The organism is Geothrix oryzisoli (genome assembly GCF_022808865.1).
Classification (GTDB): Bacteria; Acidobacteriota; Holophagae; order Holophagales; family Holophagaceae; genus Geothrix; species Geothrix oryzisoli.
The window spans coordinates 165,542-275,611 of sequence record NZ_JAKZLB010000004.1 but is presented as its reverse complement, the minus strand read 5'-3'; the positions used below and the strand labels follow the sequence as shown (position 1 = coordinate 275,611).

102 protein-coding genes, 3 tRNA genes and 1 other RNA gene (2 of these 106 only partly in view) are annotated in these 110,070 nt (G+C 68.1%); 49 read left to right on the top strand and 57 right to left on the bottom strand.

Annotated features, from left to right (window positions below; translation table 11 throughout):
* Both MLE43_RS15000 and MLE43_RS12435 read right to left on the bottom strand, forming a co-directional pair.
* Positions 1 to 263 carry the 5' end (the start) of a GGDEF domain-containing protein gene (locus MLE43_RS15000; protein ID WP_243304495.1) on the bottom strand. Its footprint begins 970 nt before the window's first position, so only the first 263 of its 1,233 coding nucleotides appear in the window; the start codon lies at positions 261 to 263; the stop codon falls past the left edge of the window.
* A 14-nt stretch (positions 264 to 277) separates the two neighbouring features.
* Positions 278 to 1,336, bottom strand: a complete 1,059-nt coding sequence (locus tag MLE43_RS12435; protein ID WP_243304493.1) for a 3-oxoacyl-ACP synthase III family protein — start codon at positions 1,334 to 1,336, stop codon at positions 278 to 280.
* A 437-nt stretch (positions 1,337 to 1,773) separates the two neighbouring features.
* On the opposite strand from MLE43_RS12435, the gene MLE43_RS12430 reads away from it, so the two are divergent.
* Positions 1,774 to 2,712, top strand: a complete 939-nt coding sequence (locus MLE43_RS12430; RefSeq protein ID WP_243304491.1) for an EXORDIUM family protein — start codon at positions 1,774 to 1,776, stop codon at positions 2,710 to 2,712.
* A gap of 92 nt (positions 2,713 to 2,804) precedes the next feature.
* On the top strand, positions 2,805 to 3,635 hold the full coding sequence (locus MLE43_RS12425; RefSeq protein ID WP_243304488.1) for a DsbA family protein: 831 nt from the start codon (positions 2,805 to 2,807) through the stop codon (positions 3,633 to 3,635).
* 10 nt (positions 3,636 to 3,645) lie between these two features.
* On the opposite strand, the gene MLE43_RS12420 is transcribed toward MLE43_RS12425, so the two are convergent.
* Complete coding sequence (locus tag MLE43_RS12420) at positions 3,646 to 4,566, bottom strand: formyltransferase family protein (protein WP_243304487.1); 921 nt, start codon at positions 4,564 to 4,566, stop codon at positions 3,646 to 3,648.
* 78 nt (positions 4,567 to 4,644) lie between these two features.
* On the opposite strand from MLE43_RS12420, the gene MLE43_RS12415 reads away from it, so the two are divergent.
* Positions 4,645 to 5,703: a tetratricopeptide repeat protein gene (locus tag MLE43_RS12415; RefSeq protein ID WP_243304486.1), complete on the top strand. Its 1,059-nt coding sequence runs from the start codon at positions 4,645 to 4,647 to the stop codon at positions 5,701 to 5,703.
* 20 nt (positions 5,704 to 5,723) lie between these two features.
* Here MLE43_RS12415 and MLE43_RS12410 read toward each other — a convergent pair whose 3' ends face one another.
* The 3 genes from MLE43_RS12410 to MLE43_RS12400 all read right to left on the bottom strand — a co-directional run bounded on the left by MLE43_RS12410 (position 5,724) and on the right by MLE43_RS12400 (position 9,079).
* The gene (locus tag MLE43_RS12410) at positions 5,724 to 7,403 is read right to left on the bottom strand and encodes a tetratricopeptide repeat protein (protein ID WP_243304484.1); all 1,680 of its coding nucleotides are present in this window, start codon (positions 7,401 to 7,403) and stop codon (positions 5,724 to 5,726) included.
* A 58-nt stretch (positions 7,404 to 7,461) separates the two neighbouring features.
* The gene (locus MLE43_RS12405) at positions 7,462 to 7,665 is read right to left on the bottom strand and encodes a cold-shock protein (protein ID WP_243304482.1); all 204 of its coding nucleotides are present in this window, start codon (positions 7,663 to 7,665) and stop codon (positions 7,462 to 7,464) included.
* 268 nt (positions 7,666 to 7,933) lie between these two features.
* Positions 7,934 to 9,079, bottom strand: a complete 1,146-nt coding sequence (locus MLE43_RS12400; RefSeq protein WP_243304480.1) for an acyl-CoA dehydrogenase family protein — start codon at positions 9,077 to 9,079, stop codon at positions 7,934 to 7,936.
* Positions 9,080 to 9,243: 164 nt separating this feature from the next.
* Between MLE43_RS12400 and MLE43_RS12395 the strand changes: the two genes are divergently transcribed.
* From MLE43_RS12395 to MLE43_RS12385, 3 genes are all read left to right on the top strand, one after another.
* Entirely contained in the window at positions 9,244 to 10,599 is a 1,356-nt protein-coding gene (locus tag MLE43_RS12395) for an aminotransferase class I/II-fold pyridoxal phosphate-dependent enzyme (RefSeq protein WP_243304478.1), read from the top strand.
* A gap of 17 nt (positions 10,600 to 10,616) precedes the next feature.
* Positions 10,617 to 11,384, top strand: coding sequence for an SDR family NAD(P)-dependent oxidoreductase (locus MLE43_RS12390; protein ID WP_243304476.1), 768 nt, complete (start codon positions 10,617 to 10,619; stop codon positions 11,382 to 11,384).
* 99 nt (positions 11,385 to 11,483) lie between these two features.
* Positions 11,484 to 11,870, top strand: coding sequence for a DUF302 domain-containing protein (locus tag MLE43_RS12385; RefSeq protein WP_420843201.1), 387 nt, complete (start codon positions 11,484 to 11,486; stop codon positions 11,868 to 11,870).
* A 21-nt stretch (positions 11,871 to 11,891) separates the two neighbouring features.
* Here the strand turns inward: MLE43_RS12385 and MLE43_RS12380 are convergent, their stop codons facing one another.
* Both MLE43_RS12380 and MLE43_RS12375 read right to left on the bottom strand, forming a co-directional pair.
* Positions 11,892 to 13,037, bottom strand: a complete 1,146-nt coding sequence (locus tag MLE43_RS12380) for an MFS transporter (RefSeq protein ID WP_243304473.1) — start codon at positions 13,035 to 13,037, stop codon at positions 11,892 to 11,894.
* Entirely contained in the window at positions 13,034 to 14,233 is a 1,200-nt protein-coding gene (locus MLE43_RS12375; protein WP_243304470.1) for an MFS transporter, read from the bottom strand. Before MLE43_RS12375 ends, MLE43_RS12380 begins: the two co-directional genes overlap by 4 nt.
* Positions 14,234 to 14,288: 55 nt before the next feature.
* Between MLE43_RS12375 and MLE43_RS12370 the strand changes: the two genes are divergently transcribed.
* The gene (locus MLE43_RS12370; protein WP_243304468.1) at positions 14,289 to 15,812 is read left to right on the top strand and encodes an acyl-CoA carboxylase subunit beta; all 1,524 of its coding nucleotides are present in this window, start codon (positions 14,289 to 14,291) and stop codon (positions 15,810 to 15,812) included.
* Positions 15,813 to 15,864: 52 nt separating this feature from the next.
* Entirely contained in the window at positions 15,865 to 16,386 is a 522-nt protein-coding gene (locus MLE43_RS12365) for a DinB family protein (RefSeq protein WP_243304466.1), read from the top strand.
* A gap of 6 nt (positions 16,387 to 16,392) precedes the next feature.
* Here the strand turns inward: MLE43_RS12365 and MLE43_RS12360 are convergent, their stop codons facing one another.
* A complete protein-coding gene (locus MLE43_RS12360) occupies positions 16,393 to 17,232 on the bottom strand; it encodes an RMD1 family protein (RefSeq protein WP_243304464.1) in 840 nt (279 codons plus the stop codon).
* Positions 17,233 to 17,412: 180 nt separating this feature from the next.
* Here MLE43_RS12360 and MLE43_RS12355 point away from each other — a divergent pair, with 180 nt between their 5' ends.
* Together MLE43_RS12355 and MLE43_RS12350 are read left to right on the top strand one after the other, a co-directional pair.
* A complete protein-coding gene (locus MLE43_RS12355) occupies positions 17,413 to 18,006 on the top strand; it encodes a YceI family protein (protein ID WP_243304461.1) in 594 nt (197 codons plus the stop codon).
* A 95-nt stretch (positions 18,007 to 18,101) separates the two neighbouring features.
* Positions 18,102 to 18,797 carry an alpha/beta hydrolase gene (locus tag MLE43_RS12350; protein ID WP_243304460.1) on the top strand — a complete coding sequence of 232 codons (696 nt, stop codon included), beginning with the start codon at positions 18,102 to 18,104 and terminating at the stop codon, positions 18,795 to 18,797.
* Between the two features lie 27 nt (positions 18,798 to 18,824).
* On the opposite strand, the gene MLE43_RS12345 is transcribed toward MLE43_RS12350, so the two are convergent.
* Positions 18,825 to 19,364, bottom strand: coding sequence for a hypothetical protein (locus MLE43_RS12345; RefSeq protein WP_243304458.1), 540 nt, complete (start codon positions 19,362 to 19,364; stop codon positions 18,825 to 18,827).
* Between the two features lie 16 nt (positions 19,365 to 19,380).
* The gene (locus MLE43_RS12340; protein WP_243304456.1) at positions 19,381 to 20,133 is read right to left on the bottom strand and encodes an outer membrane protein; all 753 of its coding nucleotides are present in this window, start codon (positions 20,131 to 20,133) and stop codon (positions 19,381 to 19,383) included.
* Between the two features lie 111 nt (positions 20,134 to 20,244).
* On the opposite strand from MLE43_RS12340, the gene MLE43_RS12335 reads away from it, so the two are divergent.
* Positions 20,245 to 21,123: a 2-oxo acid dehydrogenase subunit E2 gene (locus MLE43_RS12335; protein WP_243304455.1), complete on the top strand. Its 879-nt coding sequence runs from the start codon at positions 20,245 to 20,247 to the stop codon at positions 21,121 to 21,123.
* Positions 21,120 to 21,980, top strand: a complete 861-nt coding sequence (locus MLE43_RS12330; RefSeq protein ID WP_243304454.1) for a phosphatase PAP2 family protein — start codon at positions 21,120 to 21,122, stop codon at positions 21,978 to 21,980. Before MLE43_RS12335 ends, MLE43_RS12330 begins: the two co-directional genes overlap by 4 nt.
* Here MLE43_RS12330 and dtd read toward each other — a convergent pair.
* From dtd to MLE43_RS12315, 3 genes are all read right to left on the bottom strand, one after another.
* On the bottom strand, positions 21,964 to 22,398 hold the full coding sequence (gene dtd, locus MLE43_RS12325; RefSeq protein ID WP_243304452.1) for a D-aminoacyl-tRNA deacylase: 435 nt from the start codon (positions 22,396 to 22,398) through the stop codon (positions 21,964 to 21,966). The genes MLE43_RS12330 and dtd overlap by 17 nt on opposite strands.
* A complete protein-coding gene (gene murJ / locus MLE43_RS12320; RefSeq protein WP_243304450.1) occupies positions 22,395 to 23,999 on the bottom strand; it encodes a murein biosynthesis integral membrane protein MurJ in 1,605 nt (534 codons plus the stop codon). Before murJ ends, dtd begins: the two co-directional genes overlap by 4 nt.
* 40 nt (positions 24,000 to 24,039) lie before the next feature.
* A tRNA-Thr gene (locus MLE43_RS12315) sits at positions 24,040 to 24,115 on the bottom strand.
* Positions 24,116 to 24,215: 100 nt separating this feature from the next.
* On the opposite strand from MLE43_RS12315, the gene MLE43_RS12310 reads away from it, so the two are divergent.
* Both MLE43_RS12310 and MLE43_RS12305 read left to right on the top strand, forming a co-directional pair.
* On the top strand, positions 24,216 to 25,256 hold the full coding sequence (locus MLE43_RS12310; protein ID WP_243304448.1) for a tyrosine-type recombinase/integrase: 1,041 nt from the start codon (positions 24,216 to 24,218) through the stop codon (positions 25,254 to 25,256).
* Positions 25,257 to 25,467: 211 nt separating this feature from the next.
* Entirely contained in the window at positions 25,468 to 29,232 is a 3,765-nt protein-coding gene (locus tag MLE43_RS12305) for a hypothetical protein (protein ID WP_243304447.1), read from the top strand.
* A 625-nt stretch (positions 29,233 to 29,857) separates the two neighbouring features.
* On the opposite strand, the gene MLE43_RS12300 is transcribed toward MLE43_RS12305, so the two are convergent.
* The 8 genes from MLE43_RS12300 to MLE43_RS12265 form a co-directional block, all read right to left on the bottom strand.
* Positions 29,858 to 29,930: transfer RNA gene (locus MLE43_RS12300), tRNA-Thr, on the bottom strand.
* Between the two features lie 150 nt (positions 29,931 to 30,080).
* Positions 30,081 to 31,511, bottom strand: a complete 1,431-nt coding sequence (gene accC, locus MLE43_RS12295; protein WP_243304445.1) for an acetyl-CoA carboxylase biotin carboxylase subunit — start codon at positions 31,509 to 31,511, stop codon at positions 30,081 to 30,083.
* Between the two features lie 2 nt (positions 31,512 to 31,513).
* Positions 31,514 to 32,107 (bottom strand): acetyl-CoA carboxylase biotin carboxyl carrier protein, encoded by a 594-nt coding sequence (gene accB / locus MLE43_RS12290; RefSeq protein ID WP_243304443.1) that lies wholly within the window; start codon positions 32,105 to 32,107, stop codon positions 31,514 to 31,516.
* 69 nt (positions 32,108 to 32,176) lie between these two features.
* Complete coding sequence (nusB, locus tag MLE43_RS12285) at positions 32,177 to 32,644, bottom strand: transcription antitermination factor NusB (protein ID WP_243304441.1); 468 nt, start codon at positions 32,642 to 32,644, stop codon at positions 32,177 to 32,179.
* Positions 32,645 to 33,133, bottom strand: coding sequence for a 6,7-dimethyl-8-ribityllumazine synthase (ribH, locus tag MLE43_RS12280; RefSeq protein ID WP_243304439.1), 489 nt, complete (start codon positions 33,131 to 33,133; stop codon positions 32,645 to 32,647).
* A gap of 113 nt (positions 33,134 to 33,246) precedes the next feature.
* Entirely contained in the window at positions 33,247 to 35,823 is a 2,577-nt protein-coding gene (gene acnB, locus MLE43_RS12275) for a bifunctional aconitate hydratase 2/2-methylisocitrate dehydratase (RefSeq protein WP_243304438.1), read from the bottom strand.
* A 151-nt stretch (positions 35,824 to 35,974) separates the two neighbouring features.
* Positions 35,975 to 37,684, bottom strand: a complete 1,710-nt coding sequence (gene ggt, locus MLE43_RS12270; protein WP_243304436.1) for a gamma-glutamyltransferase — start codon at positions 37,682 to 37,684, stop codon at positions 35,975 to 35,977.
* A gap of 14 nt (positions 37,685 to 37,698) precedes the next feature.
* Positions 37,699 to 40,290, bottom strand: coding sequence for a zinc-dependent metalloprotease (locus MLE43_RS12265; protein ID WP_243304434.1), 2,592 nt, complete (start codon positions 40,288 to 40,290; stop codon positions 37,699 to 37,701).
* A gap of 120 nt (positions 40,291 to 40,410) precedes the next feature.
* Between MLE43_RS12265 and MLE43_RS12260 the strand changes: the two genes are divergently transcribed.
* Positions 40,411 to 40,905 carry a DinB family protein gene (locus MLE43_RS12260; RefSeq protein ID WP_243304430.1) on the top strand — a complete coding sequence of 165 codons (495 nt, stop codon included), beginning with the start codon at positions 40,411 to 40,413 and terminating at the stop codon, positions 40,903 to 40,905.
* On the top strand, positions 40,895 to 41,683 hold the full coding sequence (locus MLE43_RS12255) for an arylamine N-acetyltransferase family protein (protein ID WP_243304428.1): 789 nt from the start codon (positions 40,895 to 40,897) through the stop codon (positions 41,681 to 41,683). The genes MLE43_RS12260 and MLE43_RS12255 overlap by 11 nt, the downstream gene beginning before the upstream one ends.
* Here the strand turns inward: MLE43_RS12255 and MLE43_RS12250 are convergent.
* Entirely contained in the window at positions 41,680 to 42,171 is a 492-nt protein-coding gene (locus MLE43_RS12250; protein WP_243304426.1) for a hemerythrin domain-containing protein, read from the bottom strand. The genes MLE43_RS12255 and MLE43_RS12250 overlap by 4 nt on opposite strands.
* Positions 42,172 to 42,205: 34 nt before the next feature.
* On the opposite strand from MLE43_RS12250, the gene ybaK reads away from it, so the two are divergent.
* Positions 42,206 to 42,685, top strand: a complete 480-nt coding sequence (gene ybaK / locus MLE43_RS12245) for a Cys-tRNA(Pro) deacylase (protein ID WP_243304424.1) — start codon at positions 42,206 to 42,208, stop codon at positions 42,683 to 42,685.
* A 27-nt stretch (positions 42,686 to 42,712) separates the two neighbouring features.
* Positions 42,713 to 43,666, top strand: coding sequence for an aldo/keto reductase (locus MLE43_RS12240; protein WP_243304422.1), 954 nt, complete (start codon positions 42,713 to 42,715; stop codon positions 43,664 to 43,666).
* A gap of 3 nt (positions 43,667 to 43,669) precedes the next feature.
* On the opposite strand, the gene MLE43_RS12235 is transcribed toward MLE43_RS12240, so the two are convergent.
* Positions 43,670 to 44,311, bottom strand: a complete 642-nt coding sequence (locus MLE43_RS12235) for a DUF5655 domain-containing protein (RefSeq protein ID WP_243304419.1) — start codon at positions 44,309 to 44,311, stop codon at positions 43,670 to 43,672.
* Between the two features lie 125 nt (positions 44,312 to 44,436).
* On the opposite strand from MLE43_RS12235, the gene acs reads away from it, so the two are divergent.
* Positions 44,437 to 46,368 (top strand): acetate--CoA ligase, encoded by a 1,932-nt coding sequence (gene acs / locus MLE43_RS12230; RefSeq protein ID WP_243304417.1) that lies wholly within the window; start codon positions 44,437 to 44,439, stop codon positions 46,366 to 46,368.
* Positions 46,369 to 46,505: 137 nt separating this feature from the next.
* Here acs and MLE43_RS12225 read toward each other — a convergent pair whose 3' ends face one another.
* Complete coding sequence (locus MLE43_RS12225; RefSeq protein WP_243304416.1) at positions 46,506 to 47,303, bottom strand: DUF5777 family beta-barrel protein; 798 nt, start codon at positions 47,301 to 47,303, stop codon at positions 46,506 to 46,508.
* 6 nt (positions 47,304 to 47,309) lie between these two features.
* Positions 47,310 to 47,633, bottom strand: a complete 324-nt coding sequence (locus tag MLE43_RS14995; protein ID WP_243304414.1) for a QcrA and Rieske domain-containing protein — start codon at positions 47,631 to 47,633, stop codon at positions 47,310 to 47,312.
* Positions 47,634 to 48,096: 463 nt separating this feature from the next.
* On the opposite strand from MLE43_RS14995, the gene MLE43_RS12215 reads away from it, so the two are divergent.
* Both MLE43_RS12215 and MLE43_RS12210 read left to right on the top strand, forming a co-directional pair.
* The gene (locus MLE43_RS12215; protein ID WP_243304411.1) at positions 48,097 to 48,573 is read left to right on the top strand and encodes a DUF2231 domain-containing protein; all 477 of its coding nucleotides are present in this window, start codon (positions 48,097 to 48,099) and stop codon (positions 48,571 to 48,573) included.
* Positions 48,574 to 48,607: 34 nt separating this feature from the next.
* Complete coding sequence (locus MLE43_RS12210) at positions 48,608 to 49,822, top strand: AmpG family muropeptide MFS transporter (protein WP_243304409.1); 1,215 nt, start codon at positions 48,608 to 48,610, stop codon at positions 49,820 to 49,822.
* A 22-nt stretch (positions 49,823 to 49,844) separates the two neighbouring features.
* Here MLE43_RS12210 and MLE43_RS12205 read toward each other — a convergent pair whose 3' ends face one another.
* The 3 genes from MLE43_RS12205 to MLE43_RS12195 are packed head-to-tail and all read right to left on the bottom strand — an operon-like array spanning position 49,845 to position 52,133.
* Positions 49,845 to 50,309, bottom strand: coding sequence for a rhodanese-like domain-containing protein (locus MLE43_RS12205; RefSeq protein ID WP_243304407.1), 465 nt, complete (start codon positions 50,307 to 50,309; stop codon positions 49,845 to 49,847).
* Between the two features lie 34 nt (positions 50,310 to 50,343).
* Positions 50,344 to 51,321 (bottom strand): RluA family pseudouridine synthase, encoded by a 978-nt coding sequence (locus MLE43_RS12200; RefSeq protein WP_243304405.1) that lies wholly within the window; start codon positions 51,319 to 51,321, stop codon positions 50,344 to 50,346.
* Complete coding sequence (locus tag MLE43_RS12195; protein WP_243304403.1) at positions 51,321 to 52,133, bottom strand: prolipoprotein diacylglyceryl transferase; 813 nt, start codon at positions 52,131 to 52,133, stop codon at positions 51,321 to 51,323. The genes MLE43_RS12200 and MLE43_RS12195 overlap by 1 nt, the downstream gene beginning before the upstream one ends.
* Before the next feature lie 58 nt (positions 52,134 to 52,191).
* Between MLE43_RS12195 and lpxD the strand changes: the two genes are divergently transcribed.
* Entirely contained in the window at positions 52,192 to 53,181 is a 990-nt protein-coding gene (gene lpxD, locus MLE43_RS12190) for a UDP-3-O-(3-hydroxymyristoyl)glucosamine N-acyltransferase (RefSeq protein ID WP_243304401.1), read from the top strand.
* 16 nt (positions 53,182 to 53,197) lie between these two features.
* Here lpxD and MLE43_RS12185 read toward each other — a convergent pair whose 3' ends face one another.
* The 3 genes from MLE43_RS12185 to MLE43_RS12175 all read right to left on the bottom strand — a co-directional run bounded on the left by MLE43_RS12185 (position 53,198) and on the right by MLE43_RS12175 (position 55,067).
* Positions 53,198 to 54,043 carry an HDOD domain-containing protein gene (locus tag MLE43_RS12185; RefSeq protein ID WP_243304398.1) on the bottom strand — a complete coding sequence of 282 codons (846 nt, stop codon included), beginning with the start codon at positions 54,041 to 54,043 and terminating at the stop codon, positions 53,198 to 53,200.
* Between the two features lie 72 nt (positions 54,044 to 54,115).
* On the bottom strand, positions 54,116 to 54,484 hold the full coding sequence (locus MLE43_RS12180) for a holo-ACP synthase (protein ID WP_243304397.1): 369 nt from the start codon (positions 54,482 to 54,484) through the stop codon (positions 54,116 to 54,118).
* Between the two features lie 97 nt (positions 54,485 to 54,581).
* Positions 54,582 to 55,067: a GNAT family N-acetyltransferase gene (locus tag MLE43_RS12175; protein ID WP_243304395.1), complete on the bottom strand. Its 486-nt coding sequence runs from the start codon at positions 55,065 to 55,067 to the stop codon at positions 54,582 to 54,584.
* A 299-nt stretch (positions 55,068 to 55,366) separates the two neighbouring features.
* On the opposite strand from MLE43_RS12175, the gene MLE43_RS12170 reads away from it, so the two are divergent.
* Complete coding sequence (locus MLE43_RS12170; protein ID WP_243304393.1) at positions 55,367 to 56,035, top strand: HpcH/HpaI aldolase family protein; 669 nt, start codon at positions 55,367 to 55,369, stop codon at positions 56,033 to 56,035.
* Between the two features lie 105 nt (positions 56,036 to 56,140).
* Here MLE43_RS12170 and hrpB read toward each other — a convergent pair whose 3' ends face one another.
* Complete coding sequence (gene hrpB, locus MLE43_RS12165; RefSeq protein ID WP_243304391.1) at positions 56,141 to 58,609, bottom strand: ATP-dependent helicase HrpB; 2,469 nt, start codon at positions 58,607 to 58,609, stop codon at positions 56,141 to 56,143.
* A complete protein-coding gene (locus MLE43_RS12160) occupies positions 58,600 to 59,598 on the bottom strand; it encodes a hypothetical protein (RefSeq protein ID WP_243304388.1) in 999 nt (332 codons plus the stop codon). Before MLE43_RS12160 ends, hrpB begins: the two co-directional genes overlap by 10 nt.
* Positions 59,599 to 59,659: 61 nt before the next feature.
* On the opposite strand from MLE43_RS12160, the gene MLE43_RS12155 reads away from it, so the two are divergent.
* The 3 genes from MLE43_RS12155 to MLE43_RS12145 are packed head-to-tail and all read left to right on the top strand — an operon-like array spanning position 59,660 to position 63,749.
* Entirely contained in the window at positions 59,660 to 60,628 is a 969-nt protein-coding gene (locus MLE43_RS12155) for a transketolase family protein (protein WP_243304386.1), read from the top strand.
* The gene (locus MLE43_RS12150; protein WP_243304383.1) at positions 60,628 to 60,930 is read left to right on the top strand and encodes a PH domain-containing protein; all 303 of its coding nucleotides are present in this window, start codon (positions 60,628 to 60,630) and stop codon (positions 60,928 to 60,930) included. The genes MLE43_RS12155 and MLE43_RS12150 overlap by 1 nt, the downstream gene beginning before the upstream one ends.
* 11 nt (positions 60,931 to 60,941) lie before the next feature.
* Complete coding sequence (locus tag MLE43_RS12145) at positions 60,942 to 63,749, top strand: serine/threonine-protein kinase (RefSeq protein WP_243304381.1); 2,808 nt, start codon at positions 60,942 to 60,944, stop codon at positions 63,747 to 63,749.
* A 6-nt stretch (positions 63,750 to 63,755) separates the two neighbouring features.
* On the opposite strand, the gene MLE43_RS12140 is transcribed toward MLE43_RS12145, so the two are convergent.
* From MLE43_RS12140 to MLE43_RS12130, 3 genes are read right to left on the bottom strand one after another with little or no spacing between them, the layout of a single operon-like run.
* The gene (locus MLE43_RS12140; RefSeq protein WP_243304379.1) at positions 63,756 to 64,049 is read right to left on the bottom strand and encodes a hypothetical protein; all 294 of its coding nucleotides are present in this window, start codon (positions 64,047 to 64,049) and stop codon (positions 63,756 to 63,758) included.
* Between the two features lie 45 nt (positions 64,050 to 64,094).
* Positions 64,095 to 64,883: an enoyl-CoA hydratase/isomerase family protein gene (locus tag MLE43_RS12135; protein WP_243304377.1), complete on the bottom strand. Its 789-nt coding sequence runs from the start codon at positions 64,881 to 64,883 to the stop codon at positions 64,095 to 64,097.
* Between the two features lie 15 nt (positions 64,884 to 64,898).
* Positions 64,899 to 65,627, bottom strand: coding sequence for a gamma-glutamyl-gamma-aminobutyrate hydrolase family protein (locus MLE43_RS12130; protein WP_243304374.1), 729 nt, complete (start codon positions 65,625 to 65,627; stop codon positions 64,899 to 64,901).
* A gap of 98 nt (positions 65,628 to 65,725) precedes the next feature.
* Between MLE43_RS12130 and MLE43_RS12125 the strand changes: the two genes are divergently transcribed.
* From MLE43_RS12125 to MLE43_RS12115, 3 genes are all read left to right on the top strand, one after another.
* Positions 65,726 to 66,196, top strand: coding sequence for a single-stranded DNA-binding protein (locus MLE43_RS12125; protein WP_243304371.1), 471 nt, complete (start codon positions 65,726 to 65,728; stop codon positions 66,194 to 66,196).
* 146 nt (positions 66,197 to 66,342) lie between these two features.
* The gene (locus tag MLE43_RS12120; RefSeq protein WP_243304369.1) at positions 66,343 to 67,968 is read left to right on the top strand and encodes an ATP-binding cassette domain-containing protein; all 1,626 of its coding nucleotides are present in this window, start codon (positions 66,343 to 66,345) and stop codon (positions 67,966 to 67,968) included.
* A gap of 148 nt (positions 67,969 to 68,116) precedes the next feature.
* A complete protein-coding gene (locus MLE43_RS12115; RefSeq protein ID WP_243304367.1) occupies positions 68,117 to 69,727 on the top strand; it encodes a hybrid sensor histidine kinase/response regulator in 1,611 nt (536 codons plus the stop codon).
* A 16-nt stretch (positions 69,728 to 69,743) separates the two neighbouring features.
* Here MLE43_RS12115 and MLE43_RS12110 read toward each other — a convergent pair whose 3' ends face one another.
* Both MLE43_RS12110 and MLE43_RS12105 read right to left on the bottom strand, forming a co-directional pair.
* Positions 69,744 to 70,481 (bottom strand): tRNA threonylcarbamoyladenosine dehydratase, encoded by a 738-nt coding sequence (locus MLE43_RS12110; protein WP_243304365.1) that lies wholly within the window; start codon positions 70,479 to 70,481, stop codon positions 69,744 to 69,746.
* The gene (locus MLE43_RS12105) at positions 70,478 to 71,191 is read right to left on the bottom strand and encodes a TatD family hydrolase (RefSeq protein ID WP_243304363.1); all 714 of its coding nucleotides are present in this window, start codon (positions 71,189 to 71,191) and stop codon (positions 70,478 to 70,480) included. Before MLE43_RS12105 ends, MLE43_RS12110 begins: the two co-directional genes overlap by 4 nt.
* A 253-nt stretch (positions 71,192 to 71,444) precedes the next feature.
* On the opposite strand from MLE43_RS12105, the gene MLE43_RS12100 reads away from it, so the two are divergent.
* Positions 71,445 to 71,521 (top strand) — tRNA-Arg (locus tag MLE43_RS12100).
* Positions 71,522 to 71,554: 33 nt separating this feature from the next.
* Here the strand turns inward: MLE43_RS12100 and MLE43_RS12095 are convergent.
* Entirely contained in the window at positions 71,555 to 72,634 is a 1,080-nt protein-coding gene (locus tag MLE43_RS12095) for a hypothetical protein (protein WP_243304361.1), read from the bottom strand.
* Between the two features lie 167 nt (positions 72,635 to 72,801).
* On the opposite strand from MLE43_RS12095, the gene MLE43_RS12090 reads away from it, so the two are divergent.
* The 3 genes from MLE43_RS12090 to MLE43_RS12080 are packed head-to-tail and all read left to right on the top strand — an operon-like array spanning position 72,802 to position 76,639.
* On the top strand, positions 72,802 to 73,233 hold the full coding sequence (locus MLE43_RS12090; RefSeq protein WP_243304358.1) for a deoxycytidylate deaminase: 432 nt from the start codon (positions 72,802 to 72,804) through the stop codon (positions 73,231 to 73,233).
* Between the two features lie 56 nt (positions 73,234 to 73,289).
* Positions 73,290 to 75,977, top strand: a complete 2,688-nt coding sequence (gene fdhF, locus MLE43_RS12085) for a formate dehydrogenase subunit alpha (protein WP_243304357.1) — start codon at positions 73,290 to 73,292, stop codon at positions 75,975 to 75,977.
* A gap of 11 nt (positions 75,978 to 75,988) precedes the next feature.
* Complete coding sequence (locus MLE43_RS12080) at positions 75,989 to 76,639, top strand: DUF2238 domain-containing protein (RefSeq protein ID WP_243304355.1); 651 nt, start codon at positions 75,989 to 75,991, stop codon at positions 76,637 to 76,639.
* A 2-nt stretch (positions 76,640 to 76,641) separates the two neighbouring features.
* Here the strand turns inward: MLE43_RS12080 and MLE43_RS12075 are convergent, their stop codons facing one another.
* The 4 genes from MLE43_RS12075 to MLE43_RS12060 form a co-directional block, all read right to left on the bottom strand.
* Positions 76,642 to 77,595 carry a hypothetical protein gene (locus MLE43_RS12075; protein ID WP_243304353.1) on the bottom strand — a complete coding sequence of 318 codons (954 nt, stop codon included), beginning with the start codon at positions 77,593 to 77,595 and terminating at the stop codon, positions 76,642 to 76,644.
* 76 nt (positions 77,596 to 77,671) lie between these two features.
* Positions 77,672 to 79,780, bottom strand: a complete 2,109-nt coding sequence (locus MLE43_RS12070) for a SpoIID/LytB domain-containing protein (RefSeq protein ID WP_243304351.1) — start codon at positions 79,778 to 79,780, stop codon at positions 77,672 to 77,674.
* Positions 79,777 to 80,733: a serine hydrolase domain-containing protein gene (locus MLE43_RS12065; RefSeq protein WP_243304349.1), complete on the bottom strand. Its 957-nt coding sequence runs from the start codon at positions 80,731 to 80,733 to the stop codon at positions 79,777 to 79,779. Before MLE43_RS12065 ends, MLE43_RS12070 begins: the two co-directional genes overlap by 4 nt.
* Positions 80,730 to 81,695, bottom strand: coding sequence for a Gfo/Idh/MocA family oxidoreductase (locus MLE43_RS12060; protein ID WP_243304347.1), 966 nt, complete (start codon positions 81,693 to 81,695; stop codon positions 80,730 to 80,732). Before MLE43_RS12060 ends, MLE43_RS12065 begins: the two co-directional genes overlap by 4 nt.
* A 335-nt stretch (positions 81,696 to 82,030) precedes the next feature.
* On the opposite strand from MLE43_RS12060, the gene MLE43_RS12055 reads away from it, so the two are divergent.
* On the top strand, positions 82,031 to 82,501 hold the full coding sequence (locus MLE43_RS12055) for a hypothetical protein (RefSeq protein WP_243304345.1): 471 nt from the start codon (positions 82,031 to 82,033) through the stop codon (positions 82,499 to 82,501).
* Positions 82,502 to 82,504: 3 nt separating this feature from the next.
* Positions 82,505 to 84,154, top strand: coding sequence for a M14 family zinc carboxypeptidase (locus MLE43_RS12050; RefSeq protein WP_243304342.1), 1,650 nt, complete (start codon positions 82,505 to 82,507; stop codon positions 84,152 to 84,154).
* Positions 84,155 to 84,382: 228 nt separating this feature from the next.
* Here MLE43_RS12050 and MLE43_RS12045 read toward each other — a convergent pair whose 3' ends face one another.
* From MLE43_RS12045 to ybeY, 3 genes are all read right to left on the bottom strand, one after another.
* The gene (locus tag MLE43_RS12045; RefSeq protein WP_243304340.1) at positions 84,383 to 85,114 is read right to left on the bottom strand and encodes a YebC/PmpR family DNA-binding transcriptional regulator; all 732 of its coding nucleotides are present in this window, start codon (positions 85,112 to 85,114) and stop codon (positions 84,383 to 84,385) included.
* An 85-nt stretch (positions 85,115 to 85,199) separates the two neighbouring features.
* Complete coding sequence (locus tag MLE43_RS12040) at positions 85,200 to 85,919, bottom strand: tetratricopeptide repeat protein (RefSeq protein ID WP_243304338.1); 720 nt, start codon at positions 85,917 to 85,919, stop codon at positions 85,200 to 85,202.
* Between the two features lie 87 nt (positions 85,920 to 86,006).
* Entirely contained in the window at positions 86,007 to 86,681 is a 675-nt protein-coding gene (gene ybeY / locus MLE43_RS12035) for an rRNA maturation RNase YbeY (RefSeq protein WP_243304911.1), read from the bottom strand.
* A 285-nt stretch (positions 86,682 to 86,966) separates the two neighbouring features.
* Here ybeY and rsmG point away from each other — a divergent pair, with 285 nt between their 5' ends.
* Positions 86,967 to 87,551, top strand: coding sequence for a 16S rRNA (guanine(527)-N(7))-methyltransferase RsmG (rsmG, locus tag MLE43_RS12030; RefSeq protein ID WP_243304336.1), 585 nt, complete (start codon positions 86,967 to 86,969; stop codon positions 87,549 to 87,551).
* 42 nt (positions 87,552 to 87,593) lie between these two features.
* Here rsmG and MLE43_RS12025 read toward each other — a convergent pair whose 3' ends face one another.
* From MLE43_RS12025 to MLE43_RS12015, 3 genes are read right to left on the bottom strand one after another with little or no spacing between them, the layout of a single operon-like run.
* Complete coding sequence (locus tag MLE43_RS12025; protein ID WP_243304335.1) at positions 87,594 to 88,757, bottom strand: LysM peptidoglycan-binding domain-containing protein; 1,164 nt, start codon at positions 88,755 to 88,757, stop codon at positions 87,594 to 87,596.
* A 31-nt stretch (positions 88,758 to 88,788) separates the two neighbouring features.
* Positions 88,789 to 89,700 carry a PfkB family carbohydrate kinase gene (locus MLE43_RS12020; RefSeq protein ID WP_243304334.1) on the bottom strand — a complete coding sequence of 304 codons (912 nt, stop codon included), beginning with the start codon at positions 89,698 to 89,700 and terminating at the stop codon, positions 88,789 to 88,791.
* A gap of 37 nt (positions 89,701 to 89,737) precedes the next feature.
* The gene (locus MLE43_RS12015; protein ID WP_243304332.1) at positions 89,738 to 90,517 is read right to left on the bottom strand and encodes a Smr/MutS family protein; all 780 of its coding nucleotides are present in this window, start codon (positions 90,515 to 90,517) and stop codon (positions 89,738 to 89,740) included.
* A gap of 211 nt (positions 90,518 to 90,728) precedes the next feature.
* On the opposite strand from MLE43_RS12015, the gene MLE43_RS12010 reads away from it, so the two are divergent.
* Complete coding sequence (locus tag MLE43_RS12010; protein WP_243304330.1) at positions 90,729 to 91,382, top strand: hypothetical protein; 654 nt, start codon at positions 90,729 to 90,731, stop codon at positions 91,380 to 91,382.
* Positions 91,383 to 91,443: 61 nt separating this feature from the next.
* On the opposite strand, the gene MLE43_RS12005 is transcribed toward MLE43_RS12010, so the two are convergent.
* The 3 genes from MLE43_RS12005 to MLE43_RS11995 form a co-directional block, all read right to left on the bottom strand.
* Positions 91,444 to 92,298, bottom strand: a complete 855-nt coding sequence (locus MLE43_RS12005; RefSeq protein WP_243304327.1) for a hypothetical protein — start codon at positions 92,296 to 92,298, stop codon at positions 91,444 to 91,446.
* 31 nt (positions 92,299 to 92,329) lie between these two features.
* On the bottom strand, positions 92,330 to 93,334 hold the full coding sequence (locus MLE43_RS12000) for a hypothetical protein (RefSeq protein ID WP_243304325.1): 1,005 nt from the start codon (positions 93,332 to 93,334) through the stop codon (positions 92,330 to 92,332).
* Positions 93,335 to 93,414: 80 nt separating this feature from the next.
* On the bottom strand, positions 93,415 to 95,343 hold the full coding sequence (locus tag MLE43_RS11995; protein ID WP_243304322.1) for an ABC-F family ATP-binding cassette domain-containing protein: 1,929 nt from the start codon (positions 95,341 to 95,343) through the stop codon (positions 93,415 to 93,417).
* 73 nt (positions 95,344 to 95,416) lie between these two features.
* Here MLE43_RS11995 and MLE43_RS11990 point away from each other — a divergent pair, with 73 nt between their 5' ends.
* Positions 95,417 to 95,920 carry a MarR family winged helix-turn-helix transcriptional regulator gene (locus MLE43_RS11990; RefSeq protein ID WP_243304318.1) on the top strand — a complete coding sequence of 168 codons (504 nt, stop codon included), beginning with the start codon at positions 95,417 to 95,419 and terminating at the stop codon, positions 95,918 to 95,920.
* Here MLE43_RS11990 and MLE43_RS11985 read toward each other — a convergent pair.
* The gene (locus tag MLE43_RS11985; protein WP_243304316.1) at positions 95,890 to 97,674 is read right to left on the bottom strand and encodes a transglutaminase-like domain-containing protein; all 1,785 of its coding nucleotides are present in this window, start codon (positions 97,672 to 97,674) and stop codon (positions 95,890 to 95,892) included. The two genes, MLE43_RS11990 and MLE43_RS11985, sit on opposite strands and share 31 nt — an antisense overlap.
* A 31-nt stretch (positions 97,675 to 97,705) precedes the next feature.
* Complete coding sequence (locus MLE43_RS11980; RefSeq protein WP_243304313.1) at positions 97,706 to 98,152, bottom strand: Spy/CpxP family protein refolding chaperone; 447 nt, start codon at positions 98,150 to 98,152, stop codon at positions 97,706 to 97,708.
* Positions 98,153 to 98,238: 86 nt separating this feature from the next.
* Here MLE43_RS11980 and recO point away from each other — a divergent pair, with 86 nt between their 5' ends.
* The 7 genes from recO (at position 98,239) to MLE43_RS11945 (ending at position 105,531) form a co-directional block, all read left to right on the top strand.
* Positions 98,239 to 98,976, top strand: coding sequence for a DNA repair protein RecO (gene recO, locus MLE43_RS11975; RefSeq protein ID WP_243304311.1), 738 nt, complete (start codon positions 98,239 to 98,241; stop codon positions 98,974 to 98,976).
* A 109-nt stretch (positions 98,977 to 99,085) separates the two neighbouring features.
* Positions 99,086 to 101,629, top strand: coding sequence for a methyl-accepting chemotaxis protein (locus MLE43_RS11970; protein WP_243304309.1), 2,544 nt, complete (start codon positions 99,086 to 99,088; stop codon positions 101,627 to 101,629).
* A 195-nt stretch (positions 101,630 to 101,824) separates the two neighbouring features.
* Positions 101,825 to 102,577: an energy transducer TonB gene (locus MLE43_RS11965; RefSeq protein WP_243304307.1), complete on the top strand. Its 753-nt coding sequence runs from the start codon at positions 101,825 to 101,827 to the stop codon at positions 102,575 to 102,577.
* 7 nt (positions 102,578 to 102,584) lie between these two features.
* Positions 102,585 to 102,953 (top strand): ExbD/TolR family protein, encoded by a 369-nt coding sequence (locus MLE43_RS11960; protein ID WP_243304305.1) that lies wholly within the window; start codon positions 102,585 to 102,587, stop codon positions 102,951 to 102,953.
* Positions 102,954 to 102,970: 17 nt separating this feature from the next.
* Positions 102,971 to 103,334, top strand: an RNA gene (gene rnpB, locus MLE43_RS11955) — RNase P RNA component class A.
* 269 nt (positions 103,335 to 103,603) lie between these two features.
* The gene (locus MLE43_RS11950) at positions 103,604 to 104,362 is read left to right on the top strand and encodes a GNAT family N-acetyltransferase (RefSeq protein WP_243304302.1); all 759 of its coding nucleotides are present in this window, start codon (positions 103,604 to 103,606) and stop codon (positions 104,360 to 104,362) included.
* Between the two features lie 14 nt (positions 104,363 to 104,376).
* Positions 104,377 to 105,531, top strand: coding sequence for an MFS transporter (locus tag MLE43_RS11945; RefSeq protein WP_243304300.1), 1,155 nt, complete (start codon positions 104,377 to 104,379; stop codon positions 105,529 to 105,531).
* Here the strand turns inward: MLE43_RS11945 and MLE43_RS11940 are convergent.
* A complete protein-coding gene (locus tag MLE43_RS11940; protein ID WP_243304298.1) occupies positions 105,521 to 106,237 on the bottom strand; it encodes a class I SAM-dependent methyltransferase in 717 nt (238 codons plus the stop codon). The two genes, MLE43_RS11945 and MLE43_RS11940, sit on opposite strands and share 11 nt — an antisense overlap.
* Positions 106,238 to 106,273: 36 nt before the next feature.
* Positions 106,274 to 106,825: a hypothetical protein gene (locus MLE43_RS11935; RefSeq protein ID WP_243304296.1), complete on the bottom strand. Its 552-nt coding sequence runs from the start codon at positions 106,823 to 106,825 to the stop codon at positions 106,274 to 106,276.
* 104 nt (positions 106,826 to 106,929) lie between these two features.
* Between MLE43_RS11935 and MLE43_RS11930 the strand changes: the two genes are divergently transcribed.
* From MLE43_RS11930 to ribA, 4 genes are all read left to right on the top strand, one after another.
* Positions 106,930 to 107,430 carry a Fur family transcriptional regulator gene (locus tag MLE43_RS11930; protein ID WP_243304294.1) on the top strand — a complete coding sequence of 167 codons (501 nt, stop codon included), beginning with the start codon at positions 106,930 to 106,932 and terminating at the stop codon, positions 107,428 to 107,430.
* 106 nt (positions 107,431 to 107,536) lie between these two features.
* Entirely contained in the window at positions 107,537 to 108,604 is a 1,068-nt protein-coding gene (gene add, locus MLE43_RS11925; protein WP_243304292.1) for an adenosine deaminase, read from the top strand.
* A gap of 26 nt (positions 108,605 to 108,630) precedes the next feature.
* Positions 108,631 to 109,626: a DHH family phosphoesterase gene (locus MLE43_RS11920; RefSeq protein WP_243304290.1), complete on the top strand. Its 996-nt coding sequence runs from the start codon at positions 108,631 to 108,633 to the stop codon at positions 109,624 to 109,626.
* 107 nt (positions 109,627 to 109,733) lie between these two features.
* On the top strand, positions 109,734 to 110,070 hold the 5' portion of the coding sequence (gene ribA / locus MLE43_RS11915) for a GTP cyclohydrolase II (protein ID WP_243304288.1). Its footprint extends 323 nt past the window's final position; only the first 337 of its 660 coding nucleotides appear in the window; the start codon lies at positions 109,734 to 109,736; its stop codon lies off the right edge, out of view.

Below are 110,070 nucleotides of genomic sequence, written 5' to 3'. Positions count from 1 at the left end.
CCGCAGAACTCCCTCATGCCCATCCAGGTCAGGGCCGCAGCGAGGGCGAGGAAGGCATTGCCGACGAGGACCGGAACGACATCCGGGACCTTCCCCCGCAGGCCGAAGAGGACCGTGGCGGCCGCCACCAGCCAGAGTGCCTGGGTCCACCTCCGCAGTCCCGGTTGCCCCTTCAGGAAGATCCGCATGGCCGTCATGGCGAAGGTCAGGGCCAGGCTGACCACGAAGGCGGCGATGGCGAGGGTCTCGATGTGGAGGTTCACGGGGGGCCCGGGCTTCAGGCCCGGTAGAGCGCGGCGCCCCAGTGCAGTCCGGAGCCGAGGGCGGTGAAGGCTACGAGCATGCCGGGCTGGACCAGCCCATCCTGCAGGCATTCGTGGAAGAGGATGGGCAGCGTGGCGGCGGTGGTGTTGCCGTAGCGCTCGATGTTGTGGGGCACCTTCTCGGCCGGCAGGCCCAGGGCCTTCTGCACGCCTTCGATGATGCGGAGGTTGGCCTGGTGGACCAGTACCAGGTCCAGGGCCTCCACGGCCATCCCGGCGTCGGCGCAGACGCTGCGTACTGCCTGGGGCATGAGGGTCACGGCGGATTTGAAGACCTCTTTGCCGGACATGATGGGGAGCGTGTCTCCGGCCTGGATCTGCTCCGCCGTGACGAAGGGACGGCGCTTGAAGCTGGCGCCCATCATGGTCAGCACCCCCGCGCCGGTGCCGTCCGTGAAGAGCCGTGTCTTCAGCAGCCCGGCGTCACCCTCACGGCCCTCGATCACCATCGCGCCGGCGCCGTCTCCGAAGAGGACCGTCCGGTCGCGGCTGAGGGTGTTCTCGGCGCGTTCCGCGTCGGTGATCTCGCGGGTGGACTGGCCAATGAGGGTGTCCCAGCCCAGGTGCCAGGGCATGAAGGCGGTATGCACTTCGGCTCCCACGAGCAGGACGCGCCGGTAGCGCCCGCTCTGGATGAGGAGGTCGGCCAGTTCCAGGCCGTAGAGGAAGCCGCTGCATTGCTGCCGGAGGTCGAAGGTGGGGAGGTCCGTGCGCAGGCCCAGGGCCGCCTGGAGGAGCGGGCCGTTGCCCGGCAGCACGTGGTCGGGCGTCATGGTGGCGAAGATGGCCGCATCGATGTCCTCCATGCCGAGACCGGCCTTCGCGATGGCAGCCCGGGCCGCGAGGACGCCGAGATCCGCGGAGCCCTGCCCCGGTTCCGCATAGCGCCGCTCCTGGATGCCGCTGCGCACCCGGATCCATTCGTCCGAGGTGTCCATGAGCCGCGACAGCGCCTCGTTGGTCACGATATGCGGAGGCAGGCCGACGCCGGTTCCGGTGATCACACTTCGCATGGAATGCCTTTCCAGGTGACGAGAGCGGGTCAGCATACCTCCGTTCAGGAACGAGGCCAAACCGGGGCCTGACGCACCCCCGGCGGATTCCGGAGGCCTGCCTCGGGGCCGAAGCAGGAGGCTGGATTTCCGGGCGGTTGATATGCCATGGACTGGGTATCTGTTGCCATGAAAATGCATAGATTGATGAGGTATGTTCGTGTAATGACACTTGTTTTTTCGAAAATAGATAGACACTCAGTCTCAAAATCGATAGCCTCCCCCCAGTCCATTTCATCTTGATAGTTCGCAGGGCGGGTCAGGCAGTCACGGTCCGCATCACTGCAGCTGGTTGGCAGGCCGCTGCCGCCGGCTGGTTCCGGGAAGCCCTTTTCTCCCCACGGGATCGGCCTGTCTGGGCCTTTCCCCATCCCCCCACCCCACTTCAAGGAGGTTCCATGAACAGCAGTTCGCGGCTTTGGTTCGCCACAGCCCTGGTGGTTGCCTTCGGGCTGGCCCCTGCGCTCAGCGCTCAGGACCAGCGCGCCCCGGAGATCGTCCATCACCGGGTGAACCCGAACGATGGCGGCCCGAATGCCGTCTTCGGCGCAGCTCCCACCGCCGGCTCCACCAGCGCCCTGACGGCTCCCCTCAAGTACCACGGGGGTCCGGTCTTCAGCACGCCCACGGCCTACATCATCTGGTATGGCAACTGGGCCCAGGCCAACAACACCGATACCGCCTCAGGCCAGCAGATCGTCACGGACTTCTTCAACGCCATCGGCGGATCTCCCTATTTCCAGATCAACAGCACCTATGTCGGCTCGTCCAACCTGATCTCCGGGAATGTGACCTACGGCGGCGCCACCACGGTGGCCTATCCCTACGGGGCCAGCCTGACGGATGCCAACATCCAGTCCATCGTGGCCGATGCCATCAACAGCAAGGCGCTGCCCAGCGACACCAACGGCATCTACTTCGTGCTCACCTCCTCCGACGTGGCTGAGTCCTCCGGCTTCTGCAGCAAGTACTGCGGCTGGCACACCCACGGCACCATCAATGGCTCGGACATCAAGTACGCGTTCATCGGCAACGCGGCCCAGTGCCTGAGCGCCTGCGCGGCCCAGAGCATCGGCCCCAACGGCAACGCCGGCGTGGACGGCATGGTTTCCGTGCTGGCCCACGAACTGGAGGAAGCGACCACGGATGCGGATGCCAGCGCCTGGTACAACCGCCGGGGCTACGAGAATGGCGACCTGTGCGCCTGGACCTTCGGCACCTCCTACCAGGTGGCCAACGGCGCCTACGCGAACATGAAGCTGGGCACCCGGGACTTCCTCATCCAGCGCAATGTGACCATCCGGTCCACCGGGCAGTACTGCGACCTGGTGAAGTAGGCGGGTCCATCGCCGGCTGCAGCAGGACCACCGGCGGGCTTCCCGCCCGCCGGTGGTCATCCTCGACCATCCCCTTCCTTCCCGGGTTTCCCATGATTTTCCCCCGTTGCGCCGCCCGCCTCGTGTTCCTGGCCACCCTCGCCGTTCCCGTCTGCATGGCCCAGCAGGCTGCCGGTCCTTCCCTCCAGCGGCAGATCGATGACCTCAAGGATGGCCAGCGGCGGATGCTCGAGGAACTCGAAGCGATCAAGGGGCTCCTGAAGGAACGGACGGCGACCGGCGGTCCCGCCCTCCCCAAGGCCGGGAGCCCGCTCTCCGTCAACGTCTTCCGCGAGCCATTCAAGGGTGCCTCCGGGGCCCGGGTGGCGATCCTGGAATATTCGGACTTCGATTGCCCCTACTGCGCCAGGTACGCCACCCAGGTGTTCCCTCGGCTTGATGCCGACTATGTCCGCACCGGGAAGGTGAAGTATTTCTTCCGCGACCTTCCGCTGCCGGTGCATCCCGATGCCCAGTTCAAGGCCCGGATCGCCCGCTGCGCAGGGGAGCAGGGGAAATTCTGGGAAGCCCACGACCGGCTGTTCGCCGATCAGCGGCCCTTCGACCCTGCCGCGCTGGCCAAGCTGGTCCGGGACCTCGGCCTCGATGCGGCGGCCTTCAACGCCAGCCTGGAGGGGGGAAAGTACGCGGAGAACATCCGGCTGAGCGTGGCCAGTGCCGAGCGGATGCAGATCCAGGGGGCCCCGGCCTTCCTGTTCGGCACCCTGAACGCGGAAGGACAGGTGCTCAGCGTGACCAAGGTGGTTCTCGGGGCGGAGAGCTACGAATCCTTCAAGGAGACGCTGGACGCCCTGTTGGCGTCTTCCGCGTCGACCCCGGCCCCGGAGGCGATCCGGGTGGCCTCGGCTTCCGCCTGCGAGTGAAGCCGGGGGCTCAGCCCTCGGTCAAGCCCAGCTTCCGCAGGGCCATGGCCTGCTCGCTGGGGCGTTCCAGGCGGGTCCCGTCGACCTTCAGGGACTGGACCCTCAGGGCGCCATCGGCGAATCCGAGGAGTACACCTTCCCGGCCGGCCCGGAACCGGCCCTGGGGGCAGGGCAGTTCGGTGGGCAGCGCCCAGGCCACCTTGATGGTCCCGCCCGCCGTTTCCACGAAGGCGTTGGGCCAGGGGTCGGCCACGGCGCGGATCTGGTTGAACGCCTCCCCGGCGGTCATGGCGAAGTCCAGGCGCGAGTCGGCGGGCTTCCTGCCGCCGAAGTAGGTGGAGGAGCCGAGGGTCTTCTGGTCGATGCGGGGGAGGCTCCCGTCCGCCAGTCCGGGCAGGGCTTCGCGCACCAGCCCACGCCCGGCGTCCGCGGCCTTCTGCGTGAGGCTCAGGGCTGTCTCATCCCAGTCGATGGGCAGCCGCGCCTGCGCCAGGATGTGCCCATCGTCGGGCTTGGGCGTCATGGCGTGCAGGGTGATGCCGGTCTCGGTCTCACCGTTGACCAGGACCCAGTTGATGGGGGCCCGGCCCCGGTACTTCGGCAGCAGGCTCCCGTGCAGGTTGTAGGCCCCGAGCCGGGGGATCTCCAGGAACCGGGCCTGGATCATCTCCCGGAAGTAGAAGCTGAAGAGGAAGTCGGGCTGGTGGGCCCGGATGGCCTCGAAGACCTCATCCGAGTTGAAGGCGGGCGCGAACCGGACCGGGATGCCATGGGCCCCCGCCACCGCGGCAGGAGGGGTGAACCAGCGCTCGTCGGCGCCCTGGGCGTAGGTGTACAGGGCCTTCACCTCGACGCCGGCCTCCAGGAGGCCCTCCAGGGCTGCGGTCCCCACGCTGGAATAGGCACACACAACAGCGGTCGGGCTTGGCATGATTCCTCCATTGATCAGCATCTCATAATCCGTTGACCTTCCTCTCCGTAGCCCTATGTTGTGCCCGGGAGCCGTCCCATGCGTCTGCGAGTCCTGCCCCTCCTGCTTGGCGCTGCGCTGATGACGGCGGGCGAGGATCCCTTCGAGGCGCCTCCTGGGCTGCAGGCCTTCGCCCGGGAACACACCAACATGTACCAGGGCGTTCCATCCAAGGTCTCCGCCCTGCTCAAGGCCTTCTTCGCCACGCCCGAGGAGGGCGGGCTGGGGATCACCTACGACAATGCCTATACCCGTACTCCCAAGGAGGTCTGGCGGGACCGCAAGGCCAACTGCCTCAGCCTGACGGCGCTCTACGTGGGAGCCTGCAAGTCCATCGGCCTGGAGGCCCGGTACGGCGAGCCTCTGCGGATCAGCCGCTGGCGTCGGGTGGGCGCGACGGTCCGCTTCGAGCGGCATGTGGTGGCCGTGGTGCAGGGCGGAATGCCGGGCCAGGAACTGGTGGCCGATTTCCTGCCCGAGGTGCGCCGGGACAGCCTGCTCATCGCCCCACTGGACGCCAAGCGGGTGCTGGCCCTCTTCCACAGCAACCGGGCCGTTGAACTGATGGCGGAGTCCCGCAGCGCAGAGGCCCTGGCCGCGGCCCACCATTCGATCGAGGTGGATCCCAACCTGGGGGTGGGCTGGAACATCTTGGGTGTGGTCCAGCGGGCCCAGGGGCTGGAGGCCGACGCTGAAGCCTCCTTCCGCAAGGCCCTGGCCGTGGATCCCAAGGACGGCGCCCCCTGCGGGAACCTGGAGAACCTCCTGCGGGCGCAGGGGCGGCTGGAGGAGGCCCAGGCCTTCCGCGAGCGCGGGCTGGAGATCCGGAAGCGCGACCCCTTCTTCAATGCCTTCCTGGCCGAAGAGGCTCTCGGGGCCCAGCAGCTGGATGAGGCGGAGCGGCGCATCAAGCAGGCCATCAAGCTGCTCCGCCAGGAGCCCGAGTTCTACTGGATCCAGGCCCGGGTGGCCCTGGCGCAGGGGCGGACGAAGGACGCCATCAAGGCCCTGGAGAAAGCCCGGAAGTGGGCCCAGCCGGAAGCGCAGGCCCGGTACGACAGCAAGCTCTCGCTGCTCCGGAACATCCAGCCGGACTGAGCCCCGCTGGATGTTCCGGATCAGTTGGCCTCCAGCTCCGCCAGCCGGGCCTGGGCGTCCACGCTCTCGGGATGGTGGAGCAGGCATTCACGCAGGTAGCGGCGCGCCCCCTCCAGATCCTCGAGCTCCCGCCGGGCCTCCGCCAAGTGGATCAGGGCCTCCTCGGACTGGCCGTCCACCTGGAGCGCCTGCCGCCAGTGGCTCTCCGCGCGGTCCCAGTCGCCGAGTTCGGCGCAGCCGTGGCCGGCATCCAGCAGGTAGCGGAGGTCCCGGGGTTCCATGCGGACCGCCCGCTCCAGGTCCAGGCGGGCGGGAACGGGTTCGCCCAGGTTGGCCCGCGCGAGTCCGCGCAGGTGCCAGAACTCGGCCCGTTCCCGGCAGGCCTCCCCCAGGCCGTTCAGGTAGGGCAGCAGGGCCTCCCAGGCTGCCATGCCGGCCAGGCAGTCGGCCTGCAGCAGGAGGAGGTCCGTGTCGCCCGGTCGCTGCCGGAGCAGGGCGGCGATCTCCCCGTAGGCGGCTTCGAACTCCCCCAGCGCCACCTGGAGCTGCAGGAGGAGGGGCGGGTGGTGATCGCCCCGGCCTTCCGGCGGAAGGTCCAGGAGCCACGCCTTGGCGGACTCCGGGTCGTCCTCCCACCAGAAGGCGAATTCCGCGCGGCGGAGCTGCCACTCGTCGCGGAGGGAGGCGCCTTCCGCACCGGCGGGGAGGCTCTGCCGGGCCCGCTCCAGGCTGAAGCGCGCCGCCTCGTCCTCGCGCAGCTCGAGGGCGATCTGGTACCGCTCCATCCAGAGCCGGAACGAGTCCGGAAGCTGGCTGACGGCGGCCTCCACCACCTGCCAGGCGCCTTCCAGATCGCCCAGGCGGCGGCGGGCCACGCTTTCCGCAAGCCAGGGCAGGGGCTGGTCCTGGCGGTCCCGGCGGAGGCCCTGGACGAGGGCCAGGGCTTCGGCGGGCCGGCCGTTCCGCAGCAAGTACATGCTTGCGGCCCCCCGGTCCCACGGCAGGCGCAGGTCGCCGTGGCGGGAGGTCAGCACCGCCAGGGCGCGTTCCGCCAGGTCTTCCCGGCCGTGCTGGAATCCGGCCAGCATCAGGTCCTCGAGGACCAGCGGGTCGTCCCAGGCCAGGGGCAGGGCCGCCTCGAAGTGGATCCAGGCCTCGTGGAGGGCATGCTCCCGGCCGGACCGCAGCAGGAGGATGCCCTGGAGGTGGCGCAGCCGGGCCATGCGCGGGGCCAGGCGGATGAGGCGGTCGCCCCAGGCCAGGCGCCGGACCGAAGGGGTTTCGGGGATGTGGCGGAAGGCCCGGGAGACGATCAGCCGCTTCCAGAGGGGCAGGCGCGACAGGTGGGCGTCCAGGGCATCCAGCCAGGCCCGGTCCCGGTAGCCCAGGGCCTGGTCCGCCAGGCTCCGCAGGAGGCGGATGCGGTAGCCCAGCTCCCCGGTGGCGAGCGGCGCCCGGGCCAGGCACTCGGCCACGGCGGAAGCGGGTTCGCCCGCGGCCCACATGGCTTCAGCCCGGGCCAGTCGGGCGGGGTAGATCCAGACCTGGCGGAGGGCCCAGCCCAGCCAGATCCCGGCCATGACGGTGGGCGGCAGCAGCCAGCCGAAGGCCGGGTCGCGTCGGAACCCTTCCAGGGACAGGAGGACCATCAGCACGATCAGCAGAATGCCCACGGTGGGGCGCAGGGAGACCTTCTTCATGGCTCCAGGGTACGCGACGAACCCCGGCCGGAACCGGGGTCCGGGACAGAACGGGGGCTCAGACCTTGTTGACGTTCGCGGCCTGGGGGCCCTTGGGCCCCTGCACCACCTCGAAGCTGACGCGCTGCTTCTCCTCCAAGGTGCGGAAACCTTTGGTCTGCACGGCGGAGTAGTGGACGAAAACATCGGCCCCACCCTCATCGGGGGTGATGAAACCAAACCCCTTCTCGGCGTTGAACCACTTGACGGTGCCTTCGGACATGACTTTCTTCCCGGGGACCAGGCCCCTCTCACCTGGGGTTGATCGCGCGACACGCACCAGGCATGCGGGTCGCGGGGGCTTGCGCCCGAGTGAAACCGGGATCCCCGGCGGGAGTCCCTCCCCCACTTTCACGGCTCTTGGGCTGGTAAAGATGGATGGTTGACAGGGATTCTAGGGTCGGGTGTTGCGGTCTTCAAGACCCAAAAACACAGAAGGCGGCCTCTGGCCGCCTTCTGTGCAGGGGCTTCCCCCCCGTGCCCGGCTGGATTCAGTTCCCCTGCTGGATCTCCTTGGCGATGACAAGCCGCTGGATCTGGTTCGTTCCCTCGTAGATCTGGAGCAGCTTCGCGTCGCGCATGCACTTCTCGACGAGGTAGTCCCGGCTGTAGCCGTTGCCGCCGAGGATCTGCACGGCGTCGGTGGTCACTTCCATGGCGGTGTCCGTGGCGAAGGTCTTGGCAATGGCACTCTGCTTGGAGTTCTTGATGCCGTTGTCGGTCATCCAGGCGGCCTGCCAGGTGAGCAGGCGGCTGGCCTCGATCTTCTTGGCCATGTCCGCCAGCATGAAGCTGATGGCCTGGTTGGCGAAGATGGGCTGGCCGAACTGGATGCGGGTCTTGGCGTACTGCAGGGCGATCTCGTAGGCGGCGCGGGCCACGCCCACGCCCCCGGCGGCCACGGCGGCGCGGGTCTGGTCCAGGGTCTTCATGGCGATGACGAAGCCCATGCCCTCCTTGCCGAGGAGGTTCTCGGCGGGCACTTCCGCGTCATTGAAGTAGAGCTCCACCTGGTTGGAGGCGCGCTGGCCCATCTTGTCCAGGGCCTTGCCCACCACCAGGCCCGGCGTATCGCGGGGCACCACGATGCAGCTGGTGCCGCGGGCCCCCTTGCTGGGATCGGTGCTGCAGAAGAGGGAGTACCAGTCGGCGTAGCCGCCGTTGGTGCAGTAGCACTTGGTCCCGTTGATGATGTACTTGTCGCCCTTCTTCTCGGCGCGGCAGGTCATCCCGCCAGCGTCGGAGCCGGCATTGGGCTCGGACAGGGAGAAGGCCGCGAACTTGGGCTCCTCGGCGATCATGCCCAGCCACTTCTTCTTCTGCTCGGGGCTGGCGGCGATGAGGAGGGGGGTCATGGCCAGGCCGTTGGCCATGATGGAGGTGTAGAGGCCGCCGCAGCCCCAGGACAGCTCCTCGCAGACGATGGCCTCCTCCATCTGGGAGGCGCCGGGACCGCCGCAGTCCTCGGGCACCAGGGCCTGCAGGTAGCCGTAGTCGAAGGCGGCCTTGTAGACATCCACGGCCCACTCGCCGGTCTCGTCGTACTTGCGCGCCACGGGCCGCATGATCTTCTCGGCGAAGGTGTGGGCCCGTTCTTTTTCGGCCAGCTGTTCAGGGGAGAGCGAGAAACCGAGCATGAAGACCTCTATGGGAAATGGAGGGGAGGGGCCTGGCTGGAAACATCCGGAAGCCCCAGTCTATCTGGCCGCTCGCCGCTCCCCAAGGCCGGAGGCCCTGACACGAAGTAGGATGACGGCGGTCACACCATGGGCCCGGGTTAAACTCATGGGTTGGAGTACCCATGACCATCCGACTGAACGATCTGGGCAAGGCCGTCCTCGACACCGAATACGCCGTGCGGGGGCCCATTGTGGCCCGTGCGGCGGAGTTGGAAAAGCAGGGCCGCGAGATCATCTACTGCAACATCGGAAACCCCCAGTCTCTGGGCCAGAAGCCCCTCACCTGGAACCGCCAGATCCTGGCCCTTTGCGAGTACCCGGCGCTCATGGACCTGGCGCCCGGCGCCTTCCCGGCGGATGTGGTGGAGACAGCCCGGGCCATCCTGGCCGGCACGAAACACGGCCTCGGTGCCTACAGCGAGAGCCGGGGCGTGCGGTTCATCCGCGAGGCCATCGCCGAGTTCATCCTGGAACGCGACCACATCGGGGTGGATCCGGATGCCATCTTCCTCACGGACGGGGCCAGCAAGGGCGTGCAGACGGCCCTGCGTCTGCTGATCAGCGGGCCGACCGACGGCATCATGATCCCCATTCCCCAGTACCCGCTGTACTCGGCCACCATCACGCTCTATGAGGGGCGGATGGTGCCCTACTACCTGGACGAGGCCAACGGCTGGAAGCTGAGCCGCACCATGCTGGAGGCCTCCCTGGCCCAGGCGAAGGCCGAAGGCACCCATGTGAAGGCCATCTGCGTCATCAACCCGGGCAACCCCACGGGCGCGGTGCTGGACGAGGCCAACATCGAGATGGTCATCGACTTCGCGAAGGCCCATGGCCTCACGATCCTGGCCGACGAGGTCTACCAGGAGAACATCTACCTGCCCGGCGACGAATTCACCTCCTTCGCCAAGGTGCTCCACCAGATGGAGGTGAAGGAGGTCTCCCTCTTCAGCTTCCACTCCTGTTCCAAGGGCTTCCTGGGCGAGTGCGGGGTGCGGGGCGGCTACTTCGAGTACCGCAACGTGCCAGAGGAGGTGGCCGCGCAGATCCTGAAGCTGCAGAGCGTGAGCCTCTGCGCCAACCTCGCGGGTCAGGCCGCCACCTACGCCATGGTGCGCCCGCCCAAGCCCGGCATGCCCTCGTATGCCCAGTACGCGGCTGAGAAGAAGGGCATCCTGGACACGCTGAAGCAGCGTGCCCTCCTGCTGGCCGAGGGGCTGAACCGCATCGAGGGGATCACCTGCAACGAGATTGCGGGGGCCATGTACGCGTTTCCCCGCATCACGCTGCCCCCGGGCCGCACGGACTTCGACTACGCCATGGCCCTGCTGGAACAGACGGGCATCTGCGTGGTGCCGGGCTCTGGCTTCGGCCAGGCCGAGGGCACCGCCCACTTCCGCACCACCATCCTGCCGCCCACCGACAAACTCCAGAAAGTGGTGCAGGCCCTCGGCGAGTTCCACCGGAATTACCGCTGAATCCCCCAGGAGATCCCATGCGTCCCGAGCATCCCATCGTCCTCATCACCGGCGCGTCCAGCGGCTTCGGCGAAGCCATGGCGCGGCTGCTGGCCTCCCAGGGCTGCCATCTTGCCTTGGGCGCCCGCCGCGTGGAGCGTGTGCAGGCCCTGGCCGATGAGCTGACGAAGGCCCACGGCGTGAAGGTCTTCGCCGGGGCTGTGGACACGCGCCACACCGCCAGCGTCGACACCTTTGTCGCAGAAGCCGCCGCGGCCCTGGGCGGACTGCACGTCCTGGTGGCCAACGCGGGCCTGGCCAGCGGCACCTACAAGATGTGGGAGACGCCGGACGAGGACCTGGAAGCCATGATGCGCACCAACGTCGAAGGCGTGGTGAAGACCATCAGGGCCGGCCTGCCGCACCTCCGCAAGGCTGGGTGGGGCCACGTCTTCTTCATCGGCTCCACGGCCGGCCACCAGCCCTACGAAGGGGGCAGCGTGTACTGCGCGTCGAAGTTCGGCGTGAAGGCCATGGCCCACAGCCTCCGCCTGGAGCTGAACGGCGAGCAGATCCGCGTGACCTCGGTGGATCCGGGCATGGCCGAGACCGAGTTCTCCAACGTGCGCCTCAAGAATGGCGACAAGGCCAAGGCCGTCTACCAGGGCGTGAAGCCCCTCACCGCCATGGATGTGGCGGAATGTGTCCGCTGGTGCCTCATGCTCCCGGACCACGTGAACATCGACGAGATCCTCGTGAAGTGCGTGGACCAGGCTTCCGTCCACAAACTCCACCGGCGGGCCTAGGCCCCCTTTCCAACCTTGATCCGAACTTGCTTGCGGGCGGGGCAGGCAGGCGTTAGCTTGCATGCCACGGGGCTGGACCTTGGATGGGGAGGATGGGCGATGAGCTACTGCATGACGAAGGTCCTGAAGGGCGCTCCCGCAGAGGTGGATGCCAAGGTGAGGAAGGCCCTGGCGGACCAGGGCTTCGGCATCCTCACCGAGATCGACGTGGAGGGGACCCTGCGCGCCAAGCTCGGCGCGGAAGTGGGCCTCTACCGGATCCTGGGGGCCTGCAACCCCGCCTTCGCCAAGGGGGCCCTGGAGCTGGAGCCCCGCATCGGCGTCATGCTGCCCTGCAACGTGATCCTGCGCGGTGTCGAGGGTGGCACCGAGATCTCGTTCGTGGATCCCGTCGCTTCCATGGCGGCCATCGACAATCCGGATCTCAAGCATCATGCGGAAGCGGTGCGGGCGAAGCTCCAGGAGGCCTTCGAGAAGACCCTCTGAGAGCGAGGGATTCGGGGGCGCTCAGTCCCTGGCGAGCTTCGCGGCCGTGGGCAGGGAGGCCAGGATGGCCAGGGCGCCCAGGGCCCAGCCCAGGCGGTACCCGTGGCTGCCGATGACCCAGCCCAGGGCGAAGCTGCCGAGGCCGATCCCCGAGTCGAAGGCGAAGAGCAGGGCGCCGAAGGCCGCGCCGCGCCGCTTGGGATCCGCGGTCTCCAGGAGCTTCGCGTTGAGCAGCGTGTGCACCATGCTGTAGCCCGCCCCGTAGATGATGGCGGAGACCACGTGGCGCGCGGTGCCGCCGGGCAGCGCGGCCAGCAGGGCCATGCCCACCAGGGCGCCGGCGAGCATGGCGGGCAGCTTGCGGATGGGACGCTTCCCGAAGCCCCGCCGCAGCATGGCGATCCGCATGAGCACCATGCCCACGGCCATGAAGGACAGGAAGGCCGAGGGCAGCGGCATCCCCAGGGCCAGGGCTTCCTGGGCCGTGTAGCTGCCCAGGGCGCCATAGCCCAGCGCCACGGCGAACAGCACGAGGCTGGGGCCGAGCGCCGAGGGGTCGGGCCACTGGAAGCCCTCGGCCCGGCCGTGGGGGTGGTCCTTGGGCAGGGTGGTGCCCAGGGCGCCGAGGGCCAGGAACAGCAGGGCCAGGTACCAGCCGATGGGTGCGAAGCCCCAGTGCTGCTGGATCCACAGTCCCAGGAGGGGGCCCACGATGACGCCGCCCGGACTGGCCAGCCCATAGAGGCTGAGCCCGTCGGCGCGGCGGTCCTCCGGCAGCACGTGGGAGAGCGAGGCCATGGTGGCCGTCAGAAGGCCCGACCACACGATGCCGTGGGGGAAGGCCAGCAGGTAGAAACCCCAGCGCACGGGCATCAGGGCGTAGGCAGCCAGGAAGAAGGCGTAGAGCGAGGCGGAGAGGATCACCAGGCGACGGTGCCCCACGCGGTCGCCCAGAGGCCCGGTGAACAGGGCGCCCAGGGCGCTGCCGGCCGTGAAGAGGCTCATGAACCGGCCGCTCTCCGCCAGGCTCGCGCCCAGTTCCCGCAGGCGCAGCGGCACCGTGGGGAAGAGTTGGAAGGCCGCAAAGAAGGTGACGAAGGTGATGGCCCAGACCAGGGCGAACTGCCGGGTCATCAGGCGGGGCCGGGGGCTCGAAAGATCCTTCATGCCTCAAGGATGACAGAGGGCTCCGACCCGCTTGTCACGGTGGGGGGCTTGCCGACGACGCGGTAGGCCACGGGGATGCACAGGGTCATCAGGCCCGCGCCGATGGCCCAGCCCCAGCGGAAGCCGCCATGCTGCATGACCCAGCCCAGCCCCAGGGAGCCCAGGGCCGTGGTGGCATCGAAGGCGAAGAAGAAGGCCCCCGTGGCCGCGCCCCGGCGCTGGGGTGGCGTGGTCTCCATGAGGTGCGTGAGCATCAGGGTGTGCACCATGCCGTAGCCGGCGCCGTAGACGAGGCCCGAGGCCAGGTGCCGGGCCAGGCCGCCCGGCAGGAAGGCCAGCATGGCGTAGCCCACGGCGGTCAGGGCTGCCATGCCCGGCATCAGCGCCACGGGCCGCCGGCCCATGCCGGTCAGCGCCAGCACGCCGCGCATGGCCATCATGCCCAGGGCGAAGCAGGTCAGGAAGGCCGAGGGCCAAAGCATGCCCAGGGCCTTCGCCTCCTGGGCGCTGTAGGGCGGCATGGGGCCGAAGCTCAGGCCCACCAGCCCCATCACCGCCACGGCTCCCCAGACGGAGCGGTCCGGCCACTGGAACACGGGGCCCGCGATCTCGCGCGTGGCCTCCCGGGGCAGGGCGCCGATGAGGGCATGCAGGAGCACGAAGATGCCCGCGAGGAGGACCAGCATCCAGGTGAAGCCCAGGTGGGGCATGAGCCAGAGTCCCACGAGGGGGCCCACCGCCACGCCGCCGGGGCCCGTGAGGCCGAAGATCGACAGCCCCTGCGCCCGGTGTTCCAGGGGCAGGATGCCGCCCACCTTGGCCACGGAGGCAGTACGCAGGGCGGACCACAGCAGGCCGTGCAGCGGTGCCAGCAGGTAGAACACCCAGCGCACCTTCAGCAGGGCATAGACCATGAGGATGCCCACCACCGCCAGGGAGGCCACCCGCAGCACGCGACGCGGTCCGAGGCGGTCGCCCAGGGGCCCCGTGAAGAGCGCGCCGAAGCCCGAACCCAGCATGAACGCCGTCTGGAATCGCCCGCTTTCCGCAAGGTTCGCCCCCAGCTCCCGCAGGCGCAGCGGCACCACGGGGAAGAGCTGGTACCCGGCCGCGAACACCAGGAAGTAGAAAACGCAGACCACGAAGAAAGGCACCGTCAGGAACCCGGTCCGCCTCGATCCGTCTGCGTCCAGCATCCCTCCAGGATCGCATGCCGGGCCGCTATGCTGAAGGATCCATCCCGAGGTTCCCATGCAGCTGGATCAGTTCCATTCGGAAGTCGAGCGCGTCAAGAAGGGCGGTTCGCCCAAGGCCCACGAGAAGAACTCGGAGGCCGGGAAGCTCTTCGCCCGGGAGCGCATCCGCCTGCTGGTGGACGAAGGCAGCTTCGTGGAAGACGGCCTCTTCGCCAACGCGCTGCACAAGGACCTCCCGGCCGATGGCGTGATCACGGGCACGGCCACGGTGGACGGCCGCCCGGTGGCGCTGATGGCCAATGACAGCACCATCAAGGCCGGCAGCTGGGGCGCCCGCACGGTGGAGAAGATCATCCGCATCCAGGAAGTGGCGATGCGCATGAGGATCCCCATGCTCTACCTGGTGGACAGCGCCGGGGCGCGCATCACGGACCAGCTCGACATGTTCCCGGGCCGGCGCCACGCCGGCACCATCTTCCACATGGAGGTGGCGCTCTCGGGCCTGGTGCCCCAGGTCTGCCTGCTCTTCGGCCCCTCGGCCGCCGGCGGCGCCTACATCCCCGCCTTCTGCGACGTGGTGGTCATGGTGGAGGGCAACGCCAGCATGTACCTGGGCTCGCCGCGCATGGCCGAGATGGTCATCGGCGAGAAGATCAGCCTCGAGGATCTGGGCGGAGCCAAGATGCACTGCTCCGTGAGCGGCTGCGGCGACTTCCTCTGCAAGACCGAGCAGGAGGCCATCGCCCTCTGCCGCCAGTACCTGGCCTATTTCCCGCAGCACTGCGAGGATGCGGCCCCGGCGGTCACACCCAAGGCCGTGTCCCTGAAGGCCAAGGACCTGCGGACGCTGGTGCCCAAGGACATCAACTCCCCCTTCCAGATGAAGGACTTCATCGAGGGCCTGGTGGACGAGGGCAGCTTCCTGGAGGTGAAGAAGCTCTTCGCGGGCGAGATCATCACGGGCCTGGCGCGCCTCGATGGCAAGCCCGTGGGCATCCTGGCCAACCAGCCGCGCGTGAAGGGCGGGGTGCTCTTCGTGGACAGCGCCGACAAGGCCACGCGCTTCATGACGCTGTGCGACGCCTTCGGCATCCCGCTCGTGTTCCTCAGCGATGTGCCGGGCTTCATGATCGGCAGCGCCGTGGAGAAGCAGGGCATCATCCGCCACGGCGCGAAGATGATCAGCGCCATGGCCAGCTGCAGCACGCCCCGCATCTGCGTGGTGGTGCGCAAGGCCTACGGCGCGGGCCTCTACGCCATGAGCGGACCCGGGTTCGATCCGGACGCCACACTGGCGCTGCCCACGGCCAGCATCGCCGTCATGGGCGCCGAGGCGGCCGTGAACGCCGTCTTCGCCAACAAGATCGCCGAGAGGCCCGAGGAGGAGCGCGCGGCCTACGTCCAGCAGCTCCGGGACGAGTACAACGAGGACATCGACCTGAAGAAGCTCGGCGCCGACCTGCACGTGGACGCCATCGTGGATCCGGCCGACCTGCGCCACGAGCTCATCACCCGCCTCGCCCGCGCCCGCCGCCGGGAGGTTTGGCCCGCCAAGCGACGCAGCGTCACACCGGTCTGAGCATTCCCTCGACCGTTGCGCTATGCTTCCGGGGATCTTTCCGGAGGCTGGCATGTTCCGTCGCGTGGACGACTTCAAGACCATCTGGCAGCAGGAAGCGGAGAAGACCCTGGCGGTCTTCGCGGCCATCCCCGATGCGGCCGCCCACCAGGCTGTGGATGAGCACCACCGGGACTTGCGGCGCATGGCCTGGCACCTGGTGGAGACCATCCTGGAGCTGCCCCAGAACCTGGGATTGAAGGTGAAGGGACCGGTGGGCCTGGGTCCCGATGGTTTCATCGCCACCCCGCCACCGCCCACCATGGCCGAGGCCGCCGCGGCCTATCGCGCCGTCAGCGAGTCCCTGCTGGATCACATCGGCAGCTGGAGCAACACGGAACTGGGCCGGAACTTCACGCTGTACGGGGAAACCTGGACGGGCGCCTTCGCGCTCTATGTCCTGGTCAGCCACCAGACCCACCACCGGGGCCAGATGACGGTCCTTATGCGGCAGGCGGGCCTCCATGTCCCCAGCCTCTACGGCCCCACGAAGGAAGGCTGGGCGGCGTTCGGGATGGAGGCTCCGAAAGTCTGAGCCTGCCTACTTCAAGGGAAACTCCTTCCAGACGAAGAGGACCACCTCCACCAGGATGAGGATGATGATGATCCACTCCAGCCGCTGATCCTTGCGGCGGGCCAGGACATCCAGCACCGTGCCGCCCGCGTCCTGGAGGTAGGCCACTTTCTGGTTCACGGCCGCCAGCCGCTCCTCCAGGTCGAACTGGTCGAAGAGGGCGCCGTCGAGGTGGGCCAGAGCCTCGCTCTCCCAGGTCTCCGGCGGGTCGTCGAAGAGGGTGAGGGTATCCAGCACCGTCGCCCGCACCGCCATGGCGAAGCCCACGGTCCGCAGCAGGTCCTTCTGTCCGAACACCAGCCGTCCCTCGTCGCGGAGCGCCGTCACCACGGGACCGAACCGGGCCATGGCCTGGCTCACCTCGGCCTCCACCGAATCCAGGGCCACGCTCTGAGCCAGGGCCAGGGAGACGATCTTCAGCTTGTCCAGGGTGAGGTCCCGCAGCCAGACCTCGGAGAAGTCCACGCGATCCGCGTCGGCGCGCAGATGCACCCGCAGGTCATCCCGGGCGGTCTCCGCCCGCACGCCCGTTCCGGGCAGGGCCTCCAGATCCCGGAGCACCTCCTCCACGGTCCCCGGGGAGGCATTCCAGAACACCGCGGCTCCGAAGCGGGCCAGGTAGACCCAGACGCCGGCCTCGGGCTCGAGCACCAGGGGATTGGTGGAGAGGATCCGGTAGTGGGGATGCCGGGCGCAGAAAGCCCGGAAGTCGATCTGGCCCCGGAAATACTCGGCCCGCAGCTGCATCCCCACCGCCTGCGCCGGAGCCAGCGGGACGTTCGGGAAAGCCAGGGAGCTGGAATCCATGCCCCAATGTAGGCCCCGGTCGCCGGAATGGCCCAGACTCGATCAATCGAAATTGATTATCTTATTGATAAATATGTAGTTGTCACAAGGGATGCGAAAAAGATCAAAAAAGATGTTGCAACTCGTTAAAATTCGCCTAGATTGAATTGCATGGTGAAACACCTATTCCCTGGAGGTCACATGCGTCACCCCTTCCGCGTTCTGCTTGCCACCCTCGCCCTGGCGGCCGTGCCCGCCCTGGCCGGTCAAGACACCTACAAGATCGACCCGGTCCACAGCGAGGTGAGCTTCAAGGTCAGCCACCTGCTGGCCAAGGTCAGCGGCCGCTTCACGAAGTTCGAGGGGCTCATCCAGGTCGACACCGCCGACATCAGCAAGTCCAGCGTGGAGGTCACCATCGACGCCGCCAGCCTCACCACGGACAACGAGGCGCGGGACAAGCACCTGAAGTCCCCCGACTTCTTCGACGTGGCCAAGTTCCCCACCATCACCTTCAAGAGCACGGCCGTGAAGGAAGTGGCCAAGGGCAAGCTGGAGATCACCGGCGACTTCACCCTGCACGGCGTGACCCGGCGCATCACCTTCCCCATCACCAATGCAGGGACTCAGCCCGGCATGGCGCCCGGCACCGTGATCGCGGGCTTCATCGACGGCGCCCTGACCCTGAACCGCAATGAGTACGGCATCAAGACCTTCCCCGGCGTCATCGGCGAGACCGTCGCCGTCAGCCTGAACGCCGAGGCCGGCAAGGTCGCTCCTGCCGTCAAGAAGTAAGCCGCTTCCGATCGCGCTGTCCCCATCCGCCTCCGGCCGTTCCCCTGGAGCGGCCGGAGGTGGGTTTCCGTGCCCTTCTTTTCTGGAGGCTTCCCATGACGCTCCTGGCCCCCTTCCCTGGCGTCCTGCAGCAGGATTCTTCGTCAGGCCTGTCCTACCGCGTGATGCAGCCCCCACCGGCCCAGCCCCGGGCGCTGGTGGTCCTCCTCCACGGCGTCGGCGGGCAGGAGACGGACCTGGCCGAGCTGGCGGCCGGCATGGCTCCTGGCGTCCTGGTGGTGCTCGTCCGCAGTAGGCTGCAGCTCGGGCCGGATCAGTTCGGCTGGTTCCGCGTGGCCTTCACGCCGGAGGGGCCGAAGATCACCGAGAGCGAGGCCGAGGCCAGCCGCCATGCGCTCATCCGGTTCGTCGACCACCTGCAGTCCCAGCACGGGATCGAGGCCCGGCGGACGGTCATCGCAGGCTTCAGCCAGGGCGGCATTCTGAGCGCCAGCGTGGCCCTCAGCGCCCCGGAGCGCGTGGGGGGCTTCGCCATCCTCTCGGGCCGCATCCTGCCGGAACTCGAACCGCGCATCGCCGGTCGTGAGTGGCTCGCGCACCTCCGTGGCTTCATCGGCCACGGGGAGAAGGACCGGACCCTGCCCCTGGCCTGGGCCCAGCGTTCCAACAGCCTGCTGGACGACCTGGGCATTCCCCACGTCACGCGCGTCTATCCGGTGGGCCACACCCTGAATCCGGAGATGCGGGCCGATGTCCTCGCCTGGATCGAAGGCCTCTCCGGGGCCGCCTGACGAGAGCGCGAAGCCTGGACCGCCCGGCTAGAACCGCGCCCCGAGCTGGATCTGGATGTCGAAGGCGCCGCTGTCATCCTCGGAGCTGACGCTGGTCCGAGTGGAGAGCCTGGTGCCGGGGCTGAGGAACAGGCCGAGGTTGAAGTAGGCGTGCGGACCCAGGGTGTGGGTGTAACCCCCGCCGATGAAGGGCGCCGTGGTGGCGACCTGGTCCACCTCGCCGGTCACCAGGGATTTCTCCCGCTTCGACCAGCGGAACACGGCTCCGCCGAGGTACCAGCTGCCCGGCGACTGGGGGCTGAAGAGGTAATCGACGAAAGGGCCGGTGCGCCTCTCCGTCGTCTCCGTCAGCCTGCGGCCTGTGAAGGGATCATTGAAGTGATCCCGCCACTGGACGTGCCGGTAGCCGAGCTGCCAATGGCTCGAAGCCGGACGGAAGCTGACCTGGAAGTCCTGGCCCTGGTCGGCCAGGAGGAACACCCCCGCTCCCACCCTGAAGTCCTGCGCCCGCAGGAAGGGCGGTCCCAGGAGCAGGATCACCAGCCACATGAGGGAGAGCCGGGGCATCGGCCGCCTCCATCCGCTAGAACCGCCGGCCGATGCCCAGCCACACATTGGGCCCGGTGGAATCCGTATCGGCGGTGACGGTGGGCGGCACCAGGGAACCGCTGGCAGAGACATCATGCTTGAGCCGGGCCCAGGAATAACTGGCGCCGACCTCGGCGTACCACGTGCGCTGGGCCGAGAGGTAGACGTCCACGCCGACCCCGATGGTGGCCATGGGGAACCAGCCGTCGTTGTCCACGTGGACCAAGGTCTCGTCCAGGAGGTCATTCCGGAGGGTCAGGAGGGTCCGATCCTTTTCGTAGGCCAGTCCGAGCCCGGCCTGGAGGAAGGGGGTCCAGCGGTGGCCCGTCCCCAGAGGGCGGTACTGCACCAGGGCCAGGAGATCGGCATAAATGCTGTACTTCTGCTCGAAGGCGAGGGTGGCGGGGCCGGCAGGCGTGTCCACGGTGGCCGAGCCATCGATCTTCCCCCGGGAGTAGTCCAGCTCGAGCCCCAGCTTCCAGTGAGGGTTCAGGTCCCGGTAGACCTGCACGCCCAGGTTGAGGTTCGCCACGTCATCCCAGGTCTTGAACGAGGTGCCCAGGGCCGTGTTGATGTCCTTGATCTGCTGGTTCGTCTCCGTCTGCTTGGGCCAGCTCTGCTGGAGGTACATGGTCGCGGTCCAGGGCTTCGCCCCTTCCTGGGTCCAGGCCGGGCCGCCGGCCAGGAGAAGGCCCGTGGCGAGCAGGCAGGACGCGGGCAGACGGAGGTGTGCGAAGGGTGTCGGCATGGGATCCCCGGAAGATGGCCCATGGATAATCCCGACCTCCCAAGGTGTCAATGCGAAAAGACGATTACCGGGTCTTCTTGACAGGGCAGGTCCAGATGACAACCCTGGTCCATGCCCCTCTTCTCCCGTCCTGATGGCGACCTCGTCCATGGCGAGGCCCCCGTGCGGCGCATCATGCCGTACCTCATGCGGGGGCGGAACGAGAGCTGCGTCTACCAGGAATCCATCTACCGCATCGCCGCCGCGCGGATGTGGCTGAAGGCCTACAACCGCGCCCACCACCCCAGGGCCACGCTCTTCCATCTGGTGGCCTACGCCGTGGCCGTGACCCTGGAGGCCCGGCCGCGCCTGAACCGCTTCGTCTCCGGGGGACGGATCTACCAGCGGCGGGGCGTCTCCTTCTCCTTCGTCGCCAAGAAGGAGTTCACGGAGGATGGCGAGGACGCCACCGTCAAGCTCGCGGCCGCCGAGGGCGAGAGCTTCCAGGACTTCTCCCGGCGCCTCTCGACCCAGGTGGACGAGGCGCGGGAGAGGGAGCGGGCCGTGGACCAGGAAGTGGCCCTGGTCATGCGGCTTCCCGGGCCCCTGGTGCGCCTGCTGATGGCCCTCGCACGGGGGCTGGACCATTGGAACCTCTACCCGGGCTTCATGATCCGCGACGATCCCATGTACGCGAGCATCTTCCTGGCCAACCTGGGCTCCGTGGGCGTCTCCGACGTCTACCACCACCTCTACGAGTACGGCACTGTGTCCATCTTCGGGGCGGTCTCCGCACCCCGGCGCGCGGCCTTCGCCACCCGGGACGGCGTGGCCGTGGAGGAGGCCCTGTCCGTGCGCTGGACCTTCGACGAACGCATCGACGACGCCTTCTCCTGCGCCCGGTCCCTGGTGCTCGTGCAGAAGATCCTGGAAGATCCGGGCCGCTGGCTGGGACCGCCGGAGGGGACGCCGACCTGGCGGGGCGCGGAAGCGGAGGTGCGGGCCTCATGATCGCGGCCCTGCGGCCTTCCGAGCGGCTGACGGTGCTGGTCCTGATCGGGCTGCTGGCGCTCAGCCTCCTCGCGCGGCCCGAAGGATGGGTCCTCCGGACCGCCGCCTTCGCCGGCCTGCTGACAGCGGTGCTGCTGCTGGGCCGGGCGCGCTGGAAGGGGCCCGGGGTGCTGCGGGACTTCCTTCCGGTCGCCGTGATCCTCGTCGTGTTCCTGCTCCTGCAGCCGCTGGTGGTGGCCCTGAACCCCCATCGCTGGGACGCCGCCCTGGCGGCGGCCGACCAACGCTGGTTCAGCCAGCTCGCCCCGGCCTGGCACGGCGCCTTCGGCCGACCCGCGGCCGTCACGGATCTGGTCTACCTCGCCTACGCGAGCTTCTACCTGCTGCCCATCGCCGTGGGGGCGCTGGCGCGCGTCCGCCAGGGGCCGGAGTCCTTCGAGCAGGTCGCGTTCACCATCCTCCTCGGGTTCTACCTGTCCTTCCTCGGCTATTTCCTGTGGCCTGCCGAGGGGCCGCGGGTGCCCGAGGCCCTGGCCCCAGCCCGACTGGGTGGCGGCGCCGTCTCCCACGCCATCCGTGCCTTCCTCCACGGGGCCGAATCGACCACCCTCGACGCTTTCCCCAGCGGCCACACGGCCCTCTCGGTGCTGCCAGCCATCCTGGCCACGCGGCGCTTCCCGCGCCTGGCCCCGTTCTTCTGGACCTGGGCTCTGGCGGTCGTCTTCGCCACCGTCTACATCGGCGTGCACTACGTGTCGGATGTGGCCGCGGGGCTCCTCCTGGCGGGACTGACGATGGGCCTGGCGCCGCTGCTGTCGCGCAGCCTGGGCGCGCGGGCGCTCAGCGCTCCAGAATGAAGGTCACCGGGCCGTCGTTAACCAGATCGACCTCCATGTGCTCCTGGAAGAAGCCGGCTTTTACGTGGGGGTACTGGGCCTTCAGCTGGTCCAGGAACTTGCGGAAGAGCACCCGGGCCGCATCGGGAGCCATGGCCTGATCGAACGAAGGCCGCCGGCCCCGGGCGATGCTCCCCGCCAGCGTGAACTGGCTGATGGCCAGGATCTCCCCGCCGGTGTCCTGGAGGCCGAGGTTCATCTTCCCCTCGCCGTCCTGGAAGATGCGCAGGCCCGCGATCTTGGCGGCGGCCCAGGCGCAGGTCGCCTCGGTGTCGCCGGTCTCGAGGCCCACGAGCACCACCAGGCCGGGGCCGATGGTCGCCTCCAACTCGCCGCACCGCACCGAAGCCCGCCGCACGCGCTGGATGACCGCCTTCACCGCAGCCCCGCCTTCCGCCCGATCTTCCGGGCCAGTTCCTTCGCCTCGGGATGTCCGAATCCCGCAGCGGCCAGGCCGTAGACCACCGCACACAGGGCCACCAGGGGCAGGAGGCGGCCGGCGAGCGGGATCCGCGTGAAGGCATGGGGCGCGTCGAGCGCGAGGAACCGGGCGCCGCCCCAGGCCAGCAGACCCATGAGGATGGAGGCCGCCAGGGCCCGGGCGGTGGCGTTCAGGAGCGGGCGCAGGTCGAGACCGGGCAGGCGGCGGCGCAGGCGCAGCAGCAGTCCCGCGAGGCCCGCGAGGCTCGCCAGCCCGTTGGCGAGCGCCAGGCCGCCGGTGCCCAGGGGCTTCAGCAGGGCGAGGCTGAGGGCCACGTTCAGCAGCAGGGTGCCGCCCGCCAGGGCCGCAGGGCCGCGGTAGTCCTTGAGTGCGTAGAGAGCCTGGTTGCCCAGCCGCTGAGCGGCGACGAAGACCAGGCCCACGGATTGGAAGACCAGGGTGAGGGCCGTCCAGTCCGAGGCGGCGGGATGGTAGGCGCCGGTGCGGAAGAGCAGGGCGCAGATGGGCCGGGCCAGGACCGCGAGGCCCACGGAGGCCGGCAGCACCAGCAGCGCCGAGGCCGAGATGGACTGGGTGAGGCTGCGGTTCATCCCCGGCCAGTCCCTGGCTTCGGCCTGGCGCGAGAGCGTGGGCAGCCCCGCGGTGGCCAGGCTCATGGCGAAGAGCCCCAGCACCATCTCGCCCATCATGCCGCTGTTGTAGAGCACCATCTGGGCGCCGTTCGGCAGGCTCGAGGCGAGCATGGTGCTGACGAGGGCATTGATGGGGTAGATGCCCGCCGCCAGCAGGCCCGGGCCCATGCGCCGCAACGCCTTGAGCACCCAGGGGTCCCGCAGGTGCAGCCCGAAGGACAGGCCGAAGCCCTCCTTCCGGACGGCCGGGAGCATGACCAGCAGCTGCAGCACGCCTCCTGCCAGCACGGCCAGGGCGCACACGACGGCCACGGTCTCCAGCGGCACCTGCCCGTTCCGCCTCAGCACCTGCAGCGTGATCCACCCGAAGGCGATGAAGGCCAGGTTCCAGAAGACGGACACCGAGGCCGCCAGGGCGAAGCGGTGGCGCAGGTTCAGCAGGCCCGCGAAGCCCGCCGTGAGGCTGACCAGGGCCAGGTAGGGGAACATGATGCGTCCCAGGCGGGCCGTGAGTTCGCTCTGGGTTTCGGGGCGGCCGAGGGTGAGCAGGCCCGCCAGGGGGCCCATGAAGAGCAGCACCAGGGCCACGCCCAGCAGCAGGAGGACCAGCAGGGTGCCCAGGAACCGCGCCGCCACGGCCTTCACGGCAGCCTCGCCCTCGGCGGCTTCCGCCTCGGCCAGGGTGGGCAGGAAGGCCGCGGTCATGGTGCCCTCGGCCGTGAAGCGGCGCAGCAGGTTGGGCAGCCGGAAGGCCACCGCATAGGCATCCGCCGCCGCGCCTGCGCCCAGCACATGGCTGAGGAAGAAGGTCTGGAGCAGGCCCGTGAGGCGGCTCAGCAGGGTCATGAACCCCACGACCCCTGCGGAGCGGAGCAGGCTGGGGCGGGCGGGAGCGGAATCACTCACGGTCGGCACTGGGCTAGATGGTCCATGAGTCTCCCGGGACTGGAGCCGCTAGTCGGAATTGAACCAACGACCATCCGCTTACAAGGCGGGCGCTCTACCAACTGAGCTATAGCGGCGACAACGGTTTACGGGGCAAGAGACTCACCCCTGCACCTATGTTGCACTCTCTGCCCGATTCTTCAAAGCCTGACCACTCCGCCTCATCGCGGAGGGGACATGACCACCAAGTTCAAGAACGGGCTAGCGAAGCAGCCAGGAGGAGCCTTCCACTACTGCATCCGAGTGAATGGGAAGCAGTACAAAGGAAGCACCCGAGCCACCGACCTCCTAACAGCCAAAAAGGTCCTGGAGGAAAAACGGCGTCAAATCCTCATGGGAGAGTGTGGAGTCCGTAGGATTCCAACCCTGGGGGAAATCCGGGAAGAGTGGCTGCGGGTCCACAAGGCGGTCTACAGCACCAAACATTGGCGGGATGTTGAGATCGTCAGCCGACTATGGATCCTGCCCCATCTGCGATCGAGCCGGGTGGATCGAATCACCAACGGGGATGTCCTTCACTTACGTTCCCAGATGCTAGAGGCCGGACGATCCCCTGTGAGCGTGAATGACATGCTCAAGATTCTGAAACTGCTTGGGAATTTCGGGGTCAGGCAAGGCTACCTATCCAAGCTGCCCTTCCGAGTGCAGTTCCTCAGGGTTCAGAAGAAGCCCCGCCCAACCCTCGCGGCGGCTCAGGCCCACCAGTTCTTTGCCGCAGTGGATCGGACAGCCTGCAACCCACACATCCCTGTCTTGATTCGGGCAATGGTCGGGCTTGGATTGCGTGAATCGGAAGCCCTGGGAATGCGGTGGGAGTGGTTCAACCCAGAACAGAGAACCTATGTGGTGGGTAAGGCGAAGGGAAAAGAAGCGCGAATATTGCCGGTCCCTGGCTGGCTTTGGGATTCCATTCATGCCATGCCTATGCGCTTGAATGAGTGGGTATTCCCGGCTGAGGATGGCAGGCCCCACCGCTCCCAGTTCTGCAAGAAGCCTCTTCAGCGTGCATGTAAAGAACTAGGGCTGGGGAACCTCACCCACCATCGCTTGAGGGCGACTTTCGCATCCCTTCACGCTGAAGCTGGCACGCCAATCACCGAGATTCAGGGGATGCTGGGGCACAAGAACATCCAGACGACCATGATCTATGTGGAGACCAGTCTGGAGGCAAAGAGATCAGCCCAGGATGTGCTAAGCCTGAAACTCGGATTGGCCTGAAGGGTTGGGCTGTAGGCCGATACACCGACTCGCAGGCTAAAGGCCAGGGCCGGGTATTGCCTTACAGGAACGGTTGGAATGTCTTAAGGATTACTTCGCCGGGTTCCTTGAAAATTACAATAACGAATCAAACCTGCCCGATGAGCGTTGAGGAGTGTCGCCCATCGGTGTTCTGGGTAGTATGTGTCCCGAACTGAACCGAAAGGTCCCAATGCACAATGCGGCCCATCTCATCAATTCAACGGATCTTGAGCAAGCCTCCGACCGCATTCAATTGCGTCAGTTATTACCCGTTCTAATACGGAGACTGATATTAGCTACAAATAAAACCGTCACACTTATTGATTTCCCAGGAGACGAGGGTGTAGGTGCCCCTGGCTGGGATGGTGTGGTTGAAGCGCAAATTCCTAGCGCGCACATACCGAAAGGTAAATCAGTTTGGGAATGCGGCACCAATAAAGCACCTAATGAAAAAGCCAATCAAGACTATAGTAAAAGGAAGAAGAAGAATCCTAAATCATTTGCAAAAAATATAACATATATATTTGTTACAACCAGACGATGGCAAAATAAAACGGCATGGATAAAAAGGAAAAAATCAGAAAAATACTGGAAAAATGTATTTGTAATTGATGCTGATATGATTGCAGCATGGCTTGAACAAGCTCCGGCAACGCATTATTGGATATCATCGATTGTTGGAAAGTCTGTTGAGGATATTGAAACTCTTGACGAGTTTATGGATGGTTTTTCGTCTGCAACTCAGCCACGATTAACGCCTGAGATCTTGACGATTGGGAGAGAGTCGCTCGTAAGTACGGTTCATAATTGGGTTATGTCTGATGATAGGCATAAAAAAATTCGATTTTTTTCGCGAAACAATGGAACGGTATATTTAGCGGCTGCTTTATTTATGCTTAAAGGCCAACAAAGAGAGCATATTTTATCAAAAACGTTAATTATAAAATCACCACGTGCCTGGAACTACATGAAAATTCAAGATGGAGAATTAATATTAATTCCATCATTCATGGGTATGACCTCGGAAAACAATATAAGCGCTGGTAATCATAGAATTCTTCAGTCGATCGGAAAAGAAGATGAACCTGGTTTAACTGAATCGTTTCCAGTAGATCACAAAGGGATTAAAGCTTTCGAAACCAAATTACATGAATTTATTCAAGATGAAGTGGAATGTCGATATTTGGCTTATTTGTGGCCACAGGATTTAAACGCATTTAGAAGAAGACTTGCAGTTCATCCTGAACTATCCCGCCCTAGGTGGGCGAAACCGATAGCGGGACGCAAGATGTTGGCACCCATGCTGATTGGGGCTTGGGTGGAGGCAAATTCAAAGGATCTGGAATGCCTCGAAGCATTGACCTGCGAACCTTGGGCCAAACAGATTGATACACTGGTCCCGTGGCTGTTTCAGGATGATCCGCCGATTACATGCATTGGAGGTTCTTGGTCAATTACTTCCAGAACTGATTCATGGAATTTGTTAGCTCCATTCTTAACTCATTCAGATCTTGATAATTTTAAAAAGATAGCCTGTCTTGTCTTGGAAACATCGAATCCAAGTGTTGATGAAGATTTTATATTTAATCTCGATTTGCGAAAAAGCAGACCACCACATTTTTCCCCTGCCATAAGAAAGGGTATTGCTGAACAAATCGCGCAGATGTGTAACGAAAATGAATTGAAACCATTGGCTCAATCTAGTTTTTCTCAAGTAGCTGAATCAATTATTTATAATTGGTTCGAAGCTGCAGCAAAGAATCCAAAGCTATGGGTGTTATTGGCAGATGAAGATCTGTTTCGATACTTTGCTGAAGCATCTCCAGATTTATTTCTTACTAAGCTTGAAGAAATAATTATTGAAAATCCAAAGGTGTTTGATGAAGTCTTTATCAAGACAGACAATAGCCTACTTTCGAAAAGATCTCCTCACCCAGGTTTAATGTGGGCATTAGAGGTTATCGGGCGAATTGAGAACTATTTCCCACAAGTAATAAATATACTTATAGCACTGCACGAAATATCTCATCAAAAAATTATAAATAATACTCCACTTGAATCAGCATTGTCACTCTTGTGCCTTTGGTACCCACAAACTGACGCAAATTTCGAAAAGAGGAAATTTGTCATTGATTCGATACTTAAAAATAAAAATGAAATAGGTTGGATTATACTTACGAATCTATTACCTGGAAGAATTAATTCTGCCACAGAGAATCCGAAACCTCGATGGTATAGATCATACAAGGCCAAGGAAAATATAATTACACAAAGAGACCTCTACTATAATTATTTGGAAATATTGGAAATTGCATTTAGTCAATCAGAGGGAAATTCAAATCGATGGAATCAACTTCTAAAGCAAATTCATGATTGGCCAGAAGTATTTGTATCAAAACTCATAGATTGTATTAACTTAGAAGATATTACCAAATTTAGTGAAACCAGTCGGGAATCGCTGCGATCCACGCTCAGGGAAATTCACAGTCGCCATAAATCACACTCTGATTCTGGGTGGGCCTATAAAGCTAGGCTCCTACAAAAAATTAAAAGATTGTATAACAAATTAGAGCCAGAAAATATTATATTGAAATATGGTTGGATTTTTTCTCGAAATCCAACATTGCTGGAGGGTCGAAAATATGATTATGTTAAAGATGAACAAAAAATAAATAAAGAACGAATAAATAGTATTGAATTTATTTTTAAAGCCGGTGGTTGGGAATATATTAAAAAATTAATAAAAAATGCAGAATCGCCTGAAGCAGTAGGCTACACCTTTTCAAAAATCAATAATAATACTCGCCTTGAAAACTTAATTTTATTGAATTATTTGACGTCAGAAAATTTAAAAAATAACCAATTTTGCCGTGGATATATATATGGGATGTTTGAAAAATATGGATCAATCTGGAGTGATAATATATATGAAAAATTGAAGAAAAGAATGACTGTTAAGCAACGTGCTAATTTTCATCTTTATCTTCCCTTTGATGCGGTCAGGGTTAAATCCTTAACCGCTAAGCCTGCCAGAATCTACTGGACTAACTTCATTGGTTATGGACTTGGGGAAAAATATGATGAAATAATACCGCACTCGTTAGTAATTGTAAATCGACCATTTGCAGCACTCGAAATGCTGTGCCTTTATCATAAGAATGACAGCTCTTGGCCTGTCGATTTACTCGAAAAAATACTGAAAGAAATATTAAAACCTACACATAAAATTGATGCGCCATCCGATATGACAATTCATTATTTAGAAAAAATATATAAAAGCATGAAAGGAAATGCCTCATTCCCGGAAACTCTTTTGCTTCAGATTGATTTGTTGATGATACAAGCAAACAATATATCATGGGTTCCATCTATATTAAATTCAACTATATCCTCGGATCCTGCTATTTTTATCGAAGCGATTCAAATTGCATACATTCCAAAGGGACAACAAAGAAGAGCATTAAGTGAAGAAGAGCAGGCCAAGGCTGGTCTTGCTGATGGGGTCTTAAGGACCTGGTCAGGAATACCCGGGCTAGATCAGCAAAATACTTTTAACAAGCAGAAGGCACTCGATTGGATTGAAAGAATGAAAGCTGAACTATCAACATCCGGGCACCTTGCCGCTGGCCTGCTGAAACTCGGGAACGCTATGGGCCGATACACAGGTCATGGGACTCCGGGAAAGGAGACCTGTCTCTTGATAGAGCTAATCTCAGAACCAGATTTCGATCAAGGGTTCGAAACGGGGATCTTTAATAGTCGAGGGGTGCATTCGCGATCGATGTACGCTGGAGGACAGCAGGAACGCGACCTTGCCACTCACTTCGATTCCAATGCTGAACAGGTCAAGATATTCCCGAGAACATCGGCGATTATGCGAAGGCTAGCCGAAACTTATCGAAGGCTTGGTGGAGATCAAGACCGTGAAGAGGCGCTTCTTCGACGTCGCCCATAGTCATAAGAAAGTGATTCTCCCCCTTACTAATCGTTGTTCTTTTCTTCAGGAATGGCCGAGCGGGTGATTACCTGGGCTGTGCGGTAACGATTACAACAGGTCAATCACAGGTTCCAGCGAAAACTCCAACGCAAACAACCGCCAACATAGGCCACATCTATCTCTTGACCTATGTTGGCGGCAGCCATTCTTTCAAAATTACCCCGCCTGGGCCTGAAGCACCTTGGTCCTCCACCAGAACCAAGTGGTACGGAGGGATGCTGCGGTCACGCCACGGTAGATTACTACGTACCCCAGCACCGGATGAAGAAGTCGATCTCGCTTAAACCCCCACCCCCATTGACTCCTGGTGCTTTTAATGGCTCCTCAAGCGGTCAGCTTTTCACGGGCAAGGGCATAGACTGGTAGCAGGCCCAGGAGAGACAACCTGGGTTTGCACCTTTCTCGGGCAGGGGTTCCAACGAACGCAAGGAACCACGAGGGTTTCAAGCCGTTTCGACTTGCACCTCTATTGCACCTGCACAACCTTGAAACGCTCACAACCATGCTGAGTGGTCAGTTCTTTGATAGATCGGGCAATTCGCTGAAACCCCCGCCAGCAGTGGCTTTGGGGGCTTCACATCCGAGCCGCTAGTCGGAATTGAACCAACGACCATCCGCTTACAAGGCGGGCGCTCTACCAACTGAGCTATAGCGGCACGGTGTCCAGTCTATCGGGTTTTACGGCTTTCCTGAATGGCGCCGAGGGAAGGGGAGGCCAACCCGGTTGTTGTTCTCAGCGGTGCGGGGGCCCCATTTTCAGGCGACATTCAATCGCCTGAAAATGGACCCGCATCCGCTTCGACCCGCTATCTTGGGTCCCCAGCGGGATCCCGCTTCAGGTCTTCCATGAAGGTCTCCATCCACTTGGTGGAGAACGTTCCGGCGATGAAGTCGGGGTGGTCCATGATGCGGCGATGCAGCGGGGCCGTGGTCTTGATGCCTTCGATCACCAGGGTGTCCAGGGCGCGGCGCATGCGGGCGATGGCCTCAGAGCGGTTGGCGCCGTAGGCGATGAGCTTGGCCACCATGGAGTCGTAGTGGGGCGGGATCACCGCATCCTGGTGCATGGCGGTATCCACGCGGATGCCAGGGCCGCCGGGGAAGTGCAGAGCGGTGATGCGACCGGGGCAGGGCGTGAACTTGAAGGGGTCCTCGGCATTGATGCGGCACTCGATGGCGTGCCCCTTCTGGACCACATCTTCCTGGCGGAAGCTCAGCTTCTGGCCCGCCGCGATGCGGAGCTGCTCCTTGACGATGTCGATGCCCGTGACCAGCTCGGTGACGGGGTGCTCCACCTGGACGCGGGTGTTCATCTCCATGAAGAAGAAGTCGCCACGCTTGTCGAGGAGGAACTCGATGGTGCCTGCGTTGTAATAGCCCACGGCCTTCGCCGCCTTCACGGCGGTGTCGCAGATGCGCTGGCGCAGGGCGGGATCGAGCACCGCGCTGGGGCTCTCCTCGATGAGCTTCTGGTGGCGGCGCTGGATGGAGCACTCGCGCTCGCCCAGGTGCACCACGTTGCCGAAGAGGTCGCCCATGATCTGGACTTCGATGTGGCGCGGCTCCAGGAGGTACTTCTCCATGTAGACGGCATCGTCCCCGAAGGCGCCCTTGGCCTCGCTGCGGGCCGTGTTGTAGAGGTCCGGCAGCTCCTCGGGATTATTGCAGATGCGCATGCCGCGGCCACCGCCGCCCGCGCTGGCCTTGACGATGACGGGGTAGCCGATCTGCTCGGCCACGACCAGGGCCTCTTCGACGGTCTCGATGATGCCGTCGCTGCCGGGCATCAGGGGGACACCCGCCTCCAGCATGGTGGCCTTGGCCTGGGCCTTGTTGCCCATCTTGCGGATGATCTCGGGGCTGGGGCCGATGAAGGTGATGCCGCAGGCCTGGCAGACTTCCACGAAGTGCGCGTTCTCGCTGAGGAAGCCGTAGCCGGGGTGGATGGCCTCGGCGCCGGTGACTTCAGCCGCCGCGATCACCTGGGGGATGTTCAGGTAGGACTTCGAGGACGGCGGGGGCCCGATGCAGACTTCCTCATCGGCGAACCGCACGTGCAGGGCGTTGCGGTCGGCCTCGGAGTAGACGGCCACGGTCTGGATGCCCATCTCCTTGCAGGCGAGGATCACGCGGAGCGCGATCTCACCGCGGTTGGCGATGAGCACCTTCTTGAAGGGCGGTGCGTCCGGCGCGGCGGGTGCGGGCTGCGGGCCCTTGCGCTTGATGGCGGAGGCCATGGCTAACCGATCCGGACCGCGAAGAGGCGCTCGCCGTACTCGACGGGGGTGCCGTTCTCCACCAGCACCTTCACGACCTCGCCGGCCACATCGCACTCGATCTCGTTCATGAGCTTCATGGCCTCGACGATGCAGAGGGTCTGGCCAGGCTTCACGAAGTCGCCCGGAGAGGCGTAGGGGGCTGCCGTGGGGTTGGAGGCGCGGTAGAAGGTCCCCACGATGGGGCTGGTGACGTAGTGGATGCTGGGGTCATCGATCGGGACCGCCGGAGCGGCGGGGGCCAAGGGCGCCGCCATGTGGGCGGCGGGAGCGAGCGGCGCCACCGGGGCGGCGACCACCACCGGAGCGGCCTGCACGATGGGGGCCGGACCATCCTTGCGGATGCGGAAGCGCATGTCGCCGGCTTCGAACTCGAACTCCTGGAAGGGCTCGCGGCCCACCAGGGCGATCAGGGCCTTGATCTCGTCCAGGCCCAGGGGGGTGCTCGGGGCGGTGCTGCGGGGGGCCGTGGCCTTGGGCGTGGCCTTGGGGGCGGCGGGCTTGGGAGCCTGGGCGGGCTTCTTGGCGGCAGCGGGCTTCTTGCGGGAGGTGCTCATCAATGCTCCAACGATCGGATCGGGCTGGGGAAGGGAACGAGCATAGCAAACCAGCCGGAGAGGGTCAGGTCACGATTCTTCCGGGGGGGCGGCGGCCGGGGCCTTCTTGCGAAGCCGGGGGCCGGTTTCTTCAGGGCGGAACTCTTTGCGGGCGGCATCCAGGATGCCGTTGAGGAATTGCGTGCCTTCCTGGTCGCTGAATTCCTTCACGATCTCCAGAGCCTCGTTGATGACGATGGGGAAGGGCACTTCCTTGACGTACATCAACTCGTAGAGCCCCAGGCGGAGCAGGTTGCGGTCCACGGCGGCCATGCGGTGGATCTTCCAGTGCTCGGCGTACTTCGTCAGCACGAGGTCGATCTCGTCCATGTGGCCATGCACGCCGTCCACCAGCCGGCGGGCGTAATAGAACGCATCCCGGTTCAAGTCCTGGATGGCATAGAATCCCGCGAACACCTGATCCGGCGCGTAGCCGGAAAGGTCCATGGCGTACAGCATCTGCAGGGCGTACTCGCGCCCCCGGCGGCGAACTCCCATCTACTTGCGCCCCTTCGTCCCGGCCTTGAGGGTGTGGGCGAGGTCGGCCATCTCGAGGACGCTCTGGGCGGCCTCCCAGCCCTTGTTGCCCATCTTGGCGCCGGCCCGGTCGATGGCCTGCTCCACGCTGTCCGTGGTCAGCACGCCGAAGGACAGCGGCAAGCCGGTCTCCAGGGCCACCTGGGCGGCGCCCTTGGTGACCTCGGCGGCGATCATGTCGAAGTGGGGCGTGCCGCCCCGGATCACCGAGCCCAGCACGATGACGCCAGCGTAGCGGCCACTCTGGGCCGCCAGCTTGGCCGCCTGGGGCAGCTCGAAGCTCCCCGGGACGCGGATGAGGTCCATCTGGTCTTCGTGGCCGCCATGGCGGAGGATGCAGTCCTTGGCGCCCTCGATGAGGCGCTCCACGATGAAATCGTTCCAACGCGAGGCCACCAGCGCGAAGCGATCGCCGTCGTGGACGCGGATGTGGCCCTCAAAGATCCCCATGGGAACCCCCCGAAAGGTGGTCAAGAACTGATGAGGCTAGCATACCCCGTGGCAGCGGTCACTCGGAAAAGGCCCGGGGCATGGCCCCGGGCCTTTTCCGGGAGGGAGCAGACCTAGACCTGGACGGTGTCCGCGACCTCGCGGAAGTCCGCGATCTGGTCGAAGTTCATGTACCGGTAGATGTCCTTCGCCTTGGCGTCCACGACGCCGATCTGGGCCTGGTACTCCGCCACGGTGGGGATCTTCCCGAGGAGGGCGCAGATGGCGGCCAGCTCGGCGGAGCCGAGGTACACCCGGGTGTCGAGGCCCAGGCGGTTCGGGAAGTTGCGGGTGGAGGTGGACATGGCCGTGCTGCCCTTGCGGACCTGGGCCTGGTTGCCCATGCACAGCGAGCAGCCGGGCATCTCCATGCGGGCGCCGGTGCGGCCGAGGATGCCGTAGTAGCCCTCCTGGGTGAGGATGTAGGCGTCCATCTTGGTGGGCGGGGCGATCCAGAGCCGGGTGGAGAGGTCGGTCTTGCCGTCCAGCAGCTTCCCGGCGGCGCGGAAGTGGCCGATGTTGGTCATGCAGGAGCCGATGAACACCTCGTCGATCGTGTCGCCGGCCACGGCGGAGAGCAGCTTCACGTCGTCCGGATCGTTCGGGCAGGCCACGATGGGCTCCTTCACGTCCGCGAGGTTGATCTCGATGACGGCGGCGTATTCGGCATCCGCATCGGGGGCCAGCAGCTCCGGCTTGGCGATCCAGGCCTGCATGGCCTTGATGCGGTTCTCCAGCGTCTCGCGGTGCTCGTAGCCGTTGGCGATCATCCACTTCATGAGCGTGATGTTCGAGGTCATGTACTCGATGATCGGTTCCTTGTCCAAGCGCACCGCGCAGCCGGCGGCGGACCGCTCGGCGGAGGCGTCCGTCAGCTCGAAGGCCTGCTCGACCTTCAGCTTGGGCAGGCCCTCGATCTCAAGGATGCGGCCGCTGAAGATGTTCTTCTTGCCCTTCTTCTCGACAGTGAGCAGCCCCTGCTGGATGGCGTAGTAGGGGATGGCGTTCACCAGATCGCGCAGGGTGACGCCGGGCTGCAGCTCGCCCTTGAAGCGCACCAGCACGGATTCCGGCATGTCCAGGGGCATGACGCCCGTGGCGGCGGCGAAGGCCACCAGGCCCGAACCGGCGGGGAAGGAGATGCCGATGGGGAAGCGGGTGTGGGAGTCGCCGCCGGTGCCCACGGTGTCGGGCAGGAGCAGGCGGTTCAGCCAGCTGTGGATGACGCCGTCGCCGGGCTTCAGGGACACGCCGCCGCGGTGGGTGATGAAGGGGGGCAGCTCGCGGTGGGTCTTCACGTCCACGGGCTTGGGGTAGGGCGCGGTGTGGCAGAAGGACTGCATCACCATGTCGGCGGAGAACTGCAGGCAGGCCAGGTCCTTCAGCTCGTCGCGGGTCATGGGGCCCGTGGTGTCCTGGGAGCCGACGGTGGTCATCCTGGGCTCGCAGTAGGTGCCGGGGCGGATGCCGGCGACCCCGCAGGCTTTGCCGACCATCTTTTGGGCCAGGCTGAAGCCCTTGCCGGTGTCCTTGGGCACGGCCGGCAGGCGGAAGATGGTGGAGGCGGGCAGGCCCAGGGCCGCCCGGGCCTTGGTGGTCAGGCCCCGGCCGATGATGAGGGGGATGCGGCCGCCGGCGCGCACTTCGTCGAAGATCACCTCGGACTTCACCTTGAACTCGGCGATGACCTTCCCGTTCTTCAGGGCCTTGCCCTCGTAGGGGCGCAGCTCGATGACATCGCCCATCTCCATGCCGTTCACGTCCAGCTCGATGGGCAGGGCGCCGGCATCTTCCATCGTGTTGTAGAAGATGGGGGCGATCTTGGAGCCCAGGCAGACGCCGCCGAAGCGCTTGTTGGGCACGAAGGGGATGTCCTCGCCCGTGAACCACAGCACGGAGTTGGTGGCCGACTTGCGGGAGGAGCCCGTGCCCACCACGTCGCCGACATAGGCCACCAGGTTCCCCTTGGCCTTGAGGGCTTCCAGCTGCTTGAGGGGGCCGACCTTGCCGGGATCGTCAGGGTTGATGCCGGGCCGGGCATTCTTCAGCATGGCCAGGCCATGGAGCGGGATGTCGGGGCGGCTCCAGGCGTCGGGGGCGGGAGAGAGGTCGTCGGTGTTGGTCTCGCCGCTGACCTTGAAGACCGTCAGGGTGAGGCTCTGGGGCACTTCGGGCCGGCTGGTGAACCACTCGGCCTCGGCCCAGGACTTCAGCACGGCCTTCGCGTTCGCATTGCCCTGGTCGGCCTTGGCCTTCACGTCCTCGAAGGCGTCGAAGACCAGCAGGGTCTTCTTGAGGCCCTCGGCGGCGATCCCGCCCACGGTGGCGTCGTCCAGCAGGTCGATGAGGGGCTTCACGTTGAAGCCGCCCAGCATGGTGCCGAGCAGCTCCGTGGCCTTCTCGCGGGAGACCAGGGCCACCTTCTCCCTGCCGCTGGCCACGGCGGCCAGGAAGGCGGCCTTCACGCGGGCGGCGTCATCCACGCCGGCGGGCACGCGGTGGGTCAGCAGGTCGAGGAGGAAGGCCTCTTCGCCCTTGGGGGGATTGGCCAGCAGGTGGGTGAGCTCGTCGGTCTGAGCTTCGGTGAGCGGCAGGGGCGGAATCCCGAGGGCGGCACGCTCGGCAACGTGTTGGCGATAGGCTTGCAGCACGGTCAACTCCCCTGTGGACGCCCCTGGGCGCGATCGAATGGCTTTGGCGGGGCACCGTCCCCGCAGCGGGCGGGCATAGACTCCCGCCACGTCCATTCTACATGGGCCGCCCCGGAGGAACGCCGCCCGGCGCCGTCTTCGAGGCTAATTCCTAGTAGCCTGCCGCCTGGCCGTCCTTTCGCGACTCGCTGGCCCCGAAGTAGACCTTCTGCCGGGGATCCCAGCGGATGGCCTGGTAGCCACCGTAGCCGCCGAACATCCAGCCCACGCCATGGCCACGGTTCATCAGCTCGCGGACCGTCTCGTAGGGGAAGCCACTCTCCAGCTGGATGGTACCTGGCAGCTTCCCCTTCTCGCCCGTAGGCTCCGGGGAGCCGTCGTGGCTCATGCGGGGCGCGTCGCCGGCCTCCTGGGCGTTCATGCCGAAATCGATGAGGTCCATGACGATCTGCACATGGCCGATGGGCTGGAACTCACCGCCCATGACCCCGTAGCTGAGGAAGGGCTGACCATCCTTGGTGATGAAGCCCGGGATGATGGTGTGGAAGGGCCGCTTGCCCGGCGCGTAGGTGTTGGCGTTGCCCTCCTCCAGGTTGAACAGCTCGCCGCGGTCCTGGAGGCAGAACCCCAGGTCGCCGGGCGTCATGCCGCTGCCCATGCCGCGGTAGTTGCTCTGGATGAGGCTCACCATGTTGCCTTCGCCGTCGGCGGTGGTGAGGTAGACCGTATCGCCTTCCTTCAGGGGCGGGTGGCCCGCCTCCAGGCGACGCGACGCGCGGTCGCCGATGAGGGCCCGGCGCTGGGCGGCGTAGTCCTTCGACAGCAGCCAGGAGAGGGGCACCTTCATGAAGGCCGCATCGGCGTAGAACTTCGCCCGGTCCTCGAAGGCCAGCTTCTTGGCCTCGGTGAACAGGTGCACGTGCTGGGGGCTGCCGAAGGGGATCTTCGAGAAGTCGTAGCCCTCGAGGATGTTCAGCATCTGGAGCGCCGCGATGCCCTGGCCGTTGGGAGGCAGCTCCCATACGTCGTAGCCGCGGTAGTTCACGCTGACGGGTTCCACCCAGTCCGAGTGGTGGGCGGCCAGGTCCTCGTAGCTGAGGAAGCCGCCGTTGGCCTTCATGTAGGCATCGATCTTCCGGGCGATCTCGCCCTTGTAGAAGGCGTCGCGGCCGTCCCGGGCCAGGATCTCCAGCGTCCTGGCCAGGCGCGGATTGCGGATGACCTCGCCGCTCACGGGGCCCCGCTTGCCGTCCACGGTGAAGGTTTCCAGGAAGCCCGGGTACTTGCCCAGCACGGGCACGCTGCGGCCCCAATAGTAGGCGATGAGCTCAGATACCGGGAACCCATCCTTGGCGTACCGGATGGCGGGGGCCAGCACCTGCGCCATGGGCAGCTTGCCGAACTTCCTGTGCAACTCGAACCAGCCGTCCACGCAGCCGGGCACGCTCACGGGCAGGGGGCCCTGGGCGGGGATGTGCTTGAGGCCCAGCTTCTTGAAGTGATCCAGCGTGAGCGATTTCGGAGAGCGGCCGCTGCCGTTGAGGCCGTGCAGCTTCTTCGTCTTCGCGTCCCACACGATGGCGTAGAGGTCGCCCCCCATGCCGCTGCCCGTGGGCTCCATGAGGCCCAGGGCCGCGTCCGCGGCGATGGCGGCATCCACCGCAGAGCCGCCCTGCTTGAGGATGTCCAGGGCGATCTGGGTCACCAGGGCCTGGCTGGTGCAGGCCATGCCGTGCTGGGCCGCCACCTCCGAGCGCGTGGCGAAGGCCCGGCCGGTGACCCGGTCCCCGCCGGTGAGCGGGGACAGGGCCATCAGACCCACTGTGAACGAAGCCAGCGCGCGGAGCAGCGGAGGGCGCATGAAGTCTCCTGTCGTCAGTCCTGGGGGTCGTCCGCCGTGGGCCAGCACGACTCGGCGGCGCGGCGGGTGGTGACGGTGATCGTGGGGCCTGCGGGGGCCATGAACTTGGGGTCCAGGATCTTGGCGATCCGGTCCTTCAGGTCATCCAGGTGGGCGCGGGTGGCCTTATCCCCGGCGGGCCGGGAGACGAGGCCCTGGAGGGTCTTCAGCTCCGCCCGCACCATGCCGTGGGTGTCGTCGCTGGCGTTCACGGGCAGCAGGGAGAGGCCGAGCCCGCCCATGGCCAGGCTGGGGGCCGGCGACAGGTTCAGCAGGTTGCCGAGCTGCTCGAGGTAGGCGCGCTGGAGGTTCCGGCGGGCGGGGGCCACCTTCGCTCCCGGCGCCTGCAGTTCGGTGAAGATGCCGCTCCGCAGGTCCGCCAGCAGCTGGGCCGTGGTGTAGGCCTGGTCGCCCAGCAGGGCCTCCTGCTCTTCGAGCCGGGTCAGCCGGGCGCGGTCCAGGAGGGCGCTGAGGATGCCGCGCTGGGCGGCCAGCAGGCGCAGCTGTCCGGCGTCGGGCTCCAGCTTGGCCAGCAGGGCCGGGTCCATCAGCCAGGTGGGCGTCTTGAAGAGGGCTCCGTTGAGGTATTTCACGGCCTCGGCCTGGCGGCTCCGGGGGACCGGCGTGAAGCGGCCGCCCTCCTGGCCCGCGTGCTTGTTCTCGGTGTCGAAGCCGCCGACCAGCACGGCCACGTGCCCCAGTTCCCGGCGCCACTGGCCCCAGATGGCCTCGTAGAGGTGGGCGAAGTCCTTGAAGTCCTCGCCGGGCTTCAGGGCCGCCTTCGGCAGGAACCCGACCACGCGCTGGAGGTTCTTCGTGCCGAGGGTGGTGGCCTTCACGGCATCCGCATCGCCCACGGCCTCGGTCTGCTCGCCCGGGTCCACGCCCGCGCCGCCGGCGGTGGAGAAGCGCAGCCAGGGCTCCTTCTCCTGCACCTTCAGCCAGTCGTTCAGCACGGGCTTCTCGTCATCCGCGGTCTTCGCGGCGGGAATCGGCGTATAGCCCCACTTCACCGCGAACTTGTCGTAGGGGCCGAGCTTCGGGATGAGGTCGGCGGGATCGAAGCCATCCTCGGGCTGGGCCACGTAGTTGAAGCGGCAATAGTCCATCAGGGTGGACACGTGACCCATCTGCTTGACCCAGGCCTTGTCGCGGATCTTCTCGAAGGGGTACTGGGAGCTGGCCTTGAAGTTGTGGGGGAAGCCCAGGGAATGGCCCACCTCGTGGGTCACCACGTAGGCGAGCAACTCGCCCATGAGGCCATCGGGCAGGGGCAGGGTCTGGGCCCGCTTGTCCAGGGGCGCCACCTGGGTGAAGTACCAGTCCCGCTGGAGCTGCAGGATGTTGTGGTAGATGACGATGTCGGCTTCCAGGATCTCGCCCGTGCGGGGGTCGCTGATGTGGGGCCCGTAGGCGTTGGCCACCGGCGAGGGCACCCAGCGGATCACGGAGTAGCGGGCATCCCCGGCGTCGAAATCCGGATCCTCCTCCTTGGTGGGCGCCAGCTTCGCGATGATGGCCCCCTTGAAGCCGGCACCCTCGAAAGCGGGCTGCCAGGCCTCCACGCCCTTCTTCACGAAGGGCACCCACTGGGCTGGCGTGGCGCGGTCGATGTAGAAGGTGATGGGCTTCACCGGCTCGCTCACCGCCGCGGCGGGATCCTTCTTCTCCAGGCGCCAGCGCGTGATGTAGGTGCGCTGGGCGGCCTCATGCACGGGGCGGCCGTAGTCCGTGTTCCGCACACTGAAGAAGCCAAGGCGCTCGTCGGAGACGCGAGCCATCATGGGCTTTGCGGGCAGCTCTACGAAGGAATAGAACATCGTCACGGTGCCGCTGGTGCCGGGCCGGAGCGTGGGCGTGCCGAAGGGCGAGGGCGTCGGGAAGCCCGTGGCGCCCGCCGGGCTGAAGGGCACGCTGTAGGTCTGAAGAGCCTCGACGTTGAGGTTGGCCGGGAAGGCCTTCACCTTGTCCACGAAGCTGCGGGAGGCGTCGAACATCTGGGCGCCCAGCAGCTGGCGGGCGCTGTACTCGGGAACCTCCGTGGTGAACAGGCGGCTGGCCTCGATGACGGGCGAGCCGTCCTTGGCGAAGGCCTCCACGGGGAAGCTCATGAGGATGGTGTCGCTGCTGGCGGCTTCCACGGCCTTGGCGATGGGTTTGGAGGGATCGGCCACCACCGAATGGGAGACCTGCTGCAGCAGCACCCGGTGCTCCTTCAGCACCCAGCGCACGGTGTCTGAATCCACCACCCTCCCCGCATGGTCGATGTTGGCCGGGGTGCGGTTGGCCGACACCACCAGCAGCAGCTCTTGCCCGAGCCGGCCCTTGGGGATCTCGAAATAGAGCTTGCCCTTCAATTGATGCACCTTGATCAGGCCCTCCTGGGACTTCGCCTCCGGGGTGATCACCTTGTCGTAGGGCTTGGGTTCGGAAGCCTCCGGCGCGGCCGCGGGGCGGGGCGTGGGGGCGCCGCCATTGGCGGGGGGGGCCTGGATGGTGGGGCGCTGGGCGGTGAGCAGACTGGCCGCGAGGGCCAAGGCGAGGCTGGTCAGGCATCGGGTCGTCATGGAGGCTCCGGGGAACTGGCCCCCATGGTAGATGGAATTGCCTCGCAATTCGAGGGTCATGTGCGGCCCCTCAAGTTCCGGATCCGAAAGGAATCCTGGGACACTGGGTCAGAGGTGCCCATGTCCTTCGACGCCACTGCCCGGGAGACTCATCTCCTCCGCTACCGCCAGGGCCCGGCCCTGTTGCGCCAGGCCTGGGAGGAGGTCCCCGGGGAGGCCCGGGTCTGGCGCCCCGGCGAGGGCCGGTGGAGCGCCCACGAGGTGGTGATCCATTGCGCGGACTCGGAGACCTACGCCGCCACCCGCATCCGGCTCCTGCTGGCCGAGCCCGACCCGCTCATCGTGGGCTATGACGAAAACGAATGGGCGAGGCGCTTCGACTACCACGCCTCGGATCCGGAGTTGGCGCTGCGCCTGATCGAGCTGGTGCGCGCCCACACGTCGGCCCTGCTCGACCGGCTGCCGGAGGCGGCCTGGGGCCGGCTGGGCCGCCACACCCACAGCGGGCCCTACGGCACCGACGACTGGCTGCGCAGCTATGCGGCCCACCTGGAGATCCACGCCGCCCAGATCCGCCGGAACCTGGCCGCCTGGGGGAGCCGGCATGTCCGCTGAGCTCGATCTGGCCGCCTACCGGCGGCGCATCGGTTACGACGGCGCGCTGGAACCCCGCCTGGACGTGCTCCGTGCCCTCCACCTGGCCCACGCCACGGCAATCCCGTTCGAGAACCTGGACATCCAGCTGGGCCTGCCCATCCGGCTGGATCTGGCCTCGCTCCAGGACAAGCTGGTGCGGCGGCGGCGCGGGGGCTACTGCTTCGAGCAGAACACCCTGTTCCTGGCCGTGCTGACGGCGGCGGGGTTCGAGGTCATGCCCTGCGAGGCCCGGGTCCGCCTGGGGGCGCAGGAGATCCTGCCCCGCACCCACATGCTGCTGGTCGTGCGGTTGGCCGGCGGTGCCTGGCTCTGCGACGTGGGGTTCGGCGGCGAAGGGCTGCTCCAGCCCGTTCCACTGGACGGTCAGGCCCACCCCCAGTTCCAGAACGTCTACCGGGTCGCTGGGGAGCAGGGCCTGTGTGTCCTGCAATCCCGCCGCGGGGAGGACTGGGAGGATCTCTACGCCTTTCAGCCCGAGGCGCGCTTCCCCGTCGATTTCGAAATGGCCAACCACTACACCAGCACCCACCCGGAATCGCGGTTCATCCGGACGCTCACGGCCCAGCTGCCCGGCCCCGAGGTGCGCCGCATCCTCCGGAACCGGGCCTATGCGGAGCTCCGCGGCGCTGAGGTGAGCGGCCGGGAGTTGGCGCCGGAGGAGGTGATCCCCGTCCTGCGCACGGTCTTCGGCCTGGACCTTCCGGAAGGGGCGAGGTTCCGGGCCTTCGAAAACTAACGCGCCCCGTACCGGCCGGGAAGGGCCGCCAGCTCCCGGGCCACAGCCTCGTCCAGCCGTGCCCGGGGTCCCTCCTCAAGCTGTCCGGCCAGGGGGTAGATCCGCTCCTCCTCGAGGGCGTTGTGGGGGATCAGCCGCCGGCGGACCGTCTCCACCGAGGCCTTCACCGAAGCCCAGTCCACGTCGGGACCCTTTAGCGCGTTCACCGCCGAGGCCAGGGTGGCCATGAAGACATCGTGGTCCTCCCGCAGCCCCCGGAGGGAGGCCGCCAGGTCGGGCCACGCTTCCACCAGGACCGGGAACAGCGCCGTGTGCTCGGCCCGGATGTGCACCGCGAGGCGCATCCAGATCCGGTCGATGGCGCGATGGGCCTCGGTCCGGGCCTCCCGATCCATCGCCGCCCGGGCCTCCCGGAAGAGGGCGTCGATCTCGCCGTGGTCCGCCGCCAACCGGATGGCCAGGGGAGCATCGGATGACGACCTGGGCACAGGACCTCCTCCGGGTTCGTGGAATCATGGTGCCATGTCCAAGGCACCTTCCACGAATGCGACCCGGCTGCTCAGGCAGGCGGGCGTGCCCTACACCGAGCATCTGTACCGCTACGAGGACCATGGCGGCACCGCCGTGAGTGCCCGGGAGCTGGGGGTGGACGAGCACGCGGTCATCAAGACCCTGGTGATGGAGGATGAGAAGGGCGCGCCCCTCATCATCCTCATGCACGGAGATCGCGAGGTGAGCACCAAGGAACTGGCCCGCCAGATCGGCGCGAAGGCGGTGCAGCCGTGCAAGCCCGAGGTCGCCAACCGGCACAGCGGCTACCTGGTGGGCGGCACCAGCCCCCTGGGCACGAAGAAGGCCCTGCCGGTCCATGCCGAGGCCAGCCTCTTCGATCTGGAGCGCATCTACCTCAACGGCGGCAGCCGGGGCTTCCTGGTGGGCCTCGATCCGAAGGACCTGGACCGGGTGCTGAAGGTGACCCGCGTGAAGGTGGCGATACCCTAGCACCCCGGATTCAAGGAGGAACCCATCATGAGCCCCAAGCGCCTGCTCGGCCGGACCGGCATCGCCATCTCCCCACTGATCTTCGGCGGCAACGTGTTCGGCTGGACCGCCGACCGGCAGACGTCGTTCGACCTCCTCGATCGCTTTGCCGGCGCTGGCTTCGAGACGGTGGACACTGCCGACGTGTATTCGGCCTGGAAGCCCGGCAACCAGGGCGGGGAGTCGGAAACCCTCATCGGCGAGTGGATGCGCGCCCGCGGCTGCCGCGACCGGATGGTCATCATCACCAAGGTCGGCATGCAGCTGGCCCCGGACCGCAAGGGGCTCTCGGCGGCCTGGATCGAGCGGGCGGTGGAGGACTCCCTGCGCCGGCTGCAGACGGACCACCTGGATGTCTACCTGTCCCACAAGTACGATCCGGAGGCGCCGCACGAGGAGACCCTGGCGGCCTATCAGAAGCTGATCGCGGCGGGCAAGGTGCGGGCCATCGGTGCCTCGAACTTCGACGCGGCCCAGTTGCGCGCGGCCCTGGACACCGCCGAAGCCCTGGGCCTGCCCCGCTACGAGGTCCTGCAGCCCGAATACAACCTCTACGACCGAAAGAGTTATGACGGGCCTCTCCGTGATCTCGCCATGGCCGAAGGACTGGGCGTCATCACCTACTTCAGCCTGGCCAGGGGCTTCCTCAGCGGCAAGTACCGCAGCGAGGCGGACCTGGGGCAGAGCCCCCGGGGCGGTGGCATCAAGGCCTACCTCAACGAACGCGGCTTCGGGATCCTCCAGGCCCTCGACGAGGTCGCCTCGCGGCTCGGGGCGAAACCCGCAGAGGTGGCCCTGGCCTGGCTCATGGCCCGCCCCGGGGTCACCGCCCCCATCGCCAGCGCGACCTCGCTGAGCCAGCTCGAGAGCATGATCCGGGCGGCTTCGCTGGAGCTGGCGGGCGGGGATCTCGCCGCTCTGGAGGCCGCGAGCCGGTACTGACCCTCACCGGTTCCCGTCCCGCCCATAGGCCCGTTCCAGCCAGGGCAGGGCGAGGTCCAGATCCTCTTCGGAGGTGAGTTCCAGCCGATGGGTGAGGCGGTCCTTCTTCGCGAAACCGCCGGTGTCCTTGAGGCGCTCGGCCGGATCGTTCACGGTGGCCGGATCCCCCAGCGCCAGGCCGAGGTCGAGACGCGAGGCGAAGGGCTTCACCTCGGCGAAGACATGGTTCCGGTAGAAGGGCACGAGGGTCTCGCAGGGGCAGATCTTCACGTCGCCGCCGAGGCCGCGGGCGAGCTCCACGAGGCGTTCGAAGAGGGGGCGGAACGCGGCCTTCCTCCCGCCGTACTGGCCTTCCACATAGCCCGGCGCCGCGGCGAGGTAGCCCTCGGGCGTGTCGTTGAAGGCGTGGCCCGGCACCGCGCCGGCCCGCTGGGCGACCAGGCTGGCCTGGGTGGTGCCGAGCCCCCGGGCCTTCAGCCAGACCTGGAGGTCCTTGGGGTTGGCGGGGCCCTCGGACCGGACCCAGGCCACCCAGTCCTCCCAGGTCCGGCCGGTCTTCACCTGGAACTGGGAGAGGATGGACTGGACATAGGCCACGCTGGGGTGGACGTCGTAGGGGGCGAGGGGATGCGTGGGGTTCGCCATGGGGACTCCGGAGGCAGTGTAGCTGTGATGACGGTCATCGTTTCTCCTCGGCGGACGCGGGCCGTGCTACCTTCCCTCCCAACCCATCCCACCCGATCCACCTCACCCCGTTCTAGGAGTTCTCCATGAGCGACGTGGAAATCAGCCTGACTCAGCAGAAGACCATCCAGGCGCTGCAGAAGGGCGAGGCGCCCATCCCCATGCGGGGCTGGCTGGCCAAGCAGGCGGCCATCAACTACGAAGTGGAGCGGGCCCTGGCCGAGGACGATCCCGCCTCCTTCTGGGGTGAGAAGGCCCGGGCCCTGGACTGGGCGGAGCCCTGGACGAAGGTCTTCGAGTTCAAGGCACCCAACCATGCCTGGTTTCTGGGCGGCAAGCTCAACGCCACCGTGAACTGCATCGACCGCCACGTGCACAGCGACCGGCGCAACAAGGCAGCGCTGCTGTGGGTGGGCGAGGATGGCGACGAGCGCTCCTACACCTACAACCGCCTCTACCGCGAGATGAACCGCTTCGCCAACACGCTCAAGCGGCTGGGGGTGAAGAAGGGCGACCGGGTCATCCTCTACATGCCCCTCACGCCGGAAGGCATCATCTCCATGCTGGCCTGCGCCCGCATCGGCGCCATCCACAGCGTGGTCTACGCGGGCATGGGCGCGCTGGCCCTGCGCACCCGCATCGAGGATGCCGGCGCCAAGGTGGTCGTCTGCTCCGACTTCACCTACCGGCGCGGCAAGGCCATCCCCCTCAAGCCCATCGTGGACGAGGCGGTGCGCGACCTGACCGCCGTGGATCATGTCATCGTCCACCGGCGCGGATCGCGGCCCGGCGACGCCCCCGTGACCTTCGCCAGCGAGCGCGAGAAGGATTTCTACGACATCCAGCAGGGCCGCGACATCCACTGCGAGCCCGAGATGGTGGATGCCGAGCACCCGCTGTTCATCCTCTACACCAGCGGGACGACCGGCAAGCCGAAGGGCGTGGTGCATGCGACCGGCGGCTACCTGGTGGGCGTGAACTACCTGAGCAAGGCCTTCTACCAGATCCAGGAGCGGGACATCTACTGGAGCACCTCCGACATCGGCTGGATCGTGGGCCACAGCTTCATCGTCTACGGCCCCCTGAGCATCGGAGCCACGGTGCTGTGCCGCGAGGGCGCACCGGACTATCCCAGCCCGGAGGTCACCTGGGAGCTCTGCGAGCGCTTCGGGGTGAACGTCATGTTCACGGCCCCCACGGCCGTGCGCATGTGGATGAGCCATGGGGCCGAGGCCCCCGGGAAGTTCGATCTCAGCAAGCTGCGGCTCCTGGCCTGCGCCGGCGAACCCCTGAACCCCGAAGCCCACCGCTGGGCGCAGCAGCACCTCGTCGGCCAGGGGAACGGCCAGGTCGTGGACAACTGGTGGCAGACCGAGATCGCCGGGCCCGTCATCGGCACCCTGCCCACCTTCGAGGCCCGGCCGGGCAAGGCGGGCAAGCCCATGCCCGGGGCCCAGCTGGCCGTGGTGAACCGCGATGGCAGCGCGGTGCCCGATGGCCAGGGCGGCCTGCTCGTCATCAAGTTCCCGCTGCCCTACATGCTGCGTACCGTGTGGAACGACCACAAGCGCTACGAGGACTACTGGAACGAGATTCCAGGTTACTACACGGTGGGCGACGTGGCGGTCAGGGATGCCGACGGCTACCTCGCCGTGCTGGGCCGCTCGGACGACGTGCTGAACGTGGCGGGCCATCGCATCGGGACTTCCGACATCGAGGGTTCGCTCATCCGCCACCCGGCCGTGGCGGAAAGCGCCGTGGTGGGCATTCCGGATCCCATCAAGGGCGAGAGCATCAAGGCCTACGTGGTGGTCAAGGCCGGCATCGAGGCGGGTCCGGGTCTCATCGCCAGCCTCAAGGACCATGTCCGCGAGGACCTGGGCGGCATCGCCACCCCCTCGGACATCGAGATCCGCGCCAACCTGCCCAAGACGCGCTCCGGCAAGATCGTCCGCCGCGCCCTCAAGGCCTGGGCCCTGGGGCAGGATCCGGGGGATCTGAGCACGCTGGCGGATTGAGGCCGACCAGAACAACAACTGGAACCGCGAATGAGCGCGAATAAAGGGGGCATCGGTTGAAGGCCAGCCAGGCGCCAACCTGACAAGTCAGCCCATTCGCGTCATTCGCGGTTTCAAGCTTGTTCAGACGGACGGGATCAGAAGATCCGCACCAGGTTGAACCCCAGGGCCCACCGGCCTCCGGGCCTGGGTCCACCGCCGTAGTCGCCCCCCAGCACCTGGTGGGCGGTGGTGCCCTGCACGTTGGTGGCGAGGAGCGTAAAGCGGTGGCCCTTGGTCTGGAAGCGGTAGCCGAGGGCGAAGCCCTGCTCATAGGTGGCGGCGTCCAGGCGCCCGGGGCGGGGGTAGTACTCGGCCAAAAGGGACTGGCGTTCAAGGAGGCGCCAGCGAAGGCCCGCGCCGGCGGTGAAGAGGGCCTGGTCCCGGGTGGTGGTGCGGGACAACCAGGTGGGCACGACGCTCAGCGTGACGGTTCCCATCACGAGCTCCGTGGGCAGCTGCAGGGTCGCGCCGGTGATGCCCACGGTCCCGAAGGTGTAGGTGGTGCGCTGGAGGGTCTCATCGAAGCGCTCTCCCCGGAGGGCCATGCGGAAGTGCGGACGGTCCAGGAGCCGCTCCTGGAGGGCCAGGATCACGGTCTTGCCATCGGAGGTGCGGTAGATCTGGGCGTTGAGGCCCGGCACCGCGGCGATGCCGAGGTCGAAGCCGAGACCGGCGAAGTTGCCGCCATCCAGGCCATAGAAATCCTTTGAGTTCCCGCGGGCCGGCTCGGCAAAGCGGTGGGTGAAGCGGATGGCCGGCTGCCAGCCCTGGAGGTGATCCGCCGTGGGGAGGTTGAGGCCCAGGGGCAGCTCGGAGTCCTGCCCCGCCAAGGGAGCCGACAGGGCCAGGAGCAGGGAAAGGAGGATGGAAGGGGCGATCGACCGGGCGGGCATGGGCGCTCAGGTGAGTCGAGTGGTGGCGGAAACGGGCTTGGAGGGATCGATCACGAGCACCCCGCCGGGCGTGGATTCGGTGACCTGGTAGTGCTGCAGGATGGAGCCCACCGGGGCCGGCCCCTGGGTCACGGTGCCGTTGAGGTCGTACTGGCTGCCGTGGCAGGGGCAGCCGAAGCCGCCCTGGGTGGGGTTGATGTGTCCGCCCTGGTGCAGGCAGCTGGCATTGAAGGCATAGATGCCTGCGCTGTCCCGGACCAGGTAGTAGCCCTGGGGGGAGCCGAAGACCAGGGGGCAGCTGCCGGAGGTGGTGGTGGTGTAGTCCCGCACGGTCCCGGAGGGTTGGCCCAGCAGGCTGGTCTTGGTCTCAGAGGTGGTGACGGGGCTCGGTGGCGGGGGGGGGGGGGGGGGGGCCCGGGTGGGGTTGGCCCCCCCCCCCCCCCCCGGCCGCCCCCGCCCGCCCCCGGGCCCCCCACGGCCAGGGCGCAGGCACAGAACTCCCGGCGGTCGAGGCCGCTGGGCGTTCCGGCTGGCGCGGAGGGGGAAGCAGGGGATTCGGAGCGGGACATGGGACCTCCCTGGGGGATGTCGCGGTCGCGAGAAGGCCCGGGGCCGCGGAAAGGGGACTCCGCCGGGGCGGAGGTGGATTCGGCTTGCGGAGAGGAGGATGGGGTCCGGACCCTCCGGCCCCCAGATCCGGATGCCAGAAACCCACCCATCCGGTCTGGCGTTCGCCAGGGTGGGGAGCGCATCCTCTTGGCAGATCCCACCCATCCCACCCGCGGAGCCCGCCGTGCCGCCGTTCAACCACCTCCATCCCGCCATCGTCCACTTCCCCATCGCCCTGCTCGGAACGGCACCGCTCCTGTTCCTGCTGGGCGCGCTCTGGCCCTCCCAGCGGCGGGGGATCCACGCCTCGGCCCTGCTCCTGCTGGTCCTGGGCCTCCTGGGTGGGCTGCTGGCCCTGGCCACCGGGGATGCCGCGGAGAACCTCGCCCACCGGACGCCGGAGCTGAGGGCCGCCCTGAACGCCCACGAACTGTCCGCCCAGTGGACCATGGCCATCTTCGGCATCCTGACGGGGGCCTGGCTCATCCAGCTGGGCGTGGCCCGCTTCCTGCACCGGGAACTCCCGCCGCGCCTGGCCCGGACCCTCTTCATCCTCTGGCTGCTGGGGAGCGGCCTGGGCGTCGCCGCGCTGCTCCGCACCGGCCACCTGGGCGGCCACATGGTCCACGACCTGCACACCCACGGCGGCGAGGCGCCCTGAGGGGCCGATGCGGGACTCCGGTTAGGCTGATGGGATGAAGCCACGCCGGTATCTCGCCCTCGTCCTGCTCGGGTTCGCCTCCGGCCTGCCCCTCTACCTGACGGGCTCCACGCTGAAGGCCTGGCTGACCAAGGGGGGCGTGGACCTCACCACCATCGGCGCCTTCTCGCTGGTCACGCTGCCCTATTCCCTGAAGTTCCTGTGGGCGCCCGTGCTGGACCGCTACGTGCCCCCGCTGCTGGGGCGGCGCCGGGGCTGGCTGCTGCTGGCCCAGGCGGCCCTGGCGGTGTGCCTCGCGGTCATGGCGTTCTCCGACCCGCGGATCTCGCTCCCGCGGCTGGCGTTCCTCGCCGTGGCCGTGGCCTTCACCAGTGCCACGCAGGACATCGCCACCGACGCCTGGCGGGCGGAAATCCTGCCGCCCACCTTTCTGGGCCTCGGGAATGCCATCCACATCGGGGCCTACCGCCTGGCCATGCTCGTGAGCGGAGCCGGGGCGCTCATCCTGGCGGACCGGCTGGGCTGGCGGGCCACCTACCTGGCCATGGCCGGCCTGATGGCGGCCTCGGCCCTGGGCACCCTGCTCGCGGAGTCCACGGATGCCGTCGCCCGGCCACCCCGGACGCTCAAGGACGCCTTCCTGGAACCGTTGAAGGACTTCATCGCGCGCCCCGGGTTCGCGGAGATCCTGGCCTTCTGCCTGCTCTACAAGATCGGGGACCAGCTGGCCGACGCCATGACCACGCCCTTCCTCATCCGCGGCATGGGCTTCAGCCTCACGGTGATCGGCGCCACCACCAAGACGGTGGGCATCACCTTCATCATCGTCGGGGGCCTGCTGGGCGGCTGGATCCTGCTGAAGCTGAGCCTGCGCCGGGCGCTGTGGCTCTTCGGCTTCGTGCAGGCTGGATCGATCCTGGCCTTCTGGGCCCTCTCACGCCTGGGGCCCAAGCTGGGCGTGCTGGTGGGGGCCCTGGCCCTGGAGAACCTGGCCTTCGGCATGGGCGGCGCGGCCTTCGCGGCCTTCCTCATGGGCCAGTGCGACAAGCGCTTCACGGGGACCCAGTACGCCCTGCTCACGAGCCTCATGGCCCTGTCGCGGGGTTTCCTGGCGGCCCCCATGGGCGCGGTGGCCCAGCGGCTGGGCTGGTCCGGCTACTTCCTGTTCTGCGCCGCGGCGGCCGTCCCCGGGCTCCTGCTGCTGCTGCGCTGGGATCATTGGGGCGTGCCCGCAGCCGAGGCGCCCTGAGGCATTCCTCCAGAAGCGGGGGCTACTTCACCATGGGCCGGTTCGCGTCGCGCCAGGCCCGCATGCCGCCCTTGAGGACATAGACCCACTCGAAGCCCCGGGCCAGGAGGATCGTCAGGGCGCGGTGCGAGAGGGCATCCGTCTCGTCCACCAGGACCAGGGCCCGCCGGGCCTTGGGATCCGGGGCCTGGAATCGCTGGGTGAGCTGGGCGAAGGGGACATGGAGGCAGCCCCGGATGTGCCCCCGGCGATAGATCCCCTCGTCCCGCAGGTCCACGATGAGGACGCCGGGGCCCTGCAGGAGCTCCTCGACCTGAAGCGGGTCCAGCACGGGCCGGTCCTTCCCGCGGGCCCAGGAGCGGAGCCGGGGCAGGGCCACCGCGACCAGCAGGACCAGGCAAAGGGCGGCGAAGACGAGGCCGGGCAGGAAGGGATAGGCCTCCATCCAGCCCTTCAGCGTCGTCAGATTCTGCGGGATGGCGGGCATGGCTCCCCCCTGGTACGGGGATGATGCGCCCGGCTCAGAGCCTCGGCAAGCCCAGGGCCTCCGCGAGGGTCAGGAACCCTTCGGGGATGGGGGCCACGGCATCGATCCGGGCGCCGGTCAGGGGGTGGTCCACCGACAGCTTCCAGGCGTGGAGGGCTGGATGGGGCAGCAGCAGGGCGCCGCCATCCACATCCTTCCAGCGGCCGGGACCGCCGTAGAGCGGATCGCCCATGAGTGGGGCCCGCAGGTGCGCCAGGTGCACGCGGATCTGGTGGGTGCGGCCCGTGAGCAGCTCGCACTCCACCAGCGCCACACTCGTGGTGCGGGCCAGCACGCGGATGCGGGTCTGGGCGGGGCGCCCGCCATCGGCCACCACCATGCGCAGGCGGTCCCGCTTGTGGCGGGCGATGGGCTCGTCGATGAGCAGGCTGCCCAGCTGGGGCAGTTTGGGGGAATGGCGAACCAGGGCCAGGTAGCGCTTCTCCACCGTGCGGGCCTTGAACTGGTCCTGGATGGCCCGCTGGGCTTCGGCGGTCTTGGCGAGGCAGAGGCAGCCGGTGGTGTAGCGATCCAGGCGATGCACGAGGCCCGGCCAGCCGGAGGCCAGTTCCTCGGCGTCCTCCGCTTCCTCGTCGGCGGGCTCGAGGACCACGGGTGTCTTGAGGCGGTGCAGCAGGGCGTTCACCACCGTGCCGCCGGTGTGGCCGGGACCGGGATGCACCACCATGCCCGCGGGCTTGTTGACGATCCAGAGCTGGGCGTCCTCGAACAGCGTGGGCAGATCGATGGCCTCGGCTTCCAGGTGGGCGGCCGGAACGGCGATCACCGGAAGTTCGGTCTCCACCTGGTCGCCGGGCCGCAGCTTCACGCCACCCTTGGTCACCGGCTCGCCGTTGACCTTCACCTCGCCCGTGCGGACATGGGCGTCCCAGCGGGCGCGGGGAATGTCAGGGAACCGGTCGGCTAGGAAGCGGTCCAGGCGGGGGGCGCCGTCCTCGGCGACAAGCTGCATCACTTCGACTCCTTCTGGCGGCCCCAGAACAGCCACAGACCCAGGCCCAGCATCATGAAGGCGATCCCCGTGACCCGGCCCGTGCTGAGCCAGGCCCAGCCCAGCCAGCCCATGCCCCGGTCCACGTCGCCCCGCCAGGTCTCGGTGATGACGCGGCCCAGCCCCTCCACGAGGAAGTAGAGGGAGAAGACCTGGCCCTGGAAGCGGCGCTTGCCCCGGGCCACCAGGAGGATCGTCATCACGATCAGGTTGGCCAGGGTGTTGTAGAGCTGCACGGGGTGGAGGGGGATGCCCAGGGGCGTGCCGCTGAAGGCCTGGGCCAGCGGATTCGTGAACGTGGCGGCCCAGGAGACGTGGGTCTCGGTGCCATAGCAACAGCCGGCGGAGAAGCAGCCCAGGCGGCCGATGGCCTGGCCCAGGGCCACGCCGGGCACCAGGGCGTCGCCGGTGGTGCGCAGGGGCAGACCCTGCCCCTTGCGGAGCTTCCAGAAAAAGGTGGCCGTGGCGGCGATGATGCCGCCGTGGATGGCGCCGCCGGCCCGCAGGGTCGAGAGGGTGAAGATCTCCCGGAGGGTCATGGCGCCTTCCTGGCCGGCGGGTGTGAAGAGGCCCACCAGGATCATCAGGAGCTTGGAACCGACGATGGCGGCGATGAGCACGGCGATGGCCAGGTCCGTGATGCCCGCCGGATTCAGGTTGTCCAGCTTCGCCTGCCGCTTGGCCAGGGCCGTGCCCGCGAAGAACGCGATGGCCAGCAGCAGCCCGTAGGTGCCGAGGGGGAAGGACCCGATGTCGAAAAGAACTGGATGCATGTTGGATTCCGCACGGATGACTGGAAACTGGATACTGAAGACTGACGAGGAGGTTGCCATGCCGACCATCACAGCCCGGGACCTGGCGGAGCGTCTGGGTGGCAGCCTTGAGCATTGTCCCCCGGAACGCCTCATTTCCGAAGTGAAGCCCCTGGAGGAGGCGGGAGCGGGCTCCGTATCCTTCCTCGCCAATCCGAAATATGCCGCGAAGGCCAAGGAAAGTGCCGCAGGCCTGATCTTCGTGGATGCGACGGCGGACATGGGCGGGCATCCCGTCCTCCGGGTGAAGCATCCCTACTGGGCGTTCGCCCAGGCCATCGGCTGGCTGCATCCCGAGCCGGCTCCCGAGTGGAGCGACCGCCCCGTGCATCCCACGGCCATGATCGGCGCGGGCTGCCGCATCGCGCCTGGCGCCACGGTGGGGGCCAGGACGGTGCTCGGGAAAGGCTGCGTGGTGCATCCGGGCGTCCATGTGGGCGACGACTGCGTGCTGGGCGAGGGCTGCGAGCTGTTCTCCGGCGCCGTGCTCTACCGCCGCACGCGCCTGGGCAACCGGGTGGCCATCCACGCGAACTCCGTGGTGGGCAGCGACGGCTACGGCTACGTGCTGGTGGAGGGCCGCCACGCCAAGATCCCCCAGGTGGGCTGGGTGGAGGTGGGCGACGACGTGGAGATCGGCGCCTGCGTCTGCATCGATCGCGGCGTGCTGGGCCCCACCCGCATCGGCCTGGGCACCAAGATCGACAACCAGGTGCAGGTGGGCCACAACGTGCAGGTGGGGAACCACTGCCTGCTGGTGAGCCAGACCGGCATCAGCGGCTCCACGAAGTTGGGCGACTATGTGACCCTGGCCGGCAAGGTGGGCGTGGTGGGCCACATCGAGATCGGCAGCCGCAGCGTCGTGGGCGGCAATAGCGTGGTGGCCAAGAGCCTGCCCGAGGGCAGCTTCGTCACGGGTTTCCCGGCCCGCCCGCACCGCGAGTGGACTGAAGCCCAGGCTGCGCTGAACCGCCTGCCGAGGCTCATGAGGCAGCTCCGCAAGGGCTGAAGCCCCGTCCGGGCGCTCAGAAGGACTCGAGGCTGGAGCCCTCCCGCTCGACCGCTTGGCGGACCTCGGCCTTGAGGCTGGCCAAGGCCCCGGGGTCGAGGTCGAGGAGCTCCATGGCCTGGTGGGAGGCCTCCTCGAGGGCGGCGGGGGCGCCGAGGCCGGCCCCCAGTTCCAGGGCCAGGTGGTTGGCCAGGGCCACCACGGCGGTCAGCCTGCGATGGTCCGCCGGCGCACTCCGGGGCTCATGGTGCCAGCGCACGGCGGCCCCCAGCCCGGGCGGCAGGTGCCACCGCTGGGCCAGGGCCTCGCCGACCATGGTGTGATCGAAGCCGAAGGCCTCCAGTTCCTGGTCGGAGCAGGCGCCTTCCTGCTCGTGGACCGCGCGCAGCAGGGGGGTGTAGTGCTCCGGGATCTTGATGCCCAGGACCGCTTTGCCGAGATCGTGCAGCAGCCCGGCGGTGAAGGCCTCCGCCGCGGGGCTGTCGAGTCGCTCGGCGAAGGCACGGCTCGCCATGGCCACCGCCAGGGCGTGTTCCCACAGCAGCCGCGCCTGGGGGCTCACGGCCCCGCGGCGCTGGAGGTTCCTGGCCGAGCTGGCGATGATCGCGCTCTTGAGGGTGGGCAGGCCCAGGATGGCGATGGCCTGCGGCAGCGTCGCCACCTGCCTCATCAGCCCGAAGGCCGCGCTGTTCGCCATCCGGAGGGTCAGGCCGGCGAGGGCCTGGTCCAGGGCGATGACCCGGAGGAAGTCCTCGGCGGTGCTCTCCGGGATGGCCGCGAGCCTCAGGACGCGGTCGGTCACCTGGGGCAGGGGCGGGAGGTCGCCCAGGTTCTCGACGAGCTCGTGGGGGGTGATGGGCATGGCCGGCTCCTCGCCGCTCGGGTCCTGCTCCGACCATCGGCCGAATCCGGGAAACCTTGGGTTCCGGCCCGTTCAGTCCTCCAGGAGCACCACGGCCAGGGCCAGGTCTCCGTCATGGCTGATGCTTCCGTGCAGCTTCCGGACGCCCCGGGCCGCCAGCAGGTCCACCAGGGCCCCCGTGGCCCACAGGCGCCCGTTCACGTAGCGCAGCTCCTTCCAGGACCAGCCGTCCAGACCCGTGCCCAGCGCCTTGCCGAAGGCCTCCCGCAGGGCCCAGCGCCCCGCCAGGCGCTCCGGCAGCCGCTCGCGGTTGCCCGCCAGCAGGTAGGCGCCCTCTTCCGGGTGGAGGATCCGCCCCGCGCACTTCTCGGCCCCGAAACGCTCGACCAGGTGTCGCCAGCGGCTGGGAGGGCAGAGATCGGTACCCAGTCCGAGGATCATGGGAGGTCCAGGCTGTCGGCTGTCCGGTGCCGGCGGTCGACCCGGAAGGTCCGGCTGGGCTGCCGCCTGAGGACTGGAGATTGAAGGCTGAGGACGGTCACGCCAGCTCCCGGGCATACCAGTGGTCGCAGCCGCCGTGGCCCGTGCGGCCCAGGGGCGCGCAGAGGGGTTTGAAGCCGACCTTTTGGTAAAGCCGGATCGCCTGGTCCATGCCGGTGAGGGTCTCCAGGTAGCAGGTGCGGTAGCCCAGCTCCTTTGCCACCGCAAGGCAGTGGCGCAGCAGGGTCTCGCCCATGCCCTGGCCCCGGGCCCCGGGCAGGAAGTACATCTTCCGCAGCTCGCAGACGCCGGGATCGCCGCCCTCCAGGGCCGCGACACCGCCCCCGCCGACGAGGCGACCCGCCTCGTCCACCACCACGAAATAGGCCGCGTCCGGCGCCGCATAGGCCCGGCTCATGTGGTCCACCTCGGGATCGTGAATGGCGAAGCCCGGGCCGTCCGCCCCGAATTCCGGCATCACCGTGCGGATGATGGCGGCCATGGCAGCGTCGTCCTGGGGCTGGATGGGGCGGAAGGTCAGCATGGGTCTAAGAGTACCTAACAAAACCCCGGCGAGGCCGCGAGAAAGTCAGGCGGGAGGCACCGCAGATGTCAGTTTGTCTCGCGTATCGCCAGAGGCGATACCGAGAGGGAAGGACCCGCAGGGCAACGTGGTTCGTTGTTCAAGGGACCTGACGCCGCGGTGCGCCCACCTGACTTTCTCCCTTCGGGCGAGGGCCAGCGGGCGTCGCGCGGCCCCGTGGGGGTTTTGTTAGGCACTCCAGGTAGCCCAAACCGTCGCCCGGGGAGGCGCCCGGGTTCATGCTGTCAGAGAGGTGCGCCATGGCTTTATCCGCATTCCGCGATCGTCTCCGTGCCGGCGAGCGCCTGCTGGGCACGCTGGTCCAGATCCCCCGGCCGGAGGTGGCCGTGGCCCTGGCCCGGCAGGGCTTCGACTGGCTGTTCCTCGATGGGGAACACGGTGGCTTCGGGCCGGCGGAAACCTCCCGTGCCCTGGCGGCCTTGAAAGGCGCCGTGCCCTGTCTGCTGCGGGTGCCCTCCCTGGATCCGGAGGCCCTCGCCGAGGCCGCCGCCATCGGCGCCGAGGGCCTCATCGTGCCCCACGTGGACACCGCGGCCCAGGCGGAAGCCGCCGTGGCGGCCGTCCGCGGCCGGGGCCTGGTGGTGGTGCAGGCGGAGTCCGCCGAGGCGCTGGCCCACATCGAAGCCATCGTCCGGGTGCCCGGTGTGGACGCGGTCTTCGTGGGCCCCTACGACCTGAGCGCCAGCCTCGGCATCTCCGAGCAGTTCGACCACCCCACCTTCCTGGAGGCGGTCGCCACCATCGCCCAGGTCTGCCGGGAGGCCCGCATGCCCCTCGGCATCTTCCGCATGACCGCCGCGGAGATGCGGTCCCACGAACCCGCTGGCTTCACGCTGCTGGCCACCGGCCTGGACGGTGCCCTGCTGGAGGCGGGAGCGCGGGCGCTGCTGGGGGAATTGCGGGGCTGAAAACAGTCTGGAGACCGGAGTCTGGAGTCTGGAGGTAATGCTTCCTGATGCGGCCCTGAGCGGCCCCCGAATGCACCGGGACCAGCCTCCGGACTGAACTCCCGGCTACTCCGGCCAGTGGTGCTTCGGATACCGCCGCGAGAGCGCTGGTCGCAGCTCCTTGTAGACCCGCTGCCAGAAGCCGGCGAGGTCCGTCGTGACCTGCACGGCGCGCAGGTTGGGGGCCAGCAGGTGCAGCACCAGCGGCACGGCGCCGCCGGCCACGGCGGGCGTCTTCTTGAGACCCCAGAAGTCCTGGAGGCGCGAGGCGATCCAGGGCGGGTCGTTCTCGTAGTGGACCTTGGTCGGCCGGCCCTTGGGCAGCTGGATGGCCTCCGGAGCCCAGGCGTCCAGCAGACGCAGGGTTTCCGCCGGAATGGCCTGGCGGAGGGCCGCAGGCCAGTCCACGTCCTGCACTTCCCGCAGCGTCGCCCGGCCCGCGCAGGCACCCGCCAGCAGGGGGCCCAGCAGGTCCTCGGGCAGGCCCAGGTCCGGCCGGTGCTTCCTCAGGAAGGTCAGGCGGGCCAGCATCCGTGCGGGCACCTCATCCAGGGGGCGGTCGCGGAGGGCCTCCGCCAGCAGGGCCGCCACGCGCGGATCCGCAGGATCGGCGGGGCCCCGGCTGCTGTCGATGGGGAGGCCGTCGTAGCGGATCTCCGCCTGCCGCTCCACGCGCCCGGCCGAGGCGTTGAAGCGCAGTTCATCCGCGTCCTCGAGCCGCTCCGGGAAGGCGTCGAGCAGCCAGTCCGCCTCGCAGCGGGAGGCCAGGCGGATGAGGGTCTGCCCGCCCGACCCCTGCTTCTGGGCCTCGGCCTCCAGGGCCAGGATGAGCCCCGGGCGCCGCACGCGGCTGGCGGGATCCAGCTTCGCCCCGCCGCCCCCCGCGAAGGCGCAGGTGCCGTTGGCGGAGAGCTGGCCCACACGGTCCGGGTAGGCGGCGAGGAGGGCCTTCAGCAGGCGCGGCTCGGCATCGGCGGGTTCCGGCGCGGCGGGCAGCAGGCGCGAGAGGGACTGTACGGCCCGCTTCGCGCGATGCACCGCAGAGGCATCCAGTCCCGCCGCCCGGCAGGCCCCGGCGCCGAAGCCTGCGGCCTCGGCCTCCTCGAACTGGTCCAGGCGCAGCAGCAGGTCCGAATCCGCGCCATGGCCGGTCTTCACGGGCGCCCGGTCGAGGCCCTGGCGGGCGGTGAGGTTGCCGGTCTCCAGCAGGGCGGCCGCCCGCAGGGCCAACTGGGGAATGCCGAGGTCGCCGCCGGCCACGGCCAGGCGGGCCAGGCGCGGATGCAGGGGCAGGTCCGCCATGCGCCGGCCCATGGGCGTGAGGGCGCCGTCCGCCAGGGCCCCCAGGCGCGTGAGCAGGGTCTCCGCGGCGGCCATGGCCGTGGCGGGCGGAGCCTCGAACCAGTCCAGGCCGCCGGGCTCGGCGATGCCCATGCCGTGCAGGGAGAGCAGCGGTTCCGCCAGATCCGACCGCTGGAGTTCCGGCGTATCGAAACCTGGGCGGGCCCCGAAATCAGCTTCGGTGTAGAGGCGCAGGCAGCGGCCCGGCCCGATGCGGCCGGCGCGGCCCGTGCGCTGGACGCAGCGCGCCTGGCTGATGCGCACCGTGCGCAGGCCGGAGAGGCCGGACCAGGGCGAGTGCGAGGCCTCGCGGCCCAGGCCGGAGTCCACCACGGCGCCGATGCCGTCCAGCGTCACGGAGCTTTCCGCCACATTGGTGCTGAGGATGACCTTGGGCGTGTCGGTGACCTCCAGGGCGTGGGCCTGGGCCTCCGGCGACAGCTCGCCGTGCAGGGGCCGCAGGCTCAGGCCACGCCGGGCCGCCACGGCCTCGCAGCCCTTCAGGCAGGCGCGGATCTCCGCGGCGCCCGGTAGGAACACGAGCGTGTGGTTCTTCAGGCCTTCGGCGTAGAGGCGATCCAGGGCGTCGGCGACCTGCTGCTCGATGGGCCGGTCGTCGGGCCGGGGCAGGAAGGCCGTGTCCACGGGGAAGGCCCGGCCCTCGCTCCGCAGCACGGGGGCGTCCAGGTAGGTCGCCACGGGGCCGGGGTCCAGGGTGGCGGACATGACCAGCAGCTTCAGGTCCGGCCGCGAGGCGCGCTGGAGGCGCCGCAGGAGCGTGATGGCCAGATCCGTGTGCAGGTGGCGCTCGTGGAACTCGTCCAGCACCACGGCGGCGATGCCCCGTAGCTGCGGATCGCCGTGCAGGCGCCGCAGCAGCAGGCCCTCAGTCACGAAGCGCAGGCGCGTGGCCTTCGATACCCTCTGCTCGAAGCGCACGGCGTAGCCCGCCCGCTCGCCCAGGGACTCGCCCAGCTCGTCCGCCACGCGCGTGGCGGCGAGGCGCGCGGCCAGGCGCCGCGGCTCCAGGATCCAGCATTCGCCGCCCCCCAGGAGGCCCGCCGCCAGCAGGGCCGGAGGCACGCGCGTGGTCTTGCCCGCGCCCGGGTCCGCCTGGAGCACCAGGTTGGGGTTGCCGCGCAGGCTGTCCACGAGGTCCGGCAGCAAGGGATCGATGGGCAGGCTCAAGCGCACGCTGCCCCCAGGGCAGCCAGGAAGGCGGCGGGGTCATCGACGGAGATGGCCAGGCGCGTCGTCGGCCGGCCGGGTCCCAGCAGGCCCGACACCCGGACGGGCTCGGAGAGCTTCAGCTCGAGCATTGGAGTCCCCCGGGCCACCAGTCTCGGCATGCCCTTCATGTGGGCGTGGCGGGCCCAGTCATCGTCGAAGCTCGGCAGGGGCGCGGCGGCAAGAATCCAGCGGGCGGGAAACGCCACGGATTTCACCAGGCCCTGGTGGAGGTGGACCTGCCCGTCCTCGATCTGGTGGGGCCGGGCTTTGAGGGTGGCGTAGAAGCCGAACAGCCAGAGCACGGCGTAGACCGTGGAGGCGTGCAGGACCCAGCGCAGCCAGGGCGCCAGCCCCGAGAAGAGCGCCTTCATGAGGAGGATGTCGCCGGGGATGAGCAGGGGCAGCGCCGGGAGGAGGGCGTGAAGGCCCGATTCACGGTGATGGCTGAAGCCCCTGGGAGCGGCTTCGCGGAAGCCACCTCCCAGGAAGCGCAGGGCACTGCCCAGCAGGACCAGTTCGAAGGCCATGAGCCGGGCGGCGCGGGGGGGCACGAAGGCCTCGAAGGCGGCGGCGATGCGGTCCTCGGGCCAGGCGCCGGGAAGGGCCCGGGTGGTCCGCCAGGCGCGGATGGCCAGGGCCAGCAGCAGGATCTCCAGCGCCAGGGCGGTGCCGAGCCGCAGCCAGAGCGTGAGGCCCGGGGCCCGCGACAGGACCAGACCCAGGCCTTCCACGAGGAGCAGGGCCGGGAGGAGGAGCCTCGTGCCCGGCAGCTGCTGCCGTCGCCAGGCCAGGATCATCCCGACGACGCGCAGGGCCAGCAGGACCAGGAAGGCACCCGTGAGCCAGGGCAGGGCCCGGTGCCCGGGAGCCCGCAGGCGCAGACCCACCGCTGCCGCGCCCAGGAGGAGCAGGAGGCCCCAGAGCAGGGCGGAGGGTCGGAGGAGTCGGGCCACCCCTCCAGCCTACGGCCTCCGCGCCGCCTCGCGTAGAATGGAACCTTCGACGGGAGCGGGCATGGCGGGCATGGAGACGGCGGGCGTGGGCGGCAAGGTGGGGGTCGTGATGGACAGCCTGCGGGACGCCTACGGAGACACCCTGGTGGAGCTGGGGAACGAGGGTGCCAACATCGTCGTCTTCGACGCGGATCTGGCGGGATCCACCCGCACCAGCAAGTTCGCCAAGGCCTTCCCGGACCGGTTCTTCAACATGGGCGCCGCCGAGCAAGGGATGGTGGCCGCCGCCGCCGGGGCCAGCACCACGGGCGTGGTGCCCTTCGTGAGCACCTTTGCCATGTTCGCCACGGGCCGGGCCTACGAGTTCGTGCGCCAGGCCGTGGGCGTGGGCCACCAGAACGTGAAGATCGTGGCCACCCACGCGGGGCTCACCGTGGGCGAGGACGGCGGCACCCACCAGTGCCTGGAGGACCTGGCCCTCATGCGGATGATCCCCGGCATGACGGTGCTCTCCCCCGCGGACGCCCTCGAGACGAAGCAGGCCATCCGCGCCGCCTACGCGCACAAGGGACCCGTCTATGTCCGCCTCACCCGCGACAAGTTCCCCCGCATCCACGCCGAGGACTACCGCTTCCAGATCGGCAAGGCCGTGATGATGCGCCCCGGCACGGACGTGCTGCTGGTGGGCTGCGGCCTGGGCACCTCCATCTGCCTCGCCGCGGCGGACCTGCTGGCCGCCGAGGGCATCGAGGCCACGGTGCTCCACTGCCCCACGATCAAGCTCTTCGACCGCGAGACGCTGCTGCGGCTGGCGAAGGCCCACCGGGCGGTCGTCACCTGCGAGGAGCACCAGGCCCACGGTGGCCTGGGCGGCGTGGTGGCGGAGCTCCTCTCCGAGGCCCATCCCATGCCCTTGCGCCGCGTGGGCGTGCAGGATCAGTTCGGCCAGAGCGGCAAGCCCGAGAAGCTCCTCGAGGCCTACGGCGTCACGCCCCAGGCCGTGGCCGCCGCGGCGAAGGCGGCGCTCTGATGGCCACCGAGACCTTCCAGGCCAGCCGCTGGACCCAGGGCAACCACCTGTTCGTCACCGTGATCGAGGTGACGGACAGCGCCGTGATCCGCCGCAAGCGGTCCTGGTTCACGGTGAACGAGATCAGCATCCACCTGTCGAAGGTGGCCAGCGTCCGCATCGAGACCGGCCTGCTCTGGTCCGACATCACCATCGAAAGCACCGGGGGCAGCGACCCCCTGGCCAGCCACGGCCACACCAAGGCCGACGCCCGCCGCATCAAGGAACTCATCGAGGCCGCCCAGAGCCGGGGCATGCGCTGACAGGAAAGACCATGCAGCCCGCGACGCCAGCGCCTCCTGATCCGGAGTCCCGGCGGCCTTCGGGGGCCGGCATCCTGCCTGCGGGGTCCCGGATCGGCCGCTTCCAGGTGCAGGACCTCCTGGGCCGGGGGGGCATGGGGGCGGTGTACCTGGCCTGGGATCCCGTGCTGGAGCGGCGGGTGGCCCTCAAGGCGATCCACCTGGGCGAGGACGGGAAGGCCATGGCCAAGGCCAGGTTCCGCCGGGAGGCCAAGGCGCTGGCCCAGCTCAACCACCGGAACGTGTGCCAGGTGCACGACTGGGTGGAGACGGACGGGAGTGCCTACATCGCCATGGAGTTCATCGAGGGGAAGACCCTGGCCGAGCTGGCGAAGGGGTTGGACCTGCGGCGCAAACTCCAGATCCTGCGGGCCATCGCCTACGCCCTGGAGGCGGCCCACGCCAAGGGGATCATCCACCGGGACCTGAAGCCCAGCAACGTGATGGTGGATGCCGAGGGCCAGGTCAAGGTCCTGGATTTCGGCCTGGCCAGGCTCGTGGATTCGACCTCGGCCGAGGGGGAGGACCCGACCGGGAACGCCCTCCATCTCGCGGGCCATCCCGACCCGCAGGAGGGGGGGCCGACGCTGGCGGGTCTTCCGGTCCCGGACCGCGAGGAACGAACGAGCGTGGGCGCGGCGCAGCCCTCCCCGTCCGCTTCCGACTGGGGTGAGATGACGGAAGCCGGCGTGTTCATGGGCAGCCCCACCTACGCGTCCCCGGAGCAGATGCGCGGGAAGCGCGCCGGTCCGCCGAGCGACGTGTTCTCCCTGGGCGTGGTCGCCTGGGAGCTTCTGCTGGGGGACCATCCGTTCCCCGGCGAGGGCCGGGACAGGATGGTCGCCACCATCCAGGGCGACCTCCGGCCGCTGCGGGGCCGGGGGCTGCCCCGGTGGCTGGGGGCCCTGCTGCGGACCATGCTCCTGCGGGAGGCGGCCAAGCGGCCGACGAGCCGCCAAGTGGCGGATGCCATCAGCCGCCACCTGGCGCGGAACCCGGCCGCCCGGTGGGCCGCCGGCCTCGCGATCGCCTTCGCCGTGGCGGCGGGGGGCGGCTACTACCTGTTCGGGCGCAGCATCATCGGGGACCTCAGCCGGGAACGGCCGCCGCGGGTGGCGGTCATGCCGATCCGCAACGCCACGGGAGATCCGGCCTTCGATGCCCAGGTGGGCGTGGGCATGACGGAACTCCTGTCGACGGCTCTGCGGAGCTCGCCCCACATGGACGTGGTGGAACCCGAATCCGTGGTCCGGGCGCTGTCCACCCTTAGGATCTCCGTCTCAGAGGCTCTGGATCCTGCCAGCCAGACCCGGATCGCCAACGCCTTGGGCGCGCAGCTGTTCCTGCGGGGGACCCTGGGCCGGGACTCCGCCGGGCAGGTGAACGTGCTGACCTACGAGCTGGTGGACGGATCGGGCCGCATCCGCTTCTCGGGTGCGGCGCAGGCCCCTCGCCAGGGTTCGTTCGCCCCCTACGAGTTGGTGGATCCCGCCGCCAACGACCTGCTTCGCAAGGTGGACCCGCTCCGGGCGAACACGATCCAGAACACGCCGGTGCCGCCGCAGGCCTTCGCGGCCTACGCCCAGGGGAAGGCCCTGTTCCTGAAGGGGGACTTCAAGGGCAGCGAGCCCTACCTCCAGGACGCCGCCATGAAGGCTCCCGCCTTCTCCAGCGCGATATCGGCCTATGCCGCCTGCCTCCGCCGCCTCGGCCGGGACCAGGCGCCCGCGGTCGCCAACTGGGCGCTCATGTCCGCCAAGGCCACCGGGGACCGGTGGGCCGAGGGGCGGGCCCTGGGCCTGAAGGCCTATCTGGCCAAAGATCTCGGTCAACTCGATGAGTCCGAGAAGCTCCGGGAGGCCACCCTGGCTCTGGCCCAGGCCATCGGCGACCGGGATGGGGAGATCATCGCCTACAACCACCTGGGGCTGATCGCGGCCGAGCGGGGGAAGCCCAAGGCGGCCCGGGAATTCTACGAGCGGTCGCTCCAGCTCAGCCAGCAGACCGGGGACAAGGTGTACCAGTCCCTGGCCCAGAACAACCTGGCCAACCTCGCGCTGAAGCGGGGGGATCTCGGGACTGCCGAGGCCCTCTACCGGAGCAACCTGGACCTCCAGCAGGGGCTGAAGAATCGGTGGGGCGAGGCCCTCGCCCAGAACAACCTGGGCGTGGTCGCCCTCATGGCCCGGGACCTGCCGGCAGCCGAAGAGCGGCTGACCGCGGCCCTCGCGACCCGGGAGTCCGTGGGTGACCGGGTGGGCCGCATCACCTGTCTGCGGAACCTCGGCATCCTGGCCCAGATGAAGGGGGACCTGCCCGCCTCCGCGGCCTTCCACGGCCGCGCGCTCGACCTTGCGGAGGCCTCGGGGCTGCGGACCATCGAAGCCGAGTGCCGGTTCTATGCGGCCGAGTTGGAGCGCCTCCAGCAGCGGTTTGGCCCGGCCCTGGCGGGCTACCGGCAGGTCCTCGAGCTCCTGCCGGAAGGGGTGACCCCGGAGGTCCGGGCGAATGCCCAGGCGGCCACCGCGGAATGTCTGGTCCGCAAGCCCCGGCCCGATCTGAGGGAGGCCGGGAAACGCCTCCTGGCGATTCCGGCCGGATCCGCAGACTCGCCCTATGTCCACCGGGCCAAGGCCTGGCTGGCGGCCCGGTCGGGCCAGCGTGACGCGGCCCTGGCCGAGCTGGTGCGTGCGGCCGAGGATCCCAGCCGCCAGGCTCCGGAGATCCGGGCCGAACTCGAAGCCGCGCGGGCGGTCTTCCTGGCGGAGCCGGGCCGCTAGCGCGGGTCAGGCCCGGGTCCTGCCCGCGAGCTTCGCCGCCACGGCCTTGAGGTCCTCCTCCGGCGAGAGGTGATGCCGCACCTCCTGACCGCCCCGGTTGAGGGCGACACAGATCCGCCCGAAGGGACAGTTCCGCAGGCAGGATTCCCGGACGACCTGGAGGTCCTGGAGGGCTTTCCGCTGGAGGAGCAATCGGGTGAGGCAGGCCAGGGCCTCGGTCATGGCCTGGCCGCGTCGCGGGCTGCGGAGGGCCTGGCGCTCGCAGTCGGCGCAGATGGTGAGGACGGGCGGCATAGACATGAAAATCTAGCACAATGCCGGTTTGCACCACCCTGGATTGGGGGTTCAGGCGAACCGGGGCGCCCGCTTCGCCAGGAAGGCAGCCAGGCCCTCCTGGGCGTCCGGGTGGCGCATGGCCGCCTTCATCTGGGCGCCCTCGGCCTGGAGGCGGGCCCGCAGCAGCTCGGCATCGAGGCCCTGGTTGCGGAGCAGGGTGGCCTTGATGCGGGCGAAGGTCTCCGCGGGGCCGGCCGCCAGGCGCTCGGCCAGGGCCGCCACGGCGGCCTCCAGCTGGTCCGCGGGCACGATGCGGTTCACGAGACCCAGGGCCTGGGCCCGGTCGGCGGAGAGGGTGTCGCCGGTCAGCATCAGCTCCGCGGCCATGGAGGGGTTCACCAGCCGCGACAGCATGACGCTGCCGCCCCAGTCCGGATGCAGGCCGATCTTCACGAAGGCCATGCTGAAGGCGGCCTCGGGCGTGGCGAGGCGCAGGTCCGCGCAGAGGGCCAGGCTCATGCCCGCGCCGGCGGCGGGCCCCTGCACCACGGCCACCACGGGCTTGGGCAGGGTGGCGAGGGCGTGGGCCACGGTGGCGCCCAGGTCGAGCAGGGATTCCAGTTCCGGCCAGCGACCCCCGGAAATCGCGGTCGAGATCCAACCGAGGTCGCCGCCGGCGCAGAAGGCCCGCCCCGCCCCGCGCAGGACCAGCGCCTTCACGCCCGGCTCCGCCGCCTTCGCCAGGGCCTCCTCGAAGCCCTCCTTCATCTCCGGCACCAGGGCGTTGAGCCGGTCCGGCCGGTCCAGCGTCAGCGTGGCGATGCGGTCGCGGATCTCGAAGCGGATGGGGGAGGACATGGAGACTCCAGAGGATCAGAGGCGGAGGGCGGCCTGCACGAACGCCGCGAACAGGTCGCGGGCGGCGTCACCGGCGGGCCCCTTGAGGGTGACGAGGTTCTCGGGGTGCCACTGGACGCCGAAGACCCAGCGGGTGGCGTCCAGGGCCTCCACGGCCTCGATCAGGGGGCCGGTGACGGGGTGGGTGGTGTCCAGGTGCCAGCCCACGGCCACCAGGGCTGGGGCCACGCGCTTCACGGCCTGGTGGTGGCGGCTGTTCACCAGGAAGACATCCTCCCCGAGCAGGGCCCGCAGGCGCGAGGCCGGGGCCAGCTGCACGCGGTGGTGCATGTCCGGCGCATCGGGTGTGCCGTGCTGGTGCCGCGAGGGCTCGCAGCCGTAGTGGTCGGGGATGTCCTGGACCATGCTGCCGCCCAGGGCCACGTTGAGGATCTGCTCGCCGCGGCAGATGCCGAGGATGGGCAGGCGCCGCTCCCAGGCCGCGCGGATGAGCGGGATCTCGAAGCCGTCCCGGTCCTCATCCACTTCGGCCTTGGGATGGACGGTCTCGGCCTCGTCCCAGTGCCGCGGGTGGATGTCGTCGCCTCCCGTGAGGAGGAAGCCCGCCACGCCCGCCAGATCCGGCCGGGGATCGCCGGGGGCCACCAGGTGGATGGGGCCGGACCAGCCCGCACTCCGGATGGCCGGAAGGTAATGCTTCTCGGCGCCAGACTTGTTTTTGCAACTCACCAGAATGCTTGACACGGGATGGCCTCAGGGGAATCGTGATTACCCTACCACCCCCTCAGATGGTCTGAGTCGACGGTGAGGCGGAGAGCTCCGCCGGTACAAAGGAGGACATCATGTCCGGTTCATTGAACAAAGTTCTGCTCATCGGCAACCTCGGGCGCGACCCCGAGCTGAAGTCCACGCCCTCGGGCCAGAGCGTGGCCCGCTTCTCCGTGGCCACCACCGAGACCTGGAAGAACCAGGCCGGCGAGAAGCAGAGCAAGACCGAGTGGCACAACATCGTGGTGTGGGGCAAGCAGGCCGAGATCGCCGAGAAGTACCTGCGCAAGGGCAAGCAGGTGATGATCGAGGGCCGCATCCAGTACCGCGAGTACACCGACCAGGCCGGGGTGAAGAAGACCGCCTGCGACATCCGCTGCGACAACTTCGTCATGCTGGGCCGCATGGAGGACGGCGGCGGTAGCCGGGACAGCGGCGGCTACGGTGGCCGCGCCTCCGGTACGGGCTCCCAGGACTTCGAGGACCACGGCGCCCCCAGCCCGGCGGGCGGTGGCAGCTTCCCGGATGACGACATCCCGTTCTGAGGGACTCGGACCTGCAAAACGGCGCCCATGCGGGCGCCGTTTTGCAGCTAGAGAGGAGGGTTTCCGGCGGCCGCAGGGCGCCGCCTGGAGCAAGGCTCTCGGATAAACCAGGTTTCTCCCGTACAATGGTCGGTTCGGGAGTTTCCATGCTTGCAGTGCAGAACGTCACCATGCGCTATGGCGCGAAGATCCTCTTCGAGGATGTCACCACGACCTTCAACCCGGGTCGGCGCTACGGTTTGACGGGGCCGAACGGGGCGGGGAAGTCCACGTTCATGAAGATCCTGGCGGGCGAGCTGGAGCAGCAGACGGGGAACGTCATCCGCCCGCGCAAGATGGGCATCCTGCGTCAGGACCAGTTCGCCTTCGACGAGTTCCGGGTCATCGACACGGTGATCATGGGCAATGCGGGGCTCTGGAAGGCCCTGCAGGAGCGCGACGCCATCTACGAGAAGACGGAGATGACGGATGAGGACGGCATGCGCGTGGCCGAGCTCGAAGGCATCGTGGCCGACGAGGACGGCTATACCGCCGAGAGCGACGCCGCCGTCCTGCTGGACGGCCTGGGCATTCCCGAGGCGCTCCACGGCCGCAGGATGGGCGAGCTGCAGGGCGGCCAGAAGGTGCGCGTGCTGCTGTCCCAGGCCCTCTTCGGCAATCCCGAGGCCCTGCTGCTGGACGAGCCCACCAACCACCTGGACCTCGACTCCATCCACTGGCTGGAGGAGTTCCTCGACCGCTACAAGGGCACCGTGGTGGTGATCTCCCACGACCGCCACTTCCTGAACAATGTCTGCACCCACATCGCCGACATCGACTACCAGACGATCATCCAGTACACCGGCGGCTACGACGACATGGTCATGGCCAAGATCCAGGTGCGCAGCCGCATCGAGTCGGAGAACGCCCAGCGCGAGAAGAAGATCGCCCAGCTGAACGAGTTCATCCAGCGCTTCGCCGCGGGCACCCGCAGCAGCCAGGTGAACAGCCGCCGCAAGGAGGTGGAGCGCCTCCAGCCCAGCGACCTGGCCCGCAGCAACATCCAGCGCCCCTTCATCAAGTTCAACCTCGGCAAGCCCGGCGGCCGCTACGCCCTGGAGTTCGAGGACATCCGCAAGGGCTACGACACCGACAAGGACGGCACGGGCGGCCGCCACGAGGTCATCAAGGGCTTCTCCGCCATGGTGCAGCGGGGCGAGAAGGTTGCGATCATGGGCCGCAACGGCATCGGCAAGACCACGCTCCTGAACGCCCTGCTGGCCAACGCGCCCCAGGTCACCGAGCTGGGGCTGAAGCTCGACGGCGGCGAGGTGAAGTGGGGCCACGAGGCCAACGTGGGCTACTTCTCCCAGGACTTCGCCGAGAGCATCCCCAAGGGCTACGAGCTCGTCACCTGGCTGCACCAGTTCGATCCCGACGCCACCAAGGAGCAGATCCGCGGCGTCATGGGCCAGATGCTCTTCCGCGGCGAAGAGGGCAACAAGATGACCGACGTGCTGAGCGGCGGCGAGTCCTGCCGCCTGCTCTTCTGCAAGCTGATGCTGCAGAAGCCCAACATCCTCGTGCTGGACGAGCCCACCAACCACCTGGACCTGGAAGCCGTCATCGCCCTGAACGACGCGCTCCAGCGCTACGAGGGGACCATCCTCTTCGTGACCCACGACGAGGACATCATCGACGAGGTGGCCACCCGCATCTGGCACCTCACCGACGAGGGCATCGAGGACTTCCAGGGGACCTACGCGGAGTACGGCGCACCGCTGGGGCGCTGAACCGCCCAGCCTTCCGCAGGGCGCCCGGTCCGGATACGGCCGAAGGCCTGTCCCGCTAGTGCTTTGGGCCTATCTTGCCTAGTGTTGGATACCGTCTATATTGAGTCTTGGTCCATTTGGCGCCCTGACCTGTAGAAGAGGACGGTTCGTGACATTCCGGCAGGGAACCAGCAACACCTCCTCCGACGAACCCACGGATCCCGGCGGGTCGGGCAAACCGGCGCCGCGCATCGCCCGGCTCCTGCGGGAGCTGGAGGACTTCAAGCGGGCCCTAGACGAGCACGCCATCGTGGCGGTCACCGACGCCCGGGGGCGGATCACCTACGTGAACGAGAAGTTCTGCGCCATCTCCAAGTACTCCCGCGAGGAGCTGCTGGGCCAGGACCACCGGATCATCAACTCCGGCCACCATCCCAAGGCCTTCATGACGCGCCTGTGGGCGACGATCCTGGTGGGGAAGGTCTGGAAGGGCGAAATCAAGAACCGCGCGAAGGACGGCACCCACTACTGGGTGGACACCACCATCGTCCCCTTCCTGGACGAAGACGGCAGGCCCGTGCAGTTCGTGGCCATCCGGGCGGACATCACCCAGCGGAAGGAGGCGGAGGAGGCCCTGCGCCAGTCCCAGAAACTGGAGAGCCTCGGCGTCCTGTCCGGCGGCATCGCCCACGACTTCAACAACCTGCTCACGACCATCCTGGGCAACGCGAACCTGGGGGCCATGAAGCTCCCCCCGGAAAGTCCGGCCCTGCCCTACCTCCACCAGATCGAGCAGGCCACGCTGCGCGCGGCGGACCTGACCCGGCAGCTGCTGGCCTACGCCGGGAAGGGCCGCCTGCAGGTCATCGAAGTGGACCTGAACCGCCTGGTGGTGGAGATGACGCAGCTCCTCACGGTGTCCATCTCCAAGAAGGCGGCCGTGCGGTACGACCTCTCCCCGGGGCTGCCGTCCATTACCGCAGATCCTTCCCAGATGCAGCAGCTCGTCATGAACCTGGTCACCAACGCCTCCGAGGCCATCGGGGAGGAGACCAGCGGCCTCATCACGATCCGGACCGGCCTCCAGGTGGTGGACGAGGCCACCAACGGCGGCCTCCTGCCGGCGCTGCCGCTGGCCGCCGGAAGCTACGTGACCCTCGAGGTGAGCGACACCGGCTGCGGCATGGCGCCGGAGGTGCGGGACCGGATCTTCGATCCCTTCTTCACCACCAAGTTCACGGGGCGCGGGCTGGGGCTCTCCGCCATGCTGGGCATCCTCCGGAGCCACCACGGCAGCCTCAAGGTCTACAGTGAGCCGGGCCGGGGCTCGGTCTTCAAGCTGTTCCTGCCCGCCCTGACCCGCGCCCCCGAGTCGACCGAGCCCCACCCCCGGGACGCCGGCTGGCAGGGCCGCGGCGTCCTCCTGGTGGTGGACGATGAGCCCGGCGCCCGGGCGGTGGCCCGGACCCTCGCCGAGAACCTCGGCTTCCAGGTGCTGGAGGCGGCGGACGGCCAGGAGGCCGTGGGGCTGTTCAAGCTGCGCCATGGGGAGATCACCGCGGTGCTGATGGACCTGACCATGCCCCACCTGGATGGGCGGCAGGCGTTCCTCCAGATGCACGCGGTGAACCCGGCCGTGCCGGTGGTGCTCACCAGCGGCTACAGCGAACAGGATGTCCTCGCCGATTTCCTGGGCCGCGGCCTGGCCGGCTTCCTCGCGAAGCCCTACCAGAGCGGACAGTTCCAGGCGGTGCTGCGGCAGGCGATGGAAGGTTCCTAGACGCGGGGGAAGGTTCCTAGACGCGGGGCTCCAGCAGCATCCGCAGGACCTCCTCGGCGACCTTCAGCCCCACGATCGCGGGCATGTACGAGATGGTGCCCACCGGCCGGCGCTGGCGGCCGGGGCCGCGGTGGGGCTCGATGTCGATGGGGTTCGCGGGGCGCTTGTTGTCGGCGGGTTCCAGCGAATAGACGCAGCGGATGCCCCGGGTGATGCCCGCTTTGCGCAGCTCCTTCCGCACGCGGGCGGCCAGGGGGCACAGGCGCGTGTCGCTCAGGTCGCCGACGCAGAGCTGGCTGCTGTCTGTGCGGCCGCCGGCGCCCATGGCCGAGATGATGGGCAGGCTCTGCTCGTGAGCGGTGCGCATGAGGGCCACCTTGCAGGTCATGGAGTCGATGGCGTCGATCATCACGTCGGGCCGCGGCGTCAGCAGATCCGGCAGCGTGTCTGTGTGGATGAAGGTGACGCGGGGATCCACGTCGCAGTCCGGATTGATGTCCCGGACGCGGGCGGCGGCGACCTCGGCCTTCGGCTGTCCGATCGTGGAGCGCAGGGCGAAGAGCTGGCGGTTGAGGTTGCTGGGGCCGACCACATCGTGGTCCACCAGGCGCAGGTGGCCCACGCCCGCGCGAGCCAGGGCCTCCACGGCGAAGGAACCCACGCCGCCCAGGCCAAAGACCGTCACGCGGGCCCGGCGCAAGCGCTCCAACGCCGCCTCGCCGAGCAGCAACTCACTGCGGGAATACCACCTCATCCCATCAACTCCCGGAAACACCGGCTGCCATTGTCCCAGGTCAGGCGTTCCAGTTCCGCCACGGGGATGCCACGGATCCCCGCGGCCGTCTCGAAGACGCGCTCCAACTCCGCGGCACCATCGGTCTCCAGGAGGAGGTGCCCGGGGTGCGTGGTCCGCAAGGCTTCCCGCACGCCCAGGCGTTCCGGTTTCTGGAGGTCGCCGGAGAACGACAGGAAGACGCCCATGGCCTGGAGTTCCCGGGCGGTCTCCAGGCTTCCGGAATAGGCATGGACCAGGACTCCGCTGGCGGGCACGCCCTCCTCGCGGAGGACCTCCAGGAGGGTTCCCCAGGCCTTGACGGCGTGCAGGGCGACCGGCCGGCGCAGGTCGTGGGCCAGGCGCAGCTGGACGCGGAGGGCCGTCTCCTGCCCGCCCCGATCCGCAGCCTTCCGGGCGAAGTCGAGCCCGCATTCCCCCAGGCCCGCCGGATGGGAGCGCAGCAGGGCTTCCAGCCGGGCCGCCCAGCCCGGTGCAGCATCCTCCACGAACCAGGGATGCAGCCCCAGCATGGGGAGAACCTGCGGGTGGGAGGCGGCGTGGGCCAGGACCGCCTGCCAGTCCGCCTCGCAGGTCCCGCAGACCACGCGGCGGTGATCCCGGTGCGGCACGGGATCTTCCGCGGCGCCGACTTTCGGCAGGTGGCTGTGGGCATCGAAGAGGGGGGGCATGGGGCTCGCTCGTGGGGACGGGATCGGGCGATCCGGCATCCTCATGTCCCCCATGGTAAAGCGGAGGTGGTGATCATGGAATGCAAGGATGTGATCGCATTCCAGCGGCCGGTGTGACGACCGATTGTCAAAAAAAGGTAAGATATGCCGCTTGGATTCAAGCCCGGCTCGCTGCTTCCCGAGGACGGGCGCTCCGGCGGGAGGCGTCACAAACCATCGGCAACTGCTAATCTGGAGTCGCGTAAGTGCCGTGGGTCCCGTAGCTCAGCTGGATAGAGCAGCTCCCTCCTAAGGAGCAGGTCGTGCGTTCAAATCGCATCGGGGCCACCATTCGCCGGATCCAGCCCGATGAGCCCGCCCCGGTCAGCGGATGGGTGCGTAGGCCAAGCCACCGCCAGGGGCGAGGAAGACGGCCTCGTGATCGAGGAGCCCCACCAGCCGGTGGCCTTCGGCGAGAGGGGTGGGAATCCACTCCAGGGTGCCGCCGAGGAGGTCGAAGCGGGCGAGCATCAGGCCCGTGGACTCCGGCGCGCCGCAGGCTTTGACCTGGGCCGGCGTGAAGACGCTGAAGATCACGTCCTTGCCCGCCCAGGAGAGCATGGGACCCCGACCCACCCGGCCCAGCGCGGCCCGGCCGGGGAGCGCCTCGTGGCAGGTGAAGAAGGCCTGGCCCGGCTCCTTGGGGCCCTTGAGGGGATCGAGCACCGTGAGGGCCAGGCTGGCCCCTTCCGCGAGATAGACCGTTCCGTCCGCGCCCAGGGCCATGCGGTTGAGGGGGACCAGGAGGGGCTGGGCGGCAGCGTCCCGGAGCTGGGAGCGGTCGCCGTAGGACCAGAGCACGGCGCCGGTCCGGAGGTCCCGCTTCTCCAGGCAGGGCTTCAGGGTGCGGTAGAGGATGAGGATGCCCTCGCGGCCCACCCCCATGTCCTCAACGGGAGCCGGAAGCGCCGAGGCGGTCTCGATCTGGCCGTCCTTGTTCAGGATGACGAGTCGTCCATCGCAGACCATCCAGGTCCGGCTGTAGGAGTCGATCACCCAGCGCTCGGGGACCGCGTCGCAGGCCGGGGCCTCGGAGGCCGCATGGGGCGCGGACTTGGAGGCCGGAGCCTGGGGCCGCTGGCGGTGCGGGATGCCATACAGGATGGCGCCCGCGGCGTCGTAGTCGGTGGTGACGGGGCCCTTCGCCACCGGATCGGGCTTCGCGGCCGGCAGGGGTTTCCGGACTTCGGGCAGGGTGATCTGCAGGGTGGACAGGAGCCCGCTGCCCTTCATCCAGGCGCGGAGCGACCGGGCGGGCGGATCGAAGAACACCAGGGAGCCATCCACTTCCTGGAAGGCCCATCCCCCCGTGGCGCGGATGGGATCCCACCCCTGGGCGCGGAGGGCGGCGGGACCGAAGAGGGCCGAGCCGGCAAGGAAGAGGGTCAGAAGGCGGAGTTTCATATATTACCTGCCTATATTTTATTATGCCCATGAGCGACTTCAGTTGAATCCCATAGGCTGTGACGAAGCGCACGATTTATTCCAAGGATGCGCATGTCCATTGAATCGCCAGGAGGGCCCCACGGCTCCCGCAGATCTTGAGATGATGGAGGTTTCCCGAGGGCCCCGTGACACGATCCCAGCTGAAGGACGAAGTCTTCCTGAACATGGCGCTGGAACTGAGCCGGTTGGGGACCTGCTGCCGCCTCCAGGTCGGCGCCGTGCTGCTGAGGGCGGATGGCGGCATCGCGGCGGCGGGGTTCAACGGCGCGCTGCCGGGCATGCCCCACTGCACGCCGGAGACCTGCAAGCCGGGCCAGCGCTGCCTGCACACGAGCCACGCGGAGGAGAACGCCCTGGGGTTCTGCGACGGCCCCGTGGCCACGGCCTACGTCACCCACGAGCCCTGCCTCACCTGCTGCCGCGCCTTGGTGCGCCGGGGCGTACGCCGGGTGGTGTTCCGCCACCCCTATACGAGCATCGGCGAGCAGGAGCGCCTGGAGCGGCAGCACATCCTGGATCATTTCGGCGTGCGGTGGGAGCAGCAGGCCGAGGCTTGAACTCCGGGAGGCCGGGCGCATACTGCTGAGCGCCCCTTCCTTCAGGAGACAAGCTGGTGACCGATTCCCTCATCCGCCTGCGGGTGAATGGCCGCGACGTCGCGTCGCCAGAGGGCACCATGCTGCTCGAGGCCTGCCGGCAGAACGGCATCGAGATCCCCACCCTCTGTTCGGATCCGCGGCTGAAGCCCGCCTCCAACTGCCGGCTGTGTGAAGTCGAGGTGGAGGGACGCGAGCGGCCCGCCTGTGCCTGTGCCACGCCCGTGGAGGAGGGTCTGGTGGTGGAGACCCATACCCCGGCTCTGGAGGATTTCCGCCGGGCGATGCTGGAGCGCCTGGCCGGGCGCATTCCCGCGGAGGATCCGGCCCGGCTGGCCGGGAAGCCCTTCCGGAAGCTGCTGGACGCCTATGGCGTGACGCCCTCGGGCGTCCGGCGCCCGGAGGCGAAGCACCCGGAGCACCCCTACCTGGATGTGGACCTGTCCTGGTGCGTGGCCTGCGGCCGGTGCGTCCGCATCTGCGACGAAGTACAGGGGCAGAACATCTGGACGTTCACGGGACGCGCCGGGGATCTGGCCCTGGCGCCAGAGCTGTCCCCCGGCCTGCGGGAGAGCGCCTGCGTGAGCTGCGGCGCCTGCGCCGACACCTGTCCGACGGGCGCCATCGAGGACGTCACCCGCCTGGCGGAGGGCCTCCCGGAGCGGTGGGTGCGCACCACCTGCCCCTACTGCGGCACTGGCTGCGAGCTGGACATGGGCGTGAAGGGCGGGCGCCTCACCGAGGCGCGCCCGGTGGTCGCCTCGGCGGTGAGCCGGGGCCATCTCTGTGTGAAGGGCCGCTATGGGTGGGGCTTCAACGACGCCCCGGACCGGATCACGAAGCCGATGATCCGGCGGAACGGGCTCTGGGAGGCCGCAAGCTGGGAGGAGGCGCTGGAGGCCGCGGCCAGGGCGTTCCGGGGGGCCCTCGATGCGGGCGGTCCCGGCGCTGTGGGCGTGCTGGCCTCGAGCCGCTCCACCAACGAGGAGAACTACCTGACCCAGAAGTTCGCGCGCCTCGCCCTGGGCACCCACAACGTGGACTGCTGCGCCCGGGTCTGCCACGCCCCCAGCGCCGCGGGGCTGGGGCAGGCCTTCGGCACCGGCGCGGCCACCAACAGCTACGCGGACATCGAGCGGGCCGGGCTGCTGCTGGTGGTGGGCGCCAATCCCACCGAGAACCATCCCATCGTCGGAGCCCGCATCCGCCAGCGGGCCCGGGCCGGGGTGCCGCTCATCGTGATCGACCCGCGGCGCACGGAGTTGGCGGCACTGGCCACGGTCCACCTGGCTCCGCGCCCCGGCACGAACCTGCCCCTGCTCCAGGCCATGGCGAACCTGATCCTGGGCGAGGGGCTGGCGGATACGGCCTTCCTCGCGACCCGCACCCTGAATCTGGAGACCTATGCCGCCTCCCTGCGGGAGTGGACGCCCGAGCGGGCGGGCGCGCTCTGCGGCGTCGAGCCAGAGGCCATCCGGCGGGCGGCGAGGCTCTACGCCACCACCGGGCCCGCCATGATCTTCCACGGCCTCGGCGTCACCGAGCACCGCCAGGGCACGGATGGCGTGGCGGCTCTGGCCCACCTCGCCCTGCTCACGGGGAACGTGGGCCTGGCGGGTGGTGGCGTGAACCCCCTGCGGGGTCAGAACAATGTCCAGGGCAGCGCCCAGATGGGGTGCGAGCCCTCCCGGCTCACGGGCTACCAGAAGCTGGCGCAGTCCCGGGAGACCCACGCGCAGGTGTGGGGCGCCGACCTGCCGGAGGCGCCGGGGCTCAATGCCCTGGAGATGATCGATGCCGCGGGCGAGGGGCGGCTGAAGGCGCTGCTCGTCATCGGCTACGATCCTCTGCTCAGCCATCCCGGGGCGCGGGAGACCGCGGAGAACCTGAACGGACTGGATGCCCTGGTCGTGGTGGACCTCTTCCTCACGGAGACCGCGAAGGCCTTCGGCACGGTCTTCCTGCCCGCCGCCAGCCCCTTCGAGAAGGAGGGCACCTTCATGAATGGGGAGCGGCGCGTCCAGCGCGTGCGCCGGGTGGTGGCGCCGAAGGGGGGCAGCCGCACCGATTCGGAGATCCTCGCCGGGCTGGCGGAGCGGCTGGGGGCCGGGCAGCACTTCCGGCACCGGGATGCCGCCGCCGTGTGGGATGAGGCCCGCCAGGTCTGGCCTGCCATCGCCGGCATCAGCCACGCGCGGCTGGATCGGGAAGGCGGCCTCCAGTGGCCGTGCCCGGCCGAGGACCACCCCGGCACGCCGGTGCTCCATGTGGGCACCTTCCCGGGTGGTCGGGTGGCCTTCCGTCCGCTGGCCTGGGAGCCCAGCCCGGAGGCATCGGACGCCGAGTTCCCCTTCCTGCTGAACACGGGCCGCAGCCTCTTCCACTTCAACGCCGCCACCATGACGGGGCGGACCCGCAACCGCGATCTGCGCGCAGATGACGAGTTGGAGATCCACCCCGAGGATGCCGCGGAGCTGGGCCTCGCGGCGGGGGATCCGGTCCGCGTGCAGAGCCGGCACGGATCCTTCACCCTCCGCGCCCGTCCCACGGACCGGGTCCGGCGGGGCGAGCCCTTCGCCACCTTCCATGCCGTGGCCGCCTATGTGAACCTGGCCACGGGCCGGGGTCGGGACCGCGTCACCGGTACCCCCGAATACAAGGTCACGGCGGTGAGCCTGCACGCTGTCACGAAGCGGAAGGCCTAGTAACCTGGGGCATGCTCAGCCACGCAGCCCACCCGAACCCGCGTCCCTTCCGCGAGAACCGGCTCCTCCAGGTCCTGTGCCTGCTCTACGCCCTCGTCTGGATCGTGACGGCCATCCGGCCGCTCTATCCCAGCGACTGGCGGATGGAGAACCTGCTGGTGGTGATCGCGGTGGCCGGCCTGGCCTGGACCTACCGCCGCTTCCCCCTGTCGGACCTGAGCTACCTGCTGATCGCCGTGTTCCTGGCCCTGCATGCCGTGGGCGCCCACTACACCTACGCCAATGTGCCCCTCGGTTTCTGGATGAAGGCCCACTGGGGGCTGGCGCGGAACCCCTTCGACCGCATCGTCCACTTCAGCTTCGGCCTGCTCCTGGCCTACCCCGTGCGCGAGGTGTTCATGCGGGTGGCCCGGACCCGCGGGTTCTGGAACTACTACCTGCCCCTGGACGTGGTGCTGGCGGCCTCCGCTGTCTACGAGATCATCGAGAGCATCACGGCCCGGCTCAGCGCGCCGGAGCTGGGCGACGCCTTCCTGGGCACCCAGGGGGACATCTGGGATGCGCAGAAGGACATGACCGCCGCGGCGATCGGCGCGGTGCTCACCATGCTCGTCGTGGCCCTGGTGCGGCGGATCCGGCGGATGCCCGAACCGGCCGACTGACCTCAGATGCCGCCATGCTCCCAGGAAGGGGCCGGGCTGGTGTCCAGGGCCACCTCGGTGCCATCGTCCAGCACGAGCATGGGGGGCTCGCCGGGGCGCACATCGACGATGGTGCGGCCCAGGAGGCGCTCCCGCTGGTCGTGGTGCCAGGGGATGCCCACCGGATAGGTGCGGCGGTAGCTGTCCAGGGGGCCTTCGAGCTTGCAGCAGAGGCGGTGGAGGGCGGATTCAAACGCGGCGTCGAACCCCTTGGGCGGTTCCGGATCCAGGCCGGCGGCCCGGAGGAAGGCCTCCGCGGGCGGCAGGCCTCCGGAGCCCCCGGCCACCCAGCGGCGGCGGCCGGAGCCGAAGGGTGCGGGCCCATCCAGCACCACGGCCCGGTCCCGGTGGATCCCCAGCCAGAGGGAGACCCGCCCGCAGCAGCCAGCGCCTTCGAAATCCAGGGGCAGCTGGGCGTCGTCGTGGAAGACCACGGCCCGGAGGGGCAGCCACTCGAAGGTCTCGGCCACCTTGGCGCCGACGGGCCCCAGGCTGTCCCGCCGCAGGTCGGAGACCGCCTCCGCGAAGGTCTGCCGGAGGCTGGCCAGGCTCAGGACGCCTTCCGGGAGGCCCTGCGCATCCAGGGCGAGGGGAGGTTCGTGCCAGTCTGCCGCGAGGGCCGGCAGCACCTGCTGGAAGAGGATGAGGGCTGGATCCCAGTCCCAGTGGTGGGCGGGTTCGTAGCCCAGTTCCCGGCAGAGGTCGAACCAGGCCCGGTCCGGCGCGGGAGAGCCGGGCAGGTAGATGGAGCGCCCGTCCAGGAAGATCTCGCAGCCCGGCTGGGCCCCCGGAGCCTGCCGCCGGCTCAGGCCCAGCTCATGGCGGCCCAGGGTGGCCAGGATGGTCTCGCGGTACGGATGATCCTCCTGCCGCAGCACTTTCAGCGGCGCGCCGAGGATCCAGGCATCCAGAGACATAGCTTCCCCTAGGGATGCAAACCTGGGGCGTTCCCGGGGTTCCGTCAATGCCGGAATGGGATTTGGTGGTAGAAAATCAATCGACGCGTTTGAGCTCGATCCCCGGGTAGTAGTGCTCCAGGATCTGCTGGAAGGTGGCCCCTTCGAGCGCCATGCCGTAGGCGCCGGTCTGGCACAGGCCCACCCCGTGGCCCCAGCCCCGTCCGTAGAACACCCAGCGGCGCTGGGCGCCCTGGCCCAGGGTGAGGAACCTGAACACATTGTCCTTGAGGCCGAGGAGCCCGCGGATGTGCATGCCCCGCACCCGGTGCGGGGCACCCTGGCTGTCGACCAGCACCAGGTCGAGCACCCGGCCCTCCTCGTTGTGCTGGGCCCTGAGTTCTCGGATCCCTGGCACCTTCATGCGCTTGCGCACCAGGGCCAGCAGGTCGGCCTCGGTGTATTCCACGCGCCAGTGGGCCGTGGGGCTGTACCGGTCCCAGGCGGCGCCGTCGGGATCGAGCCGGCGCACCAGCACGAGGGCGGAGCCATCTTCCGCGGGGATCCACTTGAGCCGGTCCCCGACCTGGATGTCGGCCTTCGCCAGCAGGCGCAGGCTGCCGTCCGGCGCCTCTTCCGCGAGGATGAGGCCGGGGGCGAGCGCCAGGGGCTCGGGACCGCCCCGCTTCCGGCGGACCTGCCGGTCCATGAGCAGGCTGCCATCGCTGGGGGTCAGGGGATCCAGATCCTGCCACATCCGGCCCAGGGCCAGGAGGGCCTGGCGCAGGGTGGGAGGTTCCTTGGCGGCCCAGATGGCGGCGGGGACGATGCCGCGGCGGGTGAGAAAGGCGGCCAGCAGCCGATCCCCGGCGGGCAGGTCGCCCGGGAGGAAGTAGGCGGCATCCTGGTGCCGCTCCTGGCCTTCCACCACCGTGTGGAGGCCCAGGGCCCGGGCCAGGGCGAGCACCAGGTGCCCGTTCCGGGACAGGGGGGTGGGGTCGATGCCGAGGCGCCGCTGGAGGGCCAGCACCGGGGCGGCCAGCTCCTCCGCCGTGGCGGATCGGGCCAGGCGCTCGCCGTTGAGCCAGTCCGGCGGCATGATGCCGGCCGCCAGCCTCAGCAGGTCCCAGGTGAGCCAGGGCTGCTGGGTTTCGGCGGTGACGGGTGCGCCCGCGGCGAAGGGCAGGGTCAGCGGCGTGGCCGGGTAGCAGGTCGCCGCCTTGAGGTAGCGGGCATCCCCGCCGAAGACCTGCGACACGTCCACCGTGTGGCCCCCGCAGTTGGCCATGAAGAGGGCCAGGATGGGCTTGCCTTCGTAGGTGGCGAAGAGTCCTTCCGTTTCCTGGATGGCCCGGTCCGTGAGGGACTGCTCGCCATCGCGCCCCCCGTACACCTGATCCGCCACGGTGTCGCCCATGTCGAAGCCGTCCGCGGCGCGCTTGTCGCGGTTGGCCACGGCGTAGGTCCGCGCCGCCACCGCCTGGGCCTTCAGAGCCTCAAGCGCGGGGAACTCCCAGGCGCCCATCTCCTTGGGCACCACGCCGCGGAGGTAGGTCTCCAGATCCAGGGTGTTCACCACCGTGAGGCGGCCCTGGGCGTTGGGGAAGATCTCGACCTTGCCCCGGTAGCGGCCCTTGCCCTGCAGGCTGGTCAGGTCGCCGCTGGGCTTCAGCCAGACGCCACCGAGAGGCAGGGGCCGCCGCTCGTAGCGCTCGTTGACGGCATAGAGGGCGCGGCCCTTCCGGGGCTGGACCCCACGGGATTCTGACGCCACCCAGAGCTCGTCGAAGCCCAGGTCCTGGAGCTTCTGGAACAAAGGTTCGGCCTTGGCGGCCTCCTGGAAATGGCCCAGGAGCACGCGCCAGGTATCGGCGTCGGGCACCTTCACACGGTCCGACGGCTCGCCCAGCTTCCTCAGGCGGTTCATCAGGGCCGCAGCCTCGTCCGCCGCCAGGGGGGGGCCCACCTGGATGCGGTACTCGCCGGTGGCATCCGAGGCGCCCCGGCTGTCCCACCAGATGCGCAGCTTCTCGTCCGGGGCCAGCTTCAGCAGGGGCCTTCCCGCGCGGTCGCAGATCTGGCCGCCGCCCTCCAGGGAGACGATCCACTCCGTGGCCTGGGTGTCGAGGCCGATCCTCAGCGGGGGCTGGGCGGCAGGGGCGGAAGCGACCGACAGGACCAGGGCGGGAACGAGGAGGGGCTTCATCCGCCGCATTGTCCCACGAATCGGTGGAGCGCCGCCCAACGCCGGGCCCGCAGCGCATCGGCATCGAGCATCGCCCCATCCGGTGCGGCCCGGTGGAGGAGCAGGGCGATGCAGCTGCGGTCCTCGGGGCGGTAGAACAGGGCGGGGCCGGTGTAGCCCAGGTGGAACCACCAGCCGGAGGGAGGGCCGGGCTCCTGAGTGACGGCGGGCGCCGGTTCCGGGATCTCGCGGGCCGCCTCCGCGACGACCCGGAGGCCGAGGCCGGGGGGAAGTTTTGACAGCAGCTGTCCAAAGCGTCCGTTTCCGCCGAAGAGCACCTGGAGGCCCAGGCCCCAGCGGGTGCCCTGCTCGCCTTCCGCCGTGGCCACGGCCATGCGGTCCGGCCAGCCGGCGGCCACCCAGCGCGCGAGGGCCGCTTCCAATTGGGGGGCGGTGGTGCCGAAGCCCGCGTGGCCGGGCATCCCCGCCCGGGCGTTGGCATCCTGGGGCAGGCCCGGGTCACGGGGGGGCAGGGGGCGGTCCGTCGCCAGCCGCCAGGCTTCGGCGTCCGGGGCGTCGGGCAGTCCGATCGGAGCCTCGGACCAGGGCGCGGGCGACAGACCCGAGGCGGCCGCGAGCCGACGGAAGGGCACGCGGGTCTCCGCCTCCACCAGTTCCGCCAGCAGGCGGTAGTTCAGGTCCGAGTAGGTGGCCAGGCCGGGCGTGGCGGGGCGCAGCAACGGGTGGTCCGGCACGGGTTGGCGCAGCTGGGCGGCCAGCGGTTCGCCGGTGAAGGGCCGCCAGGGAGGCAGGCCGGACTGATGCGACAGCAGCTGCCGCACTGTGAGCGGCGTGTCGCGGTCATGGAAGCCCAGGGCCCAGCGCCGGTCTGCATCCAGGTCCAGGAAGGCCAGTGCCAGCGGCGCCGTCACCAGGGGCTTGGCGAGGGAGGCGAGGTCGTAGAACCCGCTCACGCTTGCCGGATCTCCGCCAGGCTCTTGGCCACGGCCTTCTGCACCTGGTCGGCCACGTGCATGGCCTCCTGGCCCTCGGCCCAGGTGACGCCCTCGGTGCCCGTGCCCAGGCAGGCGGCGTGGAAGGCCTCGATTTCCAGGCGCAGGGGCTCGCCTTCCTCGATGCTGGCGGTCTCGGGGCGGACTTCGGGGCCATCAGGCCCCATCACGAGGCGCAGCAGCTCCAGCTTCTGGGCGGCGAAGTCGAGGCTGGCGTACTCCTTGTCGCCGAAGGCGCGGAGGGTCCGCTCCTTCTTGCGCGCCACGCGGCTGGCGGTGACGGTGGCGTAGGCGCCGCCCTCGAACTTGAGGCGGGCGTTCACCAGATCGGCGTAGGGCGTCAGCACGGGCACACCCACGGCCACCACGTCCACCACGGGGCGCCCCACCAGGGCGCGCAGCAGGTCGAGGTCGTGGATCATCACGTCCATGATCACGTCCACCTCCAGGCTGCGGGCCGGGAAGGGGGAGACGCGCACGGCTTCGAGGAAGCGGGGCTTGAACCCGCGTTCCCGCAGGGCGGCGACGGCCGGGTTAAAGCGCTCGAGATGGCCCACCTGGGCCACGATCCCGGGCTGCGTGGCCCGGGCCGCGGCCAGGGCTTCCAGAAGGGCCGCGCCCTCGTCCAGCGAGGCGGCCAGCGGTTTCTCCATCAGCACGTGCTTGCCCGCCTTCAGCGCCTGGAGGCCGAGGGCATGGTGGAACCCGGTGGGCGCGGCGATCTGCACCGCGTCCACCCCGGCCAGCACCTGGTCCAGGGAGGCCGCCCAGGGGGCGCCGAACTTCGCGGCGATCTCCGGGCCCCGGGCGGGATCCGGATCGACCACGGCCACGAGGGTGGCATCGGGGGCCGAGGCCGCGATCCTCGCGTGGTGCTGCCCAAGGTGACCCACACCCACGACGGCGACGCGCAGCTTGGCCATGACAACCTCCCGATTAAGAGTGTCTAACAAAACTCCACGGGGCCACGCGAGGGCTGCCGGGCGAGCGAGGCAAGGAAGGCGAGGGGAGCGTAGCAGGTACTACGTGATCCGAGCCTGACGCAGCATCGCGACGCCCGCCAGTCTTCGCCCGGAGGGATGACGCCAGGCAGGCGCCCCGCGGCGTCAGGGCCCTTGGACGATGTCCCGCATCGCCCGGCGGGCCCTTCCTTGCGGTGCATCCTGCCTGACGTCATCGTGGCCTCGTCGAGTTTTGTTAGACACTCTAATGAGCCTACCAGGGCTGCTACCCTGAGATCCCCTATCCAGAGGCAACCATGAACCTCAAGCTCGACGCCGTGAACCTTGTCCGCTGGCTGCATTTCGTGACCCTCTCCGTGGGTGGCGGTGCGGCCGTGGTCGCCCTCCTCCTGTCCGGATTCGAAGAAGGGCGCGAGGACCTCCGCGGCCTCGCCGCCACCATCTGGGCCAAGGTGGTGGCCTGGGCCTTCCGCCTCGCCCTCCTGGCCGGCATCGGTCTGCTGGTCCTGATGATCCAGGGCGGCTCGAACCCGCTGAAGCAGGGCCACTACTTCCACATCAAGCTCCTGCTGGTGCTGGTGCTGGTGGGCCTGTCGGAAATGACGCCCAAGGCCCTGGCCGCCGGGAAGCGGGGCTCGGCCCTGCTGGTGCTGGTGCTGTTCCTGGCCTCGGCCTTCACGGTCTACAACAAGGGGCTCTTCGGCGGCCCCCGGAAGGCCGGCCCCGAGCTGCCCGTCACCGCGACCACCGCCCTCCCCGCCCGCTGAACCGTGCGGCGCCTGCTGCTGGCCCTGGCGGGGACGACGCTTCTCGCCGGGTGGCCCCAGACCGTCCCTGAGCGCACCCAGCTGAAGCGCACCTCCACGGTGGCGGAGGTGCGCGCCTTCATGGAGGCGCTGCAGAGGCGCGCGCCGGGCCTGCAGGCCTACCATCCGAAGGGGGCCCCCCGGGCCACGGAGACCGGCAAGCCCCTCCTGGCCTGGCGCCTGAAGGGGACCGGGCCGGACCCGCTGCGGGTCTACGTGAACGCCAACATCCACGCCGGTGAAGTCGAAGGCAAGGAGGCCATCCAGCAGATTCTCCGCGAGCTGCTCCAGGGCAAGCATCCGGAACTGCGCCGGGACCTCGACCTGGTGGTCATGCCCGCCTACAACGCCGATGGCACGGATGCCCTGGATCCCGCGATCCGGCCCTGGCAGCCCAACCCCACGGAGAGCGGCGTGGGGCGCCGCGAGAACGCCCAGGGCCTGGATCTCAACCGCGACCTCATGAAGGCTGCGGCCCCCAACACCCGCTGGCTGCTGGCCATGCTGCAGGACTTCGACCCTGCGGCAGTGCTGGACCTGCACACCACCAACGGGAGCACCCACGGCTTCCACCTCACCCATGGGCCCGCCTGCACGCTGGGCGCGGACGAGGACCTGCTGGCCTTCAACCGGAAGATGCTGGTCGAGGTGCGCGAGCAGCTGAAGGCCGAGGGCATGCCCACCTATGACTACGGCAATTTCGTGCCCTACAAGCCCACGCCGGAGAAGCCGCCCACGGCCTGGGAGACCTACGACGCCCATCCCCGGCTGCTCACCAACTACCCGGCCCTGCGCAACCGGCTGGCAGTGCTCTCGGAGAGCTACGTCTACCGCAGCTGGCCCGACCGCATCTCGGATACCCGCCGGTTCGTGCTGGCTTGCCTCGGTTGGATGGCCGGTCACCGGGGCGAGATCCGGGGTGAGATCCAGATGGCCCAGGCCCGCTGGGCCGAAGCCTCGAAGAAGGGGCCCGTATCTCTTCCCCTTTCAGCGAAGTTGAAAGAAGTCGAACGGGCCGCGTTCGACTGGGTGGATCCCATCCGCGACGAAAAGGGCCGCCTGGTGGGCGAGAAGTCGCGGACGCACCTCGTGCTGCCCAGCTTCGTGGGTTTCGAGGGGCAGAACTTCGTGACGGCTCCGGCGGGCTACCTGGTGGATCCCGCCTATGCCCCCACCGTGCTGCCGCTGCTCCAGGCCCATGGCCTGACGGTGCTCAAGGGCGCCCAACGCCCCCGGAACCTGGCGGTGCTGCATTTCCAGGAATCAGGGCGCAAGCTCTCGCCTTCCGCGTATCAGGGCGTGTTCACGCTGGAACTGCAGGGCGCCTGGAAGACCGATCCCGGCGTGAAGAAGCTGCAGCTGCCCTGGACGCCGGAGGACCTGGACCGCGCCCTCTACATCCCCCTGAACCAGCCCCTGGGCCGCCTGGCCTTCTACCTGCTGGATCCGCGGAGCACGGACAGCCTGGCCTACTGGGGCGTCTTCCAGAGCGCCCTCGTCCGAGGGGACGGCATGTGGGGAGAACCCCCGCGCTTCCCCATCCTGGCGGTGGGACAAGAAGACGCTGGCCTGGTGACAGCCCAGCATTCTCCTGCGCCGAAGGCGCAGGAATAGTTCAGGGCGCCGAAAGGCGCCCTGAACTATTCGGTCCCCAGGTTCGGGATTTCAGTCTTCCGGTTCCTCGTAGTCGCCGTTGTGCCGGGGGCCCCGCTCCGCGAGCCCGCGAAGCGGGGGAGTGGGAGCACGGCGCGGGGCGCCGTGCGATCGCGGGCAGCCAGAAACGCGTGCGACCGGCAGGGCCGGTCGCTCAGCGTTCGCCCGGAGGGCGTGGGGCACGGAACCTCAGTCCTCAGGTTCCTCGTAGTCGCCGTTGTGCCACACGTTCTGCACGTCGTCGTTGTCCTCGAGCAGGTCCACCAGCTTGAGGAAGCTGGCGAGCTTGGAGCCTTCGAGGGCGGTGCTGGTGGTGGGGGCCATGATGATCTTGGCCTCGATCACCGGGAGCTTGGCCGCGTCCACGGCGTCCTTGACGGCCTGGTAGGCCTCGGGGCTGGTCTTGATGACCCAGGCCCCGCCCTCGTTGATCACATCATCGGCGCCAGCCTCCAGGGCCACCTCCATGACCTGATCTTCGGACACCTCGGGCTCCACCACGATCTGGCCCTGCTTGCTGAAGAGGTAGGCCACGGAACCCTGGGCGCCCAGCTCGCCGCCGAACTTGGTGAAGTAGCTGCGGACCTCGGGGGTGGTGCGGTTCTTGTTGTCCGTCATGGCCTCGACCATGATGGCCACGCCGCCCGGACCGTAGGCCTCGTAGACCACTTCCTCGTAGGTCACGCCTTCGAGTTCGCCCGTGCCCTTCTTGATGGCGCGCTCCCAGTTGTCCTTGGGCATGTTGCTGCCCTTGGCCTGGTCCACGGCCAGGCGCAGGCGGGGATTGGCGTTCACGTCGCCGCCGCCGAGACGGGCGGCCACGGTGATCTCCTTGAGGATCTTCGTGAACACCTTGCCGCGCTTGGCGTCAGCGGCGCCCTTCTTGTGCTTGATGGTGGACCATTTGCTGTGGCCGGACATAGAGGTTGCTCCTTCAATCGTTCGTTCCGCGCGGCAACCGCTCCGCGGTGCCGAAAGTTAAAAGAGTCTTTTCAATGCTGCGGAATCACCCGCGCAGGGCCCGGCGCGACACCCGCGCGAAGGCGGGAGCCTCCTGGCGGATCATGGGACGCTCCAGGAGGAACTGGTACCACTGCTCGCCGTAGACCTTCATCTTGAGGGGCTTGCCGTTCTGCAGCAGGTTGCGGTTGGTGATGAGGCGCTCGTCGCCCTTGCAGACGCCGAGGCCCTGGTTGAGGATCTCGATGGCCTTGTCGCGCTCGCCCATCTCCACCAGCACGTAGGCGTAGACGGCGTAGAGCAGGCTCTCCTTCTTGCCAGCCTTCACGGCCAGGGCGAAGGTCTCCTTGGCCTTCTTCTTCTCGCCCCGCTTCCACTGGAGGATGCCCAGCATGGCCTTGGCGATGTAGTGCTGCATGGAGGCGGAGGCCAGCAGGGGCTCGGCCTCCTCGTTCTTCTTGCGGAGGTACTGCACCACGCCGATCTGGCCGTCGATGCTGCCCTTCACGAGGAACTGCTTCGGCGCGAAGCGGTAGCCCTCCTTCATCACCTCGATGGCCTTCTCGAACTGCTGCTTCTTCAGCAGCTCGCCCGCGCGGGTGAAGATCTTCTCGAGCTCCTGCTGGACCTTGCGGCCCTGCCAGATGAAGAGGCCGGCTCCGGCCAGCACGCCGAGCGGGATGCCGACCCACAGGGGCATGCCAAGCACGCTGCACAGGATGATCACGGCGAGGGCGGCGCCCAGGCCGAGCAGGAGGTTGATCACGGAGGCTCCGATGAGGCCCGGGGCCGGGCCAAAGGGCCATTTTATCGGCCCTCGGCCCTTTTTTCCATGCAGAGGTTGCGGGCTCGCTTAGGCGATGACGCCGCTGCGGGAGGGGCTGGGCCGGCGGCGGCGGAGCGCACGCTTGGCGGGCGCTGCGGCCTCTTTGCGCGGACGCCCCGGGCCGCGCTTCACGGCGGGCTCCTTGGGTTTGGCGACCTTGCGCACCTTGACCTTCTTCTCCTTCTTCACCCGTTCCCGGCGGACCAGGGCGGCTGCCGCCCGGCCGGTCACCACGACCCGGGTGCCGTCCTTCAGCTTCTTGACCTTGCTGCCGGGCTTGCGTCCCCGTTTGAGGCTCATGGACAGCGGTTCGGTCTCGAGCAGCTCGCGCTCGAGCTGCGCCTGGAGCTCCATCATCTCGCCGTGATCCTTCTCGTGGTCATGGCCGCAGAGATGCAGGAAGCCATGGATCACCAGCGTCTCCACTTCACGCCGGCGGCTGACGCCGAACTTCTTCGCCATTTTCTCGGCGGTGGGAAGGCTGATCACGATGTCGCCAAGGTGTGGAAAGGCCCCTTTCTCCACACTTGAGGGGAAGCTCAGGACATCCGTCGTCATGTTTTTTCCGCGATGCTCGCGGTTGAGTTTTCTCATGCCACGATCATCGACATAAGTCAGCGATACGCCCTGAGCTGTGGGTGCGAGGCGATCCCTGAGGCTATGAAGCAGTTTCCCGAGGGACTGCTCACCAGGCCCGCGCATTTTGCTCCGGCTCGACCAATCGATCTGGAAGGGCAGCTTGGTCTCAGTCATGGCCGGCTCCTGTGGAAGATCAGTCAAAGGGGATTCATCATGAGTGCTATTGACCCATTCGTCAATGTCTTCATTCTAGGTGCATGAATTACGTCGATTGTTCACCGTACAGATGATAGATCGGGTGGGTGAACAATCTGAATTGAAATGTCATAAAAATGTTGAATACAAAGAGGAAATAAGTGATGTGAAGAGGTTTCAATGGGCGCGGGCGATCCCTGGCATCCTGAAGGCATGGAGCCTCGCCTGCCTTCCCCCCTGTCCGCCCCCCTGCGCCGCTATCTTGTGCTGCTGGATCGCTGGAACCGCACCCACGCCTTGACCTCGCTTCCTCAAGCCGAGCGCTGGGAAGAGTTGATTCTGGATGCCGCTGCGCTTCTGCCCTTCCTGGAGCACCTCCCGCCGGGCAGCCGGGTGGCCGATCTGGGTACGGGCATGGGTTGCCCAGCCGTGGTGCTGGCCCTGGCCCGCCCGGATCTGGAGGTGCTGGCGGTGGACGCCTCCGCCAAGAAGCTGGCCTTCGTCCGCCAAGCGGCGCTGGAGCTGCCGCTGCCCAACCTGAAAGCCGTGCAGGGCCGCCTCGAGGGCCTGGCGCCGCTGCAGGCGGATCTCGGGACCGCCAAGGCGCTGGGATCCCTGGAGCAGCTCGTGGGATGGTGGGCCCGGCACGGGAAAGCGGGCGCCCCCTTCCTGGCCCTCAAGGGGCCGGACTGGTCCCGGGAGCCACTGCCGTCCGGCTGGGCGGCCACGCCGCATCCGTATGCCCTGCCCACCCGGGGTCAGCGGGTGGTGGTGGAGCTGGAGCGCACCGACAGCTGAGGCCCCCGGGGGGGCCTCAGCTGTTCAGGTTTCCGGCTCCCGCTAGTGGGTCAGCGTATCGCCGATGCGGATCTCTTCCGTGGTGCGGAGCAGGCGGCAGGTCGCCGTCTGGGCGTCGGTGCGGACCACCAGGGCCTGTCCCACGTAGTGGGTGGTCGTCTCCTTCGCGCTCTTCGGGTCGCTGTCGGGCCCCACGGGGAAGGTCCTGGTGCGGACGGCCAGCAGGACATCGCCCACCTTCAGGCCATCGTTGGTGCCCTTGTCCACGATGACCATGTCGCCGATGGCGGTGTGCTGGTGATCATCGCGGGCGAAGACCACCACGGCTGAGTTCGGGGCCACCTTCACGGGATCGGTGGTGTCGGTCCGGAGCTGGAGGGGCAGGTTGGCGGGCTCCGTGAACCGCACCAGATGATCGCCCATCTCCACCCCGTCCAGGCAGCGCTCGACGATGGCGACCGAGCCCTTGGGCTGGGGCGTCACCACCCGGATGACGCCCACCTGCTGCACCACGTCACCCAGCTTGTGCTTGCTGGCGGGGTGCTTGATGTTGCGGGCCACGGTCTTGAGGACGAGGAAGCGGTCACCGGCCTTGACGCCCTGGTCGCTGCCGCCATTCATGTAGATGGTCTCGCCCTCGCCCAGGAGGCGGCGATCCTCGCGGCGGTTCGCGGTCAGGGTGAAGGCGCCCTGGTTCTTGTAGTGGGCTTCGGCGCCTTCCGACGCGAAGAAGGGGAGCTGGATGAAGTCCTGGAAGGCGAAGCCCAACTCGGGCCGCCGGAGGGCGCTGGGGTCCGCGCGGCGCCGGTCGGGCTGGAGGCCCGAAACGGACTCGGGGACGGAGCCGGCCGTGGCCACGGCCCGGGTCAGGTCGATGATCAGGGGGTCCCCGGGGTAGATCCAGTGCGGATCCTTGATCCACTGGTTCAGCTCCCAGATCTGGGGCCATGCGTAAGGATTGCCCAGGTACTTCCCGGCCAGGTCCCAGAGCGTGTCGCCCTTCTCGACGATATGGGTGCGGGAGCCTTCTGGAACCTTGAGTTCCTTGGGATAATCCCATTTCGAGCTGTGGGTCTCGACCTTGATCGTGCCAGCCGCTTCCTGCCCCTCAAGGCTCGGAACCGCGAGTGCCAGGGCCATGGCGAGACCGGGCGCCATCGCGAGGGCGCGCCGCCGACCGACAGACAGACGATTGGACTGGTGCATCAGGGACCCCCAGGGGATTAGGTGGTGCTGATTATAGGTCTTCGACGCGGATCATATCTGAAAATAATGCCAAGCGGTTGCGAACTTCATCCTGCGATATCTGCTCGAGTCGTTCCGTGGAGAACTGCTCCACGGTGAAACTGGCCATGACCGACCCCACGAGGGTGGCGTGCTTGAGGGCGGTGACGTCCATCCGCTCAATCCAGGCCAGGTAGCCCAGGAAGCCGCCGGCGAAGGTGTCCCCGGCGCCGGTGGGGTCGAAGACGTTCTCCAGCGGGTAGGCCGGGGCGGCGAAGATCCCCTCGGGCGTGAAGAGGGCCACGCCGTATTCCCCGCGCTTGACCACGAGGATGCTGGGGCCGAGGGCCCGGACTTTCTTGTAGGCCTTGATGAGGCTATATTCCCCGGTGAGTTCCCGCACCTCGGCATCGTTCACCAGGAGAATGTCGACTTCCTTCAGGATCGCCTCCAGGGCCGGGCGAGCCCCGCGGATCCAGTAGTTCATGGTGTCCAGGGCGATCCAGGTGGGCCGCTTGGTCATCTGGCGCACCACATCCAGCTGCAGGACCGGATCGATGTTCCCCAGGAACAGGTACTGGCACTCGCGGTAGTGGGCGGGCAGGTCGGGCTTGAAGTCGGCGAAGACGTTCAGGTCCGTGGCCAGGGTCTTGGCCTCGTTCAGGTCGTAGCCGTAGGCCCCCTTCCAGTGGAAGCTGAGGCCCTTGACCTTCGACAGACCGGCCAGGTCGATGGGGCGGCCCTCGAAGACGCGCATCTGGTCCGGGCCGAAGTCCTCGCCCACCACGGCCACGATCCGGACCGGGTGGAAGCGGCTGGCGCTCAGGGAGAAATAGGTCGCGGAGCCGCCCAGGACGCGCTCGCGGCGCCCGAAGGGGGTTTCCAGATCATCAAAGGCCACACTGCCAACGACCAGCAGACTCATCGGTGGTACTCCCTATCGCTCGAATCAGGTGCGCAGATCAGGACTGGGGTTGGGAGGGGACGAAATAGAGCAGCCAGGCCTGGCTGCCGCCCATGGGCACCGGGGCCTGGGCGTAGCGCGCCACCATGGGCGTCTCCCCGGAGGCCAGCAGTGCCATGAGCCCCTCGTGGAGCAGGGGGTCCGGGCCCAGGATGACCTGGAGGCTGCGCCAGCCCAGCACTTGGCCGTCTCCCAGGCGGTCCTTGAGACGCTCCACCGCGTCCTGCAGCGTGTGGCCCCGCAGGTCCAGCACACCGTCCACGTCAATGGCCATGCCCGCCGCCAGCTGGAACCGGAGCGGCGCGCTGACGGGCGCCACGGGTGGACCAGGCGGGGGCGGACTCAGGGGCACCGCTTCGGGCACGGAAGCCTCGGGCGGCGGCGGGGCGGCCTCGGGAAGCGGGGCCGCCGGGGGCGCGGGGGCCGGGCGGGGAGGGGGCGTCGTGGCCGGGGCGGAGGTGGCCTTGGGCCCCCGGGCCAGAGGTTTCAGTCCCTTCAGGTCCTTGAGGGCTTCTTCGAATGTCTCGGGCGGGGGAGGCGGAGGAAGCGGCTGGGCCGGGGCTGCGGAAGGAGCGGGCGACGGGGCGGCCGCGGTCTGGGGTGGCCGGGGTGCCGCCGATTTCAGGCCCATGGCCGAGAGGAAGACGGCGTCCTCGTCATCCATGCTGGCGGGTCCCTGGGGTTTGGGGACGGGCTTGGGCAAGGCCTTGGGCGCAGGAAGGGCCGGCTCCGGTCCCAACTGCTGCTTCAACTTCGCCAGATCCTGCTTCCACGCCATGAACCATCCTCGTCATGACCAGAGTAGGCCATCGCGGGCCCGACCCAAAGCCTGCTGTTGCAATCCCGCACTCCGCCGAGGCAAAACGCCGCGGTCGTGGCGGGCCCTCAACCGGAGTATGCTGCGCTGGATCCAAGGATTGACGCCGCTTGTCGTAAGCTGGCACGCCCTTCGCTCCGTAAGTTCTCATGCCACACCTCCTGGAGGCCCCATGCGCCGAACCACATTGCTCCTCCTGCCCCTGCTGCTCGTCTCGGGCGTCGCGCTCCGCGCCCAGAGCCCGCACATGGGCTTCAGCCTGAATCTCATCAACCCCACCGGCGACTTTGCCAGCAAGCGCTACACGAGCATCGACAGCCTCGGGCAGCCTTACGATGGGAAGATGACCTATGACCTGGGCCTCGGCGGCAGCTTCACCGTGAGCTTCCCCGTGGACCGCGCCCTGGCCATCCGGCTCAACCTCAGCGGCTCGGCCGAGAACGGCACGGACCGCGCCGCGGGCTACAGCGACATCAACCTGCGGCACTCCATGTTCAGCCTGGGCGGCGACATCCAGATCTTCCCGAACGGGACGGCCTTTCGGCACCGGGGCCTCTACTTCGTGGGTGGCCTCTCGGCGGACTTTGAGCAGTTCGACCGCAGCTATGGGGACATCAACTCCTACTACAGCTACGCCCCCGTCGACACCACCCGCAAGAGCCGGATGGGCGGCTCGCTGGGCATCGGGCACAGCTTCGGCTATGACGCCGGGGTCCGGTTCACGCTGGAAGCCACCTACCACACCTCCCTGACCAGCCACGACATGCAGGCGGGTGATCCCCCCAGCACGGATTTCGTGAAGGTCGCCTTCGGGTTCGTGTTCTGATCCATCCCGTTCATACGGAGAAGCGGCCCTCGCGGGCCGCTTCTCTTTAGGGTGGGAGGGCCTACTTCTTGGCCGCCTTCTTCTTCTTGGCCTTGGACTTGACCGGGGCCGCTTCCTCTTCCTTGCCGAGGAGGCCGTTCAGGAGGCGGGCGACATCCTTGTTGGCGGGGTCGAGCTTCTGGAGGCGCCGGGCATAGGCCAGGCGCTCCTGCTGGGGCCGCGCATCGTCGGCCTTCACCTGCTCGACCTTGCCGGCCACGAAGCTGGCGGTGCCGCCCGCTTCGGTGATCTCGGCCTTCTCCCGGGCGAGGAACGCCTTCCAGTCCGCCGCGGCCTTGGTCGTGCTGTCCTTGGTCTGCCGCAGGCGCTCCAGGATGCCGTCGATGTCCTTCAGGGCGCGCTCGCTGTGGGCGATGGCGGCCTTCTGTTCATCCATGAAGATCCGGAGCTGCTGGCGGAGCTTCATCTGGTCCTGGTTCAGGCCGGGGGCTTCATCCAGTTCCCTGAGCCTGGGGGCCTGCTTGTCCATCGCGTCCCGGAACTCGCGGAGCTTGAGTTCGTGCTCGGCCCGGGTCTTGGCCAGCAGGGGCTCCGCCGTGGCCAGGTTCTCCTCCGCGGCGGACTGGGCCTTCTGCAGGTGGGCGACGGCCTCCTCCCAGCTGCCTTCGGCCACGCAGGCACGGGCCGCCAGACTGCGGAGCGCGGTCAGGGCGTGCATGTCGTTGTAGTCGGAGGGATTGACCGTGAGCCCCTCGCGGCCCAGGAGGGCCTCCACGCCGCGCCGGACCGTGGCGGCTTCGCCCCGCTCCAGCTGGAGTTCCCAGGGGCCCCGGACCTCCTTGAAGCGGTCGGTGAGGCTCTGGGCGCCCAGGCTGGTGGCCAGAACGCAGGCAAGCAGGAATCCGAGGCGGCTCATGGTCGCTCCTTCCAGGATGGGTTCGGCAAGGTCACTTCTTCTTGCCGGCCTTCTTCGCGGGCTTGGCTTCCTTGACGAAGGGCTCCTTGCCCTGCTTCAGGTTCTCCAGGGCCTTGGTCGCGCCAGCATTGCCGGGATCCAGCACCAGCAGGCGGGCGAGGAAGGCCGCCTGGTTCTGGACCGTGCCCAGCTTGGTGAGGTTCTCGTGGTTGCGGAGGACCGCATCCACCCAGTTCTTCTTCCCGACGATCTTCACCTTCTTCATCACCTGCTCGGTGTTGAACTTGGTGATCTCGTCATTCTGGCTGGCCAGCACTTCCTTGGCCTTGGTGGCGGCGGTCTCGGCGGCCTTCACCATGCCGTCGGCCTCCTTCCGGTTGTCCGCGAGCACCTTGGCCACCTTGGGGGCGTTGAGCAGGTTCTGCTTGTGGACGGGGAGGGCGGCGTTGATCTGGGCCAGTTCCTGTTCGTCCTGGGCAATCTTGGTGCCCCGGGCGTTGAAGTCGTCGGCCTCCTTCTTGGTCAGCTTCTTCTTCCCGGCCTTGAGTTCTTCGTACTCGGCCTTGAAGGCGGTGACGAGGGGCTCCAGCTCCTTCTTCCTCGCCTCGTTCTGGGTGATGTAGTCCTGGGAATCCTTGGAGGCCTTCTCCCACTGGGCGGCGATGGGGGCCTGGGCCCTGTCCAGGTCCGCCTTGATCGCCTGGGCGGTCTTGAACCGCTTCTGCTGGATCTCGACGGCCTTCTCCCACTGGCCGGCCTCGGAAGCGGCATTGGCCCAGAGGCGATAGAAGGACAGGAGGCCCTGGGCGTTGTCCATGCTCTGGCCGATGGTCTGGAGGTTCGTGCCGTTGAAGGTCGGGCGCTCGGCGGGGATCATGCCCTCGACCTTCGCCATGGCTGCCTGGGCCTGGAAGCTCTTGAGCATCTGGTTGATGCCCGGAAGTTCGGCATTGAACCGCTGGGTCAGGTCGAGGTTCGCGGGGGCCTGGGCCACCAGCGCCACCGCGGAGAAGAGGAGGAAGGGCATCGGGCGCATGGGCACTCCACAAAAGTCCAGGATCCAGGGTAGCGAAAAGGCCCCGAGACTGTCCGCCCCAAGGGCAAATTGTGATGGGGTCAGCCGCCGCCGCGTTTTTCCTCGAGTTCGAGCCAGGCCTCTTCCAGGACCTCCAGCGCCGCCTTTACCCCATCCCGGTCCCGGAGGGCCTGGTGGCCGGGGCTGTCCGCCCGGAGGAAGGCCGAGGAATCTGCCAGCAGGCCATCCAGCTCGGCCAGCCGGGTGTGGAGGGCCTCCATTTCCGCTTCCACCTCGGCGAGGCGCCGCTGCTCCTTCTGGGACAGTCCCGGCTTCCGGGCGCGGGGAGGCTCCACCCTGGCGATGGCGCGGGCTGCCTCGGCCCTGGGCGGCTCCTGGGCCGCGGCCCGGGCCTCCCGCAGGCTGCGGACGGTCGAGGGGGCGCCTTCGTACAGCTCCCAGCGCGGGGTGCCGTTCCCATTCCAGGCCAGGGTGTGGGTGGCCACCTGGTCGAGGAAGAACCGGTCGTGGCTGACCAGCAGCAGGGTCCCCCCGAAGTCCAGGAGGGCCTCCTCCAGATTCTGGAGGGTGGGGATGTCCAGGTCATTGGTGGGCTCGTCCAGCACCAGCAGGTCCGCCGGGCTGAGCATGGCCTTGGCCAGCAGGAGGCGGTTGCGCTCGCCGCCGCTGAGCGTGGCGGCCGGGCGGGCCTGCTGGTCCACCGGGAAGCCGAAGCGGGTGAGGTAGACGTGGGCCAGCAGGGTGCCGTTCCCCGTGTCCACCACCGAGGCCCGCTCGGCGAGGTTGTCGAGGATGCTGCGGGCCCCGTCCAGCTCGCCGCGCCCCTGGGAGATGGTGGTGGTGGCCAGCTTCGGGTGGCGGACCACCTCGCCGGCGGTGGGCTCCAGGTCCCCCAGGAGCACCTTGAGCAGGGTGGACTTTCCGCAGCCGTTGGGCCCGAGCAGGGCCACGCGCATGCCGCGCTGGAGGCTGAGATCGATGCCGTCCAGCAGCTCCCCGCCGCCGGGATAGGCGAAGCGCACCCGCTCCGCGCGGATCAGGGCGTCGCTGCGATTGCCGCCGGCGGCGAAGGACAGGCCCTGGCGCGCTTCCAGGCGGGTGCGGTCCTCGACGTCGTCCTTGAGGTCCAGCACCTCCTGGATGCGCAGCTTGGACTTGCGGGTGCGGGCCTTGGCGCCGCGACGCAGCCAGGCCATCTCGCGGCGCAGGCGGTTCTGCATGTGCTCCGTGAGGCGGGCCTCCCGGAACTCGCGATCGGACTTTTCCAGCAGGTAGTCGCTGTAGCCGCCCTCGTAGCTGCGGAGGGCGCCCTCATCCAGCTCGAGCATGCGGGTCACGACGGCGTCCAGCAGGTGGCGATCGTGGGTGATGAGCAGGAGGGCGCCGCCATAGGCCTGCAGCCAGGCCTCGAGCTTCTCCACCTGATCGGGATCCAGGTGGTTGGTGGGCTCGTCCAGCACCAGGACATCGGGCTCCTTGAGCCACGCCTGGGCCAGGGCCACGCGCTTGCGCCAGCCGCCGGAGAGGGCCTCCACCTCGACTTCGAGGTCGGTCAGGCCCCAGGTGGTGGCCGCTGCCTTGAGGCGCGGCTCGAGATCCCAGCCCCACCGCTCGATCTGGTGCTCCACGCTTTGCAGTTCGTCAAGCAGCCGGGCCTCCTCCTGGCCGGTGGCGCCATGGAGGGTCTCGTGGATCCGCTGATGGCGGGCCAGCAGGGCGGCGTGATCGGCCAGCGAGGCCTCCAGGGCCTGCCGGATGCTCGCCCCCGGGGCGAAGTGCGGTTCCTGGCTCAGGCGGGCCACGCGCAGGCCCTGGGTGATGATGACCTCCCCGGAATCGGGGGTCTCGTCGCCGGTCAGGAGCCGGAACAGGGTGCTCTTGCCCGCGCCGTTGCGGCCGATGAGGCCGACCTTCTCACCCTGAAAGAGACCGAGGCTCAGTCCGTCCAGAATGGCTGTCGCGCCATATCGTTTCGTGACATTGATCAAACTAAGGGCGATGGCGGGCAAGAAGGGCTCCTACGACCTTCCAGAATCCCACGGATAGCGTGATGCTTGCCCGCAAAGTATCCGTGAGGCCGGCATGTCCCTTCAGGAAGAACTTCAGATGTCGAAGCTCCCCGCTCCGGGAGTCCAGTTGATGCTCCAGCTGATGCTGACGCGGGAAGCCGTCGTCCGCGTCCAGGAGCGTCTCTTCGAAGCCCACGGGCTGACCATCCAGCAGTACAACGTGCTGCGCATCGCCCGCGGCGGACCGGTCAAGGGCCACCCGATCTACGAGATCGAGCGGCGGATGATCTACCGCTTCGCCAACGTGACGCGACTGGTGGACCGCCTCGAGACGCAGGGCCTGCTCAAGCGGGTGGCCGATCCCAAGGACCGCCGGGTCAGCCGGGTGGTCATCACCCCCAAGGGGCGCCGCCTCATGGAGCGCCTCGACGAGCCCGTGCGGGTCATGGCGGCGCAACTCACCAGCTGCTGCGACGAGCAGGAGTGCCTGAGCATCTCGAACTGGCTGGAGCGCCTGCGGGAGCACTGCACCCAGCAGGAGGGGGCTCAGGAGGAGCTGGTGGGGGCCATCAGCTGATCCAGCAGCTGGTAGGCGGCATTTTCTGAAACCCCGTCCAGGCTCAGCCAGCGGCCCTGGCCCAGATCCAGCCACAGGCGGCGGGCGGCGGGGTCCCACCAGCCCTCCCGGAGGGTGTGCGGTCCCGCCAGCCGGCGGTTGCCCTTGAGCTGCGCCTGGCCGGGGCGGGCCGCGGCCGCCACGGTCCAGGTCCGGTTCAAGGTCAAGGTGCCCCGGTCCAGCTTCCAGTGTCCGCCCGGAAGGCGCAGGCGGCTGCCATCGGACGCCGTCACCAGGTCGCCTTCGATGCGGGTGCCCGCGCCCCAGGGCGCCGTGGCCTCGCGCTCCGGAATCCAGCGGACGCCCGAGAAGGCCAGGGCCGCGCTCTCCCAGCCGACGCTCCCGAGGTCGGACAGATCCGTGTCGCCGAGCTTGATGCGGAAGGCCGAGGCGGGCGCCTGGTCGAAGGTGGGATCCACCGGTACCCAGCGTTCTCCGAGTTTCACTTCCACCCAGAAGTGCAGGCCCAGGGTGTCGCCCAGGCCCACCCAGCCGGTGACGCCACGGGCGGGCACGCCCAGGCGCCGCAGCAGCGCCACCGCCAGCACGCCGTGCTCGGTGCAGTCGCCCCGGGGGGTGCGGCAGACCTCGAGGGCCGAGGCGAAGCCCACCGTGTAGTCCTTCTCGGTGATCCAGTCGAAGACGAAGGTGGTCACCCGCCGGGCCAGCTCCCAGCGCGACAGCCCCGGGGGGAGGGCCAGGCGCCGGAGGAGGCCGTCGAAGGCGGGATCCTGGAAGGGCACCAGCGGACTGGGCGCCAGGAACCTGGCCTCCCCGGGCGCGGGGGGGCCTGCCACCGGTGGCTGGGCCGCCTCGGCGGCGCTGGGCAGGGCCGCCCGCACCAGGCGCCAGCGTCCACCGCCAAGCCGGATCTGCTGGGCATCCTCGGGCAGCTCCGGCACGGCGCCTTCACCCCGCAGCGTCAGGTCCCGCAGCCAGGGTTGGAAGGGGTGCGGCGGCAGCCGCTGGAGGGTGCGCTCGAAGAATCCCTCGGCTTCGCCGGCCCGGGCCCTGGGCGGGGGGAGCTCGGCGCGCTGCATCAGGATGGCGAGCCCGCCGAGCTCGGACCGCTGGCGCAGCTCGCCGGCGCTGGGGGAGATCCAGGCTTCCACGGACATCGCGGCATCGCCCTGGGTCTCCTGGCCGGTGAACCGCACCGCGTCTGGAAAGCCCGGCAGCGGGTCCGGCCCGGCGGGTTCGAGGGTGAGGGTGTTCCACTGCTGGACGGGGAAGGAGAAGGTGATCGCCTTCACGGCGCGCCGCAGGCGGGCGGCCTCCATGAGCCGGGCGTCGAGATCCTCGGGCCAGAGCAGGGCCCCGGCAGGCACCGGGGTGCGCTGGGGGGCCCCGTTCAGGGGGTGGAGGCTCAAGGTGCCGGGGTCCGCCGGCGTCCATTCGGCGCGGCCTTCAAAGGGTTCCCTGGACAGCTGCAGCCGCCAGGTGAAGGTCATCGACCCGTCCGCCGCGCGCCGGGCGGTCTGGTCCACTTCCTGGCGGATCTCCTGGCCGAGGCGGGAGAGGGCCATCCACTCGCGGTTCCGCACTTCGCGGATTCCGTCCTGGTTCTTGGCCTCCTGGGAGGCGCCTCCCACCTCCTGGCCGCCCACCCACTGCCGGAAGGTCCGGCCCGGGGCTGCCTGGGCCAGAACCGGGGCCCCCGGGGTGAGGAGGAGGATCCCGCCAAGGACCGCCGCGAAAAGGGGGGATGCACGCATCCCCCCAGTCTACCGGTCCGCGGAGGTCGGATCAGCCCGGCATCCCCATGGCCAGGCGGAGGTGGCGCATGCGTTCACGGCGGCGGACCTGGGCGGTGGCCCGCATCTCGGCGGCCCTGGCCCGCTGTTCCGGGGTGAGCACGGACTGGACTTCCTGCCGGGCGGCCCGGGCTGCCAGCAGCAGGTCGAACCGGGCCGAGGAGGCCTGGTCGTGGAGGGTGCGGAGCCGGGCCTCGGGGGTGGCGGGATCCTGGAGAGCCGTGCGGAGGGCGGCCCGGGCCTGCCGCATCGCCTCCCGGTGGGCCAGCAGATCCGGCCGGTGCTTCTCCCGGATGGCCTGGATGCTGGTCCGCTGGGCCTCGGTGAGGTTCAGGGCCCGGGCCAGGTGGCGGCCATCATGGGCGCCTGGCCCCGGCTGGGCCAGCATGGGCAGGGCGGCGAGGGCGAGGATGGCGAAGGATCGGACCAGGTTGTTCATGACCATCTCCAGACGGGCGCAGTCGAAAGCCTCGCCAGGTGAGACACGGCCCCGAGCCTTCGGTTGATTCCGGGCAGACTGGAAAGGTGATCCGGACCCTCGCCGCCATCGTGCTCAAGGCCGTGCCCTTCGCCGAGGGCGGGGCCGTGGTGTCGTTCCTCTCCGAGCATGGCGAGCGGCTGTCCGGGCTGGCCAAGGGGGTGAAGAAGCCCACGGCCAAGTGGGTGGCGGCCTTCGAACCCCTGGGCATGGTGCGGGTGAGCTTCTTCGGCAAGGAGCAGACCGAGCTGAAGCGCGTCACCCGCTGCGAGCTGGCCTTCAGCCCCCTCACCCTGGGCCACCTGGAATGCAGCCTCGTCATGGCCTGTCTGGCGGATCTCTTCGACCGCGTGGCCAAGGAGGGCGTGGAGGACGACCGCCTCTACCGGCTGCTCAGTGCCTGCGGGCGGGCCCTCAAGGCCGACCCGGACAATGCCCTGGGGATCCTGGCCTACGCCGAACACTGGCTGCTCCACTGCCTGGGACTGCTGCCCCATCCGCGGACCTGCGGGCGCTGCGGGAACGACTCGGCGCCCCTGGCCCTGCTCAGCCCCGACCATGGCTGGTGCTGCCAGGCCTGCACGCCGGTGGATCCCTCGGAGACCCTGCCGCCCGGCGCCCGGGACTACCTGCGGCGATTGCGGACCGGGGGGGCGGAGACCGCACCCCGTCCGGACCCGTCCGACGAGGCCCAGGCGGCCATCACCGCCCTCCTTCGCGCCCGCCTGCTCCAGGAGCTGGGAGGCGGCCTGCGGAGCTACGAGGTGTTGTGGCGGACGCTCTAAACCGCGGCAGCATCGCGCCTTGCCGGGCACCCTAAACTTGGCCTGAAGCTCCTCTTGGCCGATGGGGTGGCATGGCTTGAGGTCGGGCATGGTTCTGGGCGGTTCCTTCATGCAACACCGCGGGGTGCGCCGCTGGCTGGCGGACCTGGCCGTGCTCCCCTTCCTGGGGGGCGCCGCCTATCTCCTGTTCAGGGCCTCCGCCTCGCTGGGGGCGGGGGAGGCGGCGATCCTGATGATGGCGGTCGGTGGACTGGCCCTGCTGGGGCGCCGATGGTTCGCCTGGCAGCGGGATCTCGACCCGGAGCGCTTCCTGTCCGATCGGGCGGGGCGGATTCTCCGCGGCGACCGCACTCCGCTGGTGCCCCCGGCCGGGCTGCGGGAGGAGGGTCGCCAGGTGGCGGCGGCGATCAATGCGCTCCTTGGGGAAAGCCGCCAGGTCGAAACCCACCTGGATTCCCTGCATCAGGCCGTGGTCCGGGAGTGGGTGGAACTGGATGGCCTGCTGGCGCAGATCCAGGAGCAATCGGTCGAGGACCGGACCGCCAGGGTGGCTGCCGCAGAGCGGCTCGCGGCCTACGGCCAGGACCTCCGGAAGACTCTGGAGGGCTCCCTCCAGTTCGATCAGATCGAACTGGAGCAGCGGCTCCGCGCGGATCAGCATCGCCTCCAGGGGCAGGCGTTCGCGACCGCCCTGGAACGGACGCAGGCGCGGCTGACGCACGTCGAGGCTCTGCTGAGGGAGTTCCAGGACGCCTTCCCGCAGATGCAGAAGGAGGAAGATGCGCTGGGCCGTCTCGCCGATACCGGGGTGCGGCAGGCCGCGCGTCTGGAGCTGGTGGTCAAGGGCCTGGTGGCTCATGCCCCGGGGCTGCAGGAAGAGACGAAGGCCCGGGCGGAGCAGCTCCGCCGCTTCCGCACCGCCGCCGACGGGGTGAGGGATCAGGCAGAGGCCCTCGCCCGGCGCATCGAGGCCTTCCGGGCCGAATCGCAGCGTCGCATCACGTCGTTCGGAGGCGCGCAGGGAGCGATCCAGATCATCGATCAGGCGGCCCAGCAGACCGGCCTGCTGGCCGTGAACGCCGCCATTCTCGCCCAGCAGGGCGGGGGCGGGGAGGGCCTGCAGGCCATCGGAGGACGCCTCCGCGGGTTGGCCGACCAGACCTCCCAGGGGGCGGCGGATCTGGGCCGTGCCCTGGATGAGCACCAGCGGGGCCTGGAGCGGGAGAGCGCCGGGTTGTGGGACCTCCAGGAGGTGACCCAGCACCTGAAGGCCGGCATCCAGGAGCTCCTCCATGTGGCGGGCCACCTCGATCGCCAGGGGCAGGATCTGGAGCGGGTGCTGGAGGCTCATGCAGGTCTGGTGGAGCAGGTCCGGCAGACGTCGGAGCGGGCCGAGCGGTCCCTGTACGAGGTGGGGGAATGCTCGTCGGCCCTCCAGTCCGCGCTGGTCCGGCAATGGGGCGTGGAGGCCAAGGCCGCGGTCGAAGTGGGCCAGCTGTCCCGGGCCGGGAAGCACCTCGCTGAAGTGGGCGGCGAGCTCTCCCGGATCAGCGAAAAGAATGTCGAGGACATCTGGGGGATCCTCCGGGGCCACCAGGACCTCCGCCAGAGCGAGGCTTATCGCGAGATCGCATCGGGCGGTCTGTCGCACCTGCTGGGGCTGGGCCAGAGCACCGCGCCCACCTGGGACCGCGCCACGTGGGCCCGGGCCCAGCGGCGGCCGCGCCTGCTGGAGGCGGGACCCTTGCGGCCGCCGCTCAGCTACTCCGACGCGGTGGGAGGGCTGCGACTGCTCCTGATGGCTCCGGATGCCCTTGGCCGTCCCGAGCCCTCGGCGCTGCAGGCCTGGTCCTGCGATCCCTCGGGCCAGGTGTGGCGCCTGGAATTGATCGAGCGCCTGCGGACCGAAGGCCACCGCCTTGCCCTCCAGGAGACCCTGCGGGAAAGTCCTCTGGAAGCCTGCCTGCCCGGTACCGATGTGAGGGTCGTGCCTGAAGGCGCCGAGCTCCGGCTGGCCTTCCCCTATCCCGGGCTCCCCCTCTTCCTGGCGGGGCTCGGGCTGGCGTTGTCCGTGGACGCCGGGGCCTGGGACAGGCCGCTCCGCCAGGCGGCACCCAGGACCATCCCCGTGCAGCAGTTCATCTGGTGCGGGCCGGACATGGATCCCGCGCAGAGGGCGGGCGTCCTGCGCCTGGTGCATGCCTGGGTGCGCGATGATCCGCAGCATGAGGCGTTCCTGACCGGACTGCCCTACGAGGGGCGCCGCCCCCCTTGCCCTCTGGTGGCGGACCATGAGCAGGTGGACCGCCTCGACGGATGCCCCAAGGTCCGTTGTGTGGGCCTCGATGCGGATATCACCGGCCTCCAGCCGCTGCGGGACCGGCTGCTCCAGGCCGGGGCCGAGGAGGGCGAGGGCGGCGCCGTCCTCGGCGCCATCGGACTCGGATATGCCCATCCCGAGGCCCTGCTGCTGAGGCTCTTCCAGTCGGGCGCCGGCCTGGCGGATACCCCGCATCCCGAGCTGGCGGCCTTCCGCACCCGTCTCCAGGCGGCTGTGCTGGGTGGAAGCGAGGGCGATCCCTATCGGGCGGCCTGGGCCCTGCTCGAGGACCTCCAGCGGAAGGGCTGGACCATGCCCTTGCCCTCGCTGTGAGGACCTGAGGCGCTCCTAACCTGGGTAGGTCCCTTGACAGCCGTGATCTGCCGCCGATACCTGATGCAAGCGATCTTTGGACCTCCTCCAGACGGTGTGTGATCCAGGGCCCGGGATTGCCACCAACCGATGTGCGCCGCTTGCGGCGCGCGTGGGATCTGCGGGAGGCCACAGGCGCCAACCACAGGAGATCCCATGTCCAACCTCGCGCTCCGGCGCGGCCGGGGGCCTGCGTTCCCGGACCTGCCGCCCACCCTCCAGCCCCATGCCGTGCTCGCTTCCGCGCCGCCTTCAGACACGCTCCGTGCGGCTGCGCTGTCCGCCCTGACCTACTTCCTGCTCGCCGGCGGCGCGGTGATCATCGCCTCCTTCGGGCCGAAGGCCGTCCTGGTGCCGGTTCTCCCGTCCGCCCCTCCGTGGCGGCCGGTGGAACTGGACGGACCCCCACGGCTGCGTCCCAGCGAACGGGTGCTCTCCACGGTCGCAGGGGGCGCCGGAAGCGGGACCATCGCCGCCCCCTCCGGCGCGCCCGCGAGGGCGGATCCGGAGGAGGCCGCGGCGGGCCTCCCCACGGCCGACCGCTTCTCGGAGGTCCCTGCCGGCGGGCCCGCGCTTCCAGGGCCTGTCGCCCCGGCTTCCGGTACCGCGGGACCTGCTTCCGGCCCGGTGATCCACGACTTCTCGGCCACGGCTCCGGCGATCCTCCGCCGGGTGGATCCCATCTATCCGGATCTGGCCCGCCGGGCCCACGTCCAGGGCACCGTGGTGCTGCTGATGGTCGTGGACGAGTCGGGCCTGCCCATGCAGGTGCGGGTGCTGGACGGCCATCCGGCCCTCCAGGAGGCCGCCCTCCACGCAGCCCGCCAGTGGCGCTTCGAGCCGGCCCGCATGGATGGGCGGGTGGTCGCCGCCAGCTTCCGACTCACCCTGAACTTCCGCCTGCGGTGAGGGTGCCATGGCCACGGAGCTTCGACGCGACATCAACATCACGCCCCTGGTGGACATCGTGCTCGTCCTCCTGATCGTCTTCATCGTCCTGGTGCCGGTGCTGCCCCGGGCCCTCGACGCCGCCCTCCCGGGCGGCGCGGGGCCCCCCGGGCCGCTCCTGCGCCTGACGCTGGCTGCCGATGGTTCCCTGGACCTGGATGGGACGCCCATCACCCTGGCGGAGCTGCCCGGACGGTTGCGCCCAACGACGGGGAAGGTGGTCCTGCGGGTTCATCCCTCCCTGCCGCTGCACCGGGCGACCGGGGTCCTGGATGCCCTCAAGGCCGCCCGGCCGGAGGCGGTGCCCGCCCTGGTCGCCACGCCGGAGAAGATCTAGACCGTGCTAGCCTCAACCCTGTGGATCAGGGCGTCGCTGCTCGCAAGGGCAGAGGAAAGTCCGGGCTCCACAGGGTACTGGGCCTGGTAACGCCAGGGCGGGGCGACCCGACGGAAAGTGCAACAGAGAACAGACCGCCGATGGATCCTCGGATCACAGGCAAGGGTGAAACGGTGGGGTAAGAGCCCACCGCCGGACTGGCAACAGGACGGGCACGGTAAACCCCCCAGGGAGCAAGACCAAATAGGCCGGCGCACCGCGCAAGCGGCGAGGGTTGACCCGACCGAGCCGGCGGGTAGGTCGCTTGAGTTGGATGGCGACATCCATCCCAGAGGAATGACGTCCCACGACAGAACCCGGCTTACCGATCCACCACGGCCCCCGAAAGGGGGCCGCGTTTATGTCTTCCCGGGTGTCCTGCCCTGCCTGCACACCCCCGCGCTCAACCGGCATGGCTGGGCTTCGCTTTTCGGCAGGGATATCCGCTAGGCTGGAGGTCTCTCGGGATAGGCCTCTGACCTGCATCTTCCACCGCCCCTTCGGCACGCCTGGACTTGGCGTCGGAGCCGTGCGCCTCGGCTGATCCAAGGGCGCCACAGGACGCAGGGACGCCCCCAAGGCGGCCCGCTGAACCCATTTCCGGAGATGCCATGTTCCATGACTTGACCTGCCTGGCCCGTCGCCTCGAGCGCGCCCAGGCCCTTCAGAACGAGCGCTTGAACCAGGCCGCCGGCGGCCGCAGCAGGCCGGTGGGCGGCGGTTTCGCGCACTTTCGCGGCGAGGCCCATCCCCTCAACCAGGCGCTGGGCCTGCTCGAGCCGATCACCGAACCGGAACTGGAGGGCGTCGAGGCCTTCCTCGGCGCGCCCACGGTGCTGGAATTGAGCCCTGGCGCTGACCCGTCGCTGTGGCCGCTGTTGGCGCGCCGGGGGTACCGCCTGCACCAGTTCCAGCAGCTGTGGCTGAAACCCCTGGCCGAGGCGACGGTGCCGCCATCGCCCCCGGCCGTCCGGATCGCCAGGGCCGGTGAGGCATTCCTCTACAACCGGGTGGTCTGCGCTGGGTTCCTGGAGCGCGATGCCTGGCGCGACCTGGAACCGCCGTTCGAGGTTCCGCTCGAGGCGCTGGACGTCTGGGGCTTCCTGGCCTTCGTGGATGAGGAGCCCGCCGGCGGCGGCATGCTGGGGATCGTGGACGGCGTGGCCCTCCTGTCGGGTGATGCCGTGCTTCCCCGCTTCCGGGGACGTGGTTTGCAGAAGGCCCTCATCCGCGCCCGCCTTGCCCATGCGCGGGAACGCGGCTGCGATCTGGCCTGCGCGTCCACGGCTCCGGGCACAGCCAGCCAGCGATCCTACGAGGCCTCCGGCTTCCGCGCCGCCTATCCGAAGGTGGAGATGGCGCGGGACTGACGCGATAGTGGGGGATGCGCCGACCCGCACCCCCCACTGCCGCGCTCCTCGTGACGGCCCTGGCCTTCCACGTGGACATGCTCCTCTACTACCTGCTGGTGCCGCTGCTGCCGCGGTACGCGCGGGACCTGCACCTGAACCAGATGGAGGTGGGGATCCTCTTCGGCAGCTATGCCGTGGCCCTGCTGCTGGCCACCTTCCCCGTGGCGATCCTCACCGACCGCTTCGGCCGGCGGGCGCCCATGCTCTGGGGCCTGGCGGGGCTGGGGATCACGACCCTGGTCTTCGCGGTGTCGAGACAGTACTGGCTGCTGGTGCTGGCCCGGTTCCTCCAGGGGGTGGCGGGAGCGGCCACCTGGCTGCCGGGCATGGCGCTGCTGGCGGACCTCTTCCCCAGCGAGTCCAGGGGCAGGGCCATGGGCACGGCGTTCGCGGCGGCGAACCTCGGGGTGCTCATCGGGCCGCCCCTGTCGGGCTTCCTCGATCAGCATGCGGGCCCCACGGCGCCCTTTCTGCTGGGGGCGGCGCTGGTGGCGCTGGACGCGGCGGGCCGGGCCTTCCTGCTGCCGGGGACCGAGCCGAACCAGGGCCTGAAGGTACCTTTTCGACAGCTGCTGGCCAATCCGACCATCCGGATCTTCGCCGGGGCCATGGCGCTGGGTTCCTGCCTGTGGGCCCTGCTGGAATCGACCCTGCCCCTGGACCTGGACCGGCGCTTGGGCCAGTCCCCGACTCAGATTGGCCTCTGCTTCGCGGCGGCGGCCCTGGCCCATACCTTCACCTCGCCGCTGATGGGCGCCCTCTCGGATCGCATCGGGCGGGTGCGGGTGCTGCGCATGGGGCTGGTGCTGGCCCTGTTCCTGATCCCGTTGCCGGTGCTGCTGCCCCGGCCCTGGATGGTGGTGGTGGCCATGATGGGGCTCGGCAGCACGGCCAGCTTCATCATGAGTCCCAGCAGCCCGGCGGTGGCCGATCAGGTGGAGCGTCTGGGCAGCCAGAGCTTCGCTTCGGCCTTCTCCATCCTGAACCTGGCCTACTCCGTGGGCCTGATGGTGGGCCCGCTGGTGGGCGGCGCCCTCGTGCAGGGGCTGGGCCTGCCCGTGGCCATGGGCCTTTCGGGGCTGGGCTTCGGCGCCTACCTGCTGGCCACCCGGGGCATCAGCGCCTGACCGCCCGGTAAATCCAGCGTTCCGCCGCCGCCGTCCAGGGCCGCCCGTCCAACCCGCCGCAGGCCGTGATGGCGCCGAAGCCCGCTTCCGCAAGACAGGCGCGGACCTCGGTATCGGTGGGAATCCAGATGTCGTGGCGGAAGGTCGCGCCCTGGCAGCGCCGTTCCGTGCGGATGCGGCGGCCGTCGGCGCTCCAGGTGACCCGTTCCCGGTAGCCCTCGTCGGGGAAGTCCAGCCACTGGCCCTCGGCTTCCGCCACGGCGTCCCTCAGGAAGTTCCGCCCCGCCAGGTCCAGGAGCAGGGCGCCGCCGGGGCGGAGCACGCGCGCGAATTCCGCGAGCTGCCGGAGGTTCTCCTCCCGCCTGGTGAAGTAGCCCCAGCTCGTGTAGGCGCAGAAGACGCCGTCGGCACAGGCCGCCCGGAAGGGCAGGGCGCGGAAGTCGAGGCGGGCCAGGGGCGCGGGGTGTTCCTCCCGGTGGCGCGCCAGGTTCATGCGGCTGAGGTCGCCTCCCAGGATCTCCAGTCCCTGGGCCTTCAGGTGGGGATGCAAGCGCCCCCAGCCGCAGGGCAGGTCGAGGACCCGGCTTCCCGGCGGCAGGTGCAGCAAGGCCGCGAGCGCCGACCCTTCGGTGGCGGCGTCCGCGGCCTTGTCCGCGTAGATCTGGAAATAGGCGGGGTGGTCAAAGTCCCAGGCGAACCAATCCATGAGCCGAGTGTGGCAGGCCCGGGCCCTTGCGGCGCCCTACTCCTGGTCGGAGTCCGCCTTCACCAGCTTCACGATGGGCGTGGACTGGGGGGTGTTGACGATGCCCTTCCAGACATAGCGGGTGCCGCGCTTCTGGCCGCTCTTGGAGATCAGCTTGCCCTCTTCCAGCTCCGTGAAGAGCCGGCGCAGGGTGGCCGGGGCCCAGTCGCAGTCCTTGAGGTCGAGGGCGACCTGCGCTTCGAAGCTGCTGAGGGAACCCTTGTCCTGGAGGGCGAACATCAAATCCCTCTTCAGGTCCTCGAGTTCCGGCTTCGAGCGGCGGGCCTTGGTCTTGAAGGCGGGCGGAGCGGCCGGCGGCGCCGGTGCGGCGGGCTTCGGCGTGACCGGCGCGGGGGCCGGCGCGGCGGTGGGGGCCTGGGCCTGCACCAGCATGCCGTCGAGGTAGATGTCGCCGCGCTCGGGGCGGAAGAGGACCACCACCGACCCAGGGCCGAGGCCTTCCTGCTGGAGGGCGGTGATGATGCGCTCCCCAATGCGGGATTTCTGGTCTGCCGAGAAACTGGGCGATTGAATAATGACGATGGCCATGACGACTCCACTATGTATACGGTGAATTCATAATACGCTTTTGTTTTTCATCTGTAAAATACGATCTGCCGAGTGGACCGGATAGACTTCCCACCGAGGACGCCATGCGCAAACCCAAGATCGAACGCCCCGAAGAACAGCAGCGCTTCGAAACCTTCCTGCGATCGCGTCAGTTGAAACTGACGGGAGAGCGGCTCGAGCTGGTGGAGGAGGTGTTCGGCCAGGTCCACCACTTCGACGCAGACCAGCTGCACATGGCCCTGAAGCAGAAGGGCAAGGCCATCAGCCGGGCGACGGTGTACCGCACGCTCGACCTGCTGGTGCAGTGCGGCCTGGTGCGGAAGAGCAGCTTCGGCGATCAGCACGCGCACTACGAGGCCGTGCGGAGCAACGAGCACCACGACCACCTGATCTGCCTCAACTGCGACGCCATCATCGAGTTCTTCCGTCCGGACCTGGAGGCCCTTCAGGAAGCCATCTGCCACGAGTACGGCTTCCGGCCCATGCACCACAGCCACCAGATCTTCGGGCTGTGCAAGGCCTGCCAGGACCAGGAGACGGATGGGGCCACGCTGGCCCATCGGATGAGCCAGCTGAACGTGTAGCTGTCGGCCATCAGCTGTCAGCCATCGGCTCAAGCCGGCCCGGACCTGCTTTGGCTGACAGCCGACAGCTGATAGCTGAGAGCCGCGCAAAGCGCTAGGCTGGGTCATGTCGAAACTCAGCCTCCAGGATCTCCAGCGCCTTCCCAAGACGGACCTGCACGTCCACCTCGACGGCAGCCTCCGCATCCCCACCATCCTCGATCTGGCCGAGCAGCAGAAGGTGAAGCTGCCCGCGGACACGCCCGAAGGCCTGCGGCCCTTCGTGGAGGTGGGGGATGACTGCAAGTCGCTGGTGGAGTACCTCCGCGCCTTCGACGTGACGCTGTCCGTGATGCAGACCTATGACAGCCTGGTGCGAACCTCCTTCGAGCTGGCGGAGGACGCGGCCAAGGAGAACGTCCGCTACATGGAGGTGCGCTACAGCCCCATCCTCCACCAGCAGAAGGGCCTCACGCTGCACGCCATCGTGCAGGCCGTGCTCGAAGGGCTGGCCCAGGCCGAACGCCAGTACAACATCAAGACCGGTGTCATCCTCTGCGGCATGCGCCACATCTCGCCGGACATCTCGCTGCGCCTGGCGGACCTCACCGTGGCCTTCAAGAACAAGGGCGTGGTGGGTTTCGACCTGGCGGGGGCCGAGGAGAACTTCCCCGCCAAGCGGCACAAGGACGCCTTCGGCCGCGTGTTGCAGAACAACATCAACTGCACCTTGCATGCAGGCGAGGCCTACGGGCCCGAGAGCATCCACCAGGCCATCCACCTCTGCGGGGCGCACCGCATCGGCCACGGCGTGCGGCTCATCGAGGACGGCGACCTGCTCAACTATGTGAACGACCACCGCATCCCGCTGGAGTGCTGCCCGTCGAGCAACGTGCAGACCAAGGCCGTGAAGAAGATGGCCGATCATCCCATCCGCCTCTTCTACGACCTGGGCCTGCGGGTCACGGTGAACACGGACAACCGCATGGTCACGAACACCACGGTGAGCCGCGAGTTCCAGGTCATCCACGAGGAGCTCGGCTTCAACCTCGAGGAGATCAAGGAGCTCATCATCATGGGCTTCAAGAGCGCCTTCCTGCCCTACGCCCTCAAGCGCGCCCTGCTGGCCGAGGTCGTCCACGAGCTGAAGGCCTTCAAGCCCGGCAGCCTGGAGAGTAAAAAGGAACACCTCTGATATCCTGACTGTCGAGGTCAGGATTCATGCTGGATCGCTTTGCCGACTTTCTCGAGGCCCACGCCAAGGTCCTTCTCACCACCCACGAGAACCCGGACGGGGACGGGGTGGGTGCTGCCGTGGCCCTGGCGGCCCACCTGAAGGGCCTGGGCAAGGAGGCCCGCATCGTCGTGACGCCGGCTCTGCCTGAGAACCTGCGGTTCCTGGATCCCGAGGGTTGGATCGAGGCCTACGATGCCGGCGGGGCCCACGGTGACCTGGCCGCCTGGCCGGATGCCTGGCTGCTCATCGACGCTTCCGAGCCCCATCGGATGGGCCCGCTCTTCGCGGCCTTCGAGGGGACCAGGGCCGAGCGGGCCTGCCTCGACCACCACATGAAGGACGAACCCAAGGGGTTCGATGATGAGTTCACGGATCCCACGGCCAGCGCCAGCGCGGAGCTGGTCTACGACCTGGTGCGGCCCCGCCTCGGGGGGGACCTGCCGCCCGTGATGGCCCAGGCCCTCTATGCGGGCCTGGTGAGCGACACGGGCAACTTCAGGCATTCCAACAGCACGCCCAAGATCCACCATGCCGCGGCCGATCTCATCGCCCAGGGGGTCCACCCTTCCCGGACCTACAACGCGCTCTACCAGACCGCCACGCCTGCCAAGCTCAAGCTCTTCGGCCGCGCCATGGGCGGGCTCCAGATGAGGGACGGTGGCCGCTTCGCCTATGTGGCCGTGACCAAGGCCGATCTGGCCGCCTGCGGCGCCACCCACGAAGATCTGGACGAGCTGGTGGAGGAGCCCCGCAAGCTGAAGGGCGTGGAGGTCGCGGCCCTGTTCTCCGAAGCCGCGGACGGCCGGGCCAAGGTGAGCCTCCGCTCCCGCGAGCGGGTGGATGTGAACGCGGTCTGCCGTCTGTTCGGTGGCGGCGGCCACCGGCTGGCCTCGGGGGCCAAGTCCGCCCAGCCGTTGGAGGTCTTCATCGCCGAGGTGGAGACCGCGGTCGCCGCCCAGATGGAACGCGATATGGTCTAGGTAAGCTTCGATGAGCCTGGGTTGCCCTGAAAAAAAACTGGCCCCAGACTTCATTTTCCCCCCGAGCGGCATCCAACCGATGAGCCGCACCCTTTCCCGGGAACCCCATGTCCCCCAAAGAACCCAGCAGTGCCCCGAAACTTGAGCTGTTCTGCAAGCTGCAGGCGGAGAAGGTCCCCTTCATCGCCAAGGCCAACGTGCCGTCGATCTTCGGGAAGTTCGTCGTCTACGGGTTCCTGGAGCACGCGACGGGCAAGGAGCATCTGGCCATCGTGTCCGGCGAGATCGATGCCCGGCAGCGTATCCCGGTGCGCATCCATTCCGAGTGCTGGACGGGCGACGTGCTGGGCAGCCTCCGGTGCGACTGCCGCCAGCAGCTGGAGGAGGGTCTGCGCCACGTCGCCGAGCACGGCGGCATGGTCCTCTACCTCCGCCAGGAGGGCC

Bases quoted from the DNA above. Each gene is read 5' to 3' on its own strand.
- MLE43_RS12435 (WP_243304493.1), bottom strand. From the start codon at position 1,336: ATGCGAAGTGTGATCACCGGAACCGGCGTCGGCCTGCCTCCGCATATC.
- MLE43_RS12110 (WP_243304365.1), bottom strand. From the start codon at position 70,481: ATGAGGTGGTATTCCCGCAGTGAGTTGCTGCTCGGCGAGGCGGCGTTG.
- ribH (WP_243304439.1), bottom strand. From the start codon at position 33,133: ATGGGGATCTTTGAGGGCCACATCCGCGTCCACGACGGCGATCGCTTC.
- MLE43_RS12150 (WP_243304383.1), top strand. From the start codon at position 60,628: ATGGCCACCGAGACCTTCCAGGCCAGCCGCTGGACCCAGGGCAACCAC.
- MLE43_RS12365 (WP_243304466.1), top strand. From the start codon at position 15,865: ATGTTCCGTCGCGTGGACGACTTCAAGACCATCTGGCAGCAGGAAGCG.
- MLE43_RS12260 (WP_243304430.1), top strand. From the start codon at position 40,411: ATGTCCTTCGACGCCACTGCCCGGGAGACTCATCTCCTCCGCTACCGC.
- ybeY (WP_243304911.1), bottom strand. From the start codon at position 86,681: ATGCGCGGGCCTGGTGAGCAGTCCCTCGGGAAACTGCTTCATAGCCTC.
- MLE43_RS12080 (WP_243304355.1), top strand. From the start codon at position 75,989: ATGCTCAGCCACGCAGCCCACCCGAACCCGCGTCCCTTCCGCGAGAAC.
- MLE43_RS12225 (WP_243304416.1), bottom strand. From the start codon at position 47,303: ATGCCCGCCCGGTCGATCGCCCCTTCCATCCTCCTTTCCCTGCTCCTG.
- MLE43_RS12205 (WP_243304407.1), bottom strand. From the start codon at position 50,309: ATGCCCGCCATCCCGCAGAATCTGACGACGCTGAAGGGCTGGATGGAG.
- MLE43_RS12420 (WP_243304487.1), bottom strand. From the start codon at position 4,566: ATGCCAAGCCCGACCGCTGTTGTGTGTGCCTATTCCAGCGTGGGGACC.
- MLE43_RS12175 (WP_243304395.1), bottom strand. From the start codon at position 55,067: ATGCTGACCTTCCGCCCCATCCAGCCCCAGGACGACGCTGCCATGGCC.
- MLE43_RS12010 (WP_243304330.1), top strand. From the start codon at position 90,729: ATGCGCCGAACCACATTGCTCCTCCTGCCCCTGCTGCTCGTCTCGGGC.
- MLE43_RS11965 (WP_243304307.1), top strand. From the start codon at position 101,825: ATGTCCAACCTCGCGCTCCGGCGCGGCCGGGGGCCTGCGTTCCCGGAC.
- ggt (WP_243304436.1), bottom strand. From the start codon at position 37,684: ATGCGCCCTCCGCTGCTCCGCGCGCTGGCTTCGTTCACAGTGGGTCTG.
- MLE43_RS11960 (WP_243304305.1), top strand. From the start codon at position 102,585: ATGGCCACGGAGCTTCGACGCGACATCAACATCACGCCCCTGGTGGAC.
- MLE43_RS12105 (WP_243304363.1), bottom strand. From the start codon at position 71,191: ATGCCCCCCCTCTTCGATGCCCACAGCCACCTGCCGAAAGTCGGCGCC.
- MLE43_RS12045 (WP_243304340.1), bottom strand. From the start codon at position 85,114: ATGTCCGGCCACAGCAAATGGTCCACCATCAAGCACAAGAAGGGCGCC.
- MLE43_RS12095 (WP_243304361.1), bottom strand. From the start codon at position 72,634: ATGAAACTCCGCCTTCTGACCCTCTTCCTTGCCGGCTCGGCCCTCTTC.
- MLE43_RS12425 (WP_243304488.1), top strand. From the start codon at position 2,805: ATGATTTTCCCCCGTTGCGCCGCCCGCCTCGTGTTCCTGGCCACCCTC.
- MLE43_RS12240 (WP_243304422.1), top strand. From the start codon at position 42,713: ATGAGCCCCAAGCGCCTGCTCGGCCGGACCGGCATCGCCATCTCCCCA.
- MLE43_RS11935 (WP_243304296.1), bottom strand. From the start codon at position 106,825: ATGGCCATCGTCATTATTCAATCGCCCAGTTTCTCGGCAGACCAGAAA.
- MLE43_RS12200 (WP_243304405.1), bottom strand. From the start codon at position 51,321: ATGCAGCTTGTCGCCGAGGACGGCGCCCCCCGCCTGGACCGCTTCCTA.
- MLE43_RS12025 (WP_243304335.1), bottom strand. From the start codon at position 88,757: ATGCACCAGTCCAATCGTCTGTCTGTCGGTCGGCGGCGCGCCCTCGCG.
- MLE43_RS11940 (WP_243304298.1), bottom strand. From the start codon at position 106,237: ATGGATTGGTTCGCCTGGGACTTTGACCACCCCGCCTATTTCCAGATC.
- MLE43_RS12195 (WP_243304403.1), bottom strand. From the start codon at position 52,133: ATGCATCCAGTTCTTTTCGACATCGGGTCCTTCCCCCTCGGCACCTAC.
- accC (WP_243304445.1), bottom strand. From the start codon at position 31,511: ATGGCCTCCGCCATCAAGCGCAAGGGCCCGCAGCCCGCACCCGCCGCG.
- MLE43_RS11990 (WP_243304318.1), top strand. From the start codon at position 95,417: ATGTCCCTTCAGGAAGAACTTCAGATGTCGAAGCTCCCCGCTCCGGGA.
- MLE43_RS12000 (WP_243304325.1), bottom strand. From the start codon at position 93,334: ATGCGCCCGATGCCCTTCCTCCTCTTCTCCGCGGTGGCGCTGGTGGCC.
- MLE43_RS12310 (WP_243304448.1), top strand. From the start codon at position 24,216: ATGACCACCAAGTTCAAGAACGGGCTAGCGAAGCAGCCAGGAGGAGCC.
- MLE43_RS12355 (WP_243304461.1), top strand. From the start codon at position 17,413: ATGCGTCACCCCTTCCGCGTTCTGCTTGCCACCCTCGCCCTGGCGGCC.
- MLE43_RS11920 (WP_243304290.1), top strand. From the start codon at position 108,631: ATGCTGGATCGCTTTGCCGACTTTCTCGAGGCCCACGCCAAGGTCCTT.
- MLE43_RS12180 (WP_243304397.1), bottom strand. From the start codon at position 54,484: ATGATCCTCGGACTGGGTACCGATCTCTGCCCTCCCAGCCGCTGGCGA.
- ybaK (WP_243304424.1), top strand. From the start codon at position 42,206: ATGTCCAAGGCACCTTCCACGAATGCGACCCGGCTGCTCAGGCAGGCG.
- MLE43_RS12395 (WP_243304478.1), top strand. From the start codon at position 9,244: ATGACCATCCGACTGAACGATCTGGGCAAGGCCGTCCTCGACACCGAA.
- MLE43_RS11950 (WP_243304302.1), top strand. From the start codon at position 103,604: ATGTTCCATGACTTGACCTGCCTGGCCCGTCGCCTCGAGCGCGCCCAG.
- MLE43_RS12140 (WP_243304379.1), bottom strand. From the start codon at position 64,049: ATGTCTATGCCGCCCGTCCTCACCATCTGCGCCGACTGCGAGCGCCAG.
- accB (WP_243304443.1), bottom strand. From the start codon at position 32,107: ATGAGCACCTCCCGCAAGAAGCCCGCTGCCGCCAAGAAGCCCGCCCAG.
- MLE43_RS12415 (WP_243304486.1), top strand. From the start codon at position 4,645: ATGCGTCTGCGAGTCCTGCCCCTCCTGCTTGGCGCTGCGCTGATGACG.
- MLE43_RS12135 (WP_243304377.1), bottom strand. From the start codon at position 64,883: ATGTCCTCCCCCATCCGCTTCGAGATCCGCGACCGCATCGCCACGCTG.
- MLE43_RS11970 (WP_243304309.1), top strand. From the start codon at position 99,086: ATGCAACACCGCGGGGTGCGCCGCTGGCTGGCGGACCTGGCCGTGCTC.
- MLE43_RS12370 (WP_243304468.1), top strand. From the start codon at position 14,289: ATGCAGCTGGATCAGTTCCATTCGGAAGTCGAGCGCGTCAAGAAGGGC.
- MLE43_RS12430 (WP_243304491.1), top strand. From the start codon at position 1,774: ATGAACAGCAGTTCGCGGCTTTGGTTCGCCACAGCCCTGGTGGTTGCC.
- MLE43_RS12055 (WP_243304345.1), top strand. From the start codon at position 82,031: ATGAACCTCAAGCTCGACGCCGTGAACCTTGTCCGCTGGCTGCATTTC.
- MLE43_RS12380 (WP_243304473.1), bottom strand. From the start codon at position 13,037: ATGAAGGATCTTTCGAGCCCCCGGCCCCGCCTGATGACCCGGCAGTTC.
- MLE43_RS12210 (WP_243304409.1), top strand. From the start codon at position 48,608: ATGAAGCCACGCCGGTATCTCGCCCTCGTCCTGCTCGGGTTCGCCTCC.
- MLE43_RS12330 (WP_243304454.1), top strand. From the start codon at position 21,120: ATGATCGCGGCCCTGCGGCCTTCCGAGCGGCTGACGGTGCTGGTCCTG.
- rsmG (WP_243304336.1), top strand. From the start codon at position 86,967: ATGGAGCCTCGCCTGCCTTCCCCCCTGTCCGCCCCCCTGCGCCGCTAT.
- MLE43_RS12265 (WP_243304434.1), bottom strand. From the start codon at position 40,290: ATGACGACCCGATGCCTGACCAGCCTCGCCTTGGCCCTCGCGGCCAGT.
- MLE43_RS12075 (WP_243304353.1), bottom strand. From the start codon at position 77,595: ATGTCTCTGGATGCCTGGATCCTCGGCGCGCCGCTGAAAGTGCTGCGG.
- MLE43_RS12255 (WP_243304428.1), top strand. From the start codon at position 40,895: ATGTCCGCTGAGCTCGATCTGGCCGCCTACCGGCGGCGCATCGGTTAC.
- acs (WP_243304417.1), top strand. From the start codon at position 44,437: ATGAGCGACGTGGAAATCAGCCTGACTCAGCAGAAGACCATCCAGGCG.
- MLE43_RS12345 (WP_243304458.1), bottom strand. From the start codon at position 19,364: ATGCCCCGGCTCTCCCTCATGTGGCTGGTGATCCTGCTCCTGGGACCG.
- MLE43_RS12145 (WP_243304381.1), top strand. From the start codon at position 60,942: ATGCAGCCCGCGACGCCAGCGCCTCCTGATCCGGAGTCCCGGCGGCCT.
- MLE43_RS12015 (WP_243304332.1), bottom strand. From the start codon at position 90,517: ATGGCGTGGAAGCAGGATCTGGCGAAGTTGAAGCAGCAGTTGGGACCG.
- MLE43_RS12155 (WP_243304386.1), top strand. From the start codon at position 59,660: ATGGCGGGCATGGAGACGGCGGGCGTGGGCGGCAAGGTGGGGGTCGTG.
- MLE43_RS12005 (WP_243304327.1), bottom strand. From the start codon at position 92,298: ATGAGCCGCCTCGGATTCCTGCTTGCCTGCGTTCTGGCCACCAGCCTG.
- MLE43_RS12170 (WP_243304393.1), top strand. From the start codon at position 55,367: ATGGCTTTATCCGCATTCCGCGATCGTCTCCGTGCCGGCGAGCGCCTG.
- MLE43_RS12335 (WP_243304455.1), top strand. From the start codon at position 20,245: ATGCCCCTCTTCTCCCGTCCTGATGGCGACCTCGTCCATGGCGAGGCC.
- MLE43_RS12400 (WP_243304480.1), bottom strand. From the start codon at position 9,079: ATGCTCGGTTTCTCGCTCTCCCCTGAACAGCTGGCCGAAAAAGAACGG.
- MLE43_RS12125 (WP_243304371.1), top strand. From the start codon at position 65,726: ATGTCCGGTTCATTGAACAAAGTTCTGCTCATCGGCAACCTCGGGCGC.
- lpxD (WP_243304401.1), top strand. From the start codon at position 52,192: ATGCCGACCATCACAGCCCGGGACCTGGCGGAGCGTCTGGGTGGCAGC.
- MLE43_RS12185 (WP_243304398.1), bottom strand. From the start codon at position 54,043: ATGCCCATCACCCCCCACGAGCTCGTCGAGAACCTGGGCGACCTCCCG.
- MLE43_RS11945 (WP_243304300.1), top strand. From the start codon at position 104,377: ATGCGCCGACCCGCACCCCCCACTGCCGCGCTCCTCGTGACGGCCCTG.
- MLE43_RS12340 (WP_243304456.1), bottom strand. From the start codon at position 20,133: ATGCCGACACCCTTCGCACACCTCCGTCTGCCCGCGTCCTGCCTGCTC.
- MLE43_RS12390 (WP_243304476.1), top strand. From the start codon at position 10,617: ATGCGTCCCGAGCATCCCATCGTCCTCATCACCGGCGCGTCCAGCGGC.
- MLE43_RS11980 (WP_243304313.1), bottom strand. From the start codon at position 98,152: ATGAACAACCTGGTCCGATCCTTCGCCATCCTCGCCCTCGCCGCCCTG.
- MLE43_RS12070 (WP_243304351.1), bottom strand. From the start codon at position 79,780: ATGAAGCCCCTCCTCGTTCCCGCCCTGGTCCTGTCGGTCGCTTCCGCC.
- MLE43_RS12405 (WP_243304482.1), bottom strand. From the start codon at position 7,665: ATGTCCGAAGGCACCGTCAAGTGGTTCAACGCCGAGAAGGGGTTTGGT.
- MLE43_RS12360 (WP_243304464.1), bottom strand. From the start codon at position 17,232: ATGGATTCCAGCTCCCTGGCTTTCCCGAACGTCCCGCTGGCTCCGGCG.
- nusB (WP_243304441.1), bottom strand. From the start codon at position 32,644: ATGGGAGTTCGCCGCCGGGGGCGCGAGTACGCCCTGCAGATGCTGTAC.
- MLE43_RS12060 (WP_243304347.1), bottom strand. From the start codon at position 81,695: ATGGCCAAGCTGCGCGTCGCCGTCGTGGGTGTGGGTCACCTTGGGCAG.
- MLE43_RS12120 (WP_243304369.1), top strand. From the start codon at position 66,343: ATGCTTGCAGTGCAGAACGTCACCATGCGCTATGGCGCGAAGATCCTC.
- MLE43_RS12235 (WP_243304419.1), bottom strand. From the start codon at position 44,311: ATGGCGAACCCCACGCATCCCCTCGCCCCCTACGACGTCCACCCCAGC.
- MLE43_RS12385 (WP_420843201.1), top strand. From the start codon at position 11,484: ATGAGCTACTGCATGACGAAGGTCCTGAAGGGCGCTCCCGCAGAGGTG.
- MLE43_RS12410 (WP_243304484.1), bottom strand. From the start codon at position 7,403: ATGAAGAAGGTCTCCCTGCGCCCCACCGTGGGCATTCTGCTGATCGTG.
- MLE43_RS12375 (WP_243304470.1), bottom strand. From the start codon at position 14,233: ATGCTGGACGCAGACGGATCGAGGCGGACCGGGTTCCTGACGGTGCCT.
- add (WP_243304292.1), top strand. From the start codon at position 107,537: ATGTCGAAACTCAGCCTCCAGGATCTCCAGCGCCTTCCCAAGACGGAC.
- MLE43_RS11985 (WP_243304316.1), bottom strand. From the start codon at position 97,674: ATGCGTGCATCCCCCCTTTTCGCGGCGGTCCTTGGCGGGATCCTCCTC.
- MLE43_RS12350 (WP_243304460.1), top strand. From the start codon at position 18,102: ATGACGCTCCTGGCCCCCTTCCCTGGCGTCCTGCAGCAGGATTCTTCG.
- MLE43_RS12305 (WP_243304447.1), top strand. From the start codon at position 25,468: ATGCACAATGCGGCCCATCTCATCAATTCAACGGATCTTGAGCAAGCC.
- MLE43_RS12020 (WP_243304334.1), bottom strand. From the start codon at position 89,700: ATGAGTCTGCTGGTCGTTGGCAGTGTGGCCTTTGATGATCTGGAAACC.
- MLE43_RS11930 (WP_243304294.1), top strand. From the start codon at position 106,930: ATGCGCAAACCCAAGATCGAACGCCCCGAAGAACAGCAGCGCTTCGAA.